Annotated in this window: 98 protein-coding genes, 11 tRNA genes, 3 rRNA genes, 2 other RNA genes and 1 pseudogene (2 of these 115 cut by a window edge); 21 read left to right on the top strand and 94 right to left on the bottom strand. The window is 45.2% G+C overall.

Translation table 11 applies throughout. The annotated features are described in order from the left end of the window. The 3 genes from MKZ09_RS01120 to MKZ09_RS01110 form a co-directional block, all read right to left on the bottom strand. On the bottom strand, positions 1 to 1,498 hold the 5' portion of the coding sequence (locus MKZ09_RS01120; RefSeq protein ID WP_445323448.1) for a phosphoketolase family protein. The gene continues 920 nt to the left of window position 1, outside the view; 1,498 of the gene's 2,418 nt are visible here — the first part of the coding sequence; the start codon lies at positions 1,496 to 1,498; the stop codon falls past the left edge of the window. 257 nt (positions 1,499 to 1,755) lie between these two features. Then, entirely contained in the window at positions 1,756 to 2,478 is a 723-nt protein-coding gene (locus MKZ09_RS01115; RefSeq protein ID WP_076206068.1) for a GntR family transcriptional regulator, read from the bottom strand. An 87-nt stretch (positions 2,479 to 2,565) separates the two neighbouring features. Continuing rightward, positions 2,566 to 2,754, bottom strand: a complete 189-nt coding sequence (locus MKZ09_RS01110) for a hypothetical protein (protein WP_036687195.1) — start codon at positions 2,752 to 2,754, stop codon at positions 2,566 to 2,568. 310 nt (positions 2,755 to 3,064) lie between these two features. Here MKZ09_RS01110 and guaD point away from each other — a divergent pair, with 310 nt between their 5' ends. The 3 genes from guaD to MKZ09_RS01095 all read left to right on the top strand — a co-directional run bounded on the left by guaD (position 3,065) and on the right by MKZ09_RS01095 (position 7,177). Continuing rightward, positions 3,065 to 4,429 carry a guanine deaminase gene (gene guaD / locus MKZ09_RS01105; RefSeq protein ID WP_076206067.1) on the top strand — a complete coding sequence of 455 codons (1,365 nt, stop codon included), beginning with the start codon at positions 3,065 to 3,067 and terminating at the stop codon, positions 4,427 to 4,429. A 38-nt stretch (positions 4,430 to 4,467) separates the two neighbouring features. After that, complete coding sequence (locus MKZ09_RS01100; protein WP_076206065.1) at positions 4,468 to 5,820, top strand: uracil-xanthine permease family protein; 1,353 nt, start codon at positions 4,468 to 4,470, stop codon at positions 5,818 to 5,820. A 205-nt stretch (positions 5,821 to 6,025) separates the two neighbouring features. After that, positions 6,026 to 7,177 (top strand): glycosyltransferase, encoded by a 1,152-nt coding sequence (locus tag MKZ09_RS01095; RefSeq protein ID WP_076206129.1) that lies wholly within the window; start codon positions 6,026 to 6,028, stop codon positions 7,175 to 7,177. A gap of 48 nt (positions 7,178 to 7,225) precedes the next feature. Here MKZ09_RS01095 and MKZ09_RS01090 read toward each other — a convergent pair whose 3' ends face one another. Further along, the gene (locus tag MKZ09_RS01090) at positions 7,226 to 7,567 is read right to left on the bottom strand and encodes a nitrous oxide-stimulated promoter family protein (protein WP_076135311.1); all 342 of its coding nucleotides are present in this window, start codon (positions 7,565 to 7,567) and stop codon (positions 7,226 to 7,228) included. Positions 7,568 to 7,771: 204 nt separating this feature from the next. Between MKZ09_RS01090 and MKZ09_RS01085 the strand changes: the two genes are divergently transcribed. The 3 genes from MKZ09_RS01085 (at position 7,772) to MKZ09_RS01075 (ending at position 11,455) form a co-directional block, all read left to right on the top strand. Next, positions 7,772 to 8,254, top strand: coding sequence for an RNA polymerase sigma factor (locus MKZ09_RS01085; protein WP_076206063.1), 483 nt, complete (start codon positions 7,772 to 7,774; stop codon positions 8,252 to 8,254). Continuing rightward, positions 8,251 to 8,859, top strand: a complete 609-nt coding sequence (locus MKZ09_RS01080; protein ID WP_076206061.1) for a zf-HC2 domain-containing protein — start codon at positions 8,251 to 8,253, stop codon at positions 8,857 to 8,859. Before MKZ09_RS01085 ends, MKZ09_RS01080 begins: the two co-directional genes overlap by 4 nt. A gap of 214 nt (positions 8,860 to 9,073) precedes the next feature. Next, positions 9,074 to 11,455 carry a GH36-type glycosyl hydrolase domain-containing protein gene (locus MKZ09_RS01075; RefSeq protein ID WP_076206059.1) on the top strand — a complete coding sequence of 794 codons (2,382 nt, stop codon included), beginning with the start codon at positions 9,074 to 9,076 and terminating at the stop codon, positions 11,453 to 11,455. Between the two features lie 74 nt (positions 11,456 to 11,529). Here MKZ09_RS01075 and MKZ09_RS01070 read toward each other — a convergent pair whose 3' ends face one another. From MKZ09_RS01070 to MKZ09_RS01050, 5 genes are all read right to left on the bottom strand, one after another. Beyond that, entirely contained in the window at positions 11,530 to 11,940 is a 411-nt protein-coding gene (locus tag MKZ09_RS01070; RefSeq protein ID WP_036687183.1) for a hypothetical protein, read from the bottom strand. Then, positions 11,933 to 12,382 (bottom strand): LytTR family DNA-binding domain-containing protein, encoded by a 450-nt coding sequence (locus tag MKZ09_RS01065; RefSeq protein ID WP_076206057.1) that lies wholly within the window; start codon positions 12,380 to 12,382, stop codon positions 11,933 to 11,935. Before MKZ09_RS01065 ends, MKZ09_RS01070 begins: the two co-directional genes overlap by 8 nt. Before the next feature lie 208 nt (positions 12,383 to 12,590). Continuing rightward, complete coding sequence (locus tag MKZ09_RS01060) at positions 12,591 to 15,176, bottom strand: metallophosphoesterase (RefSeq protein WP_076206055.1); 2,586 nt, start codon at positions 15,174 to 15,176, stop codon at positions 12,591 to 12,593. Positions 15,177 to 15,179: 3 nt separating this feature from the next. Further along, on the bottom strand, positions 15,180 to 16,445 hold the full coding sequence (locus tag MKZ09_RS01055; protein ID WP_076206053.1) for a class I SAM-dependent methyltransferase: 1,266 nt from the start codon (positions 16,443 to 16,445) through the stop codon (positions 15,180 to 15,182). Between the two features lie 25 nt (positions 16,446 to 16,470). Next, entirely contained in the window at positions 16,471 to 17,262 is a 792-nt protein-coding gene (locus MKZ09_RS01050; protein ID WP_076206050.1) for a nucleotidyltransferase domain-containing protein, read from the bottom strand. Between the two features lie 228 nt (positions 17,263 to 17,490). Here MKZ09_RS01050 and MKZ09_RS01045 point away from each other — a divergent pair, with 228 nt between their 5' ends. From MKZ09_RS01045 to MKZ09_RS01035, 3 genes are all read left to right on the top strand, one after another. After that, entirely contained in the window at positions 17,491 to 18,816 is a 1,326-nt protein-coding gene (locus MKZ09_RS01045; protein WP_076206048.1) for a helix-turn-helix transcriptional regulator, read from the top strand. After that, positions 18,791 to 19,588 carry a WYL domain-containing protein gene (locus MKZ09_RS01040; protein WP_076206046.1) on the top strand — a complete coding sequence of 266 codons (798 nt, stop codon included), beginning with the start codon at positions 18,791 to 18,793 and terminating at the stop codon, positions 19,586 to 19,588. The genes MKZ09_RS01045 and MKZ09_RS01040 overlap by 26 nt, the downstream gene beginning before the upstream one ends. A gap of 200 nt (positions 19,589 to 19,788) precedes the next feature. After that, positions 19,789 to 20,010, top strand: a complete 222-nt coding sequence (locus MKZ09_RS01035) for a helix-turn-helix domain-containing protein (RefSeq protein WP_076126905.1) — start codon at positions 19,789 to 19,791, stop codon at positions 20,008 to 20,010. Between the two features lie 141 nt (positions 20,011 to 20,151). Here MKZ09_RS01035 and MKZ09_RS01030 read toward each other — a convergent pair whose 3' ends face one another. Then, positions 20,152 to 22,287 carry a pectate lyase family protein gene (locus tag MKZ09_RS01030; RefSeq protein WP_076206044.1) on the bottom strand — a complete coding sequence of 712 codons (2,136 nt, stop codon included), beginning with the start codon at positions 22,285 to 22,287 and terminating at the stop codon, positions 20,152 to 20,154. Between the two features lie 343 nt (positions 22,288 to 22,630). Here MKZ09_RS01030 and MKZ09_RS01025 point away from each other — a divergent pair, with 343 nt between their 5' ends. Then, a complete protein-coding gene (locus MKZ09_RS01025; RefSeq protein ID WP_169744731.1) occupies positions 22,631 to 22,807 on the top strand; it encodes a hypothetical protein in 177 nt (58 codons plus the stop codon). Between the two features lie 81 nt (positions 22,808 to 22,888). Here the strand turns inward: MKZ09_RS01025 and MKZ09_RS01020 are convergent, their stop codons facing one another. Further along, positions 22,889 to 23,056 carry a helix-turn-helix domain-containing protein gene (locus MKZ09_RS01020; RefSeq protein WP_081388989.1) on the bottom strand — a complete coding sequence of 56 codons (168 nt, stop codon included), beginning with the start codon at positions 23,054 to 23,056 and terminating at the stop codon, positions 22,889 to 22,891. A 173-nt stretch (positions 23,057 to 23,229) separates the two neighbouring features. On the opposite strand from MKZ09_RS01020, the gene MKZ09_RS01015 reads away from it, so the two are divergent. Further along, entirely contained in the window at positions 23,230 to 23,700 is a 471-nt protein-coding gene (locus MKZ09_RS01015; RefSeq protein ID WP_162164288.1) for a DinB family protein, read from the top strand. A gap of 51 nt (positions 23,701 to 23,751) precedes the next feature. After that, a complete protein-coding gene (locus tag MKZ09_RS01010) occupies positions 23,752 to 24,198 on the top strand; it encodes a YdeI/OmpD-associated family protein (protein ID WP_076206042.1) in 447 nt (148 codons plus the stop codon). Between the two features lie 235 nt (positions 24,199 to 24,433). Here MKZ09_RS01010 and MKZ09_RS01005 read toward each other — a convergent pair whose 3' ends face one another. The 4 genes from MKZ09_RS01005 to MKZ09_RS00990 form a co-directional block, all read right to left on the bottom strand. Then, positions 24,434 to 25,750, bottom strand: a complete 1,317-nt coding sequence (locus MKZ09_RS01005) for a BaiN/RdsA family NAD(P)/FAD-dependent oxidoreductase (protein ID WP_076206039.1) — start codon at positions 25,748 to 25,750, stop codon at positions 24,434 to 24,436. Positions 25,751 to 25,781: 31 nt separating this feature from the next. Then, the gene (locus tag MKZ09_RS01000) at positions 25,782 to 27,089 is read right to left on the bottom strand and encodes an aminoacetone oxidase family FAD-binding enzyme (protein ID WP_081388988.1); all 1,308 of its coding nucleotides are present in this window, start codon (positions 27,087 to 27,089) and stop codon (positions 25,782 to 25,784) included. A 544-nt stretch (positions 27,090 to 27,633) separates the two neighbouring features. After that, positions 27,634 to 27,999, bottom strand: coding sequence for a hypothetical protein (locus tag MKZ09_RS00995; RefSeq protein WP_036687158.1), 366 nt, complete (start codon positions 27,997 to 27,999; stop codon positions 27,634 to 27,636). Between the two features lie 392 nt (positions 28,000 to 28,391). Further along, positions 28,392 to 28,754, bottom strand: a complete 363-nt coding sequence (locus MKZ09_RS00990) for a hypothetical protein (RefSeq protein WP_076105206.1) — start codon at positions 28,752 to 28,754, stop codon at positions 28,392 to 28,394. A gap of 530 nt (positions 28,755 to 29,284) precedes the next feature. Between MKZ09_RS00990 and MKZ09_RS00985 the strand changes: the two genes are divergently transcribed. Next, positions 29,285 to 29,623 carry a hypothetical protein gene (locus MKZ09_RS00985; RefSeq protein WP_076206037.1) on the top strand — a complete coding sequence of 113 codons (339 nt, stop codon included), beginning with the start codon at positions 29,285 to 29,287 and terminating at the stop codon, positions 29,621 to 29,623. Positions 29,624 to 29,785: 162 nt separating this feature from the next. Here MKZ09_RS00985 and MKZ09_RS00980 read toward each other — a convergent pair whose 3' ends face one another. The 14 genes and pseudogenes from MKZ09_RS00980 to MKZ09_RS00915 form a co-directional block, all read right to left on the bottom strand. Beyond that, entirely contained in the window at positions 29,786 to 30,199 is a 414-nt protein-coding gene (locus MKZ09_RS00980; protein WP_143767337.1) for a hypothetical protein, read from the bottom strand. Between the two features lie 133 nt (positions 30,200 to 30,332). Beyond that, positions 30,333 to 31,016: a hypothetical protein gene (locus tag MKZ09_RS00975; RefSeq protein WP_076206032.1), complete on the bottom strand. Its 684-nt coding sequence runs from the start codon at positions 31,014 to 31,016 to the stop codon at positions 30,333 to 30,335. Positions 31,017 to 31,719: 703 nt separating this feature from the next. Next, positions 31,720 to 31,993, bottom strand: a pseudogene (locus tag MKZ09_RS00970) (recombinase family protein). Beyond that, complete coding sequence (locus MKZ09_RS00965) at positions 31,994 to 32,206, bottom strand: hypothetical protein (RefSeq protein ID WP_076206029.1); 213 nt, start codon at positions 32,204 to 32,206, stop codon at positions 31,994 to 31,996. A gap of 493 nt (positions 32,207 to 32,699) precedes the next feature. Beyond that, positions 32,700 to 33,064, bottom strand: a transfer-messenger RNA (tmRNA) gene (ssrA, locus tag MKZ09_RS00960). Positions 33,065 to 33,265: 201 nt separating this feature from the next. Continuing rightward, positions 33,266 to 33,745 (bottom strand): SsrA-binding protein SmpB, encoded by a 480-nt coding sequence (gene smpB, locus MKZ09_RS00955; protein WP_036687155.1) that lies wholly within the window; start codon positions 33,743 to 33,745, stop codon positions 33,266 to 33,268. A gap of 765 nt (positions 33,746 to 34,510) precedes the next feature. Continuing rightward, a complete protein-coding gene (gene rnr, locus MKZ09_RS00950) occupies positions 34,511 to 37,378 on the bottom strand; it encodes a ribonuclease R (RefSeq protein ID WP_076206126.1) in 2,868 nt (955 codons plus the stop codon). A 353-nt stretch (positions 37,379 to 37,731) separates the two neighbouring features. After that, a complete protein-coding gene (gene secG / locus MKZ09_RS00945; RefSeq protein ID WP_076126868.1) occupies positions 37,732 to 37,965 on the bottom strand; it encodes a preprotein translocase subunit SecG in 234 nt (77 codons plus the stop codon). 231 nt (positions 37,966 to 38,196) lie between these two features. Continuing rightward, complete coding sequence (gene eno, locus MKZ09_RS00940) at positions 38,197 to 39,483, bottom strand: phosphopyruvate hydratase (RefSeq protein ID WP_036687130.1); 1,287 nt, start codon at positions 39,481 to 39,483, stop codon at positions 38,197 to 38,199. 73 nt (positions 39,484 to 39,556) lie between these two features. Beyond that, entirely contained in the window at positions 39,557 to 41,101 is a 1,545-nt protein-coding gene (gene gpmI, locus MKZ09_RS00935; protein WP_036687125.1) for a 2,3-bisphosphoglycerate-independent phosphoglycerate mutase, read from the bottom strand. Between the two features lies 1 nt (position 41,102). Then, positions 41,103 to 41,855: a triose-phosphate isomerase gene (gene tpiA / locus MKZ09_RS00930; RefSeq protein WP_036687124.1), complete on the bottom strand. Its 753-nt coding sequence runs from the start codon at positions 41,853 to 41,855 to the stop codon at positions 41,103 to 41,105. 26 nt (positions 41,856 to 41,881) lie between these two features. Then, positions 41,882 to 43,063, bottom strand: a complete 1,182-nt coding sequence (locus MKZ09_RS00925) for a phosphoglycerate kinase (RefSeq protein WP_036687122.1) — start codon at positions 43,061 to 43,063, stop codon at positions 41,882 to 41,884. Positions 43,064 to 43,179: 116 nt separating this feature from the next. Continuing rightward, the gene (gene gap, locus MKZ09_RS00920) at positions 43,180 to 44,190 is read right to left on the bottom strand and encodes a type I glyceraldehyde-3-phosphate dehydrogenase (protein WP_036687120.1); all 1,011 of its coding nucleotides are present in this window, start codon (positions 44,188 to 44,190) and stop codon (positions 43,180 to 43,182) included. A gap of 113 nt (positions 44,191 to 44,303) precedes the next feature. Beyond that, a complete protein-coding gene (locus tag MKZ09_RS00915; RefSeq protein WP_036687118.1) occupies positions 44,304 to 45,356 on the bottom strand; it encodes a sugar-binding transcriptional regulator in 1,053 nt (350 codons plus the stop codon). A 268-nt stretch (positions 45,357 to 45,624) separates the two neighbouring features. Here MKZ09_RS00915 and MKZ09_RS00910 point away from each other — a divergent pair. Together MKZ09_RS00910 and clpP are read left to right on the top strand one after the other, a co-directional pair. Next, positions 45,625 to 45,699 (top strand) — tRNA-Arg (locus MKZ09_RS00910). Positions 45,700 to 45,892: 193 nt separating this feature from the next. Further along, the gene (gene clpP / locus MKZ09_RS00905) at positions 45,893 to 46,489 is read left to right on the top strand and encodes an ATP-dependent Clp endopeptidase proteolytic subunit ClpP (protein ID WP_036687113.1); all 597 of its coding nucleotides are present in this window, start codon (positions 45,893 to 45,895) and stop codon (positions 46,487 to 46,489) included. 89 nt (positions 46,490 to 46,578) lie between these two features. Here the strand turns inward: clpP and MKZ09_RS00900 are convergent, their stop codons facing one another. The 26 genes from MKZ09_RS00900 to MKZ09_RS00775 all read right to left on the bottom strand — a co-directional run bounded on the left by MKZ09_RS00900 (position 46,579) and on the right by MKZ09_RS00775 (position 74,175). After that, positions 46,579 to 47,217: a GDSL-type esterase/lipase family protein gene (locus tag MKZ09_RS00900; RefSeq protein WP_076135283.1), complete on the bottom strand. Its 639-nt coding sequence runs from the start codon at positions 47,215 to 47,217 to the stop codon at positions 46,579 to 46,581. A gap of 111 nt (positions 47,218 to 47,328) precedes the next feature. Beyond that, entirely contained in the window at positions 47,329 to 48,432 is a 1,104-nt protein-coding gene (locus MKZ09_RS00895; protein WP_076206027.1) for a PdaC/SigV domain-containing protein, read from the bottom strand. 126 nt (positions 48,433 to 48,558) lie between these two features. Continuing rightward, positions 48,559 to 49,314, bottom strand: coding sequence for an SIMPL domain-containing protein (locus MKZ09_RS00890; RefSeq protein ID WP_076135279.1), 756 nt, complete (start codon positions 49,312 to 49,314; stop codon positions 48,559 to 48,561). 169 nt (positions 49,315 to 49,483) lie between these two features. Then, positions 49,484 to 49,753 carry an HPr family phosphocarrier protein gene (locus MKZ09_RS00885; RefSeq protein WP_036687106.1) on the bottom strand — a complete coding sequence of 90 codons (270 nt, stop codon included), beginning with the start codon at positions 49,751 to 49,753 and terminating at the stop codon, positions 49,484 to 49,486. Positions 49,754 to 49,850: 97 nt separating this feature from the next. Next, complete coding sequence (gene whiA, locus MKZ09_RS00880) at positions 49,851 to 50,780, bottom strand: DNA-binding protein WhiA (RefSeq protein WP_036687104.1); 930 nt, start codon at positions 50,778 to 50,780, stop codon at positions 49,851 to 49,853. 45 nt (positions 50,781 to 50,825) lie between these two features. After that, complete coding sequence (locus MKZ09_RS00875; protein ID WP_169744815.1) at positions 50,826 to 51,773, bottom strand: gluconeogenesis factor YvcK family protein; 948 nt, start codon at positions 51,771 to 51,773, stop codon at positions 50,826 to 50,828. 54 nt (positions 51,774 to 51,827) lie between these two features. Continuing rightward, a complete protein-coding gene (gene rapZ / locus MKZ09_RS00870) occupies positions 51,828 to 52,727 on the bottom strand; it encodes an RNase adapter RapZ (protein ID WP_076126855.1) in 900 nt (299 codons plus the stop codon). Between the two features lie 46 nt (positions 52,728 to 52,773). Further along, on the bottom strand, positions 52,774 to 53,724 hold the full coding sequence (locus MKZ09_RS00865) for an ROK family glucokinase (RefSeq protein ID WP_036687097.1): 951 nt from the start codon (positions 53,722 to 53,724) through the stop codon (positions 52,774 to 52,776). Positions 53,725 to 53,933: 209 nt separating this feature from the next. Further along, positions 53,934 to 55,193, bottom strand: a complete 1,260-nt coding sequence (locus tag MKZ09_RS00860) for a DUF438 domain-containing protein (protein ID WP_076206024.1) — start codon at positions 55,191 to 55,193, stop codon at positions 53,934 to 53,936. 15 nt (positions 55,194 to 55,208) lie between these two features. Continuing rightward, complete coding sequence (locus MKZ09_RS00855) at positions 55,209 to 55,433, bottom strand: DUF1858 domain-containing protein (RefSeq protein WP_036687092.1); 225 nt, start codon at positions 55,431 to 55,433, stop codon at positions 55,209 to 55,211. A gap of 211 nt (positions 55,434 to 55,644) precedes the next feature. After that, a complete protein-coding gene (locus MKZ09_RS00850) occupies positions 55,645 to 57,135 on the bottom strand; it encodes a UxaA family hydrolase (RefSeq protein ID WP_076206123.1) in 1,491 nt (496 codons plus the stop codon). Between the two features lie 33 nt (positions 57,136 to 57,168). Beyond that, entirely contained in the window at positions 57,169 to 58,638 is a 1,470-nt protein-coding gene (locus MKZ09_RS00845; protein ID WP_076206021.1) for a tagaturonate reductase, read from the bottom strand. A gap of 157 nt (positions 58,639 to 58,795) precedes the next feature. Then, positions 58,796 to 59,800, bottom strand: a complete 1,005-nt coding sequence (locus MKZ09_RS00840; protein ID WP_076135272.1) for a LacI family DNA-binding transcriptional regulator — start codon at positions 59,798 to 59,800, stop codon at positions 58,796 to 58,798. 57 nt (positions 59,801 to 59,857) lie between these two features. Next, positions 59,858 to 61,285: a glucuronate isomerase gene (gene uxaC, locus MKZ09_RS00835; protein WP_076206018.1), complete on the bottom strand. Its 1,428-nt coding sequence runs from the start codon at positions 61,283 to 61,285 to the stop codon at positions 59,858 to 59,860. A gap of 352 nt (positions 61,286 to 61,637) precedes the next feature. Next, positions 61,638 to 62,591 carry a thioredoxin-disulfide reductase gene (gene trxB, locus MKZ09_RS00830; protein WP_076135270.1) on the bottom strand — a complete coding sequence of 318 codons (954 nt, stop codon included), beginning with the start codon at positions 62,589 to 62,591 and terminating at the stop codon, positions 61,638 to 61,640. A gap of 151 nt (positions 62,592 to 62,742) precedes the next feature. Then, on the bottom strand, positions 62,743 to 64,482 hold the full coding sequence (locus MKZ09_RS00825; RefSeq protein ID WP_076135268.1) for a tetratricopeptide repeat protein: 1,740 nt from the start codon (positions 64,480 to 64,482) through the stop codon (positions 62,743 to 62,745). 232 nt (positions 64,483 to 64,714) lie between these two features. Then, entirely contained in the window at positions 64,715 to 65,665 is a 951-nt protein-coding gene (locus MKZ09_RS00820) for a ribose-phosphate diphosphokinase (RefSeq protein WP_036687083.1), read from the bottom strand. A gap of 26 nt (positions 65,666 to 65,691) precedes the next feature. Further along, positions 65,692 to 66,519: a histidinol-phosphatase HisJ gene (hisJ, locus tag MKZ09_RS00815; RefSeq protein WP_076206016.1), complete on the bottom strand. Its 828-nt coding sequence runs from the start codon at positions 66,517 to 66,519 to the stop codon at positions 65,692 to 65,694. Positions 66,520 to 66,533: 14 nt separating this feature from the next. After that, complete coding sequence (hisIE, locus tag MKZ09_RS00810; protein WP_076206014.1) at positions 66,534 to 67,247, bottom strand: bifunctional phosphoribosyl-AMP cyclohydrolase/phosphoribosyl-ATP diphosphatase HisIE; 714 nt, start codon at positions 67,245 to 67,247, stop codon at positions 66,534 to 66,536. Next, complete coding sequence (hisF, locus tag MKZ09_RS00805) at positions 67,244 to 68,002, bottom strand: imidazole glycerol phosphate synthase subunit HisF (RefSeq protein WP_076101059.1); 759 nt, start codon at positions 68,000 to 68,002, stop codon at positions 67,244 to 67,246. The genes hisIE and hisF overlap by 4 nt, the downstream gene beginning before the upstream one ends. A gap of 898 nt (positions 68,003 to 68,900) precedes the next feature. Continuing rightward, the gene (gene hisA / locus MKZ09_RS00800; protein WP_076135262.1) at positions 68,901 to 69,638 is read right to left on the bottom strand and encodes a 1-(5-phosphoribosyl)-5-[(5-phosphoribosylamino)methylideneamino]imidazole-4-carboxamide isomerase; all 738 of its coding nucleotides are present in this window, start codon (positions 69,636 to 69,638) and stop codon (positions 68,901 to 68,903) included. A 42-nt stretch (positions 69,639 to 69,680) separates the two neighbouring features. Further along, a complete protein-coding gene (hisH, locus tag MKZ09_RS00795; protein WP_076135260.1) occupies positions 69,681 to 70,304 on the bottom strand; it encodes an imidazole glycerol phosphate synthase subunit HisH in 624 nt (207 codons plus the stop codon). 1 nt (position 70,305) lies between these two features. Continuing rightward, positions 70,306 to 70,914 carry an imidazoleglycerol-phosphate dehydratase HisB gene (gene hisB / locus MKZ09_RS00790; RefSeq protein ID WP_036687073.1) on the bottom strand — a complete coding sequence of 203 codons (609 nt, stop codon included), beginning with the start codon at positions 70,912 to 70,914 and terminating at the stop codon, positions 70,306 to 70,308. Next, positions 70,901 to 72,211 (bottom strand): histidinol dehydrogenase, encoded by a 1,311-nt coding sequence (hisD, locus tag MKZ09_RS00785; protein WP_076135258.1) that lies wholly within the window; start codon positions 72,209 to 72,211, stop codon positions 70,901 to 70,903. Before hisD ends, hisB begins: the two co-directional genes overlap by 14 nt. A 38-nt stretch (positions 72,212 to 72,249) precedes the next feature. Continuing rightward, positions 72,250 to 72,888 (bottom strand): ATP phosphoribosyltransferase, encoded by a 639-nt coding sequence (gene hisG, locus MKZ09_RS00780; RefSeq protein WP_036687062.1) that lies wholly within the window; start codon positions 72,886 to 72,888, stop codon positions 72,250 to 72,252. A 69-nt stretch (positions 72,889 to 72,957) separates the two neighbouring features. Further along, complete coding sequence (locus MKZ09_RS00775) at positions 72,958 to 74,175, bottom strand: ATP phosphoribosyltransferase regulatory subunit (RefSeq protein WP_076135436.1); 1,218 nt, start codon at positions 74,173 to 74,175, stop codon at positions 72,958 to 72,960. Between the two features lie 280 nt (positions 74,176 to 74,455). Between MKZ09_RS00775 and gntK the strand changes: the two genes are divergently transcribed. Continuing rightward, complete coding sequence (gntK, locus tag MKZ09_RS00770; protein ID WP_076206121.1) at positions 74,456 to 75,985, top strand: gluconokinase; 1,530 nt, start codon at positions 74,456 to 74,458, stop codon at positions 75,983 to 75,985. 71 nt (positions 75,986 to 76,056) lie between these two features. Here gntK and MKZ09_RS00765 read toward each other — a convergent pair whose 3' ends face one another. The 35 genes from MKZ09_RS00765 to rpoE form a co-directional block, all read right to left on the bottom strand. After that, positions 76,057 to 77,214 carry an acyltransferase gene (locus MKZ09_RS00765; protein ID WP_036687058.1) on the bottom strand — a complete coding sequence of 386 codons (1,158 nt, stop codon included), beginning with the start codon at positions 77,212 to 77,214 and terminating at the stop codon, positions 76,057 to 76,059. A 111-nt stretch (positions 77,215 to 77,325) separates the two neighbouring features. After that, a complete protein-coding gene (locus MKZ09_RS00760; protein ID WP_076206012.1) occupies positions 77,326 to 78,534 on the bottom strand; it encodes an acyltransferase in 1,209 nt (402 codons plus the stop codon). 293 nt (positions 78,535 to 78,827) lie between these two features. After that, positions 78,828 to 79,337 carry an acyltransferase gene (locus tag MKZ09_RS00755; protein WP_179089582.1) on the bottom strand — a complete coding sequence of 170 codons (510 nt, stop codon included), beginning with the start codon at positions 79,335 to 79,337 and terminating at the stop codon, positions 78,828 to 78,830. Then, complete coding sequence (gene ppaX, locus MKZ09_RS00750) at positions 79,334 to 79,990, bottom strand: pyrophosphatase PpaX (RefSeq protein WP_076135252.1); 657 nt, start codon at positions 79,988 to 79,990, stop codon at positions 79,334 to 79,336. The genes MKZ09_RS00755 and ppaX overlap by 4 nt, the downstream gene beginning before the upstream one ends. A gap of 5 nt (positions 79,991 to 79,995) precedes the next feature. After that, positions 79,996 to 81,027 (bottom strand): prolipoprotein diacylglyceryl transferase, encoded by a 1,032-nt coding sequence (gene lgt / locus MKZ09_RS00745; RefSeq protein WP_076126827.1) that lies wholly within the window; start codon positions 81,025 to 81,027, stop codon positions 79,996 to 79,998. Positions 81,028 to 81,039: 12 nt separating this feature from the next. Further along, the gene (gene hprK / locus MKZ09_RS00740) at positions 81,040 to 81,978 is read right to left on the bottom strand and encodes an HPr(Ser) kinase/phosphatase (RefSeq protein ID WP_036687047.1); all 939 of its coding nucleotides are present in this window, start codon (positions 81,976 to 81,978) and stop codon (positions 81,040 to 81,042) included. 210 nt (positions 81,979 to 82,188) lie between these two features. Further along, complete coding sequence (locus MKZ09_RS00735; protein ID WP_036687044.1) at positions 82,189 to 83,310, bottom strand: ABC transporter ATP-binding protein; 1,122 nt, start codon at positions 83,308 to 83,310, stop codon at positions 82,189 to 82,191. Between the two features lie 111 nt (positions 83,311 to 83,421). After that, a complete protein-coding gene (locus MKZ09_RS00730; protein ID WP_036687042.1) occupies positions 83,422 to 84,516 on the bottom strand; it encodes a PucR family transcriptional regulator in 1,095 nt (364 codons plus the stop codon). Positions 84,517 to 84,665: 149 nt separating this feature from the next. Further along, positions 84,666 to 84,738, bottom strand: a tRNA-Lys gene (locus tag MKZ09_RS00725). Between the two features lie 5 nt (positions 84,739 to 84,743). Then, positions 84,744 to 84,829, bottom strand: a tRNA-Tyr gene (locus tag MKZ09_RS00720). 8 nt (positions 84,830 to 84,837) lie between these two features. Further along, positions 84,838 to 84,910, bottom strand: a tRNA-Phe gene (locus MKZ09_RS00715). 62 nt (positions 84,911 to 84,972) lie between these two features. Next, a tRNA-Asp gene (locus MKZ09_RS00710) sits at positions 84,973 to 85,050 on the bottom strand. 14 nt (positions 85,051 to 85,064) lie between these two features. Further along, positions 85,065 to 85,140 (bottom strand) — tRNA-Thr (locus MKZ09_RS00705). Positions 85,141 to 85,172: 32 nt separating this feature from the next. Next, positions 85,173 to 85,248: transfer RNA gene (locus MKZ09_RS00700), tRNA-Val, on the bottom strand. A gap of 8 nt (positions 85,249 to 85,256) precedes the next feature. Further along, positions 85,257 to 85,333: transfer RNA gene (locus tag MKZ09_RS00695), tRNA-Met, on the bottom strand. Between the two features lie 30 nt (positions 85,334 to 85,363). Then, positions 85,364 to 85,455 (bottom strand) — tRNA-Ser (locus tag MKZ09_RS00690). Between the two features lie 82 nt (positions 85,456 to 85,537). Beyond that, positions 85,538 to 88,463 (bottom strand): 23S ribosomal RNA (locus MKZ09_RS00685). Positions 88,464 to 88,602: 139 nt separating this feature from the next. Then, positions 88,603 to 88,678: transfer RNA gene (locus tag MKZ09_RS00680), tRNA-Ala, on the bottom strand. Positions 88,679 to 88,702: 24 nt separating this feature from the next. Beyond that, a tRNA-Ile gene (locus tag MKZ09_RS00675) sits at positions 88,703 to 88,779 on the bottom strand. Positions 88,780 to 88,825: 46 nt separating this feature from the next. After that, positions 88,826 to 88,942: ribosomal RNA gene (rrf, locus tag MKZ09_RS00670) — 5S ribosomal RNA — on the bottom strand. 124 nt (positions 88,943 to 89,066) lie between these two features. Then, positions 89,067 to 90,624: ribosomal RNA gene (locus MKZ09_RS00665) — 16S ribosomal RNA — on the bottom strand. The 16S, 23S and 5S rRNA genes sit together here with 10 tRNA genes alongside, the layout of an rRNA operon. 302 nt (positions 90,625 to 90,926) lie before the next feature. Next, on the bottom strand, positions 90,927 to 91,193 hold the full coding sequence (locus MKZ09_RS00660) for a pro-sigmaK processing inhibitor BofA family protein (RefSeq protein WP_076138608.1): 267 nt from the start codon (positions 91,191 to 91,193) through the stop codon (positions 90,927 to 90,929). A 33-nt stretch (positions 91,194 to 91,226) separates the two neighbouring features. Beyond that, the gene (locus MKZ09_RS00655; protein ID WP_036679920.1) at positions 91,227 to 91,478 is read right to left on the bottom strand and encodes a DUF2508 family protein; all 252 of its coding nucleotides are present in this window, start codon (positions 91,476 to 91,478) and stop codon (positions 91,227 to 91,229) included. Positions 91,479 to 91,615: 137 nt separating this feature from the next. Further along, positions 91,616 to 92,215, bottom strand: coding sequence for a recombination mediator RecR (recR, locus tag MKZ09_RS00650; protein ID WP_076138609.1), 600 nt, complete (start codon positions 92,213 to 92,215; stop codon positions 91,616 to 91,618). A gap of 38 nt (positions 92,216 to 92,253) precedes the next feature. Next, on the bottom strand, positions 92,254 to 92,565 hold the full coding sequence (locus MKZ09_RS00645; protein WP_036679924.1) for a YbaB/EbfC family nucleoid-associated protein: 312 nt from the start codon (positions 92,563 to 92,565) through the stop codon (positions 92,254 to 92,256). A 47-nt stretch (positions 92,566 to 92,612) separates the two neighbouring features. Then, positions 92,613 to 94,382 carry a DNA polymerase III subunit gamma/tau gene (gene dnaX, locus MKZ09_RS00640; RefSeq protein ID WP_036679925.1) on the bottom strand — a complete coding sequence of 590 codons (1,770 nt, stop codon included), beginning with the start codon at positions 94,380 to 94,382 and terminating at the stop codon, positions 92,613 to 92,615. Between the two features lie 137 nt (positions 94,383 to 94,519). Further along, positions 94,520 to 94,788: signal recognition particle sRNA large type (gene ffs, locus MKZ09_RS00635), an RNA gene on the bottom strand. Positions 94,789 to 94,906: 118 nt separating this feature from the next. After that, entirely contained in the window at positions 94,907 to 95,104 is a 198-nt protein-coding gene (gene rpmE, locus MKZ09_RS00630) for a 50S ribosomal protein L31 (protein ID WP_036679927.1), read from the bottom strand. A gap of 121 nt (positions 95,105 to 95,225) precedes the next feature. After that, positions 95,226 to 96,503, bottom strand: coding sequence for a radical SAM protein (locus tag MKZ09_RS00625; RefSeq protein ID WP_038568079.1), 1,278 nt, complete (start codon positions 96,501 to 96,503; stop codon positions 95,226 to 95,228). Between the two features lie 25 nt (positions 96,504 to 96,528). Beyond that, positions 96,529 to 97,881, bottom strand: coding sequence for a transcription termination factor Rho (gene rho, locus MKZ09_RS00620; protein WP_076138611.1), 1,353 nt, complete (start codon positions 97,879 to 97,881; stop codon positions 96,529 to 96,531). A 165-nt stretch (positions 97,882 to 98,046) separates the two neighbouring features. Continuing rightward, positions 98,047 to 99,300 carry a UDP-N-acetylglucosamine 1-carboxyvinyltransferase gene (locus MKZ09_RS00615; protein WP_036679932.1) on the bottom strand — a complete coding sequence of 418 codons (1,254 nt, stop codon included), beginning with the start codon at positions 99,298 to 99,300 and terminating at the stop codon, positions 98,047 to 98,049. Between the two features lie 188 nt (positions 99,301 to 99,488). Further along, complete coding sequence (gene fba / locus MKZ09_RS00610) at positions 99,489 to 100,343, bottom strand: class II fructose-1,6-bisphosphate aldolase (protein WP_036679934.1); 855 nt, start codon at positions 100,341 to 100,343, stop codon at positions 99,489 to 99,491. 206 nt (positions 100,344 to 100,549) lie between these two features. Then, the gene (locus MKZ09_RS00605) at positions 100,550 to 100,936 is read right to left on the bottom strand and encodes a response regulator (protein ID WP_036679935.1); all 387 of its coding nucleotides are present in this window, start codon (positions 100,934 to 100,936) and stop codon (positions 100,550 to 100,552) included. A gap of 270 nt (positions 100,937 to 101,206) precedes the next feature. Continuing rightward, positions 101,207 to 102,814 carry a CTP synthase gene (locus MKZ09_RS00600; protein ID WP_076130377.1) on the bottom strand — a complete coding sequence of 536 codons (1,608 nt, stop codon included), beginning with the start codon at positions 102,812 to 102,814 and terminating at the stop codon, positions 101,207 to 101,209. Positions 102,815 to 103,139: 325 nt separating this feature from the next. Next, positions 103,140 to 103,688: a DNA-directed RNA polymerase subunit delta gene (gene rpoE / locus MKZ09_RS00595; RefSeq protein ID WP_036679939.1), complete on the bottom strand. Its 549-nt coding sequence runs from the start codon at positions 103,686 to 103,688 to the stop codon at positions 103,140 to 103,142. Positions 103,689 to 104,148: 460 nt separating this feature from the next. Between rpoE and MKZ09_RS00590 the strand changes: the two genes are divergently transcribed. After that, a complete protein-coding gene (locus tag MKZ09_RS00590) occupies positions 104,149 to 105,315 on the top strand; it encodes a S8 family peptidase (RefSeq protein WP_038568071.1) in 1,167 nt (388 codons plus the stop codon). Between the two features lie 127 nt (positions 105,316 to 105,442). On the opposite strand, the gene argS is transcribed toward MKZ09_RS00590, so the two are convergent. The 3 genes from argS to MKZ09_RS00575 all read right to left on the bottom strand — a co-directional run bounded on the left by argS (position 105,443) and on the right by MKZ09_RS00575 (position 109,199). Beyond that, positions 105,443 to 107,128 carry an arginine--tRNA ligase gene (gene argS, locus MKZ09_RS00585; RefSeq protein ID WP_076138612.1) on the bottom strand — a complete coding sequence of 562 codons (1,686 nt, stop codon included), beginning with the start codon at positions 107,126 to 107,128 and terminating at the stop codon, positions 105,443 to 105,445. Continuing rightward, entirely contained in the window at positions 107,125 to 107,568 is a 444-nt protein-coding gene (locus tag MKZ09_RS00580) for a DUF1934 domain-containing protein (RefSeq protein WP_076138613.1), read from the bottom strand. Before MKZ09_RS00580 ends, argS begins: the two co-directional genes overlap by 4 nt. A gap of 446 nt (positions 107,569 to 108,014) precedes the next feature. Next, on the bottom strand, positions 108,015 to 109,199 hold the full coding sequence (locus MKZ09_RS00575; RefSeq protein WP_076208427.1) for a hypothetical protein: 1,185 nt from the start codon (positions 109,197 to 109,199) through the stop codon (positions 108,015 to 108,017). A gap of 181 nt (positions 109,200 to 109,380) precedes the next feature. Between MKZ09_RS00575 and MKZ09_RS00570 the strand changes: the two genes are divergently transcribed. Beyond that, entirely contained in the window at positions 109,381 to 111,447 is a 2,067-nt protein-coding gene (locus tag MKZ09_RS00570; protein WP_076208428.1) for a transglycosylase domain-containing protein, read from the top strand. Between the two features lie 205 nt (positions 111,448 to 111,652). Then, the gene (locus MKZ09_RS00565) at positions 111,653 to 112,126 is read left to right on the top strand and encodes an AbrB/MazE/SpoVT family DNA-binding domain-containing protein (protein ID WP_076208429.1); all 474 of its coding nucleotides are present in this window, start codon (positions 111,653 to 111,655) and stop codon (positions 112,124 to 112,126) included. Positions 112,127 to 112,205: 79 nt separating this feature from the next. Here MKZ09_RS00565 and MKZ09_RS00560 read toward each other — a convergent pair whose 3' ends face one another. Continuing rightward, positions 112,206 to 112,712, bottom strand: coding sequence for a YwhD family protein (locus MKZ09_RS00560; protein WP_038568060.1), 507 nt, complete (start codon positions 112,710 to 112,712; stop codon positions 112,206 to 112,208). A 103-nt stretch (positions 112,713 to 112,815) separates the two neighbouring features. On the opposite strand from MKZ09_RS00560, the gene MKZ09_RS00555 reads away from it, so the two are divergent. Together MKZ09_RS00555 and MKZ09_RS00550 are read left to right on the top strand one after the other, a co-directional pair. Continuing rightward, positions 112,816 to 114,822: a M1 family metallopeptidase gene (locus MKZ09_RS00555; RefSeq protein WP_076208430.1), complete on the top strand. Its 2,007-nt coding sequence runs from the start codon at positions 112,816 to 112,818 to the stop codon at positions 114,820 to 114,822. An 11-nt stretch (positions 114,823 to 114,833) separates the two neighbouring features. Next, positions 114,834 to 115,343, top strand: partial view of a hypothetical protein gene (locus MKZ09_RS00550; protein WP_076208432.1) — the 5' portion only. Its footprint extends 321 nt past the window's final position; the window shows 510 of its 831 coding nt (coding positions 1-510); the start codon lies at positions 114,834 to 114,836; the stop codon falls past the right edge of the window.

Here is a 115,343-nt window from a genome sequence, read left to right as displayed (position 1 = left end):
CAAAGAAACCATGGCGACCTGTCAATACGTAACCTTCAAGCAAACCTTCCGCCTGATGTTCAGACAACTGGGAATCGATAACACGGCCATAAGAAGCTAGGAATTCATCATTCGGTTCAATCACTTGATCCAACCATTGACGTTTCGTTACTTCAAAGACAGGTCCCAGACGGTTGGACATTGTTTCATCCGGTCCGAAAATTCTGAAATTGCGGTTCTCTTCGTTCAGAGAGATAACATCTTTCATGTATTTACCCAGAACGGCCATATCTTGTGCTATTACTTCACCTGGTTTGGAATTATCAAGTGCGAACTTACGGAAATTCGGTAAGTTTAGATCTTTAATTTGGTTGCCAGCATTAGTAACTGGGTTCATTCCCATACGTCTGTCGCCAGTTGGCAGAATCTCAGCAAGTTCAGCGTTCAGTCGACCATTGTCATCAAATAATTCTTCTGGTCTATAGCTGTTCATCCACTCCAATAACGCTGGAGCATGTTTCATATTCTTTTGATCCACTGGAATCGGCACCTGATGGGCACGGAACGAGTTCTCATTCGGAACACCATCCCATTGCTTTGGACCCGTCCAGCCCTTAGGAGAACGGAAGACCAACATTGGCCAAACCGGACGCGTAAGGTCATTGTTGTCACGTGCATTCTTTTGAATCGCTTCAATTCTTTCAACGATGGTATCAAGCACCTTAGCCATTTCTGGATGCATTAGATCAGGATTTTCGCCTTCAACGAAGAACGGTTCCCAACCCATACCTTTAAAGTATGAAGTAATTTCTTCTTTGGATTGACGAGACAGAATCGTTGGGTTACTGATTTTGAAACCATTTAAGTGCAAGATCGGCAGAACTGCACCATCAGTAACTGGATTGATGAACCGGTTGGAGAACCATGAAGCTGCTAATGGGCCAGTTTCAGCCTCTCCATCACCAATAACAACAGCGGAGATTAAATCTGGATTATCCAGAATTGCACCTACACCGTGGGATAGAGAATAACCTAATTCGCCACCTTCGTGAATCGATCCAGGTGTTTCAGGGGCAGCATGGGAAGCAACTCCACCCGGGAAAGAGAATTGTTTGAACAATTTCTTCAGTCCTGGGATATCTTGTGTGATTTCCGGATAAATTTCAGTATAGCTACCATCGAGATAGGAGTTCGAAACCATGACCTGACCGCCATGACCAGGACCCTCGATATAGAACATATTCAAATCATATTTAGTAATGACCCGATTCAAATGGGCATAAATAAAGTTCTGGCCAGGAATAGTTCCCCAGTGTCCAATTGGCTTAATCTTTACGTCTGCTTCTTTCAACGGTTCTCTTAACAACGGATTATCTTTCAAATACAGTTGACCTACAGAGATGTAATTAGTTGCGCGCCAGTATGCATCAAGCTTCTCTAAATAAGTTTTTGATGAGTAATCAACATCCATGGATAATACCATTTCTTCCACTCCCCAAAATTTTTTCTGTGTCTGCATTGCCGTAATTTCTTCCACAAGTACATCATACCGCCGCGAAAAATTAATTCAACCTTTTCAACAAATGATACGGTCCAATTTTGTGAAAATATGAACATAGTATGAAAAACGGTGTCAATTGTCTGTAAAAATACGTCAATATTAATATATATGTAAAAATATGGTCTGTAGTTTGCAGGGATATTTGCTACTTGTCCTTCATCTATTTTGCACAAAATAAAAAAAAAAAGACCGAGAAAAATTCCCCAGTCTTACTTTTAATGAACGGACACAAAGGTATTAAATTTTAAGTATTTATAGTGGAAGCGCATATGGGAGAATTCAAATGGCGTGCCATTATCTAAAAAGAAAATCCCTTCCATAATGCTTACTGGCTCATTCGCCTGCAAATGCAGCAACTCTTGATCCGTAGCCTCAGAGGGTTCTGCGGATATCGATAAAAAGGATTTGGTTACCGCCAGATTTCGTGAATCCTCCAAATAATTAAAGATAGATCCTTCAATAATGGTCTGATTTAAATTCTGTACAATTTTGATTGGGATATAACCTGTTTCAATCATAAAGGGTTCATCATCAAAAAGACGCAAGCGAACGATTTTGTAAACAAAATCATGCGGGCCTAAAAACAGATCCCGTTGCAAATCTTCCGTTGGTGGAATGACCTCGAATTTCAAAACTTTAATCTTTGGCTTCTTCCCATTCATTTGAAAATTGTCGGTGACACCTAAATTAGAACCTTCGTAGTTAAAAATAGATTCATTTTTTATGTATAAAGGATTTATAAATGTCCCTGAGCCACGCTTTTTAAAAATAATGCCGGCATTTGCCATTTTAGTCAGAGCACTTTTAATAGAACTACGACTCACTTGATAAGTTTCACTAAGCGTTCGTTCATCCGGTAATTTCATGTCGGGAAACTGCCCAGCAAAAATTTTCATTTTTAAGTCATCAATAATTTGCTTGTAGACAAACTGTGTCATGAAGTACTCCTTTTCAGGTCGATACAAGTTTTATTTCAACCTTTACTATAACATAATAACCAGACGTTTATAATCTATCCGGCCAGCTTATTTACGTCGGCGATTTGTCATGCGATTGTACATCACTAAACCGGCAATGACCATGCCCAGCGTCCCCATACTACTTGCTGATTCAGCCTGCATACCAAACAAAATACACAGGTTAGTGACCAAGCTTTTTGTAAGTACAGCAACAATAATTAACATCAACGGGCGCCAAATGTTGTATCTTCTCATCCAGGCAACACTCCTAATCCAATTTTCTCAAACTATTGATCGATTTCATCTATTATATCACAAGATAGTAACCGCATTCATTTCCTATAACCGTAAAGGATTCGAAGCCGACGAGCATTTTTTACTTCCCCCTATCTTTTTCTGTATTCTAGCCTAGCGAAGCGACGTCTATGCGTCATATTCGGTTTCAACTCCTCAGCTCTTCCTATCCGTCAATTACGCCTTTATTCGACTTTTGGTCTGGACTTATCCATTTTCACGGATTATAATAACGAATGCACACCAAAAGACGAACATTAAGGCGGAAATCATGAGAAATTATATGCAAATATTCCTAGGCACTTCATTTTCTAGCCTATCCCCAAAAGAAATTCAAATTTTAAAGGACCATCTCTTCTGTATCAATTCGGATGGGATGATAGAAATGATTGTTGCACCGGAGCACCCCGACTATCAACCCTTGCTTGATGCTTATCAAGGTCAGGACAATTTTCATGTATTAGCTGAAGGCCAGTATTTTTTGCCCGGCTTTATCGACCTGCATGTACACGCGCCACAATGGGCTCAATCTGGAACTGCATTAGATATCCCGCTCTATGATTGGCTAAATACTTATACCTTCCCACTGGAGTCTAAATTCTCAGACCTGGCTTTTGCAAAAAAAGTCTACGATGACGTGGTTGGTACTTTGCTCGCAAACGGAACAACTACAGCACTTTATTTTGCAACGGTGCATAAAGAGGCCAGTTTATTATTAGCTAAAATATGTGCGGAAAAAGGGCAACGTGGACTCGTTGGAAAAGTGGTTATGGACGATCCGCAGGGAAATCCTGAGAATTACCGCGACTCCGACACCCACACCGCACTAGTGGATACGGAAGAATTTATACTAGCTGTACAAGAACTTGCTAAATCTACTAAACAAGGCGTTTATCCAGTAGTGACACCAAGATTCATTCCAAGCTGCACTAATGAGGCTTTACAAGGCTTGGGAGAACTAGCCGCTAAATATGATACGTATGTTCAATCGCACTGTAGTGAAAGTGATTGGGCGCACGGTTATGTGCAAGAACGGTTCCAGAAGAACGATGCTTTTGCCTTGCATGATTTTGGTCTGCTCAGTGATAAATCTGTCATGGCTCATTGTAATTTTTTAGATGAAGATGATGTGAATTTGTTTGCAGAGACAGGAACAGCTATTGCTCATTGTCCGATATCCAACGCGTATTTTGCCAATAGTGTCATTCCGATCGCTGACTTCCATGCCAAAGGCGTTGAGATTGGTTTAGGCTCTGATATTTCCGGAGGTTTTTCACCTAGTCTCTTCGATAACATTAGACAAGCCGTAATATCTTCAAGAATGCTGGAGGATGGTGTGAATCCCTCACTTTCTGCACAAAACCGCGGAGTACCCGGATCACGAATTACGATCCATGAATCCTTTTATCTTGCTACCGCTGGCGGCGGAGAAAGCTTAAGCTTACCTATCGGCCGGTTACTAGAAGGTTATGCATGGGATGTTCAAATAATCGATACGAAGGTACCCTCGGCGAAATTGCCAGTCTTTGATGAGAACGAGGATTTGCAAGATATTTTTCAAAAGATAATGTACCTGGCTAGACCTGAAAATATCCGTGAAGTCTGGGTACAAGGTGAAAAAGTTCATTCGCGTTAAAGATTAATTAAACTAGAAAACTTAAGGTGGGCATCGGAGTGAAAACACAAGCAAACGTACAAGAGCAAGCACATTTAGAATCACAGCTACTAACTGTTCTACCCGATGAAAAAGTTTCATTTAGTAAATCCGTCATTCTCGGCTTTCAACATGTATTGGCTATGGATGTCTATGTAGTGCCATTCCTTATTGCGATGTTAATCGGCTTACAGCCCAATCAGTCCAGCGCGTTAATCCAATCCACCTTTATTGCCGCAGGACTTGCAACGATTGTGCAAACCTATTTCTGTATGAAGCTGCCTATCGCTCAAGGTCCTTCTTATGTTCCGCTGGGTGCGATCGTCAGTATTTATGCAGCTAGTGGTGGCGGGGAGCTCGGTTGGAGCTCCGTGTTAGGGGCCAGCTTAATCGGGGCTATCCTGGTTATTATTTTGGGCTATGCGGGGATATTTAATAAAATCGTCAAAAACTTTATCCCGCCTATCGTAGGCGGCACAATCATTTTCATTGTAGGTCTTTCTTTATTGCCTGTTGCGATCAGAGATAATATCTACGGAGCCTCCGGCGCTTCAATTAATCAAAATGTATTATTAGCTCTTATTTCAGGCGCTACACTGCTTGTTTTTGTGGTTCTTGGTACTTTGTTCCGTAATAAAGGATCTATCTTCCGAATTCTTTCCGTAATGATGGCGTTAGTAGTTGGATGTATTTCGGCTAATATTATGGGCGTTTTAGATTTCTCAGCGATAAGCAACGCCAAGTGGTTTAGCATGCCGCGGATCGCTTTTGTTGATTTCGGCTTTTCCTTCAACTTTTCAGCTATTATCACCATGGTTATTATTTATATCGTGCTGCTTGCTGAAACAACAGGCACATGGTTTGCGGTCAGCAATGTAATCAATCAACCTTTGACAGACAAAAATATTAACCGCGGGGTAATTGGAGAAGGGATTGGCTGTCTTATTGCTTCTGTGCTCGGTTCGACGCCTGTTACAGGTTATTCAACTAATGCAGGGATCATCTCCATCACAGGTGTTGCCAGCCGCCGGGTCTTCCTCGCTGTAGGAGGATGGTTTGTCCTCTTTGGTTGTTCTGGTAAACTCGCTGCTTTGATCTCTTCCATTCCATCCGCTGTAATCGGCGGCGTCTTCGCCATCATCTGCGGCATCATCGCAATTAATGGTGTGCAAGTAATGAAGAATGTAACCATCGGCGAAAAAGAAATGTACATTATTGCCTTACCTATGATCATCACCTTGGCGTTGGTACTCATTCCTGGTGACTACTTGAACTCTTTACCTACATTCGTGCAGTATTTATTAGGCTCACCTATCCTAGCTGCTTCATTGGCAGCGATCTTATTGAATAAATTATTGCCTAGTGGAAAATAGAACATAAAAAAGAGCAGCCCCTAAAGGAATCGATAGATCTCCTTTGGGGGCTGTCTTTTTTTTAAAATAACATCCCATATTGGCCCCTGTCCCCTGCCTATTTCCACCCTTAAAGGCGTTTGACTAGACCAGGCTAAAGTCCCTGAATATATTGTTATTATTTATCCTATTTAAGGGCTTTTATTAATTGGTGGGGGTGATCATTCTGGCTATCCGTTACAGCATCATAATTCCAACCTATAACCGACTTCAGCAGCTGCTACTTACACTCACTTCATTCGAGACACAGACCTATCCGAAGGATCGGTTCGAGGTAATCGTTGCAGATGACGGTTCTACAGATGGTACTAAAGAAATGGTCGAAAGCTTTCAAACTTCTTATCCGCTTATTTATGTCGCTCAACAGGAACAACGCGGCCGTTCTGCCGTAAGAAATCTGGGGCTGAGTCAGGCAAAAGGGAAATACGTCATCTTCTGCGATGCTGATTTTCTGGTATTCCCTGAATTCATTAGGATCGTAAACCAGTATCACCGTAAATATCCTAAGTCCATAATTTCAGGTATTCCACACTCTTGGGATGACGCCTATACCCACTACTACCCAGACTTTTCTCCTGAAGAAAAAGAACATTGCCGCAATACACTTTCGCCTTCTAACTTATGGAATCCTGACTTCGAATCAGCGACTGAAATCATCCCATTAATCACACCCAATGATATCCTACAGCAGACGGAGACATTATCAAAAGTCACCTTTCCCTCAAGAGTTCCTCCAAATACCAAAAAGCAATTTGCCAGCACAGATGTAGCTCCTTGGATGTTACTCGTCACACGTTGTGTGTCCATAAGACGCAGCCAATTAACTCGTGCTGGAGGTTTTAATGAACAGTTTATTCTCTATGGACTCGAAGATTGGGATCTTGGGTATCGACTGCATCGATTAAAAATCCCCTTTCACAGCATCAAAGAAGTTGTCGGAGTTCACCAAGAACATCCAACCCACTTCAGAGGAAATCTCTTAAATATTGAGAATCTAAAAATCATGTTCAAAAGCTACGGGTTCAATGACTCCTCCCTAAATCTGTTCGCCCTTGTTCCTCCAAACGAAGACCTGGAGAAATACAAACATACTATACGGGTCTTGCGCAGAGGATACCGAACGAAGTCAACACGTTCATCAGCAATATTAATGAGAAGGACGTTACGGATTGCCGCCAAACAACTCTATGAACCCAATGATACCGCCGTATACCAAGAATCGTTAAGACGGATAAGTGTAAAAGTAAAGAGAAGAAAAAGCCGGGTTGCCCGTGTTTTGCGAGAGATTTTGGTGAAGGCTGAAAAGCTGGGAGAATAATACCTAAAAATACATTAAACCGGGCATCAAATGATGTCCGGTTTTCACTTATTTTCTCAATTTGTTGGGTAGCGGAATATGCCTAATCGACTCAATGGGATGATAGAGCAGCATCCACGGACCCGAAAAACGCATAACCCCTTTAATTCTTTGGCGATAATCCGGTTTGTAACAATGAACAGGACATTTGGCACAAGCTGTTTTCTCTTCACCAAACTTACAATAGGCTAACCTCTTCCGCGCATACTCATTTAATTCCTGACATTCCTCACAAAAGCCTTTATGATGGTGTTTTTTCTTACAATATATACGAATCATTTTGGTAACAAGCTCTTGTTCTTTTTGAATTTTAGGACCCTCATTTAACTGACGGTTTACCTTTGTTATCATATATGAACCCCCTTGTAACTTGTACAATAAGATCTCATGTAATTATAAAGGGTAAACCAACTGTGAAACCAGCCTTAACACTGAACCTCCTTAATTCCCTCACATACTGGGGTTGAAAGGCGATAATTGTATAAATCAAATTTTTTAAAAAAACTTGTAACGTTTATAGCTTTTTACGGATATATAACTTGAGGAGGTGAATGGATGCAGGACAACGAGCGATTATACAGGGAATATTCAACCCAAGTATATAAATTCGTATTTAGCTTTTGTCATAATCACTTGCTGGCAGAAGAAATCACCCAAGAAACTTTTTATAGAGCTATAAAATCGATAGATAAATACGATGGGACCTGCAAAGTATACGTATGGCTTTGTCAGATTGCTAAACATGTGTGGTATCAAGAGCTGGACAAGCAGCGCAAGCGGAAGTCTGAGGAATTAGAAGACGCTCCTTTGGCTAACGCAAATTCAACAGAATCCCAGTTGATTTTTGCTCAGGACAAAATGGATTTATTTAAACAACTTCATTTACTTGATCCAAATACCAAAGAAGTATTATATCTGCGTCTGACGGGAGAATTCAGTTTTCGGGAAATTGGCGAAATTCTTGGAAGAGATGAGACCTGGGCAAGAGTTACTTTTTACCGTGGAAAACAAAAATTAATGAAAGGAAGATCTTCATGAAATGCGAGATCATTCAGGATTTATTACCTTCCTATATTGAAAAGCTAACCTCTGTACATAGTAACGAAGAAATTGAAAAACACCTGCAATCCTGTGAAAGCTGCCTTCAATCCTATAATGAAATGACCGCCACAGCAAATCTAAGCGTGCCTATGATTGATAAAGAAGAAGTAAACAAACTCAATTATTTTAAAAAAGTGAAAAAAAAGAATATAAAAACTCTCATTTTTTCCGCCTTATCGGTACTCATACTTGCTACAGCCCTTATTGGACTTTTTGTTATCGGTTTCCCTGTATCCTCTAAAGATGTAGTCATAGATTATCAGAAGACAAAGGACCGTTTGGAAGTTCATCTAACTTTGGAAAATGGCAAGGACCTCGTGTTCTCAGGAAAAACCAAATTTATCCGCGATGAGAATAATAATGTAATCGGTTCTGAAACCAGGTATACGCCTAGAGGTTTACTTCATAATCCCTTTGATGATGTAGGCAAAAAAGTTATGTTGGGGACGGAGATTCATACCGATCTAGATTTTCCAAACAAGTTTATTCTTGAATTCAAAGATAAAACTATGACGTTTGTTAATGGTGTTTTAGTGGAGTAGACATTGCGCTAAAATAAAAAAAGACACCTTTTAAGGTGTCTTTCGCTTTACACCCTACTAAAAAGGTTAGCATTTTTGTTCGTTTTTTTGCTAAAATATAGGGTTATCGATTTACTGAAAGTATCTTATAATAAAATTACACATGGATATTTCACCCCTTTGTGAACGCGCGTTTATAGATTGGCCCATTAACCACTTAATAGGAGGAATGGTCATGCAATATGGTTATTTTGATGAAAAAAGCAAGGAATACCTCATTACCAAACCGAATACGCCTGCCCCTTGGGCGAATTACCTCGGCTCGCCGGAATACGGCGCGATCATCTCAGGTAACGCAGGCGGTTATAGCTTTGTAAAGTCTGGCGCAAATGGGCGGCATATCCGCTACCACTTCAACTCTAAGGACGAGCCCGGGCGCTATATTTACGTGAGAGATTTGGAGAACGGGGATTATTGGTCCGGCTCTTGGCAGCCAGTGGGTAAAGATCTGGAGCAATATAAGTCCGTATGCCATCATGGAACCGGATACACGAACATCGTCTCGGATTACGATAACATCCATACGGAATCATTATATTATGTGCCACTGAACAAAACCTACGAGGTGTGGCGCATGAAGGTGCGCAATGATGACTCCAAAGCACGCAAGCTGGCTCTCTTCGGATTTGTTGAATTAACTAACAATAACAACTATGAGCAGGATACCGTCAACCTTCAGTACACTCTGTTTATTTCACGGACCTACTATAAAAATAATATGATCCTTCAAGTCCTCAATGAAAACACCCCCGAAGAACAAACCTGGAGATTCTTCGGCGCTGCAGGTGCAGAAGTTACCGCTTATGACGGTGACCGGGATACGTTCCTAGGCGATTACCGCAGTTATGGCAATCCGGCCTCTGTTGAGAACGGCCAATGCTCCAATTCATTAAACTACAATACTAACTCCTGCGGGGCCCTGCAGATTAACGTAGATCTGCAGCCGGGAGAAGAGAAAGAAATCGTATTTCTACTGGGACAGTATGATGAGAAAGGCGCTTCCGAAATTCTCAGCCATTATAAGGACTTGTCCGTGGTAGATAAAGAACTCGAAGAGTTAAAAGCATTCTGGCACAGCAAACTTAACCGCTTCCAGGTCCAGACACCAAGCGATAACCTGAACAACATGATCAACACTTGGAATGCATATCAATGCTTTATCACTTTCATCTGGTCACGTGCAGCCTCCTTCCAATACTCCGGTCTTCGTAATGGACTCGGCTATCGGGATACCGTGCAGGATATTCAAGGCATCATTCATCTGGATCATGAGATGGCCCTTGAGCGCCTAAGACTGATGATATCCGCCCAGATTTCCAACGGCGGTGGACTTCCGTTGGTGAAATTTGACCACAATCCCGGACATGAGGGCACACCGGATGATCCAGAATACGTGCGGGAAACCGGTCACCCCCATTATCGGGCCGACGACGCTTTATGGCTGTTCCCAACCGTCATTAAATACTTGAATGAAAGTGGCAACTGGGATTTCACAGATGAAATAATCCCTTATTCGGATAAAGGTGAAGGCACTGTGTACGAGCATTTGCGCCAGGCGCTTCAGTTCAGTCTGGATCGCATGGGCGCACACGGCATGCCGGTTGGGCTTCATGCCGACTGGAACGATTGTCTACGGCTTGGAGCCAAGGGTGAGTCGTTGTTCGTCGCATTCCAGCTTTATATGGCATTCAAGGTGTTCATGGAAATTGCACAAAATAAGAACAAGCCTGAAGACATTCAATGGGCGCAGGGCCTGCTTGATGAGCTGGATGATAACATTCAAAAACATGCTTGGGAGAAAGATCAATTCGTCCGCGGATTTACCGAAGACAATTATACCATCGGCTCCTGGGAAAATGATGAAGCCAAGATCTGGCTCAATCCGCAAAGCTGGGCCGTATTAAGCGGTGCAGCCCGCCCGGATCAGGCGAAGCTCTCCATGGACAAAGTGTATGAGAATCTGCGGACCGATTACGGCACTATGTTATTCTACCCTCCGTTCCGTGAATACGGTTTGCCAGTAGCATTGATGGCTCTTTTCAACGCCTCAACTAAGGAAAACGGCGGCATCTTCAGCCAGCCGCAGGGATGGCTCATTCTGGCAGAAACTATGATCGGCAACGGTGGGCGCGCGTTCGAATACTTCCTGAATTGCAGTCCGGCCAGCATGAACGATAAGGCTGAAATCCGCAAACTCGAGCCTTATGTACATGGCCAGTTTGTCGAGTCCAAGGACAGCCCATATCAAGGCCGGGCGCATGTCCACTGGCTGACCGGCACCGCTTCAACCGTGATGGTCTCCTTGGTGGAAGGCATTATGGGGGTTCAACCGCAATTTGATGGTCTTCGCCTCAACCCGTGTGTTCCTTCCGACTGGACAGACTTTTCCATGGTCCGGGAATTCCGTGGGAAGAAGCTGCACATCCAGGTGGAGAACAAGAAAGGTGTACAAAAAGGGGTTACCCATATCGTTATTAACGGTGAACAAATTCAAGGCAACCTGATCCCCGTCGCCAAAATGGCGCCAGAAAACAACGTGCTCGTTATTATGGGTTAAAGCGTATTTATGAGGAATAGATAGGATGACGGACCGATAAGGTGCGTCATCCTGTTTTTACAATTAGAACGAGGCTATTTCAGAATTTTATTTAACTCCTCAGCTTGTTTCCTGCTATTAATTCTGGCATAGAAATAGAAAGCTATAGTGTGCAGTATAACCGATAACAACAACATTCCAGGCAACCAGGGGCTTATGAAGTTGAACATTTCTTTTGAGAATAACCACACCATTCCCATTCCGCCAAATATACTGAAGGTCGAAGAAATCAGAATATTCCAAAGCGGTCTTAACGTGAAATAGTTCCACAACACATTGTACATCACTCCGAATATCCCCGCGGAAATAATAGCGATACCTGCAATACGCCATAGATATAACATATCAATAGATTGATCCTTGAAAAACACAGTTAACAGTAGCGTTATCCATAAAGAAGTTAAAGTAAACACCTGAAAAAATGAATTTTTTAATTGATTAACCATGATAATTCCTCCTGAAATTTTTAATATAATAGCGGCTGACAAAATAACAAGAACCATTCGTCAGAATCACTTTTATTCTTGCATTATCCGTTGCTGAGAACTCTTTTATGTAGCTGGTGTTGATTATGGTCTGATTATTAATTTTTATAAACTGAGGTGAATTCAGAACTTCTTCAACAAATTTCAATCGTGTATTAAGAAGAAACATTTCTCCCGTAATTACACGTACACTGCACATACGGCCTTCCGGCTCTATGACCGCGATTGAGCTGGATATAATCGAGACATTGCGATCATTTTTGGCGTTGATGACCACGATCCGTTTTTCCGATGTTTGTATAGCTACTTCGATATTTGCCCAATGTTCCTTTTCAGCCGGGTGGGTTGTTACTTTCGTAGTACCTCGATCCATTGCTATGTCCTCTTCAAAAATGATTTCCAAGTTGTGCTGCCTCCTCTCAGATCTCATATTATTATCAAAAAAGGCCTATGACCACTATCTTACGTTTTCTTGCATTAATTTGTCTGTTTGTTGCAAGATAGCTGTTTCCACTACCTCCCCGAACGAAAAAAAACTGCCGGGACCTTCCCGACAGCCTGAACTCATTCTCATAATTGGCAAACCAAGTTTCTTCGCCTGTAACAATTCTCTACAACCTCGGGTCGATCTCTTTCTCCTTCGTTACCTCGAATAACAAGTTTGCTGCAATTTGCTTGTAGTCCTCGTTGTCAGACGAGATCTCATCCAGCTTCACTTCTAGCATTTGTCTGCCTAGCCGGTGTTCGATTAAGGACGTCCGAAGCTTAGGAGCGATATTCTTCTGCTTCATCAGCTTGGCATACTTATGTGGAAACTTGTAGTCGTACCCGTAGATGATCGACAGGTAGCCCGGATTGCGGACCTTCATATAAGGGACTACCCCCTGCTGTTCTTGCTCCGGTTTGATTACAATTCCCTCCATATGTTTCTCTACCGTTATCTTTGCGAAATATTCCTCTGCTCTGATGTAAGCATCAGGCTCTTTCAAGTCCAGAACCAGAAATTCATCATCATTTAAGAACCTGTATAGTTCCGAGGTTTTGCCGTCAGGTAACCGTTCATCGCCATTCTCCAGCACTTCCTTCAGGATTGCAAAAGGTTTGTACGCTAATTCCGCATCACCTGCATACAACTCCAGTTGCTGTTTGTATACTCGGTAGGCTTCCTCACGCTGGTCAAGATCTACATACGATTCTCTTATGTCACGGACATGCTTAAAAGTCTGGTAAACATGAGACCCATAGTTGTTGTTAAGCGCCTCTTTCGACAAATGGTGCTGGTCTTGTTCAAAGCCGCTTGCTTCAAAATCCTGTATCAGTTTACCCAGTGACTCCTCAAATCCATATTGTCTTAAGAAATCCAGCTCTGTCTCCAGCGACTTGCCAATCGGCCGGAACTGACGCTCAATTAACCCATCCCCAAGCGCTTTCCATGGCAGAAGCTCGCCATCCAGTAAAAGCACACGGACCCCCTGCTCAGCCATATAGGTTCCGAATTTATGAAGCAGCTGTTCGTAGATAGGCGTCAGATCGACCGCCTGAACCTTATAGCCGTTCCGGCTAATTGCGTAACACTGCTCTATATCCCGATAAAGGTACACACTACAGCGTGATCCCATATATTTAGGCTGCAGGACGACTTCAGATATACGACGCTCGGCAAAATAATCCAACCCTTTTCGCAGAGACTCAAGCTCACCGGCAGCCACATCCTTATCCGCAGGTGACATCGTCCCGGAGATGAAGTTGACCCGGTTCTGCGAGGAATACTGCAGTCTGCGCACAGACTCATAATCAAGCTCTAACAAGGATACGGTTGGCTTTTCCCGGAACAGGATAGGTAGCTCTTCGTGCACCGTAGTCACATGCGATTTTTGACTTTTATAGAAAGGTTTAAACGACATGCGAACAGAAGTTAGTTCATTACCCTGCGCACTCCCTGTGTCGAGGTGAAGTTTGTTTTTGATCCGAAAAGTCTGCTTGGCTGCAATATGTCCGAAGAGATGAAAGGGCTGATTACTAACAGCCTCTTGCTTTAGGAAATCAAGCTGTTCCTCAAAGGAAACCTCACGATCCAGCCGAAAGTTACGCTGATGGCGTAGTGAATTCGTATCCAGCTTACCAATGTACTTATTGCGGCAAGGAGCATGAGTAACATAAAAAGAAGGGCCTTGCATACCTATATAGCGGTAAAAGGGCTGGGATTGCTCCACTAAAGCCGAAAATTTACTAAAAAGCGCGGTATCCTCCTTAAGCACTTGGGTGGAATCAAAGTACGTTCTTAGCAGTTCCGGATCGGTTCCTTGAATCTCCCCCTTTACGTACTTGTATACAAAGTTCTCGTGATTGCCCATAACAAATAGGAAATGCTCGCGGTTATCAAATAAGAACTCAATCGTCTCCCGCGTTTTTTTACCCTTATCAATCCAGTCACCAGCAAGAATGACTCGTGTGTTACTAAGCTTATCTGTTGCACTTAACTTACCTTCGTACACCCGGTAGCCGTAATTACGTAATAGTCCCTGAAGCTCTTCGACACACTCATGAACATCCCCAACCACAATATACTCTTGTGCTTGTAGAAGTACCGTAGATGCGTAAGTATCCCAATCCTGTATAATCACCCGGTAGTCCGGGTTAGGTATCCCTTCACCCTCGAGAATAAAATCTTTAGCACGCACTTTATGAATCTTGTTGTAACCTTCCCGTGACAGAACAGGCAAGACTTCTTTTCTGAGCCGGTTTAAATGATTGGAGATCAGCTTCTTCGAGCGCTCCGAGACGTAGTAATCCTCCCGTTTACGGTAATCAAACAGAATAACCTCCAGATTGTAATTATTTTGCCCGGCGATCTCACGGACTTTACTACGATAATCTTCGGATAGCCCAATGGTATCCATCACCACAAACTCCGCATTAATCGGAAAAGAAGTGACTAACTTTAATTTCTCAAACAATAATTGAAAGGTATGCGAACTGGCCTCCAGCATAACCTGATCATACTTATCATAGTCGTAGCCCAATATCTCCTGACGGATACTATCCGAGGATAAGTACTGCACATTCGTACGTAAACCTTTGGAGGCATCCTCTAGTTTTAACTGCGGGATCAGAACTTCTTTAGCAAAAGTTGATTTTCCGCATTCCGTTGCTCCTACAAGCAGAAATATGGTATGTACACGCGTTTGAATTTCCACTGTCTATTCCTCCTTTCTTCGCACAATAGCGCATTGCGTCGTACGGATCTCGCCAACCCGGTCACCAACCATCAAATATTCGACCTCGACTGCTAAACCTTGAATCGTATCCAAAACCCATTGCCCGAACGCTTCCTGTCCCATTTCCCACTTGTGATCCTCATGCCGGAATCCTTCCAGCTCATAATAACGATTGAAATCAGCATTCGGTGTGGTCACAATAAGCTGTTGAAAATTCACATTACCGATTATCTGTTGAATAAGCTCTACCGCTTCACCCTCACTCATGTGCTCTACAACTTCTGTTAGAATCACATCAACCTGCTCCCCGTTGTACGACTCCAGAAAATGGTCCAGTGAGCCAAAGGTTGCAATGTTATCAATGTCCTTTGCTTTCGCTTTCCGGTTCACAACCTCCAGCAGCTCCTCGGCTATATCTACCGCATAATAGGTACTTTCTATTTTCCCGGCAAACGGTATCGCATAGAAACCTTCTCCGCAACCGATGTCCAGAATCGGCTTATTGAATGGAAGCACACTCGAAATAAAAGTACGCCGCTGCATCGCAGTACCGCCATACTCCAGCCCAATAGAATACTGGTCCGTTTGTTCGATAGAGGCTTTATATCGCTTGAACCGTTCCTTAGAGGTAAGGAAATTCCTTGCAAATAGACTTCTTATATAAAAAGGTGCATCAATGACGTTAAGGCTACGGATATATTTATCCAAAATAGCATCCGAAATATCTATGTACTCATCCCCAAATATGGATAAGAACAAGGACAGCACACCAACAACATGTAAGAGGTGATACAAGCTTTTATGTGTGGTAATCGTCAGTGAATAGCTCTTATGTGCCTGATGCTGCAAGGAGAAGGTATATCCCTTTAAATGCTTTTGGAAAAATTCAATATAGTGTATCCGCTCAACCTGAACCATATTGATGAAAAAAGAATGCTCATAACCTTCCGCATCCCGTTCATCCTGGGCTTTGAAGGGTGTAGAGAAAAACTCATTGACCGCATTAAGCGGAAATAGAGGTGTATTAAACCGGGAGACATTTAAATACTCAAAGCTCTCGCTTCCGTTCTGCTTGTAGGATATATCGTTATCTGCATCCTTAAAATAAACGTTATAAGTTGCCTCATCAGAATACCATCCATAAGCCAATCCCTGACGAACCGGACGAAGCTGCATACCTGTCACTGGATTTTTTTTAATTAAAAAAGTGAAGTTTGGATTCGTAGATTTCAGTTGTACAATAGCCACTACCATCTTCCTCCTATCAATCTTTCTATAGGGCCCGTCCCCATACTTCCTGTAAAGCTTCTCGAAATAGAGCATCCAGCTGATGATCTCTGTTGTTCTCCTTAGCATTCAAGGATGCCGCCACCTTATCCAACACTTGGAACTGTTCTTCTAAATAATCGTTAATCGCGGTTAGCTGCGGCTCGTAGTCTAGTTCCTCACCGGATTTTTTTCGTGCCAGCAATTGCTGAATCACCTGCCACAGCTCTTCATCCTGCGGAATAAGCCGCTCTACCAGTACATCGAACTCCATCGGCGGCATCTCTCCATATCGGTGAGTCCATTCACAGGCTAGAACGGGACGAAGTACATAAAAGTACTTTTTGATCTTGACCTGTTCGCCTTGCAAATAATCACGGTAGTTCCCTCTTGCCATGTTTAAGTAATGGTACATACAAGACTTAGGCGAAAATGTGTACGGGGAGATGCTTCTAAGCTTCTCTGCTATACTGTACTTTTCTGCATATTGAATGGGTGATTGCAGCCACTCCAGCAGCGGTGGATTAGACTTCCGGAATAAATTCAGTGCTTTCCGCAAATCCCAGCCATTGATATCAAGCATATTGTTAATAGGACGCTCGATCACATCCCGCTTATCAAAAATAGATAGGTACCATTCCGGTTTATGCAGATAAATAAATCTCACATCATAATCACTGTCCTGCGATGGGAATCCCCACGCCCGGCTGCCTGATTCACAGGCATACAATATTGTAACTTGCTCCTCCTGTTCAATCTGTTCCAGCTGCTCACGGATAAGCTTGTTTATAGGATCCATCTTCACCCCTCCAGATCGGTTACTCCCTATTCTCTACCCTTGGTACTATTCGAACGCCTCATCAGAATTGCTTCGGCTTCATGGATCTATCTTCGCTCATCTTCCCTGTAACGAACAGGGCGAAAGTATGGCGGCAGCCAAAAACACTTCCATTTTATTCAACTCTGGTGCTTAATATAATGAGTACTACTATTTCTAATGGATTCGCTACAGGCTGGAGGAATACAAATGGCCCGGGAAAGTTTTGACAAGGAGATTCAATTTCTTCGCATGCTCTCTTTAGCGGGGGGAGCTTACAGCAGACAGCAATTCGCCGATCGTCTCGGCATTTCTGTACATACCTATGACAAAACGCTGCGCAACCTGAAGGGCATGGTAACCGTCTTACAACAGGACCTGCCTACAGAACAAGGAACAGAACTCTCTGAGTGGCTCCGCTATAATTACTATGAATCTGCCGACCCGCTGCTCCTGTTCTTGTTCCGGGCGAAGTCGCTTAAGGAAACGGAGAGCATCCGGCTTACTCTATTATTAACTGCGCTCCAGACTCGGGAGCTAACGGCTAAGGATTTACAGGATGTCTGCAGTGAGCAAATGCCAACCCATTATCCAATGCCTGATGAGAAGACCATCCGTGGAGATCTGAAATACCTTGAGGAAGTTGGCGTTATTCTTCGTGTAAACGAAGGCCGCCCTTATCGATACAAGGCTGCTAACGATCTGATTGATCAATTATCCGGCGATCAGCTCTTGGATCTTTACGACTATGTTGATGTCATCGCCAACACGCAGACTCCTTCTGTGCAAGGTTACCTGCTGCGCGACACTTTAAAAAAGGTTCTGCGGAAGCGGGGTTATAACCTCGAAGCTACGGAAACCCATAGATACAAATATAATTATCATTCACGTATTCTTGATGAGGCACACCTATATACGATATTTGCAGCGATTCAGCAACGAAAAAAAATCAAGTTTCTATATCTATCCCCTAAAAAGGGCAAAAACTACGCCTCTCAGAATACCAATCCTCTCTTTGAGCGGGAAACAAGGGGCATCACAGAAACCGTTCTTCCGCTCCGCGTCATCTATGACCATCAATATGGGCGCTGGTATTTAATCGGACATAATTCAAGTATGGGCATCATGAAATTCCGAATGGAGGGCCTTACTCAAATTGAGGAGGGCGACACTGTGGAAGAAGCAGAGTTTGCTCAGAAACTCAGCAATCTGGAAGAGCAGATGACAAACAGCTGGGTTATAGATACCACCCGTGCGATTAAAGTGGTGGCGAGATTTTATAACCCCAATCGCCCGGGTGTTAATTTTATTCGGGAGCGGGTTGAAGCGCAGGGACAGTGGGGAGTAATTACGGAAGAGTCCGATTCTACATTCCTTTATGAGATCACAGTGAATGGTATTTATGAAATTAAGCCGTGGTTACGAAGCTTTGGTTCAAGCTGCGAGGTATTAGAACCCCCTTGGCTGCGTAAGCAATTTATCGCGGAGTGGAAGGAGATTCACAGCTATTATGAATCCATTCGAGAAAATATTTAACTTCCAAATCATTTCACGCCTCGACGAAGTGGGTTCATTAGCGCTGACCTCCCAGGAACGTTCCTGGCTGAAAACCATGTTAACGCACCCGGCCTCAGAAGCAGCTTTTACACTGGATACCTTAAGTAAATTGAACTCCATATTGGAGGCAGAAGCGTCCACAGAAGTGCAGGGAATTATTATGGAGAAAGCTAAAAGCAAAGAGCGGCAGGTCTATCATCCAATGCTTCGTACACTCCGCCGTATAATCATGCAGAATCAAGCGATCCTTATTACTTTCCATATTAAGCATGGAGGCCAACGAACTGACCAAGCCGGGTTCCCTCATAAGCTGGAATACAACATGTATAAGCGGGAGTGGTATCTGCAATGGTATAGCACCCGGCAACGTTCTCTTATGTCCACTAAACTAAAAAACATTGTTTCTGTCGAAGCAGCTCCCTTCCCTGCCAAACGGATTGATGACTTAAAAGCAAGAATAACGCGATTATTAGAGGATCAGAAAGAATGTGCATGGATTCAAGTCATTCCCACCTTTAATGCTGAGCTGTCCCGAATTCTGTACGCCTTTTCCTGTTTTGATAAATCCGTGTCCTTTGATGAAAATTCGGGCATCTATCGAATCAAAGTCATCTACATGAGAGACGATAGCGAATTCCTATTGTCCAAAATCCGTTTTCTTGGCCTCCGCGTAAAAATCGTCGAGGGTGAGCATCTTAAGCGGCGCATGCTGAAGTCGGCAGCTATGGCGATTGACCGGTATGGGGAATAACCGAGAATTAGTATAGGCTGGTCAACTATCCTGAAGTGCTGAAACTTGCTTATATAGTAAAGTAATAGACACGGTTAAGATGTCTTTTACTTTACTTACAGCAGCTTTCTTAAAAACTGAGAGGTTTATTCTCATGAAAAGAAAATCCGTCTTATGCGTATAGTCAAGATGAAAACTCAGAGTTAGTGAGGGGATTAGAAGTGGGAAAGAGAGTTATAGTAAAAATATCAGAATTGACCAAAAAACATAAGATTTCCCTACGAGAATTGTCCAGAATATCCGATGTCCGACATGCCGCATTAAGTGAGTTAGCTAATGGAAAAAGGGAGAATATTAACTTTAGTCATATAGGAAAAATTGCAGAAGCTTTAAATATTGAGGATATTCGTGAGATTATTGATTTGGTTGATGATAAAGATTAATCAAATCAACACAAAATTGATAGTTTTTCAATCGACAACAACTCAAGTAATAAAATCATAAGAAAAAGCAGAAAAGCGACCCCTACAGGTCGCTTTTCTGCTTTTCTGATACTCCATATTAAAGTAGAGGCAGTCAATTCCCTATTCCAGCTTCATATAATACAGATTCGCCGTACTATCTTTTGTAATGGTATGTGCACCTGCGGCTAGAGAGACAGTAGCAATGCCATTGGTTATAGGATAACTTGTTCCATCTACTTTGATTTTCGTTCCCTCTGTGTTGAACACTAGGGTTAGCGTTGAAGCTTTAGCAGCAGTGAATTGAATGCTGGTTGCACTCTCGATTTTTAGACATTGGGTTAGAGATAAACCCTGATATGCCACAGTTCCCTTACTTGTTGAGAGATTACCTTGGATATTGAAGAAATTGCTTGTTGTTCCATCAGTAGTAAAGTTGTGAACGGTTGCTCCCGCTGTCGGCACTGGCGTTGTCGTCGGTGCTGGAGTCGCTGTTGGAGCTGGGGTCGCTGTTGGCACAGGAGTTACTGTTGGCGTAGGTGTTACTGATGGAGTCGGAGTCGGGTTCATTGGGTTTGAATTGCCCCCTACAGAGACAAGTCCCGTTGTGTAGCTTCTGATTGCAGACATCAGCGCTGTATTCAGCGCATACGAAACGTCATCCACTGAATCATTAAATTCCCATGTGAAGTCTCCGCCATTCAGACGTCCGGCTTTTGCCATAACAATCTGTTCAACATTACTTACGTTATCAATATTAGTTACGTTCACTCCTGTATTTACGCTCGTGTCGAAGTTGTTATAGGCTGTTCCGCCTTTTAATGCTTTGTATGAGCTTGGGACGGTTTCATTTCTTGACGAAGCTAAGTAAGCATCAAATGAGGTAACATTCGCAGGAGCTGTCCCTGTGTTTGAATTCGCATAGATGAGACTTGAAGCCTCTACAATAAGATTGTTATAGGCTTTAATTAAACCTCCATTTTCGCCTGAGAACGTGCCCTCCCCTAAAGCATCTGTACCTTGTAAGGAGATCATCATTGGAAACTTAGCATGTCTAAAATAATTAGATTCTACAAAAGCTGAAGCACCTGTAGTAACACCCACACCGTATTTGGAGATACCATCGAAAAAGTTGTTATAGATATGGACGGATGCCACTCTAATCCGCGGATGACGGGAGTCCGAATGGTCAAACCAGTTGTGGTGGAAGGTAACAAAAAATTCAGCCGGCTCACTCAAACCAACTAACGAAGATTTTCCGGAATCCCAGTAATGGTTGTAAGAGATTGTAATATAGTTGGATCCATTTTTAAGGTCTGTGGAACCGTCGCCCTTGGCTTGGTCTGCATCGCCTCCAGCAGCTCCATAAAAAATATCATTATTATGCACCCAGACATTCATATTGCCGGAATCCATTGAAATGCCATCGTCGGGGAATAACATTACACCCAGGTTTCTTACTTCCACATTACCTACATATCTTAGAAGCATTCCCCAACCGTATGCGTAAGCATCATTTCCGATACCTTCAATAGTAATATTCATTTCCGAATAATTGTTTTTACCTTTGACTTCAAGATACCCACTGCTGTTAAGCTGTCCACTCAGATCAGCAGCTGTAACTTTTCCGATAATTCGGATCGCAAGTGGGGTTGTATCATAGCCTTTTTGTCTCAGTGCCAGAATACCGCCCAGGCCAACCCCTGTTTGTACAGTGCCGGAGCTGTTGATTTTCACACCAAGGGTTACGGTTTGCGCAGTCTGAGATGTTATATACAGCACTTGAGCACCATTCTTGAGGGTTCCATTCTCATTATAAGCCCCTGATCCTGTACCATATTGCGAACTAGTCGAAAAAGCAAATCCTGAGCGGTCATATGACGTTACGGATAGTGGATTTGAAACCGCACTTACCGTCCCACCCCCTGACAAGGTAGCTTCAACTTTCATCACATAATTACCGGCTGCAAGCCCAACAGCATCTGCTCTCCAATAGGAAGAATATTTGCGGATTAACTCATTATTAATTTGTTGATACCCAGAATCCGCTGCACTTGCCAATTTAACATAAACGTTATACCCTGTCGCATTGCTTACAGGTGACCATTCCACATATGCCGTTTCATTCCAGCCTCCACTGCCTGTTACCGCAAGACCAGCAGCATGCACCACCGTATTTGTCCATCCACCTACTATTAAAGAAAGAGCAAGAGAAAACAACACAACAATACTGGTTACCTTTGCAACTCTTTTTTTCATTTTATTTCCTCCCGATTTTAATTTGTTGCAGATATCATTGTAACCGCTTGCAAAAAATGAAGTTTCTCTTTTCACCTCCTAAATATTTAGAAAGAGATCCTGCATCTAGCCCCTGTATCCCTTCGAAAATAATACAAATTCTGGAATCAGAACACGTTCAACATATCAAAACTAAAAAAGGTTCCGAAACAATCATTTACTCATATCTCCCATATCTAACCGTGTTCTGAGTTAATGATTATAGGACAGCGAATGGATTGTGATCATACAACAGGAATAGCCACACAGTAGCCAGCACATAATAAAATTCACAACCATTAGGTAAACAAGGAGGAATTTTCAATTGAGCGCAAATAAACCAGACAAGAATCTGATCAACACTGTAAAAGATTTGGAAGCTACGCCCGTAAACAGCCTGGAAGCCCAACAGCAGCAACAAGCCCGTAATGATCGCCGCAAGCAGTCTCAGCATGACAGCGACGGCAAATTCACGGAAAATGAAACCGGGAACTTTCATTAAAGTCGGGAATATGTTTGCATCTTCTTTTCAAGCCGCAATAACGTAAAAAGACACCTTTCAAGGTGTCTTTTCTTTTACTACCTATGGAGCCGCATCATAATGTATTTTCCTCTGATCAATACGTATCAACTGCTCATCCTGTAATCCAAGCAATGATTTTGTCACGGTCTCACGCGCCGTTCCTGTCATATCCGCCAGGTGTTGATGCGTTAATTTCAAATCGATTAGAACACCTTCATCAGAGGGCACTCCGTGCTGTTCTGTGTCATTAAATTATGATGTGGCATTTTTACATTTTATGGGTTTATGATTGAGCGTATTTCACAAATTTTCCAAATACACCATCGTAAAATGGAAGGTTTTGGTTGCTGAGAACAAGAATAAAGTTAAGATTCTAAAATTCAAGAAGTGAGTTGATGAACATGAGTGATAAGATGGTGGCTGTTTTAAGAAGACAGTTTGATCCAACCGTAGAAATGCTGAAGAATCTTATCGAAGTATGTCCTGATCATTTTTGGAAGAATGCCAAGCATAAATACTGGAAGCATATATTCCACGCTACAACCAGCATGAAATTTTGGTTTAGGCAGCAGAAGGATGAAGAATTCAAAATACCTGACTTCGGTAAAGATATAACAGAAGACTTAGATAAGGAGTGCTCTGACTACCCTACTAAGGAGGAAATGACGACGTACCTAGAGGAGATATTGAGTGTGGCTCGTAATTTTTTTGATGAACTTACTGACTGCAGATTATTGGAACCATGTGTACTATACGAAGAAATAACTAAAACTGATGTTATCCTCATGCAGATAAGGCATGTTCAACATCATATAGGTTATTGCAACAGCATATTGAATTCGAATCACCTAGAAACAGCAAAGTGGCTATGATAAAATGAGTGACCGAAATCAGTTTCTTTACCACGAGGAGTGTTATTTATTATGGTTTATGAATTTGATAGTGAGATAAAGCTGCTGGAAGGTAAAATGAAATGGAAAGTAGTCTATTTACCCTATTCAGTAAGGGAGATATTCAATACTAATGGTAAAGTACCTGTTCAAATCTCTGTTGACGGGCACGAATTTGACCATACTTTATTGCCGTCAAAGAATGGGCATTATTTTGTTTATAACGAATTTATTCGAAGAGCATTACAAAAAGAGCTCGGTGATACATTACATATAATACTTAAGAAATGCGAGGAAAATCGTAAACTGATTGTGCCAGATTACATTACTACAAACCTTGAAGAGTACCACATGCTGAATACATTTCTAAACCAGCCTGATTACATTAAACGAGAGCAGATTAATTATATTGAGCTTGCTAAAAAGGAAGATACAAAAAATAGACGAATACTAGCTCTAATTGATAAACTTAAGGATTAATAAAGGGACTACAATAAAGTTGAGGTAAAATGAAGACATCAGAGTTAAGCAACGAATATTGATAATTCGATAAACCCCAACAATCATTTTTAAATGAGCACCAAACTTTAAAAAATCACAAAAAAGCGATGAGAAACAATCCTCATCGCTTTCACTTAATAAAACCAGACTTGTTACAGCAAACCTCTGCCATAGTAATAGGTGATCGTTTAAGAGTCAGCAACTATCTGCCCCCTTACGTGGCGCTAGCACGTCGATCAGCAAGCGCCATCGCGGCGGCATAGCCGGAGCTCCAGGCCCATTGCAGGTTATAGCCGCCGCAATCTCCATCGACATCCATCACCTCACCTGCCAAATACAGTCCAGGGACTAACTTAGATTCCAACGTTCCTTCGGTTAGCTCCGTCGTATCGATGCCACCGGCTGTTGTTTGTGCATTAGTAAAGCTATTGGTATCGGTCACTTTAAATTCCCAACGCTTCAAGATTTTATAAAATATTTTTTTTGTTTTCCACGAAAGATCCTGACAAAGCAGGTGCAACTGTTGATCAATTCCAGCCTCCTTCAGCAGAACTGGAATCAGTTTCTTGCTGACGATACCTATAAGGGAATCGGCAACCGTCCGGTGTCCGAAGATCCCCCAGTGGATCTCCAAAAAATCAATTAACTCTTCCTCCGTGCGCTCCGGCATTAAGTCAACCGACAAGGTCACCGATTCTCCTATTCCGAGATTATACGCAGCCTTTCTGCTGAGCTGAAGTATGGGCGGGCCCGAGATACCATAGTCCGTAAAAAGAATCTCACCAGACTCAGTGCGGATGACTTCATTGTTTACGATAACATGGGCCTCTCCCTCAAATTTGATGCCCGATAGTTCCTTCAAATACGGATAATCCAGCTTCAATTGTACAATGCCTGGCACCGGGTTGATCAAGGTGTGCCCCAAACGTTGGACAAGCGTATAACCGGAGCCGTCCGTTCCCGTTTTGGGAGCGGTAAGGCCGCCTGCACATAGAAAAAGATAGTCGCTGGTATACACAACCTGTTCCTCTGTCTCCGTCTGGCAGGTTATCGCGAACCGCGGATGTCCCGCCGAAACGGTAACATCCAACACTTTATGTTTATAATATACGGGAACATTCCGATCCTCCAGCGCCAGCTTAAATACACCCGGCACCGAAGCCGCCTGCAGCGACATCGGATACATCCGGCCATTCTCCAAGCTTACAAAAGGAAGCCCGAGCGAGGAGAAAAATTCGATCGTTTGGCGGACACCGAATTGCCGCAATACATGTATTGGGAATCCTTCCTGATTACTGTGATACTTGCGTGATAAAGCGGCCGCTTCATCCGTACCGGTGGCGGTGGATTGGTTCGTAATGTTGCAACGCCCGTTACCCGTCGTTATTATTTTCTTCCCAAGCCGGTCATTGCTTTCAATAATTGCTGTATCAATACCTTGATCCCTCGCTGTAACTGCAGCCATTAGACCTGCAGCACCCCCACCGATAATGAACAGCTCGTGGTGCTTAGAAGTCTGATCCTTATACATGTTAATTGATGCATCCCTTTTCCTAATAAATTTATTGAATTGACTTAGCTAGCGCCATGGCGGCCACATATCCGGAACTCCAGGCCCATTGCAGGTTATAGCCGCCGAAATCTCCGTCCACATCCATCACTTCGCCAGCCAAATACAGCCCAGGCACCAGCTTGGATTCCAGCGTTCCTTCGATGAGTTCCGACGTATCAATGCCGCCTGCTGTCACTTGCGCATTCGTAAAGCCATTGGTATCCGTCACTTTAAATTCCCAACGCTTCAAGATTCGATAAAATTTCCCCTTGGTTTTCATCGATAGATCCTGGCAAAGCAGCTCGGGCTGTTGATCTAAGCCAGTCTCTTTTAGTAGGACAGAAACAAGCTTCTTATTGAAGATGCCAACAAGGCAATCCGCTACAGTCCGGTGTCCAAAGGTCTCCCAGAGCCTTTCTAAGAACTCAACCAACTCTTCCTCCGTGCGGCCCGGCATCAGATCAACCGACAATGTTACCTGTTCTCCTCTTGCAAGATGATACGCAGCCTTCCTGCTTAGCTGAAGAATTGGTGGGCCGGTAATACCATAATCCGTGAAGGCAATTTCACCCTGTTCACTGCAGATGACTTTACCGTTCACAATAATATGAGCTTGTCCCTGAGATTTGATAGTGGACAGTGCCCTCATATTCGGATATTGCAGCTTCAATTGCACAATCGCCGGCAAAGGCTTAATCAGGGTGTGTCCCAGACGTTCGGCAAGTGTATACCCAGGAGGTTCTTTTCCCGCATTTGGACCGGCAAGGCCACCCGCAGATAGAAGTAGATAGTCGCTAGTATAAACAACCTGCTCCTCTGTCTCCGTTTGGCATGTTATCGTGAAGCGCGGATGATTCTTCGAAACAGTAACATCCAACACTTTGTTATTGAGGTACACCGGAACATTCCGATCCTCCAGCGCAAGCTGGAAAATATCCAGCACCGCTGCTGCCTGCAGCGACATCGGATACATCAAGCCCTCCTTCAATCTTGTAAGCGGAAGCCCGAGAAAGGAGAAAAAATCTATGGTCTGACGGATGCCAAATTGCTGCAATACCGCAAGTGGAAACCCGGCCTGATTACTGTGATACTTGCGCGATAAAGCAATTGCTTCATCTGTACCCGTTGCAGTGGATTCATTTGTAATGTTACAGCGGCCATCACCTGTCATTAATATCTTCTTTCCAATCCGGTCGTTACTCTCCAGAATGGCAGTATCGATACCCATATCACACGCAGTAACAGCGGCCATTAGTCCGGCAGCACCTGCGCCGATAATAAACAGCTTGTGGTGCATAGAAGTCTGATTCTCATACATGGTTGATCAATGCATCCTTTATTCCAATTTTTCTAAAAGCACAGAAGCACTTTATTAAATTATAGCATAAGTGTACTGGTTTTCATTTATCTCCTTATTTACTCATCACATCTTAGGTTAGCCTTTTATCCCTTGACTGCAATTTAGTCCATAAACAAGAAAAAAACCGCTTTGTCAGCGGGTCTTTCGAATAGAGCCTAGGAGAGTCGAACCCCTCTCCGAAGATAACGGCACATAAGCTTCTACGAGTGTAGTTACAGTTTTGAAGTCCCCTAGAAGCATTCTAACCAATATTTGATAAGTCATTCTAATTAAGGAGACTGATCATAGGAATAACTCCTTAGTATAGTGATGCAATTATATAAGTTAATCCTGAATATATCGGTTCTTAACAGCGCTTCTTCAATATGCAGAAAGTACCTTTGGCGCTACAGATGATGGCTGGATCCAAGCAACAATTATGACCACCAACCACAACGTTGAATGAAGAACGATGAACCTTATGTATACTACCAGAAGGTTTACTAAAGTTCTTTTATAGTTGCTAATTCCCTGCAGAATCAAGATACGCTTCAGCTTCTTCTATCGATTCGTACAAGTTTGCAATATCTTTAAACATACGATTCATTTGCGTTTTGTAGAAAGCTGTAGGCGCAACATACACCCATTTGTGTTTTGTAGAGATTCCAGCTTTCACAGCATCTTCACCAGTTGGAGCAAGAATCGCCATCACCTCTTGCTTAAATACCAGACCACCAGTGATTACAGTCATACCTGTAAACCCTCGCTTAGTTTTCTTCAGTACTTTCGGAAATTGTTCTGCGTACGCAAAGGCATCCTCAACTTCCATACCGTCCGATGTTACAATAATTCTGTTTTTGTTTTTAACATAATCAATAGTAAAACTCATAATAGTAATTCCTCCGAATATTTTTGCTTTTGGATGCTTAATGCCATAATTTAATCTTATCTCAGTTCGAGCTCTTATAGATGTAGTTTCGGAAAATATGCCACTAATTATTAACTTCAAAGTGAATATGTAGACAACATGTCTACAAAAATGAATATATTAGTTCCCCATAATTCCTTGCCTGCATTTGGTCTACAATTCAAGTTCTAAACAGCAAAAAACCGCTATCTCAGCGGTTTTTTGTTTATGAAGCAAGGGAAGCCGAATCCCTGTCCGAAGATAACAGCACATAAGCTTCTACGAATGTAGTTACAGTTTTGATGTCACAAAATTCATGACTCCCGCCAGAAAACTGTTTACGGTGTAGTTGTAATTCTAAACTCAAAACTGTGCTATAGCGAAAAATCGGTAACACCCTTTTTATAGGAAAATTTAAGACTATATGTTTCTTCTTTTCCATAGGGCATTGTAGCAATTTTAATACGAGTATAATCAAGCCTGCTATCTTTTAACACTCTCTTTATCAAGGCTATACTCCGTTCTTCTTCCGTAATGATACAAAATATATTAAGAGCATATTTTTTCGGGTCGGAAATACATTTACCCATATCAAAGCCATCAACACAACCTAAGTTAGTATCTACTAGAGATATGTCCAGGTATTCCATGACTTTATCTCTTAACCAGTTATCACGTTGGCTTCCTTTTTCACTTTTTAGAGGATACTGTACTACTAACCAAAATTTTTCACTCATTCATAATCACCAGCCAATGAAGAGATTATTATAATAATTATAACAAAGAAACTTTGCAAAAGGGTACCGTTAACAATAGTATGGGAACCATCCTCATGCAGACGGTATTCGTGGTGGTAGAGAAATCTTTTGCAGTTTAAAAATATGCATACCAAACATTCCGAAGACCTCATAGTAGACATGATAAACCACAGATACACATTTGAGGAATTGGCTGAAATCATTAAAAAGCATTGCCTAACTTTAATTATGAGGATACAAAAAAGCGACCCCTAAAGGTCGCTTTTTCTAAAACAACGAATTTAGAGAGTAGCCCAAGATTAGAAAGCAATCTGGAATCTTTCGTAAAACGAACAAACCAATTTTGAACAGAGGGTCCCTGACGAACCATTTTCTTGAGAAAACTTTTAGCCCCTGGTTTAAAATCGCAGAGCCTTCGAAAGCACAGATTCGGATAAACAGGGGAATTGTGCAACTGAATTTTTTATGTGGTAGAATCTGCTAACGTTAGCAGTTAAGGAGGAGATAAAATGGATACGGAAGTTTTGTTTGAGCTAGGAGAAATAGTAGTAACACCAAAAGTCCTACAGATGATCCGTCACGCAGTTTCTATTTTCCTACTAAATTGTCACGCATATGGTAAACGGGGAGACATCAGCGGGGCTGACTGGAAACTCAACGATTGGGCAATTAGCCATTGGGAACGACTAGTCAGTTCTCACTCTGAAATTTGGCAAAAAAGATGTGTTTATTGTAACCGAAAGGGATCGGAGTATCACAACGGTGCTACTGTGGGAGGAATACCGAGAATAGCAAACAACCATGAACTTGAGAACGAGAGCATACAAAAAAATAAAAAAAAACTGTAAAACATCGAAACCATTGTGAAGGACAAGTTATAGAAGACCTAAAATCCAGAACAAATGCTCTATAAAAGAGACCTTCAAGCAAGAACAAGAAGGTCTCTTCTCATGCTTATTTTTTCAGATGATCTTAGATGAATTACTTACTTGTAAAGGTGGACCACAAAATTACTTAATTTCTTCTATTTCTTCTATTTTTAATTTCTCTCGATTTAGATTAATCTCCTTAAGCTTTTTTTCTTTGACTAAAAAAACTTTCTCAAAAGTATGATCAGATGCTATAGGATTTACTTTTATGGTTAATTCCTGATCTTGGTAATCTATGTTTACCATCGATACTGTATATTTTTCATTATTCTCTTCATTTTTATAATTTATATATACGTATACGCTATTTTCATTTTTAATTCTGCCTAGGTAGATACCATTATTTTCATCTTTACTATCTATCCATTTACTCACTACACCTTCAGTTTCATTCGTATCTAAATACTGTATATTTATTGTGCTACGATTCATGCACCCAGTGACTATTGCCATTAAACAAACCAAAAGGAATAATAGAAACTTTCTTTTCATCATTTAACCTCTTTAATATACGGTGTATTTTTATAGTTATGTCCATATCTTCATAAAGTTTCTTCAATTTCTTTATTAGTTATTTATAGAAGCGAGGCGATACAAACTTAATCGCCTCGCTTATGAATTATTTTAGTTACAGAGCGGAGTAAACATAATTTTCAGCTTCTTTACTTACTTGGTATGAAAATGTTACTGCTAATCCGCCTGGGTAAGTCACTGTCGGCGAACCTACAGACAAAAAAGTATGTCCATATGCTGGTTGGATTGCGACTTCAGTTACTTTGCTATTTTTGGTTAATCTATAGTTGAAATTACCTGATTTTGCATATGCCTCAGTACCATTGATTGCATAACCAAGACCAAACTTAATAGATGCACCTGTATTTATGTTTGGTACTACTGTTGGATTAGCTGTTTTAATAAACGCCCCTGTTGTTAGATCGACGTAAGAAATAGTAGCATTGCTATTGGAATTATCCAAATACATTCCTTCTGACCAAGGTACTGCCACAATGTCAGTAAGAAGGAAGTTCGGCGCACTAGACCAATTGTAGTAAGTTGAGAAAGTAATAGAACTGAATGTACTTGAACTCGAAGAACCGTTTCTATAAGTAGATAATGTTAACGTAGCAGATGCACGAGCTAACTGTTCTTCTGTGCCACTATAATTTTGGATAGTGGTTATTTGTTTTTCATCGTATCCTGCATTCTCTAGCACGGACTCATCTAGTTTTTGTAACTTATTCACTTTCGCTTGCATACTCGCTTCGTAATCGAAATTCTTAATATACTCAATATCTTCTTCAGTATAACCCATTGCTTTTAAATCCTCAAAAGATGTACTCTGAATTTTTTTGAAAGAGTCATACTCATTAGAAACTGTTTGACTTACTAGAATCCCTTTACCTCCCTCTGCAGGATCAACAGGATTTGCTGATGCAGTGTTAAAAAGTGCACCGAAAGAAAGAAAGTACGCAAACCAATAAAGATTTTGGAATAATCTTAAATAATTTCATAATATTTACCTCCTGTGTTAGATTAGTGACAACCTTATCATTCATACAATTAAATGTAAATAGATTCTAATTAATCAGGTATATGGAACTAATCCATTATTATAGATTTTTATTCATTCATTTTGGGGACTACTTGACTCAAAACCTCAGAACTCAATTATTATTCACACTTTCTTTATCAAGCACATGCCTCCATCACCCCTCTAATTTAGTAATCTTCAAACCCCGTACAACGAAGGAATATGAAGTGAAATTTTAAGTTATTGTCGAATATTCTGTGTTTTCATTGCTTTTAATAGAACTCTCCACCTACTCAAGCATTCAAAATCTAGTATGCTTGGCGGGGATACACTTTGAATGTACAAGAATCACAGAGAAGGATGTAGAAGATTCAAATCATTTGAACCCTTTTCGCTAAACGATAGAAACAACATTGATCTGAATATTACCAACGACACCTATACATGAGGACTTTTTACCCATCACTTTGAAGTTACAGAACATCTAGAGACATAGATTCGTATAACAGTGGGAGCACTGTTCAAATAGTTCCTTCGTAATCAACGCTGGATGAGCATTCTTGGTGATGATTTTGCTTCCGATATACGACTCATTAAAAATAATTGCGCAGATGGTACTGACTGACCATGTCCAACTTTTCCGTAGACACTTGGTGTTGATTCAATTCAGATGCGATTTTATGGTAGCCTTTGTTTTCAAAAGCGTACTGATTAAATACCCACCCGATAATATCTATCTCTTCACGCGGCCCCGGCACTCACACCGACTTCATATTCTGATGTCCCAAAGCAATGTGTTCCGTCCGATATCCGTATGGCGGTGTTCCACCATTGTTGTAACCCAGTTTGACATTTTGAGTCATTCCTTTCCACACCTCTACAGCAAGATTGGCATTGAAGAAATCAGAAATAATTTCAAGCATTCCCTCCAGCAGCATATCCTGCGGCGTCTCCCCTACCATCTTCTCCATAATTAAAATGACCTTCACCCCAAATTGATTAAGCAGCACCTTGCAAAAGGGCGATTGGAGCGTTTGGCTAAAGCGATCATCTTTTGAAATTTCGGACAATCATCCGGTTTGACAGATTTCCCTTTTTCAATAAACTCACCGACGATACTCCACCCCTTCTCCAAACAATATTGTTAGGGCTGAATGAGCAGGAATAGACAACTCTTTCTCTGCTTGACGCTCAGATGACACACGGACATAATACGTTCATAAATACACTTTCCTTTCGTATACCGATTTTTGGGCATAAAAAAGCAGGCACACCCATGTGGGCATACCTGCTGATAAATGAGGCCAATATTACCTGGACTGTCTGCGACTCAACAAGAAGCCTGATCGGTATGCCACAGTTCCATGTCAATAATCGAAGGGTGAGCATCTTCGGTCACGATTAAATCATTCCAGCATGATAACGTAAAAAAGACACCCCTAAAGGTGTCTTCACTGATACTCCATATGGAGCCGAGGGGAGTCGAACCCCTGTCCGAAGATAACGGCACATAAGCTTCTACGAGTGTAGTCACAGTTTTGATGTCACCCGAGTATCGCCCCGTAACCGGCTATACGTTGGGTCAGCCTGATTGTCTTCTTCAGCTCACCGCAGGCGGAGATGAGACAGCGTATCCCACTATTTGTTAGCCCCTATCCCTGTCACATGGGCGATGCAGAGTAGAAGCACGCACACAGTTTCTTAGGCTGCGAAAGCGTAGTTGTTTTGTTGTTTGCCGTTTAATAGGCTCTAGCGTTGATGAAGCGGACGCGTCCCCACTACTCGCTACTCATGCTCGAACTACCCCCGTCGAATCCAAGAACGGCCCCTCATTAAAAAGGGCGCTTCGGATCAAGCGGATCTTCCAAGCAAGAGAGATCCAATCTACAGCTTCTTATTCAAGAAAACTGTAACGAAGCAATAACTAACTTACTTACTCAGTATAGCACATTTATCAACACTTTAACACGTGGGTTAAAGGAATTGAAGGTTGAAACTGGAACTCATTTGAATCGTCTAGTTCTCCCAGATTATCTGGCGATCTTTTGCTTATCACGCAGTACACGCTGGATATCACGTTGAGCATCTCGCTTGGCAGCCGAGTCACGTTTGTCATACTCTTTTTTACCTTTACCAAGACCAATCAGCAGCTTCGCATAGCCATTCCGCACATAAATCTTAAGTGGCACAATCGTAAACCCATCTCGCTTGGACAAGCCCAGCAGTTTATGAATTTGCTCCTTATGCATTAACAATTTACGTGTGCGTGTGGGATCAGTAGGATTGGCACGGTTACCTTGTTCAAAAGGGCTGATATGCATGTTGTGAATCTGAATCTCACCATTGCGGATCGTAGCAAAAGCATCTCCAATATTAGCGCGGCCATTACGCAGCGACTTGATCTCTGTACCCGTCAGCACCAAGCCAGCTTCATAAGTATCCTCGATAAAATAATCATGGGAAGCTTTCTTGTTCTGGGCGAGTACTTTCCCGTCTGCTTTTTTACCCATGAGAATCACTCCTTGAATCATATTCATAAGTTAAAGTAACCATGTCTGTCTAATCTTAAACGACACAGCCATCGAACGTCTGATCTATATTGTAACAAATGGAATCTAGTGAGCGCAAGGAACCTTCCACCAAATATACCTCACCTAATTTGTCATATAGTTGTCAGTAACATTACCCAATATCTAGCATTTGTTACAAAAAAGCATTAAGCTGAGTTGATCTGGAGTTTTTCAGCAAATAGCGATGTTACCCTTTTACTTGTGCGCCTTAATTAACAGATAGTTATCCACTAATCTCCATATATCTATATCCTTCTACCCTATTTACTTATTACCTATTTGTTCTCAATTATCAGCTTGCCTCTTCTTGGATATACATCTATTCGACGCCTATTCAAATAGTGCTGCTTTTACCTATACTGTGCAATCATATACTGTACCTATACTGTACCTATCCTCTACCTATTCACTTGCTATTAACTACGTTTTCTATATAAATGTATTTCGTGCAACTATTTAAGCCTTATCACCGCCAAAAAACTAATTAGTTGCAGTTTCTGCAGCTAAAAAAGCGAAATCAGACCAATTAGAGGTAACTCATCAGATTTAGATGTACAAAATGCAACTAACTTCCACTTTTACTACATAACCCAAATTTAACTGCACATAATGCAATTAACCATGTTGATGATTAGTTAAAAAGCACCGCCCCAAGAGGGACGGTGCTAAGTATCGTTATAGAGTTACGCAACGCGTAACCGTCATTTATTTCTTTTTACGCTTACGTGGTGCTCCTTCTGGAGCGCCTCCATTATTGTCACTTCGTTTAGAAGTGACTTGCTCAGACGTCTCTACGTTGCCTGGTGTCACAGACTGGCCGATGAACACGCCGCCTTTGGTTTTCTTTTTGCGGCGGCCTTTGCCTGTAGGAGCGCCGTTACGGCCTTCTCCACCGCCAAAGCTACCCCCGCGATCCTCGCGGCTGCGGAACTTCGTGCTGCCGTCCACGCCCCGCGCTTCGCCGCCGGAGGAGTCGGACGCAGGAGCGCCGTATCCGCCTTTGCCGGAGCCAAAGCCGAAGCTGATGCCGCGTCCACCACCGGCACCGCCGGTGTCTCCGCCGCGGCCTCGCCCGCCGCTGCGCTCACGCGGCGCGCCTGCGTTGCCGCCAGCTTCGCCTCCGCGCTCTGCGCCCGGCGCAGCAACCACCCGGCTCGCATCCTCGCCGGCCTCGCGCCCGCGCTTCCGCTTACCGCGGCCGCCCGCTGCGCCAACACCGGCCGCTTCGCGCGGCCCTTCACCGGCGCGCACACCTGCGCCCGGCTTGCCCTTGCCCGCGCCTGCAGCAGCGCCGCCGGGCTTGCCTTTACCGCCGCGTCCCTTGCCCGCGGCGCCTTTACCCCCGGCCGGCTTAATGAAGCCGCCGCCCGAACGGCCGCCCTTGCCTCCGCGGCCGCCTGCAAAGCCACCGCCGCGGTGCTCGCCTGGCGCGCGTGGCTTCATGTCGACCAACTCGAAATCGATCGTGTGGTCATCCATATTTACTTTGGCGACTCGGATCTTCACCTCGTCACCAATGCGGAACACACGCGATGTGCGCTCGCCAATGAGCGCCATATGACCTTCGTCGAAATGATAATAATCGTCGCTCATTGCACTGAGACGAATAAGACCTTCGACGGTATTATCCAGCTCGATGAACATTCCGAAGCTGGTCACACTGCTGACCATAGCCTCGAATTCCTCGCCTACTTTATCCTGCATGTATTCTGCTTTCTTCAGTTGCTCCGTATCGCGTTCAGCTTCTACCGCCACACGCTCGCGTTCCGAAGACTGCTGAGCAATGTCAGGCATCCGGCTAGACAAATAATCATGCCGTTTCTGGGTCAGTGCCCCTCCATTCTCAATCACTTCACGCATTACGCGGTGAATGACCAGATCGGGGTACCGGCGAATCGGAGAAGTGAAGTGAGAATAGTATTCCGCAGCCAGTCCGAAATGACCCGTGCTCTCCGCATCATACTTTGCCTGCTTCATAGAACGCAGCATCATCGTACTGATGACCGTCTGCTCCTTTGTGCCTTGGATTTGCTCCAACAAATCCTGCAAAGCACGTGGATGAACCGAATTGCCACGACCCTTGACGTGATATCCGAAATTGGCCGCAAAAGCCATGAAATTCTGCAGCTTCTCTGGGTCTGGATCTTCGTGAATCCGGTAAAGGAACGGAACCTTCAACCAGTGGAAATGTTCAGCTACTGTTTCATTTGCCGCCAGCATGAACTCCTCGATAATCTGTTCAGCTACAGAACGTTCACGCTTCACGATATCTACAGCCTTGCCGTTCTCATCCACGATGATTTTGCTCTCTTCAAAATCAAAATCAACCGCACCCCGGCGCATCCGCGCATCGCGCAGCTTCATCGCCAATTCCTTCATGAGGCGGAAATCGTCAATTAGTGGACTATAACGTTCCAGCAGCTCTGGATCTTCGTCTTCGAGAATTTTACGAACATTGGAGTAAGTCATTCTCTCTTTGGTGCGAATCACGCTCGTAAAGACATCGTGCTTCACAACCTTCATTTGCTCGTTAAATTCCATTTCACAGGACATTGTTAAACGGTCTACCTGTGGATTCAAGCTGCAAATCCCGTTCGATAGACGGTGCGGCAGCATCGGAATAACCCGGTCTACCAAATACACACTACAACCGCGGTCATAGGCTTCTTTATCCAGCTCAGAGCCTTCACGCACATAATAACCTACGTCTGCTATATGGACGCCCAGCTTGTAATGTCCATTCTCCAAGCGCTGTACGTTTACCGCATCATCCAAATCCTTAGCATCTTCGCCATCAATCGTAACAATGTTCAGTCCGCGCAGGTCCCGTCTTCCTTGCTCCGCAATCTCTTCTTCTGTAATTGAATCAGGGGCACTATCGGCTTCATCCATCACTTCGGCTGGAAATGCCTCAGGCAATTGATGTTTGCGGATAATGGAAAGAATATCAACACCCGGATCATCCTTATGTCCGAGAATCTCAATAATTTCACCTTCTGCCGCTGCTCGGCCTTCCGGATAACTCACAATACGCACAACGACCTTTTGACCATCTACAGCACCTTTAAAGGATTGCTTCGGAATGAAAATATCACGATTAATCCGCTTATCATCAGGCAGCACAAAACCATAGGTCTCCAGGTTCTGAAATACACCTACCGTCTGCAACACACCACGTTTTACAATGCGTACTACTTCGCCTTCCATACGTCCGCCGGACGGACTTTTAGAGGTAATACGAATCAGAACGATATCGCCATTCATAGCTCCCTTAAGATCATTTGCATGGATATATACGTCAGGATGATCACGATCATCCGGGATTAGAAAAGCAAAACCCTTCGCATGTGCTTGTAAACGTCCACGCAGCAAATCCATCCGTTCTGGCACGCCATAACGTGCAGTACGGGTCAATACAATTCTTCCATCCTGCTCTAATTCAATCAGCAGCTCCTCGAACTTTTTAAACCCTTCGCTATCCTCTAGAGCAAAATGACTCACCAGCTCTTCATAAGTCATTGGTTTATATGCAGTTTCCCGCATGAAATCGAGTAATATTTCTTGTGTTATCATGTTCGTCACCCCAGCCCTCCGCGGCTTCAAGCCGCTGGCAAATATGTATATCTTGTCCTGCCCTGCAGTAATGCCAAGTAAATTTTACCTTTACTACTTCATACCCTAGTATACACGAAATCAATCCTGCGCATCCCTGTTACTGTCATCCAAAGGTTAACACAGTACAAAATTTCCTTTAACTGCTGAAATACATCCATGCCAACCTCAGATTTACTTCCTATCGATCCAGCCTTTTTCTTTGCGAATATGAAAAGAAAAGCACCCTTAGGTGCTTTTTAACTCCTTTTAATATAACAAAAAAGCCTCCGCTCTATTCCATTTAGAACAGAGCGAGGGCTTACGGTAGATCTTTAGTCGATTAGAATAGCAGCTAGAATCGCCATGATGAAGAAACCAGCAGCAAGTCCAACAGTTACACGTTGTAGTACGAGCTCCATACCACGAGCTTTTGTTTTACCAAAGAGATGCTCAGCACCGCCAGAGATGGCACCGGAAAGACCCGCGCTTTTCCCCTTTTGCAGAAGAACGACCGCAATAAGACCGACGGAAAAAATCAGGAGCACAACTTTCAAAAAGATATCCATTCACTTCCACCTCCTACGCCTAAGCATCACTATCTATGGTAATTTAGGTTATCACGATACATAAACAGTATTCTTATTTTATCATAGCGCTGTCGGTAATACAACAGCTTAGACTGTTAAGCCGTAGCTTTTCTTGCAAGATAAGGATAAACCTATTGAAGTCTATCTTCTTCAAATCATAAAAAAGACCCGCCATAACGGCGGGTCTTCAAAGCCTGCTATAAAAGCAGATTATCTTTTAAGGTTGTAGAAGGATTTCAGGCCGTTGTATTGAGCCAATTCACCCAACTCATCTTCGATGCGAAGCAATTGGTTGTATTTAGCAACACGGTCTGTACGGGAAGGAGCACCTGTTTTGATTTGACCAGCATTAGTCGCAACAGCGATGTCAGCGATTGTGCTATCTTCGGATTCACCGGAACGGTGGGAGATAACTGCTGTGTAACCAGCACGTTTAGCCATTTCGATAGCATCAAAAGTTTCAGTCAATGTACCAATTTGGTTAACCTTAACCAAGATGGAGTTACCGATACCTTTTTCGATACCTGTTGCAAGACGCTCAGTGTTAGTTACGAACAAGTCGTCACCAACCAATTGGACTTTGTCGCCCAATTTTTCAGTAAGCAATTTCCAGCCATCCCAGTCGTCTTCGGACATACCGTCTTCGATTGTGATGATAGGATATTTTTCAACCCATGAAGCAAGAAGGTCAACATACTCAGCGGAAGTGTAAGATTTACCTTCGCCAGCAAGGGTATATTTACCGTCTTTGTAGAACTCAGTGGAAGCAACGTCCATACCCAAGAATACGTCAACACCTGGTTTGTAACCAGCTTTTTCAATAGCTTCGATGATTGTAGTGATTGCTTCTTCATTCGAACCAAGGTTCGGTGCGAAACCACCTTCGTCACCAACAGCTGTGTTCAGGCCTTTGGATTGAAGTACGGATTTCAAGTTGTGGAAGATTTCAGCACCTGTGCGAAGAGCTTCTTTGAAGCTTGGAGCGCCTACAGGAAGAACCATGAACTCTTGAACGTCGATGTTGTTGTCCGCATGCTCACCACCATTGATGATGTTCATCATTGGTACTGGAAGAGTTTTAGCGTTGAATCCGCCCAGGTATACGTACAAAGGAATATCCAAAGCTGCTGCAGCTGCACGAGCTACTGCCATGGATACAGCTAGGATTGCGTTAGCGCCCAATTTACCTTTGTTAGGAGTTCCGTCCAAAGTAATCATCAATTTGTCGATGCCCACTTGGTCAAGAGCGTCCATACCGATAACTTCTGGAGCGATGATTTCATTTACGTTCTCAACAGCTTTCAGAACGCCTTTACCCATGTAACGGGATTTGTCGCCATCACGAAGTTCTACAGCTTCGTGAGCACCAGTGGAAGCTCCGGATGGAACGATAGCGCGGCCTTTTGCACCGGATTCCAGATAAACGTCAACCTCTACAGTAGGGTTACCACGGGAGTCAAGGACTTCGCGAGCATATACATCAGAAATAATAGTCATGTAAGTTAATCTCCTTTTAACATTGTTTTGGTCTTACTTGTATAGCTTAAAATCAAAGGCGTTATACCTTACCTTACTTACGGCTAGCAATCATGGATTGTCCGGTCATTTCCGCAGGTTGCGGAAGTCCCATCAAATCTAGGATTGTTGGTGCTACGTCTGCAAGAATACCGGATTCACGCAATACAACATTCTCAGTAGTCACGATGAACGGAACAGGATTGGTTGTATGAGCTGTGAACGGGCGACCGTTCTCGTCAAATACCATATCTGCATTACCATGGTCAGCGATAATAATGGCAACGCCACCTTTGGCAACAACCGCATCCACTACTTTACCTACACACTCATCCGTCACTTCTACAGCCTTGATTGTTGGTTCCAGCATACCGGAATGTCCAACCATATCAGGATTGGCAAAGTTAAGAATGATAGCATCCTGTCTTTCCGCTTCGATTTCCGCTACGCAGGCTGCAGCCACTTCGTATGCGCTCATCTCAGGTTGAAGATCATAGGTTGCCACTTTAGGAGAGTTGATTAAGATCCGTGTTTCACCAGGAAGCTCCTCGTCACGTCCACCGCTGAAGAAGAAGGTTACATGCGGATATTTTTCAGTTTCCGCAATGCGCAGTTGCTTCTTGTTTTGTTGAACAAGCACTTCACCCAATGTGTTGTCCAGGTTCTTCGGTGAGTAGGCTACATAACCTTGTACCGTTTCGCTGAAAGTAGTTAGGCATACGAAGTGCAGGTTTTGCGGGAACAAAGGACCACGGTCAAAACCGCGGAAATCTTGATTCGTGAACACTTGTGACAATTGAATAGCACGGTCAGGACGGAAGTTGAGGAACACGACGGAATCGCCACTCTCTACTGCCGTTACAGGTTTGCCTTCACTATCTACAATTACACTAGGTTCAACGAATTCATCAAATACCGAGTTCTCATAAGATGAAGTGATGGCTTGCACAGCATCCGTGTATTTAGGGCCTTCACCATACACCATAGCACGATAGGCTTTCTCTACACGTTCCCAACGTTTATCACGATCCATTGCGTAATAACGTCCGGACACCGTTGCAATTGTACCCACACCAACCTCTTCGATTTTAGCTACTAGATCTTGGACAAACTTCTTACCACTATCAGGAGCTACGTCACGACCGTCCATAAAAGCATGGATATACACTTCATGCATATCTTCTTTTTTAGCCAGGTCAAGCATAGCAAACAGGTGGTTAATATGGCTATGTACCCCTCCGTCGGATACAAGCGCATAAAGGTGAAGCTTTTTGCCAGTGTTCTTGGCATTTCTAACTGCGCTAACCAGGGTTTCGTTATCGAAGAACTCACCCTCGCGAATCGATTTATCGATACGAGTCAAATCCTGATAAACGATCCGGCCTGCACCAATATTCAAATGCCCTACTTCGGAGTTGCCCATTTGCCCTTCCGGAAGGCCTACAGCTTCACCGCAAGCAGTGAGTGTAGTGTTAGGATATTGTTTCAGGTAACGGTCATAGTTAGGTTTGTTGGCTTGAGCAACGGCATTACCTTCTGTCGTTCCACGCAAACCAAAACCATCCATGATGATCAAAGCTACGGGTTTTGGAGCTGACATCTTACTTCGCCCCCTCAACCAATTGAACGAAGGAATCCGGTTGTAAGCTGGCACCGCCAACAAGCGCACCATCGATGTCGCTTTGGCCCATGTACTCAGTTACATTCTCAGGCTTCACGCTGCCGCCGTATTGAATACGAACAGCTTCAGCTGTTGCTGCATCATACAGATCTTTTACAAGACTGCGGATGTATGCAATAACTTCGTTAGCATCTTGGGAAGTGGAAGATTTACCTGTGCCAATAGCCCAGATAGGTTCGTATGCAATAACAACTTTTGCTGCTTGCTCGGCACTAAGACCTTGGAATGCAGCTTCAGTTTGTACTTTACATACTGCTTTAGTTTGATCAGCTTCACGCTCTTCGAGCTTTTCGCCAACACATACGATAGGAGTAATTCCGTGACGGAATGCAGCATGCATTTTCTTATTCACGATTTCATCCGTTTCGCCAAAATAAGCACGACGCTCAGAGTGGCCAATGATAACATAGTCCACACCAAGATCACTTAGCATTACACCACTGATCTCGCCTGTGTAAGCACCGTTATCTTCAAAGTGTAGGTTTTGTGCACCAATCTTGATGTTAGTACCTTTTGCAGCTGCTACAAGTGCAGGCAGGTTAGTAAATGGAGCGCAGATTACAGTCTCAACGCCTTCTACTTCTGCTTTGCCTTTAATTTCAGCAATAAAGCTTTCTGCTTCAGGAACTGTTTTGAACATTTTCCAGTTACCTGCAATAATAGGTGTTCTCATGACTTATGTTGCCTCCTTCTTAGGTCTTACTTATCGTTCAGTGCTTCTACGCCAGGAAGCGCCTTGCCTTCCATGAACTCAAGGGATGCACCGCCACCAGTGGAGATATGATCCATTTGATCAGCCAGGTGGAATTTCTCTGCTGCTGCTGCGGAATCTCCGCCACCAATAACAGTGTAACCTTCAGTGGTTGCACAAGCTTTTGCTACTGCAAGTGTACCTTCAGCGAATTTATCGATTTCGAATACGCCCATAGGTCCATTCCAGACAACCAGCTTGGAGTTCTTGATAATATCGGCATAAAGTTCACGAGTCTTAGGTCCGATATCCAGTCCTTCCCAACCTTCTGGGATTTCATTGTAATCAACGATCTTAGTGTTAGCGTCAGCACCAAATTTATCAGCAACAACAACATCAACAGGAAGCATGAAGTTTTTACCAAGTGCTTTTGCTTTTTCGATGAATCCAAGAGCAACGTCAAGTTTGTCGTTGTCTACTAGTGATTTACCGATTTCAAAGCCTTGTGCTTTAGTGAATGTATAAGACAATCCACCGCCGATCAGGACGTTATCAGCCAAAGACAACAAGTTATCAATAACATCAATCTTGTCTTTAACTTTCGAACCACCGATGATCGCAGTGAAAGGACGTTCTGGGTTAGAAAGAGCTTTACCAAGAACGGACAATTCTTTCTCCATCAAAAGACCGGATACAGCTGGTAGGAAATGAGCGATACCTTCTGTCGATGCATGTGCACGGTGAGCCGCACCAAACGCATCATTAACAAACAAATCAGCCAATTCAGCGAATTGTTTAGCCAGTTCAGGATCGTTTTTCTCTTCACCTGGGTAGAAACGAACATTCTCAAGTACAAGTACGTCGCCTTCGCCTAGCTCAGCGATTTTTGCTTTTACAGCTTCGCCAATTGCTTCATCAGCTTTAGCTACTGGTTTGCCAAGAAGCTCGGACAGACGTTCAGCAGCAGTAGTCAAACGCATGGAATCTACGAATTCGCCTTTAGGACGACCCATATGACTCGCAAGAATGATCTTTGCACCGTTCTCGATCAAATATTTAATGGTTGGAAGTGTTTCGCGAATACGAGTATCATCAGTAATTTTACCGTCTTCTACAGGTACGTTGAAATCCACGCGTACAAATACGCGCTTACCCTTTACTTCTACATCACGGACGCTTTTTTTGTTCATGATTAATTCCTCCACACCCAAAATTGTTTCTAGCAGGAAACAAGAAATACATTTAGAAAGAGCGGAAACAAGGAATTTCTGTTTCCGCTCTATAGATGTTGCTTATATCAAGTCAATTACTTAGCGATTTTAGCGAATTTCTCCAAAGTACGAACCAATTGTGCAGTGTAGGACATTTCATTGTCATACCAAGCAACAGTTTTAACCAGTTGTTTGTCGCCAACAGTCAATACTTTAGTTTGTGTAGCATCGAACAGGGATCCGAAAGTCATACCTTTGATGTCGGAAGATACGATTTCATCTTCAGTGTAACCATAAGTGTCTGGATCGGAAGCTGCTTTCATTGCTGCGTTGATTTCTTCAACAGTAACGCTCTTATCAAGAACAGTTACAAGCTCAGTCAGGGAACCAGTTGCAACTGGAACACGTTGAGCTGCACCATCCAATTTACCTTTAAGTTCTGGAATAACCAGACCGATTGCTTTAGCAGCACCAGTAGTGTTAGGAATGATGTTCTCAGCTGCTGCACGAGCGCGTCTGAAGTCACCTTTAGCATGTGGAGCATCCAAAGTGTTTTGGTCACCAGTGTATGCATGAATTGTAGTCATCAAGCCTTCAACGATACCGAACTTGTCGTTCAGTACTTTTGCCATTGGAGCTAGGCAGTTAGTTGTGCAAGATGCGCCGGAAATAACAGTCTCAGTACCATCAAGAATGTCATCGTTAACGTTGTAAACGACAGTTTTCATGTCGCCAGTAGCTGGAGCGGAGATAACTACTTTCTTAGCTCCACCTTTCAAGTGTTTTTCAGCTGCTTCTTTAGTTGTGAAGAAACCTGTGCACTCAAGTACGATATCAACGCCTAGGTCGCCCCATGGCAATTCTTCAGGGTTGCGGTTAGCAAGAACCTTAACTTCTTTACCATTGACTTTGAAGAAGCCATCATGCACTTCAACATCACCTTGGAATTTACCTTGAGTTGTATCATATTTAAGCAAATGAGCAAGCATCTTAGCGTCAGTCAAGTCGTTGATTGCTACCACTTCGATACCTTCTACATTTTGAATACGGCGGAAAGCAAGGCGTCCAATACGTCCAAAACCGTTAATTCCAACTTTTACACTCATTGAATAGTTCCTCCTAGAATTCGTTTTATTTATTCAAAACAGACGGTGAGGTCTGTCATGACAACAATGTTAAGTATGATGCAAGAAGTATGTTATTGCCTGCAATCTAAAAACTACGAAGATAGCTGTAGTTGATTGTCAATTTCCTTGCCTATTTCTACTGCGGCAGCCTCGTCCGTGACGAGAATATTCTCCTGCCCGAAACGCAGCATGGCATGAATGGCTTTGGCCTTGGGTTTGCCTCCTGCAATACCGATGACTTTCTCTGTCCGGATGATATCTTCTAGACGTAGACCCATCGTAAGCATGGTATGGACAACCTGACCCTCTTCATTGAAATAATAGCCAAAAGATTCGGCCACTGCCCCTTCACCCTGGATTTCCGAGACTGTAGCCTCGTCCAGTTTGCGGCGGCGGGTCATTTCAATGGCATCCCCAATCCCATGTACAATAATACGCGAACTGCGGATGGTTTGTACAATCTCTCCAATATTAGAGTCAAGCGCCAGCGATTGGTATGCATCCCCACTAAGCAAATCAGGGACATGCAGCAACCGGTAGTTGGCTCCAACCCGCTTTGCCATTGTTGAGGCAATCGTGTTGGCTTGAATCTCCATACTCTCTCCTAATCCTCCACGCGCCGGAACAAACCAAGCGTTCTTATAGGAAAGGGACAACGGCGGTGTCAGTTGATCAGCCATATCGGCAAGCGTCGATCCACCTGTGACGGCAACTGTATCATCTGCGCGAAGTATACTCAGCAGCGCTTTCGCACCCGCTCGGCCAAGCTCTCGTTTGGTGAACGGCGATGACTCACAATCACCCGGTACTACAATAACTTTATCCAGACCATACGTTGCTCGAATTTTCTCTTCCAGCTCATCCAGACCAAATAGGCTCTTAACAACCGGCTCTAGCAAATCAAGCAGTCTACGTCCAGCAGCGCTAATGCGCATGCCAACACTCTCGATCTCAATAAGCCCTTGCGATTTCAGAAGATCCGTCTCGGCACGCAGTACCCGCTCAGTCATATCTAGCGAAGCGGCTAGCGTTCTGCGCCCAATAATATCGGACAGCATGATCTGATGAAGAATCGTGTACCGTCTCTTAAGGGTTTCCATGAGATCAGGCAGAAGCTGCTTTTGGATATCTAATAAATTACGCATACTTTCACTCCTGCAACTTCGTCTTCCTCTATTCCCTTGTTCATGGTCTCAAAACGTCCCGGGTAAACTTTTTAAGTCCCACCCATATTCTAACCAAATATTGCTCGAAGCGCAAGTCTTCCGAGAGTAGAATTCTCAAGCGCTTGTCTTCTTATACATGAATAAGGTCAGAAAAAGATATAGCGCCCGATGCCTGTCCCTAGAGCGCCTGTCCAGTATTAATATTACATTGCAATTGTGTAAAAATTGTATTATAATCATTTTTGTTGCGCCCGTGGTCCAATGGATATGACGTAGGCCTCCGAAGCCTGAGATCCAAGTTCGATTCTTGGCGGGCGCGCCATTAATTTCATTTTTGCACATAATTTAGTAGTGCCTATACTACTACTTAACCAAAGAGCCGCTTGTCGGCTCTTTTTTTTGAATATAAGTTTGACTTTCTTTGACTTTTTGTTTGAATTTGTTTATCATGTGGGTAATACGGCAAGAGTAAAAATGAATACATTTAAAGAACCAATATCAAGGAGGTTTTCCACGTGAGTTATATTCCTATGGTAGTAGAACAGAGCAACCGCGGCGAGCGCGCTTATGACATCTATTCCCGCCTGCTGAAGGACCGCATCATTTTCCTTGGAACGGAGGTTAATGACGTGGTAGCCAATTCTATCATCGCACAAATGCTGTTCTTGGCTGCCGAAGATCCTGACAAGGACATTCACCTTTACGTGAATAGCCCAGGCGGTTCCATTACTGCAGGTATGGCTATTTTTGATACAATGCAGTACATTAAACCAGACGTTTCCACCATCTGTGTGGGTATGGCAGCTTCCATGGGAGCTTTCCTGCTAAACGCTGGCGCCAAAGGCAAACGCTTTGCACTGCCTAACAGCGAGATCATGATCCACCAGCCTCTGGGTGGTGCTCAAGGTCAAGCAACGGACATTGAAATCCGTGCCCGCCGTATCCTCAAATTGCGCGATAAGCTGAACCGTATTCTAGCAGAACGTACGGGTCAACCTCTAGAACGTATTGAGAAGGATACAGATCGCGACTACTTCATGACTGCTGCAGACGCGGCTGAATACGGTATCGTAGATAAAGTAATCGAGAAGACATTGCCTAGCGGTGTGTAAGCTATAAAGTAAAAATATAAAGAGGCTGTGCTCTAACCATAACGGATAGGGTACAGCCTCTTTATATTTTATAGAAGACCTAAATCCAATTAAGCCAGCCCGCCATAACCTAGCGCGTCCAGCTTCTCGGCAATTACGCGATAACCCCGGCCATTCGGATGCAAATGATCAATGGATAACAGCCCTCTCTCATTTCCTGCGAACTCACTGTAAATTGAAGCAAATCCACAGACTCGACTGCTGTACTGTGCTGCGTATTGATTAAACTGTCTGACCCACTCTGTCGCACCAACCACCTGAGGATAGGGATTATATAATCCCACAATTCTAATGATAAAAGGTCTACGCGTCCTCGCCTTCAATTGTATGAGAATATTCATAATTGCAGAGAAATTTTGTTTGCATTCCTGAAGCGATCTGCGCAGCTCTGCGGATAAGTTCCCTTGCTGTCTTGCTGCGGATTTGGCCGCGTGAATCAAATCATTACCACCGATAGACACAGTGATGATATCGGCTTCTCGAACGGCCTCACGCATCATGGTATTTCCGCGCAGCCGCTGCTCCAGCTCTGAAGTAGTCATTCCGTTCACGCCTAAATTCGTAGAGGCTACAGTTGTCCGCAGTCTCCCTTCTGCCATTCTACGGTACACCGGTACAAAACCGTTACCTGGCAGAGCACCAAATCCAGTCGTCAAGGAATCGCCAATTGCAGTATATTGGTAGCCCATAGCTCTCCCCCGTTCATAAACTAGTTACTCCCTTTAGCATATGAACAAGAGACAACTCTGGTAAGGGGGAGATGTCTTGTGCCGACATTAGCGGAGATGAAGAATTTCCATTTATTTCATGCCAGCAAACGGGCTACTGCCATCCGGCAAAAGCTCTTTGAAACTAAAAGTATAATCAGGGAAGCCTGCAGCATAAGCTGTGTACTCATATAATTGGAAGAACAGAACAACCTTGTCGTCCTTCAGATAGAAATATTTCTCCGTATTTAATCCGTTGAATCCTCCCAAATAACTAGCCTCTGCCTTCAGCAGCTTGCTCAGCTTAGCATTCAGCTGTTTTTTGTAGTTTGGATTAGCTCCAAACAGGTCGCCCAACAATAGACGTTTACCATCCTTAAGCGAGAAGGTGAATGCCTCCCGGTTAGTCATTCCATGAGCGCCGCCCGTATCACTATACTGATGCATCACTATGCTGATCACACCATTTTGATTGTAGGTCACTACATAACCTGAATCATAGGTGTATTTGGGCTCTGCCCCATCTCGATCGGAGATATCCTGTTCTGCACCCGCCGCGAATTTCATAACACTTTCCTTCAAAGTATTATTAATAGCTTGTTGGGCACTGGAGTTGCCCAATCCACTGATCTTCGGATAATCAAGCTGAATAAAAGCTTCTGCCCGATCTTTAGCATAAGTTTCCGTGGTTACCGTCAGCGCGTTCTGCGGTCTGTTCACCACATTCAGCCTACTAGCGGCCCGACTCCAATCTACCTTATAACCCATATAATCATTTAACAATCCTGATGGAACATAGAGGCGATTATTAATTAACTTCCCTTCATACTCTCGAATGAAATAGTTATTCACCCACACAGAAGTACCGTAACTGGATAAAATCAACTTCGCCTTGGCCGATCCTTTTCCAATCATGTACGCATTTTCCTTCTTATTATACGCAAGCGGTAATCCCAACACATCTCGCATAAAAGTTATGGGAATCCAGGCCTGTCCTTCCTTCAAAATACCTTCCTTTAACGAATTTATCCCGTTTGCCTTTAAAACGATACGCGAATCAATAGCTTTATTCTCCGTTTTACTTGCTGCTGCATAACCCGTTTCGCTGGGCAGCAGACCTCCGCCAAACAATAAACCTGTTGACATCACACCTATGCCCCATTTGCGTACTGATTCTTTTGAAATAATATTCATCATCTTATTTTTCCTCTCCTTTCCAATTTATTAAACAGAATCGTAGAGAACTTACACAAAAAAAGAGGCGCCCCCCACTATTACTAGTGGAAGATCACCTCTCCTCTCTGTATTCACCTTGTTCTGATACTATTTCAATTCATACATTACGCTTAGCTGAGTTGTAACTTTAACTACACCAGGTTGCACGGATGTGCTTGCACCAGCATCTGCTGCAGCCATATTCATTTTTAGATTCTGTTCAAAATAAACCGGAGTGATATCGCCATCATTTTGGCTGACCGTGATCACTTGACCCAAGCTGCGTTTAGCTGCCTTAGCAATAGCCCCTGCTTTAACATCTGCATTCGCCATCGCTTTTTCAATCACCTGAGCTTCAAATGCAGAAGTATCTTCCACAGAAAAACGTGCATTTCCGATATTATTCGCCCCTGCCGCAGATGCAGCGTCCAGCAATTCACCAACCTTAGTCAGATCTCTATAAGACACTAACAGCGTATGATTGGCGTTGTATCCCTTCACTTGCTGTCCTTCTTTTTCGCTGTAACTATAATTGGGTTGCACATAAAACTGCGTGCTTTGAATATCTTTATCTGCAATTTTCCAAGTATTCTTCAGTAAAGCCATAATCTTCTGAATTTTAGCGGCATTGGTCTTCTGCGCTTCTTGCGCAGTTGTGGCCGTAGTATCCACACCGATGGTCAAGTATACGATATCCGGCTTGAGGGACAATTCGCCTTTACCTACTACACTAACGACATTTTTCTGCACTTCATCTGCGTAAGCCTTTGCAGGACCTTGGAAAACACCACTCATGCCGATCCCTCCAATTAACAAACTCCCTACGATCATCACTGAACCAATTTTCTTCAATAAACCTTTCATATTTGCCAGCCCCTTTCATTTCTTGTGATTTGTTATTATCCTCTAGACGAGTCATTTTGGTAAATGTTGCACGTCTCAATCTATTTCTTGGTATTAAAAAAAGCCCCGAAGGGCTTTTGGTCATGCGATAAATAAAGTCTTCCTAGCAGTCTTCCTAGCAGTCTTCCTATTATTGGTTCTCAAGCTCTTCTTTGCTGACCAGACTTGTCAAAGCGTTTACAGCTTGATCGGCATCCGCACCGTCCGCGCTAATGTAAATCTCCGTGCCGGAACTGATAGCGAGGCTCATAATCCCCATAATACTTTTAGCATTTACTTTTTTATCATCTTTTTCCACGAAAATCTCCGACGAAAACTTGTTAGCTTCTTGCACAAACAATGCTGCCGGTCGGGCATGAAGCCCTGTCTTCAACCGAACAACTACCGGGTGCTTTGTCATGAAACGCTTACCCCCTAATTGAGTTCTCCCCAAAAGTTTCACATTAATTTTATATTATTATATCATTATAACGTAAACCACACTAGAAAAAAAGTAATTAGCCGCCTCGAACCTTGTCCGCCAGCTCATCAATCTTACGAAGCCGATGATTTACTCCCGACTTACTGACTGTACCTTTGAGCATTTCACCAACCTCCTTGAGGTTGATATCGGGATGCGCCATTCGAATTTCTGCTACTTCACGCAGTTTATCCGGCAAATTCTCCAGTCCCATTTCTCGCTGCAACAGCTTGATATTCTCAATCTGCCGCACCGCAGCACTTATTGTTTTGTTGAGATTTGCGGTCTCGCAGTTCACGATCCGATTCACGGAATTACGCATATCGCGCATAATTCTTACATCCTCAAATTTGAACAACGCCTGATGCGCTCCAATCAAACTTAAGAATTCAATAATCTTCTCGCCTTCTTTAATGTAAAGAATGAACCCTTTTTTACGTTCAATACAGCGTGCATTTAAGTGGAATTCCCCAGCCAGATCCACTAATGCTTTACAATGTTCCTCATACATCGAGGAAATCTCCAAATGGTAGGAGGAGCCTTCCGGATTATTAACCGATCCGCCAGCCAGAAAGGCACCGCGCAAATAAGCACGCTTGCAGCAGTTATTCCCAACAATCTCATCATCAATACCATCGGTAAAAATAAATCCTTCCGACACAATTCTAAGATCCTTTAGGATCTCTTGTACACGGTTTGGGATTCTGACGATATAGACGTTATTTTTCTTCAAACGCATTTTTTTACGCACGAGTAGCTCAATATGGACCTGGTAATATTTCTTAAGTAAAGAATATACCCGCCTTGCAATCGCGGCGTTCTCCGTCGAAATGTCGAGGATAACCTTTTTGCTTGAAAGCTGCACAGATCCATTCATACGGATAAGCGCTGACATTTCCGCCTTCTCGCAGCAGGGTTCACTCTCCACCATCGTCAGCTCTTTTTTGGTAAGGGCCGCAAAAGACAAGGGTCTCACCTCTTTCTTGATAAGTACTTCATTCTCATCTATAAGTTATACCCTAGGGTTTCTGTTTATCCAATCCTGCACAAGCTGATAAATGTGATGACTAAGCTTATCGGTATCATGTCTCAAATAAGTTCGGAATAAAACCAGTTTATCGGCTATAACCTTGTATCCATTGCCATCCAGCGCTTCTTTATCAAGCTGCACCGGGCGCGCGCCCTTCTCGGCATACTTCGTCTGGACCTGTTCCGGAATCTCACCGTCATTAACAATAACATAATCGAATAGATCGATCCCGATATGATCATATACAGCTTGAAGATGATCGCTGACGGTATAGTTATCCGTTTCACCCGGCTGAGTCATTACGTTGCAGACGAAAATTTTGATAGCATTCGAAGATACAACCGCTTCTGCCAGTTTCGGAACAAGCAGGTTGGGAAGAATGCTCGTATACAGACTGCCAGGACCCAGCAGGATCGCATCTGCGTTCCGAATCGCCTCAAGCGCTTCGGGCAATGGTTCTACATCTGGCGGCTCCAAGGACACTCGTCTGATGATCCCGCCAGCTTCAGGGATTTTGGACTCCCCCGTGATAATCGTGCCGTCCGACATTTCTGCATGCAGGATTACAGCTTCACCGGCCGCAGGCAATACCCGTCCGCGAACAGCGAATAATCGACTTAGCTCCCGTACAGCCGTAACGAAATCGCCGGATATATCCGTGAGCGCAGCAAGAATCAAGTTGCCGAGACTATGACCAGCTAGTCCCTCACCCGTGTTGAAACGGTATCTCATAATCTCTGCCATGAGCGGCTCAACATCAGCCATAGCTGTCAATACGTTGCGGATGTCCCCAGGAGGAGGCATTTGCAGCTCACTGCGTAAAATACCAGAGCTTCCCCCATCATCGGCAACGGTAACAATAGCAGTAATATCTAATGGCTTCTCTTTTAAACCACGAAGCATGACAGATAACCCCGTGCCACCGCCCATAACGACGATACGTGGACGCTGTCTTTGTTCTTCAGCCACTATGACCCCTTCTCTCTAGTGCCGATCACGCTCGGAATCCCGATGACTAACGGTTACGGATTCCGTCTCGCTAACGCCCAGCATTTTACCCAAATACTCGGATATGGCTACGGAACGGTGTTTACCTCCCGTACAGCCAATGCCAATGATAATCTGGGACTTACCTTCCTTACGATATTGCGGAATTAGAAAATGAAGCATATCGAGCAGTTTGGTCAGGAACACCTGTGTTTCAGGCCACTTCATTACATAATCGTAGACTTCACTGTCCTGGCCGGTTTTAGGCCGCAGATGGTCCACATAATGTGGGTTAGGCAAGAAGCGGACATCAAAGACAAGATCTGCATCAATAGGGATACCGTACTTAAATCCGAAGGATGTAATATTGACGGAAAGCGTACTTTTTCCTAGATGCGAAAACCGTGAAACGATCTTCTCCTTAAGCTGCACAGGCTTCATACTGCTGGTATCTAAACATAACGTAGCTGAATTTTTCAATTCTTCAAGCATCTTACGTTCTAGCTTGATACCATCAAGCGGCAGCCCCTTAGGTGCTAATGGATGATGACGTCGACTTTCCTTGTAACGCTGAACAAGTACTGAATCTGTAGCATCCAAAAACAAGATCTCACAGCCAATGGTTGACTCATCCTTGATATAGGCAAGAGACTCAGACAAAGCAGTGAAGAATTCTCGACCACGCAGGTCAATTACAAGGGCTACCTTGGCAATCTTACCCTTCGACTGTTCAATTAGCTCTGCGAACTTGGGAATCAGCACCGGTGGTAAATTATCGACACAGAAGAACCCTAGGTCTTCCAGACTCTGTACAGCAATTGTCTTCCCCGCACCTGACATTCCCGTAATAATAATCAGGGTGGCTCCAGCCGTTGGGGTATTGTCCAATTCGGTCATAAAAGCGTCCCCTCCCTAGATTTAGTATATGAATACTTCCCGTCTTTTAAGAACGCAGCAAAAGGCCGGCAGCCCCAACAATACCTGCGTCATTGCCAAGCTCAGCTGGAATAATCGAAACACCAGTTTGAAGCGGAGCCGGTGTCAATTTCGCAAACACACGACGAACCTCATCAAATAGAATATCTCCAGCCTTAGACACGCCGCCGCCAACGATAAATACTTCAGGGTTAAGCACAGCCGCAACAGAAGCCATGGATTTACCCAGATAGTACGCTGCACGATTTACTATACGGATAGCTACTTCATCGCCAGCCTTAGCCGCATCAAAGACTTCTTTCGCAGCAATCTTCTCTACCATAGAGAGGGAAGTACGATCGCCACGAGCTACTGCATCATTAGCCATGCGGATAATACCTGTAGCGGAGGAAACGGTTTCCAGACAGCCCATGTTGCCACAGCCGCATTGAATAGCTTCCAGATCCGGCACTACTGTGATATGACCAAGCTCACCAGCTAATCCCGCAAAGCCTTGATAAATCTTTCCATTAATAATAATTCCGCCACCGACACCTGTTCCAAGCGTATAGCAGACACAGTTATCAACACCACGTCCCGCACCACTCCAAGCTTCGCCCAGTGCAGCCACATTCGCATCATTGTCTATTTTGACAGGCTTGTTCCAACGATCTTCCAAAATGGAACGGATCGGCACATCTCTAAATCCTATGTTAGGCGCAAGGATGATGATTCCTTCACGAATATTTGTGAACCCGGCTACACCCGCTCCTACACCTGCAAGCTGATCCCAAGAGTACGGGGAATCCTCCACAATTTGGCGTACATACTTCTCGATATTATCGATAACAGTATCGACACCCTCTGCAGTTCCTGTAGGTCCCTCATAAGTATGAAGAAGGGTACCTTCAGCATTACAGATTCCAACCTTAATTGCAGTTCCACCCAAATCCACGCCAACGTAGATATTCTCAGACATGTAACAAGCCACCTTTTTTTATACTAAAATAGTTAATCCTAAGTACCAACTATAATAGAAGCCCTCTCTGTGGTCAAGGAAAGACAACACACCCGGGAATTCCTTATTTTAAGAGTATACTCTATTATATTCTAAAAAGACCCCCTTACGCCTAAGTAAGAGAGTCTTGTACCTATATTATTATCTGGAAAATAACCCAACGTACCGATTTATTCTGATAAAATGCGCTTTTGACCCTCTAATGCTCGGATTGGAGCGATATTCTGTGTGAACTCTAGCGTGCCCATATAATGGCCTGACTCGTCTCGTACAGCGAAGTAACGGATGTAGATAAACTTATCCTTGATATTGATCCAGAAGTCTTCAGCATCCTTACGACCTGCCTTAAAGTCTTCCAGAAGCTTCTCTACCACATGAACACTTTGCGGGGGATGACAGTTCTGTACTGTACGGCCGATAACGGCTTTAGTTCGGGCAAAGATACGTTCCTTCCCATGTGAAAAATATCGAACAACATCATTCTCATCAATGAAGGTTAGATCTACAGGCAGATGGTTGAGTACGGTCTCCAGTTGATGCAGTGACAACAACCCTGTCTCAAAACGGATGAACCCTCCTTGTGGCGTAGCTCCTTCTGTTTCTTCCAGCACTGCGCCGTCCGGCTCAGCGGCCCGCTCAGGGATCCACTCCTGCTCCGGTGCGGTTAGGCAGAACCCGATCTCATCGCTCTCCCGGGCGATTTTGACCCATTCATCTTCCGTCAATTTGTCTAGGGCCATGGGCAATAGAATATTTTCTTCCTTAAAGATCATTTCATTAACTTCCTTGATGATCTCCTCAAGCTGAATACCTATTTCTGCTGCGTTTCCGCTATAAGTGCTGAGCGCTGCTTTTGCCTCTTTAATCATACGGCGGATATTATCATCCACTCCCCACATTACCTTGGTTGGGCCATAAATGCCGTACTTTTCGAGGTATGGGAACAGCAGATTTTCTTTTCGGCTATAGTGTTTATCAAGATCCAGCAGCAAGCTAAGATCCTCCAACAATTTGAAGATAAGTTCCTCACTATCATTCTTTTGAAACTTTGTTGCGTGCAGATCCATGCGGAAGTTAACAAGTTTTTCGATCTCACGATTCTCCAATTTGAAGGTGTGTACTGGATGGCCTGGCTGCTCCTCGGGCTTAGACGAGCGGTGAATCTGCTCAATAGAGCCTTTAAAGATGGCTGTATGCACCGAACAAAGACGTTGGACCTCGGATACCGGAATTCCTTCTTCGGTCATTAATGAATGCTCCATCGCGGAAATCTCCGCTACGGTAACATCACCCACAGCTTCGGCGAACCGCGCCTTAACCTCTTCTACACTTTTGCCTGCATGCAGTTCTTTAATAATCTCCTTAAGCATAGCTTGGCGACGAGTCTGTTCCGGCACATCAACTTCACGGTTGTTAATTAGTTCGCTCATATTAACACTCCTTTATTAAATAATCTCGAAACCATGACGTTCAAAAGTTAGCTTCACGTGCTCGAGATCCATTTTTTTCAGCTTAATTCCTTTGGATAAGGTCATGAAACGGCCAGCGGTCTGCAGCATACCAGGCTTGGCAATATCCTTAAAGCCCAGCTCTACCATAATCTCGATGACCTCCGGATGTCGTGATACCATCTCGAATATAGATTCATCCAAACTCAGCACTTTTTCCATTTGACTCTTCTCCTTCATGTGAGAACTATTCTCAATAAAAGATTAGCACAGGCCGTAAAGGACCATTGTGATTGCAATCACTAATTCGAAAGAAAGCAATTATCGTTCTTTTAAAGACGAATTATGTATGCTGTGAACCTAAAAAAACTGTCCCCTACGCTTAAAAAGCATAAGAGACAGCCTGATCTGTCATTAATTAACTATTTATTTATTATAGCGTTACTCCTGTTTTGAATATGGAGATCTCACGGAAATTATTCTTTTCATTATTAACCCATTCACCGCTGGCCACCGCAATAATATAGTTTATGAAGCTGCGCAGGACCTCATCTGGCGAACCATCTTCCACCAACACACCTGCATTAAAATCGATCCAATGACGTTTGCCTTCATACAATGGGGTATTGGTAGACACCTTCATCGTTGGCACGAATGTACCAAATGGTGTTCCCCGTCCAGTCGTAAAGATCACCAATTGACAGCCAGCAGCAGCCAGTGCAGAGGAAGCCACAAGATCATTGCCAGGCGCGTTAAGGAGATTTAAGCCTTTGTTAGTGATAAGCTCTCCATACTTGAGTACATCCATCACTGTAGCATTCCCGGATTTTTGAGTACAACCCAATGATTTATCCTCAAGCGTAGTAATTCCTCCGGCTTTATTCCCTGGAGAAGGATTTTCATATACCGGCTGTTTATAGTCCATAAAATACTGCTTAAAGTCATTAATGAGATCGACAATTTTGTGGAAAATAGTTTCGTCCGCAGCACGTTCCATTAGAATTTTTTCGGCACCAAACATTTCAGGCACTTCAGTCAGTACAGTGGTCCCGCCTTGAGCAGCCATATAATCAGACAGACGTCCAAGGAGCGGGTTCGCAGTAATACCGGATAACCCGTCGGAGCCTCCACATTTCAGACCGATTTTCAGCTCAGAGAGTGATACCTCTTCCCGTTGATCGCCTTGTACATTATTATAGATTTCCTTCAGCAGCTTCACGCCTTCTTCAATCTCATTCCCAACCTCCTGGGAGACAAGGAAACGCACACGATCCTCATCATAACTGCCAAGCATATCTTTAAAAATATGCAAATTGTTATTCTCACAGCCCAATCCGAGCACAAGCACGCCGCCCGCATTCGGGTGTTTAACCGCGTTAGCCAGTATCGTACGTGTATTGTCATGATCATCGCCCAGCTGGGAGCAACCGTAGTTATGCTTAAGCACGAGCACGTTATCGAAAGGTGCGATATCCCCAACCTCTGCTTTGAAAATATTGATAATCTGCTCCGCCACTCCATTCACACAACCAACAGTAGGGACGATCCAGAGCTCATTGCGGATACCTACAGATCCATCAAAGCGGCGATACCCCTTAAAGGTCAAATTCTCCGCTGCAAAAGGATTCGGCGTCAGCTTCTGCTCAAAGGTATATTCCTCTACCCCTGTTAGGTTTGTCTTAGTGTTATGGGTATGCACCCACTGCCCCGGCGCGATAGACGCTATAGCATGACCAATGGGGTAACCATATTTCAATACGTTTTCACCTTCGCTAATGCTGGATAGTGCAATTTTATGGCCTCTAGCGATATCTTCAGTAATTTTAATCTCTTTTGAACCAATCACAATGGTGTCGCCTGCTTTATAGTCTTTAAGTGCAACAGCGACATTATCAGCCTCATTAATCTGCAATACTTCTTTCATCGTCTTGATCATATCATTGTCACCTCCAGGGTATTAGTTGTGTGCCGGTCTCTTCACGAACGCTTTTAAGGCTTGCTTCATGCCATTTTTCTCAATCGCAATCAGCCCTGCTGTCACCTTGTCAGTAAGGCCAGCCACTTCATTCAGATCACAGCCCCAGCGATTGGTTGCGGCAAGTACTTTGACGGCCAGTGCGCGCAGCCCGGTGTCTGTGCCATCCCATCCTCCCCATAAGGAGGCGAACCATTCCAAAATATCCGCATCATCAGCCAGTTGAATGTTTTCTTCCCCTCTGCGTCCTCTATAGAAGGCAATTAATGCGCTCAATGAGAAGACAAGCTTTTCAGGCAATTGTCCTTTGGCCTCTACATATTGCAGTAAAGAAGGCAGATCTCTTGTCTTAAACTTCGATATAGAATTAAGGGAAATGCTCATCAAGTAATGCTGCACATAAGGGTTCAGGAATCTTTCTAATACCGCGTCTGCAAAAGAATTCAATTCTTCTGCCGGCAGATCCAGCGTTGGAATAATTTCATCATAGATTAAAGACTTCACGTACGCCCCAACCTCTTCGTGCTCAATAGCCTCAGCAACCGTATCAATCCCGTACAAATACGCTACTGGTGTCATAGCTGTATGAGCTCCGTTTAAAATCCTCACTTTTCGAGTGCGATAAGGGGCCATATCATCCACCACCAGCACATTAAGACCTGCTAGTTCAGCCGGGAACTCCTTTTTAATCCACTGCGGTCCTTCAATCACCCAAAGATGGAATTGCTCGCCGACAACGACCAGCTTATCCTCATAACCCAACTCTTCTGTAATCTCGGCAATGCTGTCTCTTGGATAACCGGGAACAATGCGGTCCACCAGACTGCAGCAGAAGGTATTTGCTTCATTCAACCAGTTCACAAAATCTTCTCCAAGATTCCACAGCTCAGCATATTTCAAAATAACCTTTTTGAGCTCATCACCATTCCGGTCAATCAGCTCGCATGGAATGATGATAAAACCTTTAGAAACATCCCCATTAAAAGTTTGATAACGTTTGTATAATAAGGCCGTCAGCTTGCCTGGGAAACTACTCTGCGGCGTATCGGTTAACTTGTCGCCGGCTTCAAAAGCAATTCCCGCTTCAGTAGTATTAGACACGATAAAGCGCAGCTCCGGGTTCTCAGCCAGCTTCATATACTCCTCATGCTGTGAATAGGGATTTAGCGTCCGCGTAATACAATTAATTACCTCGTGCTCTTTTACAGCCACTCCGTCTTTAATGCCTTGCAGATAAAGGGTATACAGCCCATCCTGATCATTTAGCATTTCTGCCAGTCCGTTAGCCAATGGCTGTACAACAACCACTCCACCATTGAAATCCGTTTTTTGACTCATGGTATGAATCTGCCAATCTACAAAGGCGCGCATGAAATTGCCTTCGCCAAATTGTAGAACCTTCTCAGGATACTGCTTGTAAGCTGTCCAATTATCACTATTTAATCTTTTCATATTAACGCCTCCTAATAGTAAATGCACACGATAAACTTATTAAACAAACTATATAAAATCATATTTATATTACTAATTAATTAAATATATGCACACGTGAAAATTTTAGATAGCAACCCTTTACGAAGGTAAAGGATTAGGCTGCTATGCGCAGCCTCTACTTCTGCAACTTCCTGACTGATTCTCTGGCAATAAGCTCTGTCTCGATCGAGATCCGCCCGTCTTTTTCTGAGGGTTCCTTGACCAAACTTAACAGCTGGCGAGCGCCTTGCTCACTAATCTTCTCAATAGGACGTTTGACCGTGGTGAGTGAAGGATTGGCAAAAAGTGAAAACCCAATGTCGTCAAAACCAACAACAGAGATGTCATTTGGCACCTGCAGCCCTCGCTCAAACACGCCTTTCATAGCCCCGATCGCCATATCATCATTGGAACAAAATACAGCAGTCGGTGGTTTCTCGAGTTCCAGTAGCTTACCCATCGCCTCATATCCACTTTGCATATCATAACTACCACTTATCATGTAGTCATTACGAACAGGGATATTATGGTCAATCAAAGCTTTTATAAAGCCATCTCTGCGTTCTTGCGTGGATTTAAAGCCCTCCACACCTTCAATAATTGCAATGTCTTGATGCCCGTTTTCGATCAGGTATTTGCCTGCATTATAAGCACCTTCCCGGTCGTTCGAGATGATGTTGATAATGGAACGGTCATCAATTTCCCGGTTCAGCACAACGATTGGAATGCCTTGCTGGACAACATGGTAAATGAATTTATTATCAGCTTCACTCTGGCTCATTAGAATAATTCCATCAAAACGTTTGCGATGAATAGAGGAGTAATCCGCATAATCGTCGATCCCACGGATGAACAGATTGTACTCTACATCTATGACCCTATTTACACCACGAATCGTATCAGAGAAGAAACCAGAAGTTGTGCCGTTGGCAATGCTCGTGAAGAACAGACCAATGGTATAGGATCGCTGCATCACAAGGCTTTTGGCATTGTAATTAGGGACGTAACCCACTTGCGCAGCGATCTCGGCAATTTTTTTACGTGTGACCTCTTTAATTAGTGGACTATTGTTAAGTGCTCTCGATACAGTTGTATGCGATACATTCGCCAATTTGGCGATATCCTTGATTGTAGGTGCCATGGGTCAACCTTCCTTATCAAACGGGTTTGGCTCTTCCATGTAAGGATATCATAACGATTACCTAGTCACCAATGCCTGTTTCGAGAAATTAAAATAATGATCAGCGTTATTGTAACAGATGTTCTCAATCATACTGCCCAGTAAATCCATATCATCCGGGGCTTCTCCAGCTTCTACCCAAGAGCCTACTAGATCACACAAGATTCTTCTAAAGTACTCATGTCTGGTATACGATAAAAAGCTTCTGGAGTCTGTTAACATCCCAACAAATTGGCTAAGTACGCCTAGATTAGCAAGTGTCTTCATCTGTTCCAGCATGCCGTCTTTATTATCGTTGTACCACCATGCGGTTCCGAATTGAATTTTCCCTGGAATACCGCCGCCTTGGAAGCTGCCCATTAGACTGGCAATCACATGATTATCATTAGGGTTCAGTGAGTACAAAATGGTCTTAGGCAACGCATTCTCACGATCCAGCGCATCGAGCAGACCCGCCAAAGGCTTAGCAATCACGCCGTCATTGATGGAATCATAACCCGTGTCAGGTCCGAGACGTCCGAACATTACGCTGTTGTTATTCCGTAGCGCATGAATATGGAATTGCATCGCCCAATCCAGCTCGTTATACAATTTGCCGAGGAATACTAGCGTGAATCCTTTATATTTCTTTTCTTCACTCTCACTTACAACGCCTTCATGAAGTGCTTTAGCGAATATAGCTGTAGCTTCCTCCAAGGTAGTAGGCTCAAACATTACCGCATCCAAAGCATGGTCAGATACACGGCCGGCTCTGGCATGGAAGAATCTCACTCTGCTCTCCAATGCTGCAAGAAACTGTCCATAATTCTCAACAGCCATTCCCGAAACTTCGCTTAGCTGAGCTACCCAAGGTTGGAAGGTAGGACGGTTGATTTCAAGCGCTTTATCTGGCCGGAATCCCGGCACAACGCTAGCATTGAATCCACTCAGATTACTGATTTTCTCATGATATTCCAGATTATCCACAGGATCATCGGTAGTACAAACCGTAGTCACCTTCGATTTAATGATCAAATCTCTTGCTCCGTATCCTTCACTTTGTAGCTGTCTATTCACTTCATCCCAAATTTTTGGTGCGTTAGCTTCATTCAGCAATTCATATACACCGAAGAAACGTTGCAGCTCCAGATGCGTCCAATGGTATAGCGGATTCCCGATAATCATCGGAACCGTTCTAGCCCAAGCTAAAAATTTATCATAATCACTGGCATCGCCAGTAATAAATTTCTCTTCTATACCGTTAGCGCGCATCACTCTCCATTTATAATGGTCGCCATACAGCCAAGCTTCGGTGATATTGTTGAACGTTTTGTTCTCATAAATTTCTTTTGGACTGAGGTGGCAATGATAATCGATAATGGGCATGTCTTTCGCATGATTATGAAACAGCTTAATTGCGGTCTCGCTCGACAATAGGAAGTTCTCATCCATGAATTTTTTACTCATGAGGTTTGCTGCTCTCCTTTAAGTTCGAATGGGAGTTACACAAAGTTTAACGTGAACATTTATTCAATCGGTCGATTTCTTAATAAATATTTTAAACTTAAAATTATTGCTTATAACAAGATTTAATATAAATTGTTCACGTTAACATTATATCTTCATTGTAAACGTATTTTTAAAATGCGCAAGTCTTTTTATAAGGACATTGTTACAGTTATTTTAACTTCCGAGCGGTAATAAATAAACAACATATTTAATATCTGGACACGGCCCGCCATTATTGAAAAAAAGCAGGCTTCCTTTTAGAAAAAGGATAACCTGCTTATATGTCATCGGACTACGATTTCTCGCAAAATTAACTATCCAGTGTTTCGCTCCAGTCATGCACCATCGTGCCCTCTAGGTACTTCTCAGCATCCATTGCTGCCATACAGCCAGATCCCGCTGCGGAAATTGCCTGACGATAACGGGTATCCTGCACGTCGCCACAAGCGAATACGCCCGGGATGTTCGTTTCTGTCGTTCCAGGGTTGACCACAATGTAGCCGTTGGTATCGGTCGTAATTTGCCCCCCTAAAAACCCGGTGTTCGGGGTGTGCCCGATCGCGACAAACACTCCGTCCGCTTCGATGAGTTCATCAATTCCCGTCTCATTGTTGCGAACCGTCAGCCCTTTAACGCCAGACTCGCCGGTTGTAACCTCAAGCGGTGTACGGTTAAGAGCCCACGATACCTTACTGTTATCCCGTGCGCGAGCCTGCATAATCTTCGAAGCTCTAAGCTCATCACGACGGTGAACCAATGTTACATTGGAAGCGAATCGGGTTAAAAAGCTAGCTTCCTCCATCGCTGAATCTCCACCACCGATGACAATAATCTTTTTGCCACGGAAGAAGAATCCGTCACAAGTAGCACAAGTGCTGACCCCACGGCCCACATTCTCCTGCTCCCCGGGGATTCCTAAATATCTGGCAGATGCGCCGGTTGAGATGATCACTGACTCCGCCTCTAATACTCCCAATCCATCTACAGTCACTTTAAATGGACGCTGTGAAAAATCAACTGAATCCACCCAACCATTCTTAAATTCAGCCCCAAAACGTTCAGCCTGCTTGCGCATGTTGTCCATTAAATCCGGGCCTAGAATTCCTTCAGGAAAGCCTGGGAAGTTCTCGACTTCTGTTGTCGTTGTCAGTTGTCCACCTGGTTGCATACCTTCAATCACAAGTGGGTTTAGGTTGGCACGTGCCAAATAAATTGCAGCAGTAAGCCCGGCTGGGCCTGTTCCGATTACAATCGTTTTGTACATAACAGTGGCCTCCTCACAATAGGGTTTATTTAGAAGAAACGGGCCCTTTTTTGGCAAGCATAGCCGCCTTCGGTGCCCCTATAAGGAACATTAGCGTTTACGCAAGACATATAAAAAGGGCTCCGTTTCTACGAAATACTACATGATCGATTTAGATATTCTCGGTAAATGGCGGAAGACTGTCGCTCACATTTCCCTCGAAACTACATTCCTCATCTATGCGCCGAGCATAACGACTGACCATAGATACGGAAACATTGTAACGCTGAGCTACTTCACGGTAGGTGACCGGCAGGTTATGCGTTTTAGCAATTAGATATTCTAAGGCAGCACACCAGCCATTCGCATGACGGATAAACGGAACATCCGGATAAAGGCTGCTCAGAAATTGCTTCCAAAGTAATTCAGCATCTTTTTTGTGGATTGCATCATATCTTCGATCCATCATACTAAGGGTCTGATCGATAACTTTCTGCCAATCCTCTCTCCATTCCGGCAGTCCCTTCAGACGCGGGGAAGAGGTTTCTTTGACTTCCTGAAGCACATTCTCTTCAGGAACACTTCCAATCAGCCGCTGCAGACTAAGAAGTGCCGCTTCTTGCAGCTTTTCTTCCTGCAAGGGCTGCTGCTTCAGAAGTCCTTGCAGAATTTCGGACATCTCTTCATCTTCAATCCACCGCAGAGCTTCTGTAACCTGAAGCTTCGTATTGGCATCCCCGTAGCGGAGCGCCCAGAAGAAGGAAGAGCGAAGCAGCGGATTGTTCCGTACCTCTTCGGTAAAGCTGCCTTTGTTGTCCTTCCACAGCTTCAGCTGCTCCTGAAAAGGAAGCTGATAGTTGTAGCTGACCAGCGACAGCGTTTTGCCTTCCCCCTGTGCCTGCTGCAGCTGAGCTAGAAAAAATCTCGGCACAGCTGATTCCGGATCGAGCTTAGCCGCCTTTTGCCAGCAGCGCTGGGCTTCTGTATACAGGCCACTATTGCTGGCAGCAGCCGCACAATAATGATAGAGACTGGCGTCGCCACCGACCTCTTCATCCTTCAACAGACGTCTAAAATGGCCATAGGCGGTTCTATGGCGTCCCAGAATCCCCATGGTGGTGGCCATTTTGAACAAATGCTCCTGATGAAACGGAATAGTGGTCTCCAGAAGGCGTAACAATCCATCCAGTTGCCCGCGGTCGCCTTCATACTGAAGGAAGATCGCTAAGTTACAGAGTGCATGCAAATTCCCGGAGTCCTGCTCCAGCACCCGCATAATACATTCCTTAGCTTTGGTAAAACGACCCATGTAAAAATACGCTAGGGCTAGGTTGTTATGTGCCGCCAGGAAGTCAGGCGTATTGCTCACAATCTCTTCAAGCAAAGTGACGGCTTGTGTAAACTTGCCCTCTTCCAACAGTGCTCGGGCTCGCTCATGCTCTATTACACCTTCCCGGCTTCTAATCCGGATAAGTGGAGCAGGACGGTCCAGCTCATATTGCAGCAGCTCCATCAATTCTTCCGATTCGGCCAGAAATTCACCGTTCACATCTTCTTCGAGATAAGTGACGAGTGAGCGTTCTGCCTCCTCATAGCTTTCCATATTAGCGAAGTTGTTAGCCATATAGAAATAACATTCCGTCATTGCCGGATCAATATTCTCCAGTACATGGGTTAAAATGTCGTTAGACGCTTCATAATTGCCCATTTCTGATAATACGCCAGCCACGTTGCAATGATTGACCGGATTCTCCGGCTCGTACTCTACAGCTTTGCGAAAATTCTTTAATGCCTTATCATATTGAAAGCGATCCAAGGACCGAACGGCTCTTTCAAAGAAAAAATTGGCATTCAGAGTTACAGGAATCACATTATCATTCCCCAGTTCATACTCTGAAGTTCTCTCAATCATGGAAGCAAGGCACCTCCCTTATAAGAAGCTTCCTTATACTAACGAAAAATAGGAGGGCGGCGCCCTATGGGGTATGCCGGAGCTCCATCCTTAATCGCTATTCCGTTCCCTTATTGGGCGCGGGTATCTCCACACAGTATACCACATGTGACAGCGAGAATCTCAAGTTGAGAAAGACTCTACCACTCTGCTTACAACATCTTTTTTGACAAAAAATAAAAAAGACGGGGAATTAAATTCCCGCGTCTCTAAATAGCTTATCGATTGAACCACCCTCAAGGATGATGTGCGTAGCCTGGGCAAGCATCGGTGCAACAGATAATACCGTAAACCGACTTGAATGGTCATCAGGCAGTGCAATAGAATCTGTGGTAACCACTTCCTGAATAGAAGGATGGTCCAGCCGCTGTAGCGCGGGCCCTGAGAACAATCCGTGTGTCGCGCAGACAATACTGTCCTTCGCACCTCTCTCCTTCAGGCCTTCTACCACATTCACAATAGTCGTCCCAGTATCGATCAGATCCTCAATAATGATAGGTGTCCGCCCCTCGACATCACCAATGACATGAGTGATTACCGATTCATTATGGGCTGGGCGCTTCTTGATCATAATGGCAAAAGGTGAATCCAGCTTATTCGCCAGCTTCTCAGCCATAGACGCACGCCCTGCATCCGGGGAAACAATGACCAGATCAGACATTGCCTTGGCTTTCAAATGGCTGCTGATCAAATCGAGTGCAGTCAGATGATCGACCGGAATGTTGAAAAAGCCTTGAATCGCCGCTGCGTGCAAATCGATGGTGATTACGCGGGTTGCTCCAGCGGTCGTCAGCACATCAGCCACCATCTTAGCCGAAATCGGCTCACGAGGTGCGGACTTCCGCTCCTGCCGAGCATATCCATAATACGGCACAATAATGTTCACTGTACGAGCTGAAGCCCGTTTGGCAGCATCTATCATCACCAGCAGCTCCACGAACATCTCATTAATGGGATGCGAAAGGGATTGCACCAAAAATACGTCGCAGTTCCGGATGCTTTCTTCGTAATGCACGTAAATCTCGCCGCTCATGAAGCGGGTCAGCTTTATCTGCCCCAATTCAACACCAAGTCGCTCCGCAATATCAGCCGCTAACTTTGGATTCGACGAACCGGAAAAAATACGTAATTGTTGATGATGCATAATACCCTCCTGCGGATTATAAATTATTATAGTTTGAACTGAACAGTGGTACGGCGGCGTCCCTCAAATACAGCCAGCTCACGAAAACCTGTCTGCCAAAGCATACTGCGCGCCTCTTGCAGCCCATCCCCCAACTTGGCAGGATCATGTGCATCGGAGCCTAATGTCAGCGGTATGCCGAGCTTTAGGGCCTCCTGTAGCAGGTGCTCCGCCGGGAACATCTCAGCGCAAGGCTTCGTAAGTCCGGAAGCATTCAGCTCCATGGCGATTCCGCTATCCGCTATAACCTTTAAGGTCTCTAGCTCCAGCGCCTTCACCTCAGCCTTGCCCTCCGGTGTTTGTGGACCATAACCGAACCGTTTAATAACATCCATATGTCCTATAATATCATATAATCCCGATAACGCCGACTTCTTTACCGCATCGTAATAAAGACGATATACCGCTAGCGCATCTTTGCCTTCCCAACCATGAACCTGGCGGTGATCCGTTATATCCCACTCCCCAAGAAAATGCACAGAACCTATAAGATAATCCCATGGATACGGTGACAAAACCTCGCGGATTTGCTCTTCGTAGCCTTCGATATAATCGGCTTCCAGCCCCACCCGCAGATCTATGACTCCACGGTAACGCTCCTTTAGGGTCAGACACTCCTCCACATAACGAGGCAGCTCAGCCATTGGCATAGCCATTTCAGGATAATAGCTGGCAGGATCTACGTGGATGAGCGGCAAGTGGTCGGATAACCCCAGCTGCTGAAGTCCAAGCTCTATCCCGCGCTGTACATACTCCTCAAGCTTACCCACGGCATGGCCACAGCGTTCATGATGCGTGTGGTAATCAATATGCATCACTCAGTCCTCCCTTAGTACTGATCCCGGCGTGGGCGTTCGTGACGGGTACTCAACTCTTCCATAATCTCATTCAGTGGAAGCTTGCGCTCTTGCAGCAATACCAACAGATGATAGATCAGGTCACTGACCTCAAGACGCAGCTCGGCGTTATCTTTATTTTTGGCGGCAATAATAGTCTCGGAGGCTTCCTCGCCTACCTTTTTGAGGATCTTATCCACGCCTTTATCAAACAAATAAGTGGTATACGCGCCTTCCGGGCGTTCCACTTCCCGCTCAGCAATCACACGCTCCAGCTCACCAAGAACAGCAAAGCGCTCGCCATCCGTCAGACTAGACACTGGTTTCGAGGCATCTGTTGTTGGGTTATTCAAAGGAATCTCACGGAAAAAGCATGATGTAGCTCCAGTATGGCAAGCTGGTCCTTCAGGCACAACCTTCACGAGTAGTGTGTCGCTATCACAATCATAGGATATGGAGGTAATAGCTTGTGTGTTGCCTGAGGTACCGCCTTTATGCCAAAGTTCGCTGCGCGAGCGGCTCCAAAACCAAGTCTGACCACTCTCCAGTGAGAGCTGTAACGATTCGGAGTTCATATAAGCAACCATCAGTACCTCTAAACTGCTAGCATCCTGAACAACGGCAGGCACCAGACCCGCTTCATTCCAGCGAATGCCTGCCAGAGCTTCTTTTTGGCTTAATGTGGTGTTGTTTTGTATTTCGCTCATCGGATTTCTACCCCTTTTTGCTTCAAATCTGCCTTTAAATCATTAATTGCAATCTCTTTATAGTGAAAAATGGTCGCCGCAAGTCCCGCATCGGCTTTCCCTTCCGTAAATACATCGTAAAAATGCTCCTTCTTCCCAGCGCCGCCAGAAGCAATCACAGGAATACTGAGCAAATCGCATACTGCCGAGGTTAGCTTCAGGTCGAAGCCGTCTTTTGTGCCATCTGCATCCATGCTAGTGAGCAAAATCTCGCCTGCGCCCAGCTTCTCAGCTTCTTTAGCCCAAGCCAGAGCACGGATGCCAGTGGGCTTACGCCCGCCATGAGTGTACACTTCCCATTCACCAAAAGCCTCATTATATTTAGCATCTATCGCTACTACAATACACTGCGAGCCAAATCGGCGAGCCCCCTCCAAAATTAACTGAGGATTAGTGATGGCTGCCGTATTAATGCCGATTTTGTCTGCGCCTGCACGAAGAATCCTTTTCATATCATCAGTTGTAGAGATCCCTCCACCCACTGTAAAAGGAATGGCAATCTCACCAGCGGTCTGCCGCACAACCTCGATCATCGTTGCTCTACCTTCTACGGAAGCCGATATATCGAGAAACACAAGCTCATCTGCACCCTCGCGGTCATACAGCGCCGCTAGCTCTACCGGATCTCCAGCATCACGCAGATTCACAAAGTTAACGCCTTTGACTACCCGTCCATCCTTAACGTCAAGACAGGGAATGATACGTTTTGCTAACATTATGAAATCCCCCTTTCTTTAAAAAGCGTTTCAAGCGCCTAAAGTGTGTCGGTCCCCTTAAAGCCCTCTTAGCCCAGGGGGAGCCCAAGGGCCGCTGCCCTCTGGAAACCTTGATTGTTGACATGGGCGGATCATAACCCATCCGGCTGAACCATAGCCCACACGGCTGAACATGTGCTATGATCGCTAACCCCTTCGTGGCCGCTTCCTTGACCCATAACACCTTCAAGTTCCGCGGTTTTGGCCCTCATCGGGTCGGAAGGGCTGGCGCCACCTGCAAGCCCACGAGTATTTAGTTGCACAACGTGCAGTTATTTTATCAGCCTTTTTGCAAGCTACTCTTTTAACTGCATTTCGTACAACTAAATCTGGGGATGAGCTTATAAATCAACTCATCTCTGAGTTATAGCTGCACGAAATACAACTAAATTAGCTAATCAGCTCTAAATGTAAAAAATAGCTGTATAAAGTACACTTAAATCATCATCCGAGGAAAAGTACCCTTCCCGCCGCCTCATTACGCCTATTGTAGCAGATTGTGCAGCGGGTTTTAGCTCTGTTGCATTTCGTGCAATAGTTTCCTGTAGAACCCACGCAAAAGGAGAGTTTATCCAGTTTTGATTGTACAAAGTGAACCACATTAGCTGGTTGGGTTTGTTGCTTTATTAGTCAGCTGGTTTGTTTTAGCTCTTTTGTTGGTTTGTTGTTAAGCCCATTTGCTGGTTTACTTGTTCGTTTGTTCGTTTAAACTTTTGCTAGTTTGCTTCTCTGGGCGTTCATTTAATTATTATTAGTTACTCATTTACTGTTACATCTATTTCTTTTATCCACTGCTCATGGCTTGCTCAACTGTTGTCTTTTTGTTCATCCGCTCATTAATTAGCTCGTTCGCCCAACGCTATTTCTGCCCAAGCGCTCGCAAAGCTCCAGAAAGATCAATATTGCCCGTGTATAACGCCTTGCCAACAATAGCTCCGCCTACACCACTGCCGCTGTGCACGTTCAGACGCAACAGATCATCAAGACTGGTAACTCCGCCGGACGCGATCACAGTTTTACCGCTGGCCTGCGCCATGGACAGAATACCGTCCACGTTCGGCCCCTGCATCATCCCGTCGCGGGAGATGTCGGTGTAAATGAATGTCTCGGCTCCTTTTGCCGCCAATTCCTTGGCAAGAGCTTCAGCACGTACTTCAGAGGTGTTCAGCCAGCCGTGTGTCGCAACATAACCGTTGCGCGCATCAATACCGATCGCGACTTTATCGCCGTATTTTGCCAATACTTCTTCGGTAAAAGCATGATCATTAATCGCAGCAGTACCGATAATAACGCGGCTAACGCCAAGTCCGAGCAATTTCTCTACGTCCGCAAGATTGCGAAGACCGCCGCCCACCTGCACAGGAACGTTAGCATTAGCAGCAATAGCACCGATAATCGCATCGTTCACAGGATGACCCGCCTTCGCACCATCTAAGTCCACCAAATGAATGAACTTTCCACCTTGCTCTTCCCATGATTTTGCCACCTCTAGTGGACTATCATTGTATATCGTTTCCTGATTGTAATCCCCCTGCTGCAGCCTGACGCATTTTCCATCCCGGATATCAATCGCCGGATATACAATAAAAGAAGACATTTGGCGCTCCCCACTTTCGTTACATTATATTTATAGCGTGGCTTACGCCCGCTCTCTCTTAATCTTCAAAAAATTACCCAACAGCTTGATTCCCAGCTCTCCGCTTTTTTCCGGATGGAACTGCATACCAAACACATTATCTTGCCCGACAATAGCTGTAACTGGGTAACCATAATCTGTGACGGCCAGCAGATCACTCTCTTTTGCTACAAGCGCGTGATAAGAGTGGACAAAATACACATGCCCCTCCTCAAGGCCAACAAAAAGCGGATTCTCCGGCTGTCTAAAGCTGAGCTTGTTCCACCCCATATGCGGCACCTTATAGCCATCTCTAGGAGCGAACCGCACCACTGAACCCGAGAGAATATCTAGCCCCACATGGCTGCCATGCTCTTCACCGGTGCTAAACAACAGCTGCATGCCAAGACAGATCCCAAGCAGAGGCTGCTCTCCAGCGGCTACCTCTTTGACGACAAGATCCAAACCATTCTCCCGCAAATGCCCCATCGCATCGCCAAATGCACCGACACCTGGCAGAATGACACTATCAGCAGCGAGAATTTGCTCGGCATCACCCGTCACTACACACTCATAACCGAGACGTTCTACCGCCTTACTCACACTGTGCAGGTTGCCCATGCCATAATCGACGATTGCAACAGTCATCCTACAGCACTCCCTTCGTAGAAGGCACACCCTTCACACGTGGATCAATCAAAGTTGCCTCATCCAGCGCCCGTCCAAGCGCTTTGAATACAGCCTCAATCATGTGGTGTGTGTTAGAACCGTAGTGTACGATAACATGTAACGTAATCCGTGCTTCGAGCGCGAACTTCCACAAGAACTCCTGAACAAGCTCCGTCGAAAAGCTGCCCACCTGCTGTGAAGGATAGGTTGCGCGATATTCAAAGTGCGGGCGATTGCTGATATCGATCACAACCTGCGCCAACGCCTCATCCATCGGTACAAAAACACTCGCATAACGTTTGATTCCTTTTTTATCACCCAGTGCTTCGTGCAGTGCCTGCCCTAGGCAGATCCCAATGTCTTCAACCGTGTGGTGGTCATCAATCTCGATGTCTCCTCGCGCCTGTACAGACAGGTCAAATTGTCCGTGCTTCGTGAACAGATCCAACATATGATTCAGAAAAGGAACATCCGTCTCCAGCTCTGAAACTCCACTTCCATCTACGTTAAGAGACAACTTTATATCCGTCTCGTTTGTTTTACGGCTTAATCCAGCTTGGCGCAGGGCCTGTTCGTTATTGTTCTCCATATCCGTCTCCACCTTTTCCTTCGTTCTTGAGTCGAATTTCAATGGCTCGTGCGTGGCCTTCCAACCCTTCGCGCCGTGCCAGCTCTATAATGGTCTTCCCATCACGCAAGAGTGCTTCCTTACTGTAATAGATCAGACTTGATTTTTTAATAAAATCATCCACATCCACTGGTGATGAGAAACGTGCAGTCCCATTGGTTGGGATAATATGATTTGGCCCGGCAAAATAATCACCCACGGGCTCGGAGCTATACGCTCCCAGGAAGATGGCTCCAGCATTCTCAATGCTGCCTACGAGGCCCATAGGATCTTCGACAACAATCTCCAGATGCTCTGGTGCCAGTCTATTCACTACGGAGATCCCTTCCTCCATAGATTCCACAACAATGACCGCGCCGTAATTCTCTACGGAAGAACGGGCGATCGCCTGACGCGGCAGCTCTTGCAGCTGACGCTCCACTTCGGCCGCCACACGATCCGCCAGGCTCTGCGATGGCGTGACCAGAATCGCCGAGGCCATCTCGTCATGCTCAGCCTGCGAGAGCAGATCCGCTGCGATATAAGCCGGCTCAGCGGTCTCATCTGCCAGCACGACAATTTCGCTTGGACCGGCGATACTGTCGATATCCACGGCGCCATATACCTCGCGTTTAGCCAGCGCAACGTATATGTTGCCGGGCCCACATATTTTATCTACCGGCGCTATGCTCTCCGTACCAAAAGCCAAAGCAGCTACCGCCTGTGCTCCGCCCACACGGTAGATTTCATTCACACCTGCTTCTGCGGCAGCAACCAGGATATAAGGGTCAATCCCTTCTTTGCCGCCGGTGGATGGCGGAGTCACCATGACAATCTCCGGCACACCCGCGATCTGTGCTGGGATCACGTTCATCAGCACCGAAGAGGGATAAGCTGCTTTGCCACCAGGTACATATACCCCTACCCGCTTCAGCGGACGAATAATCTGCCCCAGAATCGTGCCATCCGGCTGCAAGTCCATCCATGAATTCCGTTTCTGTCTGGCATGGAATGCCCGGATATTGGCTGCAGCTGCTTGAATAGCAGATACGAAAGATTGCTCTACTCGGCCATACGCTGCCTGAAGCTCTTCCGGCGTTACCCGCAGTTGATTCGGCGTAAGTGCAACCCGGTCAAATTGCTCCGTATAGCGAAGAAGCGCCGTGTCTCCTTCTTTTTTAATGGCGGCCACAATTTCCTTTACCGCCTGATTTTGCTCTGGCGTACCATACTCCACTTCCCGCTCTAGCTTAAAGTCCTTGCTCGACACAACCTTCATCGCTGGTTCCTCCCTTTACCCCTAACATCTGTTGCCGCCTACCGCAAATTAGGTTGCCCTATAACTGCCTGTAGTCGGTCACACAGTTGCTGTATCTCTTCATTTTTCATCCGATAGCTCACACGATTCGCCACCAGGCGGCTTGTAATTTCGAATATACTCTTCATTTCGATTAATCCATTGTCCCGCAGCGTTTGCCCGGTCTCTACCATATCCACAATACGATCGGCCAGACCAATCAGTGGCGCAAGCTCGATGGATCCATTCAGCTTCACGACCTCGACCTGTTGTCCCTGTTCCCTAAAATACCTTGAAGCTACATTCGGATATTTTGTCGCTACACGCTGCTGAATTCCCGGCTGCCAGTTCGGCAATCCGATGATCGACATCCGGCAGCGGGCAATGCCAAGATCAAGCAGCTCGTATACATCACGATCTTCCTCCAGCAAAACATCCTTGCCCACGATCCCAATATCCGCCACACCATATTCTACATATGTAGGTACATCTACTGGTTTCGCCAATATAAACTCCATCCCTGCCTCAGGCAGCGGAATAACAAGCTTGCGTGATGCCTCACCGTCCGGTGGAATCGGAAGACCTGCCTGGCGGAACAGCTCAGCAGCCTTTTCGTAAATCCGGCCTTTTGGCATAGCCACCTTCAATATCTGTGCCATTGTTAAGTTGCCTCCTTTTCCATCTCCATGCAAAATTTATGTTAATCGCTTTTTGTACTAACGATATCCTCAGCCATGCTCACTTACAAAAGATACGAATGTATAGATCTCACCGTACCGTACACCCTCTGCTTCGACCGTGTCCGTATCCAAACGCTTCACCGTTTCAAGCTCTTCTGGACCTGCAGCAAGTCTAGTAACGACTGCATGACCCTCTAACCGCAGGCGTGTTGCCTCTTCCAGGCCTTCTTTTCTGCGAATCGCGTCATATTGGATCAAAATAGGCAGTTCTTCCTCTTCGACCACCCCAGTTACACCATCCAGGATGCGATTGGTTTTCAAAGAAAATCCTGTCGATGGGATCGGACGCCCAAACTGTTGCAGCAGATTGTCGTATCTACCACCACTACATACCGGAAATCCTAATTCCGCTGCATAACCTTCAAAAGTCATGCCTGTATAATAGGAAAAGTCCCCAATCATCGTCAGATCAATCAGTACATGCTGTGATACGCCGTAAGAGACCAGCACCTCCCACACCTTGCACAAATGATCAATCGAATGACGCGCGAGCGGATGATTGCTCAGCTCTAGCGCCTGTCCACAAATCTCCTTGCCTCCGCGTAGACGCAGCAGCCCATCCAGTTCGTTCTTCTGCGCTTCTGTAAGATCCAGCCGCCGTAAAGTCTCCCGGAAAGAAACATAGTCTCGGCCCAGCAAATGACTTTTCAGCTCCTCTTGAGCCTCAGGCAGTTCAGGAAGTGCCTCTTGAAATAACCCATTCAGAAAGCCTACATGCCCCATAGCGATCTTAAAAGACTTCACACCCGCGGCTTGCAGCGAAGAAATAGCAAGCGCCACTACCTCCGCATCGGCCTCAGGTGAATCATCACCTACCAGCTCTACACCTGTCTGGAAAAACTCCGCTTCCCGCCCCGCTTCTTCCTCAATGGCACGGAATACATTCGCGTGATATGACAGACGCAATGGCAGTGGCTCATCCTTTAATAGAGAGGCAACAACACGGGCAACCGGGGCAGTCATTTCTGATCGAAGCACCAAAGCCTGACCACGATTGTTAAGTAATTTATAGAGCTTTTGGTCTGACGTAGAGCTAGCCACGCCAACTGTATCGTAATATTCCAACGTTGGAGTCATCATTTGCCGATATCCCCAGCGACTCATGCAATGCAGTACATCGTTCTCAATTTTGCGCAATTTCGTTACGGCCCGGGGCAGATAGTCCCGAACGCCAGACGGCTTCTCAAATCCCTTTGGTTTGGACATCTTCATTGTTCACCTCGTCAGTTATCATTAGATACTGTTTATGTTTACTTTACTATGGTAAAGTGGTAGCAAATTAAAGTATTTTCAATATCGTATCATGTTCACTGCTTTTTCGTCAATCAAACCCTTAGTCGAGCGTTTGGCATTTTCTTTATTTTTGCCTCCCCGCTTATCGAATACTATAATGAGCTAATACGATTGTACTTCATAATTTTGTAATTGGTGTTCTAAAAATATACTTTCACCTAGAAAGAAGGGCTAACGCTTGACTAAATCCTATATGATTGGCGTTGATATTGGTACTACAAGTACAAAGGCAGTTCTCTTCGAGGAGAATGGAGCCATAGTTGCACAAGCTAATATGGGTTATCCCTTGCATCAACCCTCCCCTTCTATAGCGGAGCAGGACCCAGAGCAAATCCTACGTGCAGTCTTTCATACCATCTCTAATGTCATGCGGCAAAGCGCCGTAACTCCAGATAAGATTCTATTCGTCTCTTTCAGTTCAGCCATGCACAGTGTCATTGCAATTGATCAGCTAGGTAAACCACTTACTGCCTGCATCACTTGGGCTGACAACCGTAGTGCCGGGTCTGCACTTCGCCTGAAGAACGAGTTTAACGGACATGAGTTGTATTTGCGCACAGGAACGCCTATTCATCCTATGTCACCGATTACCAAGCTAATGTGGCTTCGGGATGAGCAGCCTGAGTTGTTCCAACAAGCCTATAAATTCATTTCTATAAAAGAATACATATTCGCTCGGCTGTTCGGCGAATACATCATCGATCATTCCATTGCCTCTTCTACAGGCATGCTCAACCTTGAACTTTTGGAGTGGGACAAAGAAGCATTGGAGATAGCCCATATTTCACCAGATCAACTCTCACGGCTTGTTCCTACCACAGAGATCATGCAAGGCCTGCTTCCCGGTCTAGCAGAGGAGCTGTTACTGCTCCCGGCCACACCTTTTGTCGTAGGAGCCAGTGATGGCGTCTTGTCCAACCTTGGCGTAGGTGCGATTAAGCCCGGTGTAGTGGCCGCTACGATTGGAACAAGCGGAGCGATTCGTACCGTAGTCGATCACCCGCTTACCGACCCTAAAGGACGGACCTTCTGTTATAACTTAACCCCAAAACATTGGGTGATCGGAGGACCCGTTAATAACGGCGGTATGCTGTTCCGCTGGGTACGGGATGAGTTCGCTGCTTCTGAAGTCGAAACCGCCAAACGTCTTGGCATTGACCCTTACGAGGTTCTAACGCGCATCGCGGAACAAGTTCCGGCAGGTAGCGGTGGTCTTCTGTTCCATCCTTACTTAACTGGTGAACGGGCACCGCTGTGGAATCCTGATGCTCGTGGCTCCTTCTTCGGCCTTTCTATGAATCACCATAAGGAGCATATGATTCGCTCGGTACTAGAAGGCGTAATTTTCAATATGTATATGGTTCTGCTGGCTATGGAAGAGCAAATCGGGCGTCCTAGCAAAATTCTGGCCACAGGCGGCTTCGCCCGCTCCTCAGTCTGGCGGCAGATGATGTCTGATATTTTTGATCAAGAGGTCATCATTCCGGAGAGTATCGAAAGCTCCTGCCTCGGAGCAGTAGTGCTTGGTCTTTACGCTACGGGCCGTGTGGACTCCTTCGAGGTTGTATTCGACATGATCGGTTCAACTTACCAGCATGATGCGATTGATGAACATACCAAAGTGTACAAGCAGCTGCTGCCGATTTATATTTCCGTCTACCGTAGTCTTGAAAGCCAGTATCAAGCTATTGCGGAGTTTCAGCGGGAACAAGCTGGAGAATAGACACAAAATAAAAAGCGCCGGTCAACCCGCATATACGGAAGACCGGCGCTTTTATATTACCTAGCAGTAGACTATGCGCTTTTGGAACCTGTCTTTGCTTTCTTTTGTGCGCCTGATCCGAAAATAATCCAAGAAGCAGGCACATACCGGAAGACGAGAGCCACTGCCAGCCATGAAACCAGCAGCGCAACAAGCCATCCTCCAACAATCGCTGCGATGTACGCAAGAGAACCCCCGTGAAACGGTAATTTTCTATAGAAATACAGCAGCATAGGGTGTAATAGATAAATCCCGAAGGAGCATGCTCCCACCGATACCAAAAGTCTTGTCAGCAAGCTTCGACCCGCTCCATAGAGCAAGAAGGAGATTTGCAACAGCACCACACAAGAGAGCAGCGCATGTAGATTAGAGAAACCCTCATACCATAAGCTGTTGATGACAGTTTTTTTCGTGTAGTTGTTAAACCATAGCTCAACATGAACAACCCCTGCTACAATCCATAACAACCACAACGTAATCCAAACCGGACCTTTACCGGCGCGCCAGCCTTCACGTGAAGGCACTAGCCATTTTTTCAAAGAAGAATAATACACCGCAATCCCAGCACCCAGCAGGAAATACGAGAAATAAGTAATCGCCAGACTCCCCTTGGATAACTGCCAATACCCGTGATTGGTCATGTATTTATTCAGCAGCACAAAACCCCACTGTAGTAATAACCCGATCAGCGGCGCCCAAGCCGCCAGATGACGAACCTTTTGCAAACACCACAAAATGAGCGGGAATAACACGTAAAACTGGATAATGATAATAATATAATACAGATGCGTATATGCCGTTCCTGTCCATAAATACTTCCATAGCTTAGAAGCCATCTCCCCTGGAGGTAAGCCCCAAGTATTCCCGGCATTCATTTTTAACGCAAAATACAGCAGTGAAAATACTACATAAGGCACAATAATATAAAGCAGCCTTCTAGAGTAGAACTTTCCTAGCGTTTTGCCACCCAGCGGACGGTCAATATAGTTATAGAAGAGCACGAACCCACTCAAAAATATGAATGAAGGTACGGCGAACTGGCTGAATTTATTAATAAATAAGAACGGATGAAACATGTTTGTGCCTAGTGTCTCCGCCAACGTTCGTGAAGTAGCATGAATAGCCAGCACTGCAAAAATAGCAATCGCCCGAAAAATATCCAGCTGCGGAATTCTTTCTTTTTGTCTCATAATCTTTCCTCCTGTTAAGCTCCGCATCGAAGTGATGCCTTTTTAATCAAGTATTATGAAGGCTACCTCCCCACGTTTAAGCGTGTGCGTGTATGAGACCTTCTTTTAACGTTATTTCTCCTGCTGCACGAATCCCTTTGCCCGTTCCTCAGGGATATAACCTGACTTTTCCTGCGGACTGGACTCCAAAGAGCGAGGCACGCTTCCAAAAATAATCCATGATCCCGGAACTCGCCGGAAAGCAAACTGCACAATAAGCCAGCTCCCTCCCAGTGCGACCACAAGCCCTCCGTAGATGAACAAAACATATGTTAGCGACTCTAGGGGAATCTGATATCGGAACCTGCGATATACTGCCAGCAATAGCGGATGAATCAAATATATCGCAAAGGAGAGTTCACCCAAACGAGTTAAAAAAGCAACAATCCCGCGAGGAGCCTTACGATAGATCAGAAATGTAGCATACAACAGAACCAATGCAGATAACATCGTATGGACATTCCATAATAGCTCGTACCACAGCGAATCCGTCCACACCCCAAAATGGCGGGCCACATACCATAGCTGCACATGGATAAAGGCTGCAATTAACCACCCGCTCACTAACAGGGCAGTCCATCCTTTTTGCTTGGCAGTTAGCTCCCTCCATGGCTTCATCAGCCACGTCTTCACCTTCTCAAAGTGAATTGCGATATAAGCACCCATCATATAATAAGCCAGATAAGAGATCGCCAAGCTCCCTTTTTCAACAATGTGCAGTTCGTATTTATTCCAGAAAATAAACCCCCACTGAAGTGCCAATCCGAGTGGAACCGCCCATTTTATTAAAAAGCGGGAACTCTGGAGTAGCTTAAGCAGTACTGGAAAAAGCAAATAAAACTGAATGCTGATAAATACAAAATACAAATGCGCATATGCGGAACCTGAGAATAACGCTCTAATAAAGCTGTACAGGTTGCCACCGAGGTTCTGGGTCAATCGTCCGTTCACATATAAGGTTAGTGCGTAATAGCCCATAGAGGCTAGCAGATAAGGTAATAAAATATACTTTAATCGACGACGGTAGAAATTAATAATCAAGCTGCGGGTCACAGGACGCCCATAATAATTATAAAACAATACGAAGCTGCTCAGAAAAATAAATGAGGGCGTACCGAATTTAAAGAAAATGTTGATCCAGTTCAGCCAGTAATAATAAGGGGAATGCAGTGCTTGCTCTCCAGCGGCAAAGGATGAGGAATGCACATGCAATACGCCTAAGATCGCTAATGCTCTGAAAATATCCAGCTGGGGCAGCCTTTCCTGTCTCGCAGTGTTCATATTATATTCCTCTTCTCTACTATGATGGTTGTTCATAGAGACGCTAAGCGGAATGTGGAAACTGAAAATACCAGGAAGCCTGCACCTGCTGATTTTACATTCTGATATTTGAAGCTGAACGCCTAGCGTGGGATTCGCCTTATCACTAACGCTAATTATATCGAATGTATCTGTTCTAAAAACTTAAGAAGAACTTAAAGTTTCCTTAATAATCTTCTCTAAGACGCAAGAAACCCTGCAGAACCTGCGCTAAAAAAACGCAATATGTAACTGCAGGGTTAAAAAAGCATCGTTTACACTTGTTCCGCATGTTCTTCCGTTGAAAAGGGGCGCAGCTCTCGCAGTGGATTGCCTCCGACAAAAGAGCCAGCTGCCACATTTTTGTGCACCACAGAGCCAGCAGCTATAACTGCCCAATCTCCAATGGTTACACCGGGAAGAATCGTTGTATTCGCGCCGATCAATACATTTTCACCGATCACCACTTCGCCCAGGCGATATTCCTTGATCAGATACTCATGCGCCAGAATCGTCGTGTTATAACCAATAATAGAATTCTCACCTACCGTTATTTTCTCCGGAAAAAACACATCCACCATTGCCATAAGACCAAAAGCCGTGTGTTTACCAACCTTCATCCCCAACATCCGTCGATAGATCCAATTCTTTAACGGTAGAATCGGACAATAGCGGGCAATCTGAATAAAAATAAAGTTGCGGACACCCTTCCAAGGACTGACCGTACGGTAAATATACCAAAGTGAGTTATGACCTTCTACTGGATAACGGGTTACGTTTCTCACGATTCATTCGTTCCTCGCTCCATAATTTCTATAATATCCTTCATGTTATGGATGATAAAGTCCGGATCATACTTGCGGAGCGTATCCTCGCCCTTCAAAGACCAAGATACTCCAGCAGCGTATACACCGGCAGCTTTGGCTGATTGAATATCAACTGCACTGTCACCTATCATTAAGGTTTTGCGAGGATCAACGCCAAGGTTTTTGACCGCTGTCAGAACGGGCTCCGGATGTGGCTTTGGTTCAGTAACATCGTTCACAGTCACAATCGTATCCATGTACTTAAGCAAATCGAACCTTTCCAGGGTCTTGATCGTTGTTGGACGGATCTTAGTAGTTACAATCCCAAGTTTGATCCCACGACGCGAGAGCTCCTCAATGGTCTCCTTTACAAGCGGGAAAGAACGCACTAACTCATCATGATGCTCATTATTATAAGAACGATAGGACTTTTCTAACGTACCATTTACATCCTCTAGTCCAGAGAATACTCTCATCTGTTGCTGAAGGGTTGTTCCCATATGTGGAATTATCTCTTCTCTGGTCAGTGGAGCCAGACCATTGTCCTTCAGCGCGTACATAAATGAGCTAATGATTAGCTCATTCGTATCGACAATCGTTCCATCCAGATCAAAAAGAACGCATTCTATCATAAGTTTTACTGCTCCTTCTTATCTCCATCCGCTGGCTGTCCTTGCTCAGGTTGTGTTCCTTGACGAGTTTTCTGCGGTGTATTTACTGCGCTTTCTGGCACTACAGTATCTGCTTGGATCGGTTTAGTACATACGATAGGGTCAGAATAATGTGCTTTAGGCTCTCCGGTTACTCTGCGAATAACGATTAATAATATAGCTGCCACAATAATCAGTAGAGAAAGCAGCTGAGAAATACGAATATTACCATAGGCAGGATCCAGATATCCTTGTTCAAAACCTAACCATTCCATCGGACTCCATAAGCCATTTATAAACGAAGCCAGTCCTGCACTTCCGTTAAAAGCTAAACTGTCAGTACGCACAGCCTCGATGAAGAACCGACCGATGGAATACCATATAAAGTAAGACATGAAGATTTCTCCAGCACGTACAAACTTCTGACGACGGAGAACCATCAATAACGCAATCCCTAGTAAGCTCCAAAGAGATTCATACAGGAAAGTCGGATGATGAAAAGCATCCCCTATGTACATTTGATTAACGATGAAGTCAGGTAAATGCAGTTTATCCCGTAAAAAAGATTCCTCAACTACGCTGCCGTATGCCTCTTGGTTGACAAAGTTTCCCCAGCGGCCAATCATTTGACCCGCCAGTAGTCCAGGTGCGCAAATATCAACAATACGCCAGAAAGGGTAACCCTTATAACGGAAATAAATAATTCCGCAAATAATCGCTCCTATTAATGCGCCGTAAATGGCGATACCGCCATTCCAGATCTTAAAGACGTCTATCAGATTATGCTTATAATCGTCCCATTTAAAAGCTACAAAATAAATCCGTGCCCCTATAATTGCCGAGGGTACACCCAGTAGCAGCATATCCATAAAGAATTCTTGCGGGATTCCGAACCGTTTGCCCTCGCGGATCGCAAGAAATAATCCCGCGAGTGCACCGACCCCTAGTATTAACCCGTACCAGTGTACAGGCAGTGATCCAATTGAGAATACAATAGGATCTATTGCTAATGGGAACATTGTCTCACACTCCTAATCGAGATCGTCCATATCCTCAGATATGGTCGCAGTTAACTTATTGGTAAACTGCAGGGCTGCATTAAAGCCCATTTGCTTCAGGCGATAGTTCATCGCAGCAACCTCAATAATAACGGCAAGGTTACGTCCTGGACGTACAGGAATGGTTACAAGTGGTACATCGGTATCAATAATCCGCGTCGTTTCCTCATCAAGTCCAAGCCGGTCATACTGCTTGTCTTGCTGCCAAGCCTCTAATCTAACGACAAGTGTAATCCGTTTATGATTACGGATAGCACCCGCACCAAAAAGTGTCATTACGTTGATGATACCTACTCCGCGAATTTCCAACAAGTGACGGATCAACTCAGGGGCTGTACCATGCAGCTGGTTATCTGAAGTCTGGCGGATTTCCACGGCATCATCAGCAATCAGTCTATGTCCACGTTTTACAAGTTCAAGGGCTGTCTCACTCTTACCAATACCACTACTACCAGTAATCAGCATACCTACACCATATACATCACAGAGTACACCATGAATCGTTGCTGTAGGGGCTAATCTCCCTTCTAAGAAGCTCGTCAAACGGCTGGAGAAAATAGTCGTAGCCATCGAGCTACGCAGCACAGGAAGTCCCTTTTCATTACTTATATCAATTAACTCCTGTGGCACATCCAAACTACGGGTAATTACGATACAAGGGGTATTGTCATTACAGATTCCACGAAGCCTACTTTTACGTTCAGCTTCAGGCAGCATGGAGAAGAATGCGAGTTCTGTCTTACCTAATAGTTGAACACGTTCTTCCGGATAATATTCGAAATAACCAGCAATCTCTAGTCCAGGGCGATTCAGGTCATCGACCGTAATAGGTCGCTTTAGACCTTCCTGGCCGGAAATAACCTCTAATTGAAAATGTTGTACCAATTCAGATACTTTTACTTTCTTAGCCATGTAAATTCGTCCTTTCGTCACCTGCGGTATATGTCCGCTTACTGCGTCCGGTTGACAGCGATCTCATTACAATTCCGGAGGTAATTCTCCTGCTATCTTAATTGATAACGCTTGTGAATGCAATCTTAACGCCTATCCATTACGACCCTAATTAAACAATAAAGCCACCCTTTCGGGTGGCTTTATCAAGAGAGAAAAGATCCTGTGATCTTATCCCAACAGAATGTTAACTTCGGATTCTTTATCGAAGAAGTGAACTTTGTTCATATCGATAGCCAATTTTGGCTTGCTGCCTTCGCGAGTAGTGGAACGTCCATCTACACGAGCGATTACAGTAGATTTACCAAGGCCGCTCAAGTAAAGGAGCATTTCGTGACCAAGGTTTTCAGTTACATCAACCAATGAAGTAAAGATTGTGTTCGGGGAAGCTTCCAAGAATACTGGCTCTTCATGGATATCTTCTGGACGAACGCCCATAATTACTTCTTTGCCAATGTAGCCTTTGCTGCGGATGATTTGAGCTTTTCCGCCTGGTACTTCAACATCAAGGTTCTCAGCACGGAAACGGACAGAACCGTTTGCTTCGGACAAAGTACCATTGATAAAGTTCATTGTAGGGGATCCGATAAATCCAGCTACGAACAGGTTAGTTGGTTCATTGTACAACTCTTCAGGGGAAGCAGCTTGTTGAATGATACCATCATACATAACTACGATACGGTCACCCATTGTCATAGCTTCTGTTTGGTCATGCGTTACGTAGATACAAGTGGTTTCAAGGCGTTTAACCAGTTTAGTGATTTCAGCGCGCATTTGACCACGAAGTTTAGCATCCAAGTTGGAAAGAGGCTCATCCATCAAGAAGACTTGTGGATCACGTACGATAGCGCGTCCCAAAGCGACACGTTGGCGTTGACCACCGGAAAGTGCTTTTGGTTTACGATCTAGCAAATGCTCGATATCGAGAATTCTAGCAGCTTCACGTACTTTCTTGTCGATTTCATCTTTCTTCACTTTACGAAGTTTCAAACCGAAAGCCATGTTTTGGTATACGCTCATATGCGGATACAGTGCGTAGGATTGGAATACCATCGCGATATCGCGGTCTTTAGGTGCAACGTCGTTGACTACACGATCGCCAATGTACATTTTACCTTCGGAGATTTCTTCCAGACCAGCGATCATACGCAAAGTTGTGGATTTACCGCAACCGGATGGTCCAACCAATACTAGAAATTCCTTATCTTTAATATCAAGATTGATATCCATTACTGTTGCTTTATCTGAACCCGGGTATTTTTTGAAAATATGCTCTAAACGTACGCCTGCCATTGTATTTCCCCCTCGAGTTAATTATTGATTAATTGAAAAATTCTTTTTTCCTTGTACATTTATATTACCCTAGACGGGACACGGTGGCTATTTGTAACGTTCACAAAAAACCTATTTCCTTTTCGTCACTTTATACAAAAGCATAGTAAGCTTCACAATAGCAGCGTCCCCAAAGCTACGCACATCGGCACCCGTCTCCTGCTTTATCTTGTCCAGACGGTATAAAAGCGTGTTGCGATGAATATATAGCTTCTTGGCTGTTTCACTTACATTACAATCCATCTCAAAAAACGTCTCCAGAGTCATCAGCATTTCTTTATCTGATAATACGGAAGAATAGTCGCCAATCTGTCCAAGTAACTGTTTACGCCGTGCATCAGGAATGCTGTTAACCAAACGTTCCAAATGCAGCTCCCAAGGTAAATGAATATATTCACCCACTTGGAAAATTCGTCCGAGTACAATAGTCTCTCTCAACAAGGCCACGGATCCCGTCAATCCCTTAACAGGAACGATAGCCGGAGCTACAGCCAAATGGAATACACCTACCCATTCGCTGGCTATCAGTTCGTGTAAGCCCATGCTTGTCTGAGCCAGAATTTCATCTACGCTCTCTTCTTCCTCATCCTTATCATCTCCGCCCGTGAGTAATTCCTTCCGGGCCAATATTAACCATTCTTTTTCTTGAAGAGGTATAAGCAGAATTTCATTCTCAAAATAGCTGCGCAACAGCTTCATTAAGGAACGATAAGTGATCTGCGGGCTATGTGCATTCTCACTGCTAAGTAGGAATGGAACCATATCTCCGAATAAACGTCCCTTTAGAGCCATCTCATCGGGTATCTCAGAGTCATTTTTCTCTTGCTCCAGTTCGGTGTTCAACCAGGTACCCAGCTGCCGAGCCTCCGCTTCCCCTTCTTCTCTAACCCCAGTAGCTTTTAGTGCAATTGCAAAGTTTCGAACCGCATAATTCACTAATTGTATTTCCAAAGAGTTAAGTCCATCCAATTCCACCCAGACAGCGGTTACACGTCCATCAGTCTCATATAATGGTGCCCAAAGATGACCCTCATGGATTACCGGCTGTTCTTGTGCTTCCAATCCCAGGCTAAAAAGAGAAGCTGAATGTTGCCTCCCTAACTGCTTGATTCCGGTTTTCTTTCCGGTGAGCTGCTCTAACTTTTTCCGCAATGTTTCGCTATCCATAGTCACCATACTCCACCACTTTTGCTCTTTTCGCCTATTTTAGCATATTCTCTAATATTATGTTAATCACTACAGCAGCGCACTACTATAATACGACATAAAAACACAAAAAAAGCCACCACCCTAAGGTGATGACTTTCTGTTTGGGATGAGCCATGAAGGACTCGAACCTTCGACACCCTGATTAAAAGTCAGGTGCTCTACCAACTGAGCTAATGGCTCATAAATGGTGGGGGATGATGGATTCGAACCACCGAACACGTACGTGAGCAGATTTACAGTCTGATGCGTTTGGCCACTTCGCTAATCCCCCAAAAAAGGTGGCTCGGGACGGAATCGAACCGCCGACACGAGGATTTTCAGTCCTCTGCTCTACCGACTGAGCTACCGAGCCATAAGATTACATGACAATTAAGCGGAAAAGTCTTACACTTCCCACTCATTTTGTGGAAAAAATGGCGGAACCGACGGGATTCGAACCCGCGGTCTCCTGCGTGACAGGCAGGCATGTTAGGCCAACTACACCACGGTTCCGCATTAAATAAAAATGGTGCCGGCGAGAGGACTTGAACCCCCAACCTACTGATTACAAGTCAGTTGCTCTACCAGTTGAGCTACACCGGCACGGTGTAAAAGCAATTCTAAAAAGATGAAAATGGTGGAGGCTGAGGGGATCGAACCCCCGACCCTCTGCTTGTAAGGCAGATGCTCTCCCAGCTGAGCTAAGCCTCCAGGTATTATGGTAGCGGCGAAGGGGATCGAACCCCCGACCTCACGGGTATGAACCGTACGCTCTAGCCAGCTGAGCTACACCGCCACAATAATTAGTATTGCTATGGATTGAAAATGGCGGAGAGAGTGGGATTCGAACCCACGCACCGCTTACGCAGTCTAACCCCTTAGCAGAGGGTCCCCTTATAGCCACTTGGGTATCTCTCCAAACGATATCAGTACCACAGCAATCCAAACAGGAATTTGACTCCCTGAAAACTGAATCCGAAACAAATCTGCATTTTAAGTATAGGATAAGCCCTCGACCGATTAGTATTGGTCAGCTCCATGCATTGCTGCACTTCCACCTCCAACCTATCTACCTCGTCGTCTTCAAGGGGTCTTACTAATTGGGAAATCTCATCTTGAGGGGGGCTTCACGCTTAGATGCTTTCAGCGCTTATCCCGTCCGTACGTAGCTACCCAGCCATGCTCCTGGCGGAACAACTGGTGCACCAGCGGTACGTCCATCCCGGTCCTCTCGTACTAAGGACAGCTCCTCTCAAATTTCCTGCGCCCACGACAGATAGGGACCGAACTGTCTCACGACGTTCTGAACCCAGCTCGCGTACCGCTTTAATGGGCGAACAGCCCAACCCTTGGGACCTACTTCAGCCCCAGGATGCGATGAGCCGACATCGAGGTGCCAAACCTCCCCGTCGATGTGGACTCTTGGGGGAGATAAGCCTGTTATCCCCAGGGTAGCTTTTATCCGTTGAGCGATGGCCCTTCCATGCGGTACCACCGGATCACTAAGTCCGACTTTCGTCCCTGCTCGACTTGTAGGTCTCGCAGTCAAGCTCCCTTATGCCTTTGCACTCTGCGAATGATTTCCAACCATTCTGAGGGAACCTTGGAACGCCTCCGTTACTCTTTAGGAGGCGACCGCCCCAGTCAAACTGCCCGCCTGACACGGTCCCCGTACCCGGTAAGGGCACTAGGTTAGAACCTAGATACGATCAGGGTGGTATCCCAACGGCGCCTCCACCGAAGCTTGCGCTCCGATTTCTACGGCTCCCACCTATCCTGTACAGATCGTACCCAAATTCAATATCAAGCTGCAGTAAAGCTCCATGGGGTCTTTCCGTCTTGTCGCGGGTAACCTGCATCTTCACAGGTATTAAAATTTCACCGGATCTCTCGTTGAGACAGCGCCCAAGTCGTTACGCCATTCGTGCGGGTCAGAATTTACCTGACAAGGAATTTCGCTACCTTAGGACCGTTATAGTTACGGCCGCCGTTTACTGGGGCTTCGGTTCATAGCTTCGGGTTACCCCTAACCACTCCCCTTAACCTTCCAGCACCGGGCAGGCGTCAGCCCGTATACTTCGCCTTGCGGCTTCGCACAGACCTGTGTTTTTGCTAAACAGTCGCTTGGGCCTTTTCACTGCGGCCCCCTCGTGCTATTCACACTACCGGGGCACCCCTTCTCCCGAAGTTACGGGGTCATTTTGCCGAGTTCCTTAACGAGAGTTCTTCCGCGCGCCTTAGAATTCTCTTCTCGCCTACCTGTGTCGGTTTGCGGTACGGGCACCTTCTCCTGGCTAGAGGCTTTTCTTGGCAGTGTGAGATCATGACCTTCGCTACTATAATTTTCGCTCCCCATCACAGCCCAGCCTTAACGATGTGCGGATTTGCCTACACACCAGCCTCACTGCTTAGACGGACATCCATCAGTCCGCGTCACTACCCTCCTGCGTCACCCCATCGCTCATAGCGGATTACGGTGGTACAGTAATTTCAAACTGTTGTCCTTCGACTACGCCTTTCGGCCTCGCCTTAGGTCCCGACTTACCCTGAGCGGACGAGCCTTCCTCAGGAAACCTTGGGCTTTCGGCGGATCAGATTCTCACTGATCTTTTCGTTACTCATACCGGCATTCTCACTTGTGTAGTGTCCAGCGCTCTTTTCAGTACACCTTCAACCCCTACACAACGCTCCCCTACCCCAGATGCAAAGCATCTAGCCATAGCTTCGGTGGTGTGTTTAGCCCCGTTACATTTTCGGCGCAGAGTCACTCGACCAGTGAGCTATTACGCACTCTTTCAATGGTGGCTGCTTCTAAGCCAACATCCTGGTTGTCTGTGCAACTCCACATCCTTTCCCACTTAACACACACTTGGGGACCTTAGCTGATGGTCTGGGCTGTTTCCCTTTTGACAATGGATCTTAGCACTCACTGTCTGACTCCCGGCAATAAGTATATGGCATTCGGAGTTTGACTGAGCTTGGTAATCCTTGCGGACCCCGCACCCAATCAGTGCTCTACCTCCACTACTCTTATACCGAGGCTAGCCCTAAAGCTATTTCGGGGAGAACCAGCTATCTCCGAGTTCGATTGGAATTTCTCCGCTACCCCCACCTCATCCCCGCACTTTTCAACGTACGTGGGTTCGGGCCTCCAGTGCGTGTTACCGCACCTTCACCCTGGACAGGGGTAGATCACACGGTTTCGGGTCTACGTCCACATACTAAGTCGCCCTATTCAGACTCGCTTTCGCTGCGGCTCCACCTTCTCGGCTTAACCTTGCATGTTAAACGTAACTCGCCGGTTCATTCTACAAAAGGCACGCCATCACCCATAGATCGGGCTCTGACTTTTTGTAAGCACACGGTTTCAGGTTCTATTTCACTCCCCTTCCGGGGTGCTTTTCACCTTTCCCTCACGGTACTGTTTCACTATCGGTCGCCAGGTAGTATTTAGCCTTAGCAGATGGTCCTGCTGGATTCATACGGGGTTTCACGTGCCCCGCACTACTCGGGATCCGTCTCGGAGAGAATACAGTTTAGGTTACAGGGCTTTTACCTCTATCGCGGGCCTTTCCAGACCTCTTCACCTACCATATTCCTTTGTAACTCCATGTGAGACGTCCCACAACCCCTAAGAGCAAGCTCTTAGGTTTAGGCTGTTCCGCGTTCGCTCGCCGCTACTGACGGAATCACTATTGTTTTCTCTTCCTCAGGGTACTTAGATGTTTCAGTTCCCCTGGTCTGCCTCTACATTTCCTATGTATTCAGAAATGAGTAACTGCGAATTACCACAGCTGGGTTTCCCCATTCGGACACCCCCGGATCAAAGCTTGCTTACAGCTCCCCGAGGCAGTTTCGTTGTTCGCCACGTCCTTCGTCGGCTCCTGGCGCCTAGGCATCCTCCGTGTGCTCTTATTAGCTTAACCTTGATTCTTCCGAAGAAAAATCTCACTAATAACATTTACTTGTTTGCACAAGTTGCTAAAAGATGTTCTAAAACGCAAATTCGTTTCGGTATCCAGTTTTCAAGGATCAAGTTGAAAAAGTTATTCATTTAAAAATTTATGGTGGAGCCAAGCGGGATCGAACCGCTGACCTCCTGCTTGCAAGGCAGGCGCTCTCCCAGCTGAGCTATGGCCCCATAAAATTACTCTATAATGTTATATGGTGGGCCTTGGTGGACTCGAACCACCGACCTCACCCTTATCAGAGGTGCGCTCTAACCAACTGAGCTAAAAGCCCATATAACATATATAACATTGTGAATCAACCAATGAATTGGTTGTCCGCTTGGCAACGTCCTACTCTCCCAGGACCCTTCGGTCCAAGTACCATCGGCGCTGGAGGGCTTAACGGTCGTGTTCGGGATGGGTACGTGTGGAACCCCTCCGCTATCGCCACCAAACGCATACGAAAGAGACTTGCTCTTTCAAAACTGAACACGAGTGAGTGTTCGAACCCGAAGGTTCTATTGTGGAAGCTGAGCTTCCGATTTGAATGTCCTCATTGCAGAGAACGATTCTCCATAGAAAGGAGGTGATCCAGCCGCACCTTCCGATACGGCTACCTTGTTACGACTTCACCCCAATCATCTACCCCACCTTCGGCGGCTGGCTCCCTTGCGGGTTACCCCACCGACTTCGGGTGTTGTAAACTCTCGTGGTGTGACGGGCGGTGTGTACAAGACCCGGGAACGTATTCACCGCGGCATGCTGATCCGCGATTACTAGCAATTCCGACTTCATGCAGGCGAGTTGCAGCCTGCAATCCGAACTGAGACCGGCTTTGATGGGATTGGCTCCACCTCGCGGCTTCGCTTCCCGTTGTACCGGCCATTGTAGTACGTGTGTAGCCCAGGTCATAAGGGGCATGATGATTTGACGTCATCCCCACCTTCCTCCGGTTTGTCACCGGCAGTCACTCTAGAGTGCCCAGCCTTACCTGCTGGCAACTAAAGTTAAGGGTTGCGCTCGTTGCGGGACTTAACCCAACATCTCACGACACGAGCTGACGACAACCATGCACCACCTGTCTCCTCTGTCCCGAAGGCCGCTGCTATCTCTAGCAGATTCAGAGGGATGTCAAGACCTGGTAAGGTTCTTCGCGTTGCTTCGAATTAAACCACATACTCCACTGCTTGTGCGGGTCCCCGTCAATTCCTTTGAGTTTCAGTCTTGCGACCGTACTCCCCAGGCGGAGTGCTTACTGTGTTAACTTCGGCACCAAGGGTATCGAAACCCCTAACACCTAGCACTCATCGTTTACGGCGTGGACTACCAGGGTATCTAATCCTGTTTGCTCCCCACGCTTTCGCGCCTCAGCGTCAGTTACAGCCCAGAAAGTCGCCTTCGCCACTGGTGTTCCTCCACATATCTACGCATTTCACCGCTACACGTGGAATTCCACTTTCCTCTTCTGTACTCAAGCCACCCAGTTTCCAGTGCGACCTCAGGTTGAGCCCAAGGTTTAAACACCAGACTTAAATAGCCGCCTGCGCGCGCTTTACGCCCAATAATTCCGGACAACGCTTGCCCCCTACGTATTACCGCGGCTGCTGGCACGTAGTTAGCCGGGGCTTTCTTCTCAGGTACCGTCACTCCGGTAGCAGTTACTCTACCGGACGTTCTTCCCTGGCAACAGAGCTTTACGATCCGAAAACCTTCATCACTCACGCGGCGTTGCTCCGTCAGGCTTTCGCCCATTGCGGAAGATTCCCTACTGCTGCCTCCCGTAGGAGTCTGGGCCGTGTCTCAGTCCCAGTGTGGCCGTTCACCCTCTCAGGTCGGCTACGCATCGTCGCCTTGGTGGGCCGTTACCCCACCAACTAGCTAATGCGCCGCAGGCCCATCCCTCAGTGACAGATTGCTCCGTCTTTCATTCTTCTCTCAGGAGAAAAAAGAAATTATCCGGTATTAGCTACCGTTTCCGGTAGTTATCCCAGTCTGAAGGGCAGGTTGCCTACGTGTTACTCACCCGTCCGCCGCTAAGTTATTTTGAAAGCAAGCTTTCAAAATAACTCCGCTCGACTTGCATGTATTAGGCACGCCGCCAGCGTTCGTCCTGAGCCAGGATCAAACTCTCCAATTAGTATTGAAAAGAGCGATATGCTCATTTTGAAACATCTGACAAGAAAATTAATTCTCTAACTTTGGATATCACTTACGTGATTTCCTACTCACTCGTTGTTCAGTTTTCAAAGATCAATGTCTCATCTTTCGTCGTCGTTGCTTGTCAGCAGCGACCTTTATAATATATCACAGCGCCTTTGTTTTCGTCAAGCTTTTTTTTAATTTCTTTTTTTGCTTGACCATTTCAGCAAGTTGTTAATCAACAGCTTGTCCAAACGGGCGAGACTTAATGTATCATATTTTTCAAAGCCACGTCAAGCATTAAAATAAAATTATTCTTAATCCGAGCAACATAACCACGCCAGGAAGCCCAAGAACCGTTACTGCGCCTATAGTTGCAGGGTTCAAAGGGATATACACCTGCGTGAGCAAACCTGAGAAGTTCACTACATATATCCCAAGTGCAGCCAATACCAAATGAACCCCAAATAAACTTAGCCACCCAAAACCCAGCTTTTTTCTAAATACAACTAAACCTAATAAGATAACGGATAATATCAATACGCCCATAGCTACCATTCTAAGCATGTAGATCCCCCTTATACAATTATTTACAAGCCCTTAAATTTGACTGCTGTTCAACCCTAAGCTTTTTGCATGTTTGAGATGTATCTGATATTTACGTTCTGCCGCCTCCAAAATATATATCGCGTAATCTATCTGATCCTGTCCCAACGCCTCGTCGAACATCAGGTAAGCCCTCTCCCACTCTGAATGCGCCTTACGGACCTCTAAGAGGGTTTCCCACCCCTCACTTTCCTTTTTGCCTTGTTCCTTATCCACTCCCCGCCACAGCTCTCTCCACCATCCCATTTCAATTCCTCCTCAGAATAATTTTGATGCAAAATACACATCTCGTTATTCTCATTCATATCGGGATAGGGACAAACTTAGAACAAAAAAAAGGAAACCCGAGGGCTTCCTTTTTGAAAAATACCACTATAGAGCTGCTAGAATAGCTCGCGACGGCCTTCCAACGCTTTGGACAAGGTAACTTCATCAGCGTATTCAAGATCGCCACCTACAGGCAAGCCATGAGCTATCCTGGTGATTTTAATCTCAAACGGCCGAACAAGACGAGAAATATACATCGCCGTTGCTTCCCCCTCAATGTTGGGGTTAGTCGCCATAATAAGCTCGCTTACTCTCTCATCACTCAGACGGGTCAATAATTCTTTCAAGCGAATATCATCAGGGCCGATACCTTCCATAGGTGAAATAGCGCCCTGAAGAACATGGTAATATCCATTAAACTCCTTGGTTCGTTCTATAGCCACCAAATCCTTGGAGTCTTGAATCACACATATCACTGAAGGATCTCTAGTTTTGTCCTGACATATTCTACATGGGTCCGTATCCGTAATATTACAGCAGACCGAGCAATAGTGAAGATTGCGTTTGACGCTTACTAGCGCTTTTGCAAAATCAATAACTTCATCCTCTTTCATGTTAAGCACATGAAAAGCTAACCGGGCGGCTGTCTTCGGTCCAATCCCGGGCAAACGCGTAAAAGCATCGATCAGCTTAGCTAGCGGTTCGGGATAATACAAATTAATAATTCTCCTTTAGACTGAAGTGGAGTGGGCTATTAGAACAAGCCTGGGATCTTCATTCCACCAGTGAATTTACCCATGTCATTGTTAGCAAGCTCTTCAGCTTGAGTCAATGCATCATTTACAGCAGTGATTACAAGATCTTGCAGCATTTCAACATCTTCCGGATCAACGGCTTCCGGTTTAATTTGAATAGACAGCAATTTTTTGTGGCCGTTTACTTGGACAGTAACTACACCGCCACCTGACGAACCCTCAATAACCTTGCCTCCGAGTTCCTCTTGAGCTTTAAGCATTTGCTCCTGCATTTTCTTAACTTGCTTCATCATTTGGTTCATATTATTCATACATCGTCTCTCCTTTGGGATGCGCAATTAGCGCTAGTATGTTTATATTACTCTTTTATGACAACAAGGTCTTCTCCAAAAAGCTGGATAGCCTCATCAATCCAAGGTTCAGGTTTAGCTTCTGCAGTATCATGTTCATGCTCCAATTGTAGTTCTTCTTTGCCAGTCTGTCCCACAGACTTCTGGGCAGCTTCATTCCAGTCACGAAGCATCATGGTTACAAGCCTATAAGGTTTGCCTAGACGCGCTGCAAGCACACTCTCAATAACCTGTCTGTTTGCCGGCTTCTCCGTAGTATCGCGGTGAATCGTGTTCTTGAATGCAACAAGCACCGCATCCTCCATAATCGATACTGGCTCACCGTCTACAAACCATGCATGAACCGTTACCTTTTCCTCTTTCACTCCCTGCAGGACAAGGCTCCACTGTTTATAGATAGCTGCAAAATCGGGACTATCTTTACCAGCAATAAACTTATCTACGTTAGGAGGCATTTTTGAGGCTGAAGAAACCCGCGGTGTTGGAACCGCGTGCGATTTCGGTGCAGGAGCACCATCACGCCCTCCTCCGGAAATGCCACCGGATTGCATTGCCTGTTCCAGCTTCTTCTCCAGTGCTGCGATCTGTCTTTTGAGAAGATCCAGTTCACCAGAGTCAACGCTTGAATTATTCGCGCCTACGCCGGCATTTGTTTCGCCTAACGGAGCAAATGCGGCGCTCTGGCTTACCTCTTGCTGCAAGCTGCATAGCTTCATCAGCGCCACTTCAAACAGTGTCTGAGGATGTGTTGCGTATTTCATTTCACCTAGGTATTTATTGATTGTATCTACAATCTGAAATAGACGCTCCCGAGAAAATGCGGTGGCCATATCTTTAAATTCTGCAGGATTCAGCACCCGCTCTGTTAATTGATCGGCCTCGGGTACCATCTTAATCATCAATAAATCACGGAAATAATACATGAGATTCTCTAGGCATTTATCCGCACTTTTACCTTCATGCATAAGCTGCTCAACAAGCTCCAGAAGAAGACCCATATCACCTTCCAATATCGCAGTAGCAAGACGGGCAAATTGCTCGGAGGGAATTCCTCCTGTCATTCCTAACACTTGCTCGTACGTAACGTTACCATCTGTAAAGGATGAAATCTGATCCAGCAAGCTCAATGCATCACGCATACCACCATCAGATAGACGGGCAATATACTGCAATGCGTTGTTATCCGCTGTAATCCCTTCCTTCTCACAAATAGCAGTCAGATGGGCGGTCTGTTCTTCTAACGCCACTCTACGGAAGTCAAAACGCTGACAACGGGAAATTATTGTCGCTGGCAATTTGTGAGGTTCCGTTGTCGCAAGAATAAACATCGCATGTGACGGCGGTTCCTCCAACGTCTTTAATAGAGCATTAAAAGCTTCTGTAGTCAGCATATGCACTTCATCAATGATATACACTTTACGGCGCACCTCGGTAGGTGCATACTTCACCTTTTCACGCAGATCACGAATCTCCTCTACGCCCCGGTTTGATGCCGCATCTATTTCCTGCACATCCATTACATTACCCGCAGCGATTCGCAGGCAGGATGGACATTCGTTACAAGGTTCCGGACCTGGCCCACGTTCACAGTTAACCGCTTTAGCTAAGACTTTAGCAGCACTTGTCTTACCAGTTCCCCGCGGACCGCTGAACAGATAGGCATGCGAAACCCGCTGTTCACGAATTGCGTTCTGCAGCGTTTGGATAATGTGCTGTTGTCCAACCATGTCTTGAAACGACTGCGGCCGCCAAGCACGGTACAGCGCGATATGTTCCACTATGCATTACCCTCTCTTAAGCTGCCGCTTTCCCGGCATTTGTCGCAAATTTATTATACTATATTCATCGGCTATTGACCAAAAACAAAAAGCATCTTTGCTTGTGGCAAAGATGCTATGATAAACAGAATTATAAACCGTGCACCTGTTATTGATGGCTACGATCCAAGCGGCAACCCTACATGACTGCTCGAGTTAGGCCACCCTCCGGCACAAGAGTAATCTTACTTATGGCTGCTTCCTTCCGGACCTGACCAGGTTCATAAGCACTCATTGCGGAGGACCCAACTGTCAACACAGCCCGTAGGAACCAAGGCCTCACATCGATAGCACCTCTAACAGGAATTCAACCTCGCTACAGCGGATTGCGAGTTACAGGGCACCGCTACCTCCCCGTCTAGCACGGCGAAGATAAGTATAGCTCACGCTCGGACAAAAATCAACTCCAAGACATAAAATGAGCCCCTCAGCTATACAGCTGGGGGGCTCAATCTAACCGTTAAGCCGCAAAGCGACTGTTCAAATTAGATACCATATTTCTTCTTAAATTTATCAACGCGACCGCCGGCATCCAAGAACTTCTGCTTGCCAGTGAAGAACGGATGGCAGTTGGAGCAAATTTCGACACGAAGCTCTTGTTTAACAGAGCCAGCTTCGAAAGTGTTGCCACATGCGCAGGTTACCTTAGTTACATTATACTTTGGTTGAATTGCTTCTTGCATTTTGAATTTCACCTCTCATGCCCTAAGCCTCATGCGGACCCAGAGTTATATGATTACACTGTGGTATTTTAGCACGAAATATCGAATTGGGCAATATGTTTCATTTTTACATTTTAGCTGCTTAAATATTGATTCCCCGCCGTTTAGCCCGCGCCATATCTGCTGGCGGCACATGTGTATAAGAGCCTATAACTACATCCGGCAGTTCATCGCGGAAAATATCAAGCATCGTCTTCATCCCAAGGATTTCACCCTGGGCAGGTGGAATCAACTCTAAATAACTCTCCGGGTCGATGTTTAGATTGCGCATCTGAATAAGCTTCAGATCAGTACGTCTTACAAACTCCAGCATCGCTTCAATCTCTTCTTCACGATCAGTCACACCAGGGAAGATCAGATAATTGATCGATGTGTAAACCCCCTGCGAAGCAGCGTATTTCAAAGATTTCTCTACATTAGCCAATGTATAACCGCGTGGTTTGTAATAAGCATTATAATGGTCATCAAGGGCACTGATTGTGCTGACACGCATCAAATCGAGCCCAGCATCAACGATTCCTCGCATATGATCGCTTAATCCCGCATTGGTGTTGATATTGATATAGCCCATATCAGTAATCGAGCGCACTTCACGAATAGCTTCTATAATAAGTTTTGCCTGCGTGGAAGGTTCCCCTTCACAGCCTTGTCCAAAGCTGATAATCGATTCAGGCGTCTTTAAATGCTCCAGCATAACTTGTGAAATTTCGTTGACCGTAGGCCGGAAATTCATCCGAGTCTGCGGAGATACAAAGCCGCTATCATCAGGTTGCTCAGAAATACAGCCAAAACATCCAGCATTACATGAATAAGAGACGGGTACACCGCCCTCCCAACGCCCTAAAAAGGTATTGGAGGAAGTCAGGCATTCATAACCAAGCGCACAGTTAGAAAGATGTTCATAGAGGCGGTTATCAGGATATTTGGCTGTCATCTCACCAACGCTGACTTCAAGATCTTCCTTGTCACAATTAAGTGGATTCCATTTCTCCGGATTATCGGTAGGGTCTGCCGCAACATAGAACCCGCCATCCTTCCACACTACAGCCGAATACCCAAACAGAGGAAGCTTATAAGACTTATCTGTCTTCACATAACCAGGAAGACATAGACGAGTGTAGCCTTGCGGCAGCAGCGCTCCGACAGCCTGCGAGCCTTCCGGCAAAGACATCATTTCACCCGTCTCAGGATTCATACCCACAGCACGTGTACTAGGCAAGCCCACGAGCGTAGCACCTTCTGGTAATGGAATTAATTCTTCCTCCAGCATTTCAACAATCATATCCCCACTACGGGCTAGCCCGTACAGTTCGGGATGATCATATACGTTTCCTTGCCCGTCGGCATATACCAAATACATGTTAGTCTCCTCTTATTATCAATTCTCAAGTTGTAGGTACTGAAGGTGTCTTCGCTCGAGTGGTACGACGAGCAGCTGTACCACTGTTGGAGGTGCCCCCGTTACTTGCAGTCCCGTTTGGTGTTGTTTTTGCCCCAGTAACGTCAAAGGATGCCAAGAACTCAGCATTAGTCTTCGTATCACGCAGCTTTTTGATGAATCCCTCCACAAAATCGTAGGACTCGTTCATATTTTTGCGAATCGCCCAAATCGTATCCAGTTCTTCTTTGCTCAAGAGCACTTCTTCGCGACGTGTACCTGAACGACGAATATCGATAGCTGGGAATATCCGGCGTTCCGCCAATTTGCGGTCCAAATGAAGCTCCATGTTACCGGTACCCTTAAATTCTTCATATATAATATCATCCATACGCGAGCCAGTATCTATTAATGCTGTTGCCAAAATAGTTAATGAGCCGCCTTCTTCCACATTCCGTGCAGAACCAAAAAACCGCTTCGGCCGGTGAAAAGCCGCCGGGTCAATCCCCCCGCTTAGTGTACGTCCAGATGGTGGAACCACCAGATTATAAGCACGCGCCAGACGCGTAATGCTATCCAAAAGAATAACTACATCCTTCTTGTGCTCAACTAAACGAAGTGCCCTTTGCAACACAAGCTCAGCCACTTTAATATGATTCTCTGGAAGCTCATCAAACGTCGATGCAACCACTTCGCCTTTTACAGAACGCTGCATATCGGTTACTTCTTCAGGACGTTCATCAATCAGCAATACAAAGAGCTCAATCTCAGGATTATTAGTGGAAATACTATTGGCAATTTCTTTTAAGAGGAGCGTTTTTCCTGCTTTTGGAGGTGCTACAATCAAACCCCGCTGCCCCAAACCTACAGGAGCGAGCAAATCCATTATTCGGGTAGACAAATGAGTAGGGGATGTTTCAAGCGGTAGCTTGTCTTGCGGATAAAGTGGTGTTAATGCTGGAAAATGAAGACGCTCCGCTGCACTAGCAGGGTTCTCGCCATTAACGGCATTGACTTGAAGCAGGCCAAAATATCGTTCATTTTCTTTTGGTGTCCGACATTTACCAGACACAAGATCTCCGCTTCTGAGATCAAACTTACGAATTTGTGAAGCTGAGATGTAAATATCTTCAGCACTGGGCAAATAGTTAATCGGCCTAAGAAATCCATAGCCCTCAGGCAAAATTTCTAGTACGCCTTCCATAAACATGAGACCGCTCTGCTCTGCCTGTGCCCGAAGGATCGCAAAGATCAGTTCCCGTTTCTTCAGCTGTCCGTAATAAGGAATCTGGTATTTCTTGGCCAGCTTATATAACTCGGTCAGCTTCATTTCTTCCAGATCGGAAATTTGAAGATCCATGTAATAACCACCTATTCAATTTTTAAATGAGTTCTTCCTAGTCTATCTACTAGGCAAAAAATATGATTCTATTAAAATGCTCATTAGGTTAGTATTACCCCAAATGGAAGGAAATATGCGGTTTGGCCGCAAATTAATACTCCTTCCAAGCGGGATATCCTAATATTATTCATTCTCACGCCAAACATGAGCACCAAGTTGCCGAAGGTTGCTCACTAAATTATCATAACCACGATCAATATACTCTACGCCGGTCACTTCAGTAATACCATCCTCTACTGTTAACCCGGCAATGACAAGGGCTGCACCCGCACGCAGATCAGCCGCCTTTACTTTTGCAGCATTAAGTTTACTGCCCTCAATAATTGCAGATCGGCCTTCAACACGAATCTTTGCGCCCATTCTTACCAACTCTGGCACATGCTTAAAGCGGTTGCTATAGACGAAATCGCTAAGCACACTAACCCCTTCTGCCTGTGTCAGCATACTCGTCATAGGAGATTGTAAATCTGTAGGAAATCCAGGATAGGTCAGTGCTTTAACATCTGCATGTTCATAATTAGCTCTACCTATAACTCGGATACTTTCATCAAGCTCTTCAATATCCACGCCCATCTCTAAAAGCTTGGCTGTTAAGGCTTCCAAGTGCTTAGGAATAACATTATCTATCAACACATTACCACGCGTAGCCGCAGCGGCAATCATATAAGTTCCTGCTTGAATCCGATCGGGAATAATGGAATGACGGCAACCGTGCATTTCCGAGACCCCTTCGATCCGGATGGTTTCTGTACCAGCGCCTTTAATAACAGCGCCCATAGAGTTCAATAGGGTAGCTACATCTATAATCTCAGGCTCTTTAGCCGCATTTTCAATAATTGTAGAGCCTTTGGCTCGTGAAGCCGCCAGCATGATGTTTATAGTGGCACCTACGCTTGATACGTCCAGATAAATCTTCGCACCGCGTAGCTCTTTTGCATATAAGTGGATAGAACCATGTTCGTTGGTAACTGTTGCTCCTAAAGCCTCGAATCCCTTGATATGTTGATCAATTGGACGAGGTTCAAAATTACAGCCACCAGGAAGACCTATTGTCGCTTCTTTGAATCTTCCAAGCAGAGCTCCCATCATATAATACGAAGCTCTAAGTTTCTTAACCGGCCCATTGGGCATTGGAATAGATACAATACGTGAAGGGTCAATTCTCATCTGATTGCCTGACCAGGATACATTAGCGCCAAGCTCTTGCAAGATTTCGGAGTATACGGCTACATCACTAAGGGACGGTAAATTATCCAGAACAACTTCAGATTCGGCCAAAATTGCCGCAGGAATAAGCGCGATGGCACTATTCTTTGCTCCACTGATGGTTACAACGCCCTCTAGCGGACGTCCACCGCCAATCATTAATTTTTCCATAGATTTATCAATTTCCCCCTACGTGTATTGCAGCTGGGTGGGCAATACGTGCTGTGGACTTTTAGTGATGAAAATGGAAAGACACCGGCTAAGCGGTGTGCTTTCCTCATCAAACTATTCAACTGGACAGAGTAATAGCCCTATCCTTTAACAAATTGCTTGTCCACCTGAGGCGGAAGCTACAATGATTAGGCTTTGTTGTTGGATCCAAATTCGCGAATTTTACCAATAACGGTTTCTTTGATTGCATCGCGACCTGGTGCGATGAATGTACGTGGATCGTAAGCATCAGGTTTAGCAGCTAGAACTTCGCGAACCACTTTTGCGAACACGATTTGATTCTCAGTGTTCACGTTGATTTTGGAAGTACCCAGGGAGATGGCTTTCTTGATGTCATGTTCAGGAATACCTGTACCACCATGAAGAACCATTGGGATGTTAGTAGCGTCACGGATTTCTTCCATCTCTTTGAATCCGAGGTTAGGCTCGCCATGGTAAGGTCCATGAACGGAACCAAGTGCAGGAGCCAGGGTGTCGATACCTGTTTCTTTCACAATACGTACGCACTCATCAAGCTTAGCATACATGATGCCGCCGATAACGTCGTCTTCTTGTCCACCAACAGTACCTACTTCAGCTTCTACAGAAACGCCTTTAGCGTGAGCATATTCAACGACTTTTTTAGTCATATCGATGTTCTCATCGATTGGGTGATGGGAACCGTCGATCATTACGGATGTAAATCCAGCATCGATTGCTGCTTTACATTTATCAAAGCTAGATCCATGGTCAAGGTGGATAGCTACAGGAACAGTGATATTCATGTCAATAATTAGACCTTCAACCATCTTAACAACAGTAGTGAAGCCGCCCATGTGGCGTGCTGCGCCTTCAGATACACCAAGGATTACTGGTGATTTTTCTTGTTCAGCGGCACCAAGAATAGCTTGAGTCCACTCCAAGTTGTTAATGTTGTACTGACCTACTGCATATTTTCCTTCAAGTGCTTTGTTCAACATGTCTGTCATAGATACTAATGGCATGGTTTCATCCTCCTAAGAATGTTGGTTGGCTATGTTTTTAAACCGACATCACATACAGGCTTATTATAGCACATCCTGTGTCAAATACTAAATAGGGTAAACAAAAAAATGTCCCGGTGGGACGATTTTTATCCAGCCTATATAGCAATTAGACTCATCCTCTTCGGGGTCCCACGCGAAATAGGACCGATACAGAAATCACCGCTCTAACTGCATTGATCCACAGACTTGTTATGAAGATGCATGTTTACCGCTACGCGCATTTCGTCTATGTCGAACGGCTTTGTAAAATGCATTAACGCCCCTAGCTTGGTCGCCTCCTTAATCATGTCCAATTCACCATAGGCCGTCATCATAATGACCTTAATGGACGGATTGATCTCCTTTAGATGCTTCAGAATCTCGAGTCCATCCATTCCCGGTATTTTCATATCGAGTAAGACCAAATCGGGTGACTCGCTGCGAACAATGTCTAATGCCAATTTTCCGTTAGCCGCTTGAAATGTTGTATATCCCTCACTATTGAACACTTCCATAAGAAGAATCCGGATCCCATTCTGATCATCGACAATTAATACTTTCTTCTTTTCCATACGATACCCTCCCAGAAATTAAGGCAGATTGACTATACCGCGCTCTCCACAGCGACCGGCCCCTTTAGAAACTACTCCATACGAAACCTATTATTCGTGCTTTACTGTCCAAATCCTGCTAATTGGATAAAATGGGTAAATAAAGAGTCTAAAATGAAATAAATGTCAGTTACAATATTTCTATTAAAGGGTAATACAAAAAGAGAGCCTTCGGATGAAGGCTCTCTTCGACTATTTAAGAACCGAAGGTTCTTTCTGTCTGTGTATAAATTATTGCTGCTCGGAATGCGTCAAAGAGGCTTTGACAAATTCACGGAATAGCGGTTGCGGACGGTTCGGACGTGAAGTGAATTCCGGGTGGAATTGAACCGAGAGGAACCACGGATGCTCTGGAAGCTCTACGATCTCAACTAGACGGCCATCCGGAGAAGTTCCGGAAATAACCAGTCCTGCTTTTTCAATTTCATCACGGTAAGCATTGTTGAACTCATACCGGTGACGGTGACGCTCATATACCAGTTCATCATCATAGCAAGACATTGCCAGAGAGTCCGGAATAATCTTACAAGGATACAATCCAAGACGCATAGTGCCGCCCATATCTTCAATATCTTTTTGCTCAGGAAGCAAATCAATCAATGGATATTGTGTATTTGGATCGATTTCGGAGCTGTTTGCACCTTGTAGTCCAAGAACAGAACGGCCATATTCAATTACAGAAACCTGCATTCCAAGGCAAATTCCAAAGAAAGGTATCAATTGCTCACGGGCATAACGAATAGCGGAGATTTTACCTTCGATTCCCCGATCACCGAAACCACCAGGAACAAGAATACCGCCAATACCACGCAGCATTTCGTCCACGTTCTCATCCGTAATTTCCTCTGCATTCACCCAGCGGATCTTAACTTCTGCATTCGCAGCAAAACCTGCGTGTGAAAGTGATTCAACAACGCTCAAATAAGCGTCATGCAGTGCTACGTACTTACCTACAATTGCGATTTCTACTGTCTTCTCTAATTTCTGAATCCGGCTAAGCATACTTTCCCATTCGCGCATATCTGGCGCAGGTGTTGTAAGCTTCAAATGATTAACAACAATCTCGTCCAATCCTTCATCACGAAGGTTCAATGGAACTTCATATAACGTCGAGGCATCGCGGCATTCCACAACAGCATTAGCATCAATATCGCAAAAGAGTGCGATTTTGGCTTTCATATCTGCGGAAAGCTCATATTCCGTACGGCACACGATGACATTCGGTTGAATACCGATACTGCGCAGCTCTTTAACGCTATGCTGTGTCGGCTTCGTCTTCACTTCTCCAGCAGCCTTGATATAAGGAATCAAGGTTACGTGGATATACATCACATTTTCCCGGCCAATATCACTCTTGATTTGACGAATCGCTTCCAGGAACGGAAGACTTTCAATATCCCCTACAGTACCGCCGATCTCTGTGATAACAACATCAGAGTTGGTCTCGCGGCCCGCGCGGAACACGCGTTCTTTGATCTCATTCGTAATATGCGGGATAACTTGTACAGTTCCACCCAAGTACTCTCCACGACGTTCCTTGCTGATTACGGATGAGTAGATCTTCCCTGTCGTTACATTGCTGTTCTTCGACAGATTGATATCAATAAACCGTTCATAGTGCCCAAGGTCAAGGTCAGTCTCTGCACCGTCATCCGTTACGAAGACTTCTCCGTGCTGGTAAGGGCTCATTGTTCCAGGGTCTACGTTAAGATACGGATCAAATTTCTGAATCGTTACCTTTAGACCTCTGTTCTTGAGCAGCCTGCCCAGCGAAGCGGCGGTAATGCCTTTACCCAGGGAAGACACAACGCCACCCGTTACAAAAATATACTTTGTCACTGTAAAACCCTCCTAAATAAAGTCCAAACATAAAAGCGGCACATGGTGTTTATCGTAACCCGTTTTACTATCATCAAAACAGGGGAAATCAAAAGTTCAATTCACCGGGGAAAACATAAACCGTCATCCCTCAAATTCCATTAATCTACAGCTACTTTGCATCTAAAAAAACAAAAAAGTGACACCCGTAGAACCGGGGCACTTTTTATTTTAGAAAACACGTTTATTAACTTACATGATAAGCCCATGCAATAGTTTACTCTGACGATCCCCCACTGTCAAGGGAGGAATTATGCCACAGACAAGACTCTTCTGATTATTGATCTTACTTGTCATCCTCGGAATCTTCATCGTCGCCATCTTCTGCATCGTCTTCGTCCGTATCGTCTTCGTCTATGTCATCTTCATCGATCACGACATCTTCGTCGACTTCTTCTTCGCTGTCGTCGTCAGAATAGAGGTCGTCGCGATCTTCATCGATAGCGTCGAAATCCTCTTCTTCAGCTGTGTAGTTTTCTTCTTCATCAGCAAAATCGTCATCTTCCAAATCATCGTCTTCATCGTTGATGATGCGCACCCGTTTAGTGTTACCAACCGGATCATCGGAGCGCTCAAGAGGATACCAGCGTTTCAGTCCCCAAAGGTTGGTTCCGACACAGGCAAAACGCCCGTCAATGTTAATCTCGGTATATAACTGGGCAATAGTATCTTGGCTTTCTTGATCGGTCATGCCGCGTAACTTGGCTACCTCGACCATCAGATCACGGTAATAATACGGTGTATTGGCTGCTTTAAGCACCAGAAAGGCAAGATCCACCATTGGCATTTCTTTAACTTTCTCAGGGTCTAGCTTTAAATTGAGTGGCGTACTCACTAAAGGACACTTCCTCTCACGCATTGTTCACATTACGGTTTATTTCAATAATATCCATTAACAAAACTAAGTAAAACCTATTTAACAACAAAATGCAAGTCAAATGCAAGAACCGCCCAACAGAAAAAGCCTCCTGCTTATTATCCATACAGGAAACCTGTCTTCATCAAGAAGAGTTGATATGTAATTGTAGCAAGGGTCGCCGCACCCAAAGTTTTTAGAAATGGGATTTAAAAAGGCGGAGGAAGACCTCCGCGCATGACTGTATCCACGCCAAGGATCGGCTCCTTACGGGATGTTACAAAGAGAGTTTTAATCTCTTCTGTTTATTTTATGTAAAGCGCCGTCTTTTGACACGCTGGGCAGCCCATTTCCTTAAAAAAGGGCAAGTTCCCATTCGGACCCCTCCCTCCGCTCATACAATATGGCAGCAGGGCACCGAGGAGGGACAGCGAAACCTATGGACTATTACAAATTTTGGAACATGCTTCTTGAAGAAATATCGGTTGCCCCCAAAAATGGTGAGCGGCGTATTCTTACCTTCAACGATCCCCGCCAGTATGCCGGAGCTTTCTCCCAATGGAAGGCTCTAAAAGCAAAGCAGCCCGAGCTGCGGCAAGTACAGGTATCTCCGCTGATTCGGGCCTTCTTCGTGCCCGCTGCCGCCGGAAAGCTGATGAACCGATTTGCAGACCTTCTAAATGTCGAAGACGATCTGCAAATCCAAATCCATTCCATAGCTAACGAAAAAAGCGGAATCGCAGCGCTCCCTTGGGGGGTGAAAGCAATTCATGCTCCTCAGGCATGGTCTAAATCAACCGGAGTTCACGTCAAAATCGGCGTCATTGACACCGGCGCGGATTACCGTCATCCCGATCTGAAGCATTCCTTAGCCTCTGGAGTCAACCTGCTACACCGCGGGATGCTGCCGCTGGATGATAACGGGCATGGAACTCATATCGCCGGAACCTTAGCGGCAGCAGGGGGAAATCGCGGAATGATGGGAGTGGCGCCGCGAGCGCTGCTATATCCAGTCAAGGCCTTTGATCATAGTGGATCAGCCTATGTATCCGATATTGTGCTAGGTATTGATTGGTGTGTGCAGAACCGAATCGACGTCATTAATATGAGCTTTGGAATGAAGACTAGAAGCAAGGCGCTCCACAATGTGGTTATAAAAGCGTATCGGGCCGGAATCGCCGTCATTGCCTCCTCTGGGAATGACGGCAAACGTGGCGGGGACTATCCCGCACGTTATCCCGAGACGATAGCCGTGGGCGCCATCGATAAAAGACACCGGGTTGCCGGCTTCAGCAATCGAGGTTCATATATCGATGTATACGCGCCCGGCGAAGGCGTGCCCTCCTGCTGGCTGAAGGAGGGCTACAAAGAAATGAGCGGCACCTCCATGGCGACCTCGCATGTCACGGGAGCCGCCGCACTGCTGCTCGCACTGCGACCGGGCCTCACGCCAAGGGAGCTGAAGCTGCTCTTGCGCCGCACCGCATCCCCGGTGCGGCTACGTAAGGGGCAGCGCCGCGCATCCCTAGGCGGCGGCTCTGCCGATGCCCTACGCCTGCTGAGAGCAGGAGTAAGGGCGAAGCGTTCGGTCTCCGCGAACGTGTAGACCCCTCCCGGGCACCGGGTGGGTCACTCTGACGTGAGCGCAGCTGATGCCGGTGCGAAGAACGGCAGCAAAGAAAAATCCGCCCCCAGGAAACCGGAAGGCGGATTTTTTGTCGTTTGCTGTTGATTTACATGCGATCCGGTGCAGAAACTCCGACAAGACGCAGTACATTGGCAATAGTAGTACGTGTTGCACCAAGCAGTGCAAGACGCGCCACGGTTTGAGCAGCGTCCTCAGTAATTACACGTTCAGCTTTGTAATAACTGTGGAACATCGCAGCCAGCTCATATACATAACGGATGAGGCGATGTGGAGCATAACCTTCAGCCGCAACAGCGATTTCTGCCGGGAGCTCGCCAATTTTGCGCAGCAGGTCATATTCATGCACTGCTGTCAGCTTGGAGAAGTCAATTTCAGCGTAATCAGGGATAGAAATCCCTTGCTCCTCTGCCTGACGGAAAATACTGCAAATACGCGCATGCGCATATTGAACATAGAATACAGGATTTTCATTAGAAGTAGAGATCGCCAAATCCATATCGAAATCAAGATGAGAATCCATGCTACGCATGGTGAAGAAATAACGAATGGCATCGATTCCTACTTCCTCCATCAAATCTTCCATCGTAACCGCTTTGCCGGTACGTTTGGACATTTTGACCTTTTCACCATTCTGGAACAGGCTGACCATCTGAGCAATCAGAACCACTAGCTTCTCAGGATCATTACCAAGTGCTGACATTGCCGCCTTCATCCGCGGAATATAACCATGGTGATCAGCGCCCCAAATGTTAATCATTTTATCGTAACCGCGGCCATACTTATCGCTGTGATAAGCAATATCCGGGGTAAGGTAGGTATATGTGCCATCATTTTTGATCAAGACACGGTCTTTATCATCGCCGTATTTTGTCGTTTGCAGCCAGGTTGCCCCATCTTGCTCGTACACTTCTCCACGATCACGGAGCTCGTCCAGCGAGCGCAGTACTTCTCCGTTCTCATACAGCGAGGTTTCACTGAACCAGATATCGAAGTTTACACGGAAAAGACCTAGATCACGTTTGATTTTATCCAACTCTTTATTAAGTCCATAGGTCCGGAAAAAAGCAGCGCGCTCACTAGGGCTCATCTCGAGCAAGGTATCGCCCTTTTCTGCCACAAGCTCCTTCGCAAAACCCTTAATATCCTCACCATGGTAACCGTCTTCCGGCATTTCTGCCTCTTGACCCAGCTCCTGAAGGTATCTGGTTTCAATGGATTTACACAGATTAGCCACTTGGTTACCGGCATCATTAATATAATATTCCCGGGTCACTTCATAACCTGCATAATCAAGCACATTACACAGCGCATCACCGACAGCAGCACCACGGGCATGCCCTAAATGTAGGCTACCTGTTGGATTGGCACTGACGAACTCCATTTCAACCTTCTGACCTTGACCCAGATTAATACGGCCATAGTCATCCCCTTGCTCAGCAACAAGGCTGATGATTGGGTACAAGTAGTTCTTAGACAGGGTAAAGTTAATAAAGCCTGGTCCTGCAATCTCCGCTTTCTCAATAGAAGCTCGGCTCGTATCCAAATTCTCAATAATAGCTTCCGCAATCTGGCGTGGATTACGTTTAGCAATTTTGGTCAGCTGCATAGCAGCGTTCGTAGCCAAATCACCATGCGCCTTATCTCTTGGTACTTCAAGTACAATATCCGGAACCTCTTCCGGTGCAACCAGCCCAGCATTCACAATCGCATCGGCGATGGCTTCTTTTACCCGTTCATTTACAAGCTCTAACGGATTCTTACTATGTGTCATAATTTCGGTTCCTCCTGTATATGCAAACTAATAGCGAACTTTCCTGTCAATTCCTCGTAGACGTACAAATCATATTCCCAGGCAACCGTTAAAGAACGCCCTTCGCGCACAACTTCCAGCTTGTTCGTTTCCGTAGAAAGATTGAACTGCGTATATGGCGAGCGATAGAATCCTGGCAGACGCCGTCCAGCTTCAAAGCTCTGCTCCGACTGAATCCCGCCATGGCGGATTAGCTTCAGTTGATTGCCTGCAATCTTTATCGTTGTACGAACAGAAACTTCCTCTCCGCGAGGACCCTGCTCTAATTCTTCATATTGAATATATAGATGCGGTCCTTTGGATGTTACTTCTCCATTCGCTTTCATAACATTTCGCTGACCATCTTGAAGGCTCACGAGCGTAATAGAGACATCATATTTGTCAGACTGTATTTCAGGCATCACACGTTCCTCCATTCTGCAAGCCTCTGCATTCTGCATAAGAAAAACGTCTAATGACAAAGCTTAAACATTTTTATATTAATCAAAGGCCTATTTCGCTTTCCCATTGTACACTATAATCCAGTTCAAAGAAGCATTTCAATACAGAATCAAGCATATCTTCATAAGCACATAAAATATTACCATATTGATGATTAAAAGCACACTTTGAACGTCCATTCTCTATGTATATCATTTACTTCGATAACATTTGCACCTACCAAGCACCTATCGGACATAGATGACCCTAAGCGCAGTATGAGTCCGAAACCCTATCCCAAAGGCCGGAAATTTGCAAATAAAAAATACAGAGCAGCGATTCTCCAAGTTTCCGGAAAATCGCTGCTCTGCTGTCTATTTGCGATTTTTGCAATACATCGGACCCTTATATTTTTTATTGAAAAGAATTATTGGGTCATCACTTTCAAAGAAAACCTGCGTTCCCATGAAGCTCCGCCATCTTTGGTCGCATACAAGGAAGAGTAATCAAGCTCACGGATGGCGAGCCAGCCCTCTTTATTACTAGTGAAGGAGATTACCCCGTCATAACCAGCGAGCGCGGGAAGATTAGTCCATTGCTTACCACCGTTATAAGAGCGTCCAACTGCCACTTTCTCTGCTGCTGGGGAAAACCCCACTAAAAAGGATGTGCTGTTTCCTACAAGCTGCAGGTTCCCGGGTTTGCCGGCGGCTGGCCCTTTATTGAATTCAGCCTTGCCGCTGCCTGGCGCAGGTCCGCCGCCCGCAGTTTCCTGAGCGATCACACGATTCCAACTTTTCCCCCTGTTCGCACTTTCATATAGCGAGTAGGAGGTCTGACTCATCCCCGTACCGCCATAGAGCACTACAGCGACCTGATCTCCCTTAGCGGAGATTTGTCCAAACTCGGGCTCGGCAAAAGCCGCCTTCAGTGAAAGGCTCCAAGTTCCCCCTCCATTTGTGGTCTTCATTACCCGATAGCCGCTTCCCGGCACGATTACAACCGCCCAGCCAGTATTCCGGTCACTAAAATAAGCGCCTCGTGTATTGGGTGGGGTGGAAATCTTACTCCAGCTCTGTCCCCCGTCTTTAGTGTAATACGTTGCAGCTCTCTCATAAGCAAAACCTTTCTTACTATCGATAAAATTTATTCTTTCAAAGCTGACGGCTTTGTTCGAAAGTCTCTTCCACTCCGAGCCACCGTTAGAGGTACCGATTAAATATTGAGCCTGCCCTTCCTCTACAGAAGCAAGAGCAAAGCCATGTACATTATCGGGAAAATCGAATTGTTTGAAGCTCCATTGGCCTTGATAGATCTCTTGAAAATGGCAACCTCCGTCAGAGGTACCAATCATAAATCCATTACCTGCTGCCCGTCCGGTATTCCCATTTAAAAACTGAACATCAGAAAAGCTAAGCGGTGTCGATACATCGCCTGAATGCTTGTTTTGCAGGGCCTGTAGCAAGCCGTGATCTCCCGTGCCGCAAGTCGCTGGTGCTGGTGCAGCCGCAGCATGTACAGAAGTTACAGGTGCACTCCAGCCTGAAACCATAATAAGCGTCGCCGAGAGGGCGGTTATTGTCGTCTTATAAATCCTTTTCGTCCATTTCATGATGACACCTCCTAATATGTATATACCCTTACTCACAATCTCTACTCTGTTATACCGCCAGAGAGAATACCCTATCTACCTTAAACAATCACAAAATAGAAACAATTTGTTACCCTCCATATCCCTAATGAATATCCTTCCAGATCCTTCCCCATAATATGAGAGAAAGGAGTCTGGTGCCATGACACGCGAATCAACGAATCCACCGAAACGAAAAAGCCGCTTCCGGCGCTTATTTCGGCTGCTGGCAGCCTTGATCATATTATTTGTATTAACCACCGGAGCTCTGCTCGGTTATCTATATCAAAAAGATCTTCCACCGATTAGCGATGATGTGCGCTCCAAGCTGTTTGACTCCCGTGGCAATGTTCTTGCCACCTTTACCTCAGACGGCCGCAGCCGCGAACCCGTCAAATTAAGTCAAATTTCTCCCCTGCTCATTGAAGCTACACTAGCAGTCGAGGATCGTAAATTTTATGAGCATTCCGGATTTGATCTGAAAGGGATGGCACGAGCTGTTCTTGTCAATCTGGAAGAGGGGAACCGGTCGCAGGGTGCTAGTACGCTAACTCAACAGCTCGCACGTAACCTCTACCTATCCCATGAAAAAACATGGACGCGCAAGGCTAAAGAAGCTGTCTATACGATGCAGTTGGAGATGAAATACAGCAAAGATGAAATCCTGAACATGTATTTAAATAATATCTACTATGGCCACGGTGCTTACGGCATTGAAGCAGCCTCACGGATGTATTTTGGGAAATCTGCAGCGGATTTAGACCTTGCAGAGAGTACCATGCTGGCTGGAATTCCAAAGGGACCTACCTATTATTCACCATACAACCACATGGACAATGCTAAAAAGCGCCAGAGAATCATCCTGACCGTCATGGCGGATTTAGGTAATATCACTCAGGAAGAAGCCGGACAAGCCGTCCAAGAGAATTTAAGCTTCAAGCCGCAAGGACAAAAGGATACGCTTGTAGCTGCGCCTTATTTCCGGGATTATATCCGCAATTTGGCTATAGAATCGCTCCACATCAGTAATGATGAGCTGGAGCAAGGCGGACTAAATGTCTATACCACCCTAGACCCTGACATGCAGCATGCCGCAGAAAATGCCGTTGACAAAGAGATGGATCAAACTAGTGATCTGGAGACTGCGCTTGTATCCATCGATCCTCGCACCGGTTACATCAAAGCAATGGTCGGCGGAAAAAATTATCGTACCAACCAGTTCAATCATGCTTTAGCCACCACACGCCAGCCGGGTTCTTCCTTTAAGCCGATTATGTATTTGGCCGCACTCTCATCCAAAGAGATGACAGGACTTTCGGTCTTCAATAGTCAGCCAACGATGTTTCATTATGATAACAACCGCAAAACGTATCAGCCCCGAAACTTTGGGGATAAGTATCTGGGTGAAATTAATATGCGGCAAGCTATCGCAGCATCCGACAATATCTATGCTGTTAATACAATTATGAAGATCGGCGCGGATAAAGTAAGCGAAATGGCTGCGAAGATGGGCATTGACAGTCCACTTCAAAGCGTACCTTCACTGGCACTGGGCACTTCACCGATCAGTCCGCTTGAAATGGCTGCGGCTTTCGCTGTAATTGGAAACAGCGGTCAGAAAATGCCGACCACAGCCATTCTAAAAATAACCGATTCAAATGGCATGGTCCTGTATGAAGCACCTCAACCCAAAGGAGTAACCGTCGTAGAACCTGCAGCTGCCTATGTACTGACTCGTTTAATGGAGGGGGTATTCGAGACTGGGGGGACGGGCAATCGGGTGGCTTCCATAATCAAACGTCCGGTAGCCGGCAAGACCGGTACTACGGATACAGATGGCTGGATGGTAGGTTTCACCCCGGAGCTATCAACGGCAGTCTGGGTTGGATACGACAAGGGGCGCGACATCGCAACTACCGACGGACGGCGTGCAGCTCCCATTTTCGCCCAATTTACTGAAAAAGCGCTGGAAAATGTCCCTCCAAAAATTTTCCCCATTCCAGATGGAGTGGTCAGCGTATACGTCAATCCGCAATCCGGTAAACTTGCTACAGCAGCATGTCCCGACAAAGAACTGGAAACCTTTATTAGTGGAACTGAGCCCACCGAATACTGCGAATTGCATGGAACTGGCGCCGCTCCTGCTGTCGATGACACACAAAGCAAGGTAGATCCTGCTGAAGAGAATCGTTCCCTATGGAAGAACATTAAACGCTGGTGGTTGAATTAGCCTCTTCATTTATATTGAAGGGGTTTTTCTTTTTTTATAAGTTATATATTGTAGTAACAACAGGATTTCTAAATTCAAATATCACTTATCGCATAAGGGATGTAACCGTTTTATTTATTATGCTTACCCCATTCTCTTAACTCACAATTACTGCTATAATAGTTATTAGAAACCAAAATATAATGATGTAAATGAGGGACATGGGATGAAGGATACAGGCATGATCCGGAGTTTAGACAGTCTTGGGAGAATTGTGGTTCCCGCAGAAATCCGTATGACGCGTAATATCGACATTGGTGATCCTATCGAATTTTTTGTTTTAGACGAAAAAATCATCGTCCTTAGGAAGTACACCTCGACAGAGTGTACATTTTGCAGAAGCCACGACCATGTCACCTACTATAAAGAGCAGTTTATTTGTAGCAGCTGTCTAAAAGAAATTGTCGATCCTGCACGCATGTCTCAATTGCCAGAGTCACGTGAGGATTTTGTTGTTGAGGCACCAGAGCACAACACCAGCATCCGAAAGTCGAAGACAGAGGAAATGTGCCAACGTCTGGAACAAGCTATTGAAGATCATCCCTATGCCAACCAAAAAGAACTTGCAGAAATCCTCGGGATTAGCCAAGCCAGAGTGAGTCAGCTCAAACGCAAGCTTAGCAGCACAAGCAAATCATAAATTAAAAAAGCTTCGACGCTCCTATTTCCGGAGGTCGAAGCTTTTTCTATATCGGATAACCCTTCTGGAGGCTCCTATACTATTCAGTCAGTGCAGCTTTAAGCTCATCTGAGGATGCATTCCACCATGTTTCATTATGAGAGATCAAAAGGGATTTGAGGGCCGATTTCTCAACGGCTCCAAGCCCTGCCACATCGATCTTGCGTTTGAGAGCTGCATCCAGCTTATTGACATGCTCGGCAAGAATTTTCCATCCGCGGCGCGCTTCTGTATCAATCCACATTTCACAGGCTGTGATTCCACCATAAAATTGAGCTTCCAATGTACGGTCTACCGCTACCCATACCACCCAAACCTGTCTTCCATTCGGTACGTCTTCACGATTCATGGAAAATTTAATTCCTTTTTCCACCTTACTCTTGGCATGCATGGCACCGATATCAATAACCGCCACATCACCATCAATAATGACAGGTGAAACGTTGTTGAGATCTATAGAGCCTGCTCCAAAGCCTTTATGTTTACTTTTAGCGTTCACAATATTTAAGGCAATCTGTTTCTTGCCCTCCGGTTGTATGTTGTCCACGAGTGCACACCCTTCCTCTTACGAATAATTTAATTTTAGCTAATAATGCGGCGATTGCAAACATATACATCCCGTAGATGCTTGTCACGGGAGGAATCACACTATGAAGTCACTGTCATTAAAGTACATCATCTTTGCGACCCTGGCCATCCTCGCGCTGCTGGGAGGAGGAATATGGGCCTTTTCAGGGGATAGCTCTACGGCTTCTGTTACTAGCTTCGCTTCAAAAGAGGCCAAGTCCTCCAGCGGCACAGCGCCTGCAGCCGTACCACAGCAGGTATTGCCTGAGAGCGCGCCCGTCCCGGCAGAGGAGGCTTTAAGCCAGCGGGTAGTCGAGTATCACATTGATGTCCAGCTTGTTCCTGACACAGAAACCTTAAAAGCTTCTGAGACAGTAACCTGGACACACCCCGGAGTAAAGCCAGTAAGTGATTTATATTTTCACATGTATCCAAATGCATTTGCCTCATCAGATACCACCTTTATGAAGGAATCCGGGGGGACGCTCAGAGGCGACAGCATGCCTGAGAACGGCTTCGGAAATATGACGCTGACCGATCTGCGCACGACAGAAGGAACTTCGCTAATGCAAAGAGTGCAATATGTCCAACCTGATGACGGCAATATCAACGATAAGACGCTCCTAAAGGTACATCTTCCTCAGCCTGTTAATGGTGGGGAAAGTGTAACACTTAAGCTTCAGTATGAAGTCCAGCTGCCCAAAATCTTTGCACGCATGGGTGCTTCAGGTAACTTCGTTATGGCTGGGCAATGGTTCCCTAAGCTTAGTGTATACGAGCCGAGGGGCACACGCGGAGTTAAAGAAGAAGGCTGGGACCTGCATCAGTATCACGGAACCTCTGAGTTTTACAGTGATTTTGGCATCTTTAATGTAACGATTGCCGTCCCTTCCAACTATACGGTGGCTGCGACCGGATTTCCTGTAAAAAATGCCAAGCTCAAACAAGATCAGAAAATATATCAGTTCTACGCCGATGATGTCCACGATTTCGCTTGGGCCGCTTCCCCTGATTTTACAGTAGCTGAGGAAGCCTTCTCTACGCCGGAGGTGCCTGGAGTACGAATTAAGGTGTATCTCGACCCACTACACAAAGATTTAAAAGAGCGTTACCTTCAGGCTGCCAAGGCTGCCCTGACCTACTTCAGCAAATGGTATGGTCCTTATCCCTACTCTACGCTGTCTATTGTCGTCCCACCTAAGGAGGGCAACGGTGCTGGAGGAATGGAATACCCTACCCTTATTACAGCCTTTGGGGCCGCGGATTCTTCTCCAGATACCTCACTTGAAAGAACCGTCATTCATGAAATCGGCCATCAATACTTCTACGGTATGGTAGCCAGTAATGAATTCGAGGAGGCCTGGCTGGATGAAAGCTTCACTTCCTATGCCGAAGACAGACTTATGGAGCAAGAATACGGTATCAAGTCTAATTTGCCTTTACAGGCCAGCCTGGTAACTATACCTGAGCCGTTAAATCTGGAAACGTGGAAATATGCAGGGGCGGATTCCTATAGCCGAAATGTTTATATCCGCGGCAAGCTTGTACTTAAAGATATCGAACGCCAGGTAGGTACCAAAGCAATGAACAACATCATGTCCTCCTACGCTCGTAAGTTCCGTTTCGAGCATCCTGCTACGTCAGATTTTCAGAAAGTCGTTGAGAAGGTAACCAAAAAACCATGGCAGGCCTATTTCGATGATTACATTTATGGTGATGGAGCGCCTGACTTCTCAGTAGATACGATTGCTTTTAAAAAAAATAACAGCGGCGATGCCCCAAGCTACGAATCATTAGTGAAGATTTCAAACAAAGGGAGCCATTACGTTGATGTTCCCGTGAAATTCACATTCGCCGACAGCTCTTCGGTGCAGCGGGTCTGGAACGGTGAAGGAGCAGAGACTACGTTTCAATTGTTAAGCGATAAGCCTCTTCTCTCTGCTGAGATTGACCCTGAACATTCCATCTTATTGGAGAGCAAACATCTAAACAACTTTAGGCTGGCGGAAATAGAGCCCAAGACGCTCTCTCGCTGGACATTAAGTGTAACTAAACTACTTGAAACCGTGCTCGGAACTCTTGTCTGGTGAGGTGAATGATTGTGAGAACATCGATAACCCGCGGCTGGCAAAGCATGAAGGAGCAATTTTATATTTTAATTCTGCTCTTCATCTACCGACTGCTCTGGGGCTACTTTATGTATGGTTTCATCCGATCTGCTATTATTCCGATTCTACTGCGCTATCCGGATAAAGACGCCGGAGGCAGCGGTATGGGCAGACTGTTATATTATATCGAGGGACAGTTCAGCTTGAATACGAACCCTTCGATACGCACTTGGTTATGGATGCTTCTGGCGCTTGTTGTCTTGCGACTTCTGCTTTCCCCTTTCATAAGGGCAGGATTGCTGCATGAGCTCCACCAGGAGCGAAAGGGCGAGCGTGGACTGTTCTTTTTCCCTGGCATGAAGATCTATGGACTACCTGTCTTAGTCTTTAGCCTAATCGAATGGGTGCTGACCCTGCTGCCGCTTTACTGGCTTGCTCCAAAAATGTACGGGCTGTTCTTATCCTCTTTGTTTAACTACGCTTTGTTACTTCATTTAGTACCA

Source organism: Paenibacillus sp. FSL R5-0908 (genome assembly GCF_038006245.1).
Lineage (GTDB): Bacteria > Bacillota > Bacilli > Paenibacillales > Paenibacillaceae > Paenibacillus_AQ > Paenibacillus_AQ odorifer.
This window is presented reverse-complemented; position numbering and strand designations above follow the sequence as displayed.

Coding starts and splice junctions, on each gene's coding strand:
- MKZ09_RS01115 (WP_076206068.1), bottom strand. CDS start 2,478: ATGACACAGTTTGTCTACAAGCAAATTATTGATGACTTAAAAATGAAA.
- MKZ09_RS01110 (WP_036687195.1), bottom strand. CDS start 2,754: ATGAGAAGATACAACATTTGGCGCCCGTTGATGTTAATTATTGTTGCT.
- guaD (WP_076206067.1), top strand. CDS start 3,065: ATGAGAAATTATATGCAAATATTCCTAGGCACTTCATTTTCTAGCCTA.
- MKZ09_RS01090 (WP_076135311.1), bottom strand. CDS start 7,567: ATGATAACAAAGGTAAACCGTCAGTTAAATGAGGGTCCTAAAATTCAA.
- MKZ09_RS01085 (WP_076206063.1), top strand. CDS start 7,772: ATGCAGGACAACGAGCGATTATACAGGGAATATTCAACCCAAGTATAT.
- MKZ09_RS01080 (WP_076206061.1), top strand. CDS start 8,251: ATGAAATGCGAGATCATTCAGGATTTATTACCTTCCTATATTGAAAAG.
- MKZ09_RS01075 (WP_076206059.1), top strand. CDS start 9,074: ATGCAATATGGTTATTTTGATGAAAAAAGCAAGGAATACCTCATTACC.
- MKZ09_RS01070 (WP_036687183.1), bottom strand. CDS start 11,940: ATGGTTAATCAATTAAAAAATTCATTTTTTCAGGTGTTTACTTTAACT.
- MKZ09_RS01050 (WP_076206050.1), bottom strand. CDS start 17,262: ATGGATCCTATAAACAAGCTTATCCGTGAGCAGCTGGAACAGATTGAA.
- MKZ09_RS01045 (WP_076206048.1), top strand. CDS start 17,491: ATGGCCCGGGAAAGTTTTGACAAGGAGATTCAATTTCTTCGCATGCTC.
- MKZ09_RS01040 (WP_076206046.1), top strand. CDS start 18,791: ATGAATCCATTCGAGAAAATATTTAACTTCCAAATCATTTCACGCCTC.
- MKZ09_RS01030 (WP_076206044.1), bottom strand. CDS start 22,287: ATGAAAAAAAGAGTTGCAAAGGTAACCAGTATTGTTGTGTTGTTTTCT.
- MKZ09_RS01015 (WP_162164288.1), top strand. CDS start 23,230: ATGAGTGATAAGATGGTGGCTGTTTTAAGAAGACAGTTTGATCCAACC.
- MKZ09_RS01010 (WP_076206042.1), top strand. CDS start 23,752: ATGGTTTATGAATTTGATAGTGAGATAAAGCTGCTGGAAGGTAAAATG.
- MKZ09_RS01005 (WP_076206039.1), bottom strand. CDS start 25,750: ATGTATAAGGATCAGACTTCTAAGCACCACGAGCTGTTCATTATCGGT.
- MKZ09_RS01000 (WP_081388988.1), bottom strand. CDS start 27,089: ATGTATGAGAATCAGACTTCTATGCACCACAAGCTGTTTATTATCGGC.
- MKZ09_RS00995 (WP_036687158.1), bottom strand. CDS start 27,999: ATGAGTTTTACTATTGATTATGTTAAAAACAAAAACAGAATTATTGTA.
- MKZ09_RS00990 (WP_076105206.1), bottom strand. CDS start 28,754: ATGAGTGAAAAATTTTGGTTAGTAGTACAGTATCCTCTAAAAAGTGAA.
- MKZ09_RS00985 (WP_076206037.1), top strand. CDS start 29,285: ATGGATACGGAAGTTTTGTTTGAGCTAGGAGAAATAGTAGTAACACCA.
- MKZ09_RS00980 (WP_143767337.1), bottom strand. CDS start 30,199: ATGATGAAAAGAAAGTTTCTATTATTCCTTTTGGTTTGTTTAATGGCA.
- MKZ09_RS00975 (WP_076206032.1), bottom strand. CDS start 31,016: ATGGGTTATACTGAAGAAGATATTGAGTATATTAAGAATTTCGATTAC.
- MKZ09_RS00965 (WP_076206029.1), bottom strand. CDS start 32,206: ATGGAGAAGATGGTAGGGGAGACGCCGCAGGATATGCTGCTGGAGGGA.
- smpB (WP_036687155.1), bottom strand. CDS start 33,745: ATGGGTAAAAAAGCAGACGGGAAAGTACTCGCCCAGAACAAGAAAGCT.
- rnr (WP_076206126.1), bottom strand. CDS start 37,378: ATGATAACACAAGAAATATTACTCGATTTCATGCGGGAAACTGCATAT.
- secG (WP_076126868.1), bottom strand. CDS start 37,965: ATGGATATCTTTTTGAAAGTTGTGCTCCTGATTTTTTCCGTCGGTCTT.
- eno (WP_036687130.1), bottom strand. CDS start 39,483: ATGACTATTATTTCTGATGTATATGCTCGCGAAGTCCTTGACTCCCGT.
- gpmI (WP_036687125.1), bottom strand. CDS start 41,101: ATGTCAGCTCCAAAACCCGTAGCTTTGATCATCATGGATGGTTTTGGT.
- tpiA (WP_036687124.1), bottom strand. CDS start 41,855: ATGAGAACACCTATTATTGCAGGTAACTGGAAAATGTTCAAAACAGTT.
- MKZ09_RS00925 (WP_036687122.1), bottom strand. CDS start 43,063: ATGAACAAAAAAAGCGTCCGTGATGTAGAAGTAAAGGGTAAGCGCGTA.
- gap (WP_036687120.1), bottom strand. CDS start 44,190: ATGAGTGTAAAAGTTGGAATTAACGGTTTTGGACGTATTGGACGCCTT.
- MKZ09_RS00915 (WP_036687118.1), bottom strand. CDS start 45,356: ATGCGTAATTTATTAGATATCCAAAAGCAGCTTCTGCCTGATCTCATG.
- MKZ09_RS00900 (WP_076135283.1), bottom strand. CDS start 47,217: ATGGGCTACCAATATACTGCAATTGGCGATTCCTTGACGACTGGATTT.
- MKZ09_RS00895 (WP_076206027.1), bottom strand. CDS start 48,432: ATGATGAATATTATTTCAAAAGAATCAGTACGCAAATGGGGCATAGGT.
- MKZ09_RS00890 (WP_076135279.1), bottom strand. CDS start 49,314: ATGAAAGGTTTATTGAAGAAAATTGGTTCAGTGATGATCGTAGGGAGT.
- MKZ09_RS00885 (WP_036687106.1), bottom strand. CDS start 49,753: ATGACAAAGCACCCGGTAGTTGTTCGGTTGAAGACAGGGCTTCATGCC.
- MKZ09_RS00875 (WP_169744815.1), bottom strand. CDS start 51,773: ATGGGCGGTGGCACGGGGTTATCTGTCATGCTTCGTGGTTTAAAAGAG.
- rapZ (WP_076126855.1), bottom strand. CDS start 52,727: ATGACCGAATTGGACAATACCCCAACGGCTGGAGCCACCCTGATTATT.
- MKZ09_RS00865 (WP_036687097.1), bottom strand. CDS start 53,724: ATGTCTGAGAATATCTACGTTGGCGTGGATTTGGGTGGAACTGCAATT.
- MKZ09_RS00860 (WP_076206024.1), bottom strand. CDS start 55,193: ATGAGCGAACTAATTAACAACCGTGAAGTTGATGTGCCGGAACAGACT.
- MKZ09_RS00855 (WP_036687092.1), bottom strand. CDS start 55,433: ATGGAAAAAGTGCTGAGTTTGGATGAATCTATATTCGAGATGGTATCA.
- MKZ09_RS00850 (WP_076206123.1), bottom strand. CDS start 57,135: ATGAAAGAAGTATTGCAGATTAATGAGGCTGATAATGTCGCTGTTGCA.
- MKZ09_RS00845 (WP_076206021.1), bottom strand. CDS start 58,638: ATGAAAAGATTAAATAGTGATAATTGGACAGCTTACAAGCAGTATCCT.
- MKZ09_RS00840 (WP_076135272.1), bottom strand. CDS start 59,800: ATGGCACCTACAATCAAGGATATCGCCAAATTGGCGAATGTATCGCAT.
- uxaC (WP_076206018.1), bottom strand. CDS start 61,285: ATGAGTAAAAAATTCATGGATGAGAACTTCCTATTGTCGAGCGAGACC.
- trxB (WP_076135270.1), bottom strand. CDS start 62,591: ATGTACAAAACGATTGTAATCGGAACAGGCCCAGCCGGGCTTACTGCT.
- MKZ09_RS00825 (WP_076135268.1), bottom strand. CDS start 64,482: ATGATTGAGAGAACTTCAGAGTATGAACTGGGGAATGATAATGTGATT.
- MKZ09_RS00820 (WP_036687083.1), bottom strand. CDS start 65,665: ATGCATCATCAACAATTACGTATTTTTTCCGGTTCGTCGAATCCAAAG.
- hisJ (WP_076206016.1), bottom strand. CDS start 66,519: ATGCATATTGATTACCACACGCATCATGAACGCTGTGGCCATGCCGTG.
- hisIE (WP_076206014.1), bottom strand. CDS start 67,247: ATGAGCGAAATACAAAACAACACCACATTAAGCCAAAAAGAAGCTCTG.
- hisF (WP_076101059.1), bottom strand. CDS start 68,002: ATGTTAGCAAAACGTATCATTCCCTGTCTTGACGTTAAGGATGGACGG.
- hisA (WP_076135262.1), bottom strand. CDS start 69,638: ATGTCTTCTTTTATTGTATATCCGGCGATTGATATCCGGGATGGAAAA.
- hisH (WP_076135260.1), bottom strand. CDS start 70,304: ATGACTGTTGCAATCGTCGATTATGGCATGGGCAACCTGCACAGTGTG.
- hisB (WP_036687073.1), bottom strand. CDS start 70,914: ATGGAGAACAATAACGAACAGGCCCTGCGCCAAGCTGGATTAAGCCGT.
- hisD (WP_076135258.1), bottom strand. CDS start 72,211: ATGAAGGTTGTGTCGAGCAAGGACTTTAAGCTAGAGCGGGAAGTGGAG.
- hisG (WP_036687062.1), bottom strand. CDS start 72,888: ATGGCACAGATATTGAAGGTGGCTATGCCAAAAGGCCGGATTTACGAA.
- MKZ09_RS00775 (WP_076135436.1), bottom strand. CDS start 74,175: ATGTCCAAACCAAAGGGATTTGAGAAGCCGTCTGGCGTTCGGGACTAT.
- gntK (WP_076206121.1), top strand. CDS start 74,456: ATGATTGGCGTTGATATTGGTACTACAAGTACAAAGGCAGTTCTCTTC.
- MKZ09_RS00765 (WP_036687058.1), bottom strand. CDS start 77,214: ATGAGACAAAAAGAAAGAATTCCGCAGCTGGATATTTTTCGGGCGATT.
- MKZ09_RS00760 (WP_076206012.1), bottom strand. CDS start 78,534: ATGAACACTGCGAGACAGGAAAGGCTGCCCCAGCTGGATATTTTCAGA.
- ppaX (WP_076135252.1), bottom strand. CDS start 79,990: ATGATAGAATGCGTTCTTTTTGATCTGGATGGAACGATTGTCGATACG.
- lgt (WP_076126827.1), bottom strand. CDS start 81,027: ATGTTCCCATTAGCAATAGATCCTATTGTATTCTCAATTGGATCACTG.
- hprK (WP_036687047.1), bottom strand. CDS start 81,978: ATGGCTAAGAAAGTAAAAGTATCTGAATTGGTACAACATTTTCAATTA.
- MKZ09_RS00735 (WP_036687044.1), bottom strand. CDS start 83,310: ATGGCAGGCGTACGTTTAGAGCATATTTTCAAAAAATACCCGGGTTCA.
- MKZ09_RS00730 (WP_036687042.1), bottom strand. CDS start 84,516: ATGGATAGCGAAACATTGCGGAAAAAGTTAGAGCAGCTCACCGGAAAG.
- MKZ09_RS00660 (WP_076138608.1), bottom strand. CDS start 91,193: ATGCTTAGAATGGTAGCTATGGGCGTATTGATATTATCCGTTATCTTA.
- MKZ09_RS00655 (WP_036679920.1), bottom strand. CDS start 91,478: ATGGGATGGTGGAGAGAGCTGTGGCGGGGAGTGGATAAGGAACAAGGC.
- MKZ09_RS00645 (WP_036679924.1), bottom strand. CDS start 92,565: ATGAATAATATGAACCAAATGATGAAGCAAGTTAAGAAAATGCAGGAG.
- rpmE (WP_036679927.1), bottom strand. CDS start 95,104: ATGCAAGAAGCAATTCAACCAAAGTATAATGTAACTAAGGTAACCTGC.
- MKZ09_RS00625 (WP_038568079.1), bottom strand. CDS start 96,503: ATGTATTTGGTATATGCCGACGGGCAAGGAAACGTATATGATCATCCC.
- rho (WP_076138611.1), bottom strand. CDS start 97,881: ATGGATCTTCAAATTTCCGATCTGGAAGAAATGAAGCTGACCGAGTTA.
- MKZ09_RS00615 (WP_036679932.1), bottom strand. CDS start 99,300: ATGGAAAAATTAATGATTGGCGGTGGACGTCCGCTAGAGGGCGTTGTA.
- fba (WP_036679934.1), bottom strand. CDS start 100,343: ATGCCATTAGTATCTATGACAGACATGTTGAACAAAGCACTTGAAGGA.
- MKZ09_RS00605 (WP_036679935.1), bottom strand. CDS start 100,936: ATGGAAAAGAAGAAAGTATTAATTGTCGATGATCAGAATGGGATCCGG.
- MKZ09_RS00590 (WP_038568071.1), top strand. CDS start 104,149: ATGGACTATTACAAATTTTGGAACATGCTTCTTGAAGAAATATCGGTT.
- argS (WP_076138612.1), bottom strand. CDS start 107,128: ATGACACATAGTAAGAATCCGTTAGAGCTTGTAAATGAACGGGTAAAA.
- MKZ09_RS00580 (WP_076138613.1), bottom strand. CDS start 107,568: ATGCCTGAAATACAGTCTGACAAATATGATGTCTCTATTACGCTCGTG.
- MKZ09_RS00575 (WP_076208427.1), bottom strand. CDS start 109,199: ATGAAATGGACGAAAAGGATTTATAAGACGACAATAACCGCCCTCTCG.
- MKZ09_RS00570 (WP_076208428.1), top strand. CDS start 109,381: ATGACACGCGAATCAACGAATCCACCGAAACGAAAAAGCCGCTTCCGG.
- MKZ09_RS00565 (WP_076208429.1), top strand. CDS start 111,653: ATGAAGGATACAGGCATGATCCGGAGTTTAGACAGTCTTGGGAGAATT.
- MKZ09_RS00555 (WP_076208430.1), top strand. CDS start 112,816: ATGAAGTCACTGTCATTAAAGTACATCATCTTTGCGACCCTGGCCATC.